Raw genomic sequence first — 115,343 nt, 5'->3', positions numbered from 1 at the left:
CAAGGAGACTTAACCGATATTATTCAAGGAGCGAAATCATTAGATAAAAACATTTCGGCCATTCCTAATAAAACTTTTAGTTATCAATTTGATCAATTTAAAGGAGCCACTCATTATTCATTAGTCGCACAAGCCATTCCTCAAGCTTTATATTTTATTTTCCAAGGTTACCAACCTATTTCTATGATGGAATACAAAGAAAAGATAGCTACTCTAGACAAAGGCTACACCCAATATCTTATTGACAAGTATACTAAACTTGAAGAAAAATTCGGATTAAAATTAAAACCTCGTTTAACCGATTTTAAAGCCATTGAAGCTGCTATTCTTAAAAACAAAGCTTATTTAGAATTACAAGACTTAAGTAAATATGCAGAAAAGCAATACCCAAAAACAACCTTAGGAACGTACCACCAAGCGTTATACTATGAAAAATCTGGTGAGTTTAAAAAAGCGTCTAAAGAGTACAAAAAAGGATATGCTTTAACTGAAATTAGAGAAATAACTAGATCTTTTATGCTTGATAAATCAGAAAGTTTGAAAGATAAAGAAGACAAATCTACTGTTGAGGAATATGCAGAACCTTTACCAGAAGAAAATGGTGAAGAAAAAAAAGAAGGTGAATAATTAAATATGGCAAAAGTAAAAACAGCTTTTTTCTGTCAAAATTGTGGTACTTCTTTTTCAAAATGGCAAGGCCAATGTCATGCCTGTAAAGAATGGAACACCATTGTTGAAGAAGTGATTCAGAAAGAAGAAAAAGTTACTTGGAAAAATGAATCTAAAACCACTTCAAAAACGGCCAAACCTTTATTAATTAAAGAAATAGATTCTTCTCAAGAAATTCGATTAAACACAACTGATGGTGAATTAAATCGAGTTTTAGGTGGTGGATTAGTTCCTGGATCACTAACACTTTTAGGAGGTGAACCTGGCATTGGAAAAAGTACGCTTTTACTTCAAATTTCTTTGAAATTACCTTATAAAACGCTTTATGTTTCTGGTGAAGAAAGTCAGAAACAAATAAAAATGCGTGCGGAACGTATTGTTCCCAATAGCGACAACTGTTACATCCTTACAGAAACCAAAACTCAAAACATTTTCAGACAAATTGCAGAAATGCAACCTGAAATTGTAATTATTGATTCCATTCAAACCCTTCATACCGATTATATTGAATCTACTGCAGGAAGTATTTCACAAATTAGAGAATGCACAGCTGAGTTGATTAAGTTTGCCAAAGAATCCAACGTTCCTGTAATCTTAATTGGTCATATCACAAAAGATGGCACCATTGCTGGACCGAAAATATTGGAACACATGGTTGATACCGTTCTCCAATTTGAAGGAGACAGAAATCATGTCTACAGAATACTTCGTTCTTTAAAAAATAGATTTGGTTCCACAGCTGAACTAGGTATCTATGAAATGTTAGGCAACGGTTTACGAGAAGTTGAGAATCCTTCTGAAATATTAATTTCACACAAAGACGAAGCGCTTTCTGGAACAGCTATAGCTTGTACTTTAGAAGGCATGCGTCCTTTAATGATAGAAATTCAGTCACTAGTTAGTTCGGCTGTTTATGGAACACCTCAACGCAGTACCACTGGCTACAATGCTAAAAGATTGAATATGATTTTAGCCGTTTTAGAAAAACGAGCGGGTTTTCGATTAGGAACCAAAGATGTTTTCTTAAATGTGACCGGAGGCATTTCTGTGGATGACACTGCAATTGATTTAGCAGTTGTAGCAGCTATTTTATCTTCCAATGAAGACATTGGTATAGAAGAAGGTTTTTGTTTTGCAGGAGAAGTTGGTCTTTCTGGAGAAATAAGACCTGTAAATAGAATAGACCAACGCATTCAAGAAGCGGAAAAATTAGGGTTTACAACTATTTTAGTTTCCAAACACAATAAAATTTCACTAAAAAACACTAGTATAAAAGTCGTTTTAGTAGCTAAGATTGAAGATGTAGTTAGTGTATTGTTTGGGTAAAATTACATCTCAAAACAATAATTAGAAGGTTTTCCTTGAATAGGAATGGCATATATTTCATCAAGAGCAACCCTCATTGCTTCTACGGTTTCAAAATGTTGTCGGTTGGCTGATTTCCAATGAAACTGTTGCAATAAAGGGTTTTGTTGTTTATAATAACTTAAAGCAACGTTCAGTAAATTAGTTCTATTCGCAACTAATTCATTGGAATAAATTCCTTCTTTTTCAACTTGAGTAGCTGATAAAAACTCAAAATAAACGACTCTTCTTTTTTGATTAACTTGCAAAGGTTCAGAACTGTGGACCAACATCATGTCATGCACAAGAATGTCACCAGCTTGCATAGGAATTTCGACATATTCTTCTTTTATTACATCACAAATGTTTTTATTACTTATGTGGCTTTTTGGAATTACCTTAAGTGCTCCATCATTCGTATTAGCATCATCTAAATAAACACCTACCATGAAACAATATCCCGTTCTTTGATGAATCATGTCTTGATGCCATAAAACTGGTAAATTATCTCCTAAATTTTTAATCACTGCAAATTCTTGTAAACAAAAAAAATCTGCTCCACAAATAGTTTGAGCCACTTCTAATAAAAAAGGAGAAGCCAATAACTCCAAGCAAGTTAAATTGTTTTTGTATCCCAATAATTGAATATTGGTAACAAATTTTTTGTCGTCAACTTGAAGTGTCACTTTCTGAGTATCATTTTCATCAGCAACTACCTCATCAATAAACAATTGTAGTTTCTTTAATAACTCAGTAGATAAACAGTCGGTTATCTTAACAAAACCTTCTTCTTTAAATTGGTTGAATTGTTCTGATGTGATGTATTTATTCATAAAAATGATGACTGTGTTTGTTTTCCCTTAATAAAATTAAAAGTTGTCATATGTTATCCTAAAAACAAGACTTTCAGAAGTAAGCTGTAAATCATTTATAAGTGTTACTTTTATATCTGTAAATAAAATCAAATCTTCTTTTTGAAGCGTTTGTAGTTCTTTTCTTAATTCTTCAGTAAATACTCTTTTGTGAAATACATTAGAAAATACAACTTTATCTTTTCTAATTATTGTCACTTTATATTCTAACTTAGGAATATTGATATCAGAACAGGTTAACCCCTTAAATAAAAAAGTGAGATTATGAGCATTTTGTATGATTTTTTCTCCATTTTCATTTTCTGGAGCAGTTAAAGTAGCAACAGGAATTATATCTATTACTTGTAATTTTTGTTTTCCTACTAATTTACTTTTCTTATAAATAGCAATTTCTATCTCTCCTATTTTCTTTGGTAAAATAGTATAATTACAGTTATTTCCACTAATTATTTTATCATCAACTATAATTTTCAAGTCTTTACATTTTTCTCCTTCAACTATAATATCAACAGGATTTTGAACTCCATAATATAAAACACCATAATCAAAAAAAGTTCTTACAACCACTTTTTGGCTAAAAATAGTTTGAAAACAAAAGACAAAAATTAGTAATAATAGCTTTTTCATATTTAGATCACTTAAACCTACTCAAAAACTCCTCTTTATAAGTACTAGAAACCTCAATTTCTGCTTCGTCTTGTAACGTAATAAAACCTCCTTTGTTATACGATTTTACAAAATTGATGTTGATGATATGCGATTTATGCACTCTCATAAAAGGAAAAGGCAAAATTTCTGAAAAGTGTTTTAAAAAACGACAAACCATTTTTTTGGAACCATCTACTAAAAACAAATCCGTGAAGTTGCCATTTCCTTTTAGTCTTACAATGTTTTTCATTAATACTACTTCAAAACCTTCTAATGTGGGTAAAATAACTTGTTGTTTTTCAGGTTTGGGTTCTCTGAAATTTTCTACTATGATTTTATTTCGATTGAGTAAATCGTGATTGGTTATTTGCTGTTGGACTTTATTCACGGCCAAAATCAATTCTTCTATACTAATGGGTTTTAGTAAATAATAAGCTGCACTTTGGTTCAAAGCCTTTAAAGAATATTCAGAAAAAGCAGTTACGAAAATAGTTTCAAATTGCAAATCTTTACAAGCTTCTAAAACGTCAAAAGCATTTCCAAAAGGCATTTCAACATCTAAAAAAACCAATTGTGGCTCCACTTCATGCAATAAAGGAACGGCTTCTTTAATATTAGCTGCTTCACCTATTACTTCCACTTGCGGACAATACTTTTTAAGATAGTTTTTTAAGACTTCTCTCGCAGCCGTTTCATCTTCTACAATAACACTTCTTATTTTTTGTAATCCTGTCATATTTTATCTAGTAATGGAACCGAAATTACAACAATAGTTCCGGTTTCTGGTGCTTGTTTTTCGGTTATAGAAAACGTAATATTCATTTTGTACAAATCGTTCAGTAATTTTATACGTTCCAATGTATTTGTAGTTCCTCTAGATTGATGCACTTTTTGATTAATCGTTTTTAAGGCTTTACTTTGGGTTAACCCAATACCATCATCATCAATACTAATTTGTACATTCTTCTGAAACAACTCAAATTTCAATAATAAATTCCCTTTTTCTTCTTTATAACGCAAACCATGCCAAATCGCATTTTCTAAATGAGGTTGCAAAATCATGTTGGGAATAAAAGTAACTTCGCTATCGATATTTTCATCCACTGTAATTTGATAGTCAAATTTGTCTTGAAAACGCAAATGCTCTAAATCCAAATACTTTTTCAATTGTTCTATTTCGTTACTTAAACTGATAAAATCTTTATTGGAATTTTCCATCATGTTACGCATCAAATTAGAGTACGAACTCAAATATTTATTGGCTTCCAATTCTTTATTTTCCGAGATGAATTGGTTCACACTATTCAAACTATTAAAAATAAAATGCGGATTCATTTCTCTTCGCAAGGATTGCAAAGCTATTTTCTTATTTTTTGTTTTAATCGAATACAAGGCTTTTACAATCAAGGCAAAAAAGATAAAAAGTAAGATAAGCGAACCAATCAAGAAATAATTGAACTTATTTTTCTTGGTTATTAATTCATCTTTCAACGCTTTTTCTTTTTCCAATTGTAGAATTTTCTTTTCGGAAATTTGGAAAACCTTATCATCAATTAACGAACTATCAGCTGCAACAATCTTATCAAAATTGGTTATAAAATCATCATACAAAAGCATGCTTTCTGCATCATTTCCTTTCGATTTATAGTAGGCAACCAATTGATTTAAACTGTTTTTAACCTCTTTTGTATTTCCGTTTTTACTAGCTAAAGCATACGATTCTTTTAAAGATTGAATCGCATTTTCTGGTTGATTGACTTGAAAATAGATAGTAGCAACTTCTTGTAATTGCTTTATTTCCGTTTCAAAATCGTTGCTCTTTTTTGCTTCTTCTAAAAGGGTTAAATTGATGGTTAAAGCCTTACCTAACTGATTTTCTTCCTTATAAACTTCAGCAATTTTATTTTTGATGGCTATTTCTTCTGGTTTGTTGTCTACATAATCTAAAGCACTTTTATAGCTTTCAATTGCCTCTTCAGATTCGGCATTAGACAAATCCGCTTCTGCTTTTTGAACGTATGCTTTTGCAACTTCTTCCTTTATATTTTCTTTTTTTGCGGAAGTCACACTTTTGTCTTTCGACTTTTCCTCTAGCAATTGAATGTTCGAATTGATATAATCCGATTGTGCTTTTGGATTGCTTTGATTTCGCAATCGGTTGGCATCATTATAATTCAATTGTTGGGAAATTTCATCATCTGCAATGCTTCCAGCACTTTCATAACTTTGAATGGCAGGAATAGTCTTGTTTTGCTTTTCTTGAGTTTGTGCAATAGCACGAGTTACTCTTGTTTTTTCTTCTGCTTTTTTTAATTTGGCATAAATCGCTTCTGCCTTTTTATAATATTCTTCTGCTTTGCCTAAATCTCCTTTTTTTTGGTATACCAAAGCCAATTCTTCATAATTCTTTGCTGTTTTGTAATCGTCATTTGTATCAATAGATCTTTCTAATTTCTTCACAGAATTGGACAAAGACACCTTGCTTGCTTTCTTTTTAATAGAGTCTTGTGCATGCATCTGTAAAGACATCAGGCTAAGGATAACAATTATATATAGTGTGTTTCTATGTGTCATTTTAGTTCTCAATTATACTAATGTAAAGATAAATCTTTTAGCATTCATATTTAAAAGTGTTTACCAAGTCAAAGTTGGGTTTCACCAAGTCTCCAAAAATCGCTTTTACTATCTCACTAAATTTGAATCAAATAACAACGAAAACATGAAAACTAATTTAATAACAGTACTACTAATGATCACTTTACCTTTTTTTACTTTTAATACAGCACAAGATTCATCAAGCAATTTTACTCCTTCAATAGTGGATTACTATGCTTTTGAAAAACTAACAATTGAAGTAAAAAACTACAGAAAAGACAGATTGATTAATTGGTCAACCTTTGAAAAATTCTCTAAAAATGCAAATACAATTATTTTAGATACACGCTCCAAAGAAATGTACGATAAAAAGCACATAAAAGGAGCCATTCATTTGAACTTTTCTGATTTCACTCAAGATAATTTGGCTCAAATAATTCCTTCATTCCATACTAGAGTATTAATCTATTGCAATAACAACATAGATAATGAACCTATTTTCTTTGCATCAAAAATTTCTTTACCAAAAAAAGAGACACAACCCAAACCAATCTCATTGGCATTAAACATTCCAACTTTCATTACTCTTTACGGATATGGTTATAAGAATGTCTATGAATTATCAGAATTAATTTCATCCTTGGACCGAAAAATCACCTTTGAAGGTACAGCAATCTAATTAAGCATAACAATTTAAAAACATAACATTATGAAAAATCAAAAATCAAAAATCTTAACAGTTACAGCAATTGTAGCTTTAACTTCATTAGCTTGGCTTTCAAACCGTGTTTTAGAAGGCAAAAATAGTACTGAAAAAGAATCTTTTTTGGCGGTTAACCCAACAGAAGAAAAGCCATGTGTATTCATGTCTGTTATGGGTGAACAATCCGTTGAAGGGTATTCCAATTATAAAATTGAAAATACGTATTCTGAAAAAATTACTGCAGGAGAAAATTGGATTATTAGCGCACAAAATAAAGATGGCGGTTGGGGAGCAGGTTCTCATAACAACCAAAGAGAAATGAACCCACATGCAGTAAGTTCAGATCCTGCTACAACAGCAATGGCAGCAATGTCTTTATATCGTTGTGGCTATACTATTCAAAGTGGAAAACACAGTGCCAATTTAAAAAATGCACTTGAATTCCTTTTAAAAGAAATTGAAAACAATAAAGATCAACCCTTTATTACACAGATAAGAGGTACTCAAATTCAAAGGAAATTAGGTGAAAATATTGACACTGTCTTAACCTTACAATTTTTAAATCAAGTCGCGGAAACTATAAATGATAAAGAACTACAAACTAGAGTAGAAAAAGGAATTCAAAGTTGTGTGGATAAAATTGAGAAATCTTCCGACTCTAGTGGGAAAGTAAAAGGAGCTGGTTGGGCAGGTGTACTACAATCGTCTTTTGCAAGTTCGAGCTTAGAGCAAGCTTCAAAAAACAAAAACATTAAAGTGGACAAAGAAAAATTAGATGCCTCTAGAAATTATCAAAAAAGCAATTATAATACTGAAACGGAAGAAGTAAAAGCAGAAGATGGAGCTGGAGTTGTTTTATATGCTGTAAGTAGTTCTGTTCGTGGAAGTGCTACAGAAGCAAAAGAAGCACAAGAAATCTTAGAAGAAGGGAAAAAGACCGGAAAAATTGAGAAAGATGCCAAATTAACTACTGAAAACTTAGAAAAATTGGGTGTAGCTAGAGAAAAAGCAGCTTCTTATACTGTTGCAGATAAAGTCTATAAATCAGCAAAAGTAAAAGCGATACAAGAAGACGTGATGAATGGTTTTGGAAACAATGGTGGAGAAGAATTTTTAAGTTTCTTACAAACGGGCGAATCAATGGTTGTTAAAAAAGATGACGATTGGAAAAAATGGTACGATAATGTTGCTGGAAAACTAATTAAAATTCAAAATCAAGATGGAAGTTGGAACGGTCATCACTGTATCACTAGTCCAGTATTTTGTACAGCAACAAGTCTATTAATCTTAAGCATCGAAAACGACATTCAATCTTTACAAAAATAATTTAAAAAAACAACTATTATGAAAACTAGAATCCTATACATCAGCACATTATTAGCAACTACATTGACTTTTGGAAGTTGCAATCATTCCAAAGCAGAAACGCTTGCAGAAAATGAAACTCCAATTGAAAAAGTTGTTGAAAGACCAACATCAGAAAATAAAATCCAAGTAGCTATTCTTTTAGATACTTCAAATAGTATGGACGGTTTGATCGAACAAGCGAAATCACGCTTATGGAATATCGTAAATACGTTAACAACTTTAAAATATGAAGGTAAAACGCCTGAAATTGAAATAGGCTTGTACGAATATGGGAATGATGGTTTATCATCAGCCTCTAATTATATAAGACAAGTAGCACCGTTAACAACCGATTTAGATTTGATTTCTGAAAAATTATTCTCACTTCGCACCAATGGTGGTCAAGAATATTGTGGAGCTGTTATTCAAGATGCCGTGACCAAATTAAGTTGGAAAGACGGAAACAAAAACATGAAACTAGTGTATATTGCTGGAAATGAACCCTTCAATCAAGGGCCTATTAATTACAAAGAAGTAGTAAAAAATGCTTTAAAACAAGATATCTACATAAACACTATTTTTTGTGGAAATCATGAAGAAGGCATTAGAACCTTTTGGCAAGATGGAGCCATTACAGGAAATGGAAAATATTTCAATATCGATTCTAACGAACGTGTGCAATACATTAACACACCATATGATGACCAAATTACCTTACAAAATCAAAAAATCAATGAAACCTATGTGAGCTATGGAAAAAAAGGTGCTGAGAAAAAAATGAATCAAGAAGTTCAAGATGCTAATGCTGGTAGTGTTTCAAAAGCCAATTATGTAGAGCGTTCCGTTAGTAAATCGAAAGCCGTTTATAAAAATGAAAGTTGGGATTTAGTGGATAAAGTAAGTGAAGATGAAAAAGCAATCGACAATATTAGAAAAGAAGAATTACCCGCAGAATTACAAAATAAAGATAAAGCAGAAATTAAAGCGTATGTAGCCAAAAAAGCAGCGGAAAGAGAAAAAATTCAGAAAGAAATAAGTGTTTTGGCTAAAAAACGTCAAGCGTATATAGAAGCGGAAATGAAAAAAGAGAAAACACAAGACGATTTAGGAAATGCGATAAGTACTTCTATAATTGAATTAGGAAAAGCAAAAGGGTACAAGGTTGAAAAATAATCGGTAATTTTAAACTTTAATTTCCATCCTTTATACAAAATTCATACTCTATATATAAATTGCATATTATGAAAAAAACACTTTTAGGATTTACTTTACTGATTTCCGTTTCACTTTTTGCGCAGAAACCCATTTTTACTACTGCAAAAGTAAATGCAGCAACAGTTTATGTCAACAGTGCCGAATTATCGCAATCCACATCAGTTACTTTGCCAAAAGGAACGAGCGAAATTGTTATTAAAAATGTAGCCGATTATTTAAATGAAAGTACGGTACAAATTAATGCACCAAAGAACATTACAGTTTTATCTTTTCAGTTTACCAAAAATTATATTTCTGAATATGAAATTGATGAAAGCAATCCAGCGATTAAAAAAGTAAGAGATAGCATCGATTGGGTGACCAAAGAAATGAGTAAAGTGGTCAATCAACGTACTTCCTATTCTAAAACTATTGAATTATTGGACAAAAACCAACAAATTTCAGGTGGAAATGCAGCTTTAAGTGTGACCGAATTAATGAAATTAGTAGACTATTACAATGCAAAGCGTACTGAATTGAGTAATCTAGTCAATACTTTTTACGAAAAAGAAAGCAAGTTGAAAGAACAATTAGCTAAGTTGAATTCAAAATTAGAAATCAATACCCAAAAAGAAGAAAAAACTTCCAGAGGAAAATTAATTATTCAAGTGATGAATGAATTGGCAGGAACAGTAGATTTAGACATCAATTATTTAACGCAAGGCGCTTCTTGGCAACCCTTTTACGATTTAAGAGCAGAAAATATTAGTAGTCCAATTGATATGCTTTATAAAGGACAAGTGACTCAAAATACAGGAATCGATTGGAAGAAAGTAAAATTAACCTTATCTAGTGGTAACCCAAACCAAAGTAATGTGGCTCCTATTTTACAAGCTTGGTTTTTGCGTTTTGGCTATCCAGTTGTCGGTTATGGTAAAAGAGAAAATTTAGCATTAAACTCTATCCAAAGTAAAGTTTCTGGTATTAGATCAGATGCACCTGTAATGGAATTACAAGAATCTAGCATTTCAAATTATACTACGATTTCTGAAAACCAGTTAAATGTAACCTTTGACATTGACATTCCTTATGACATTTTATCTAATGGAAAAGCACATAGTGTAGCCTTAAAAGAAATTAAATTACCCGCTTCATATAAATATTATGCTGTGCCAAAAGTAGAAAAAGAAGCTTTCTTACTAGCTGAAATAAATGATTATTCTAAGTTTAATTTATTACCAGGTGAAGCGAATATTATTTTTGAAGGTACTTATGTAGGTAAAACATTCATTAATGCAAATGCAACTTCCGATACTTTGAACTTAAGCATGGGTCGTGATAAAAAGATTTCTATTAAAAGAGAAAAAGTAGTAGACAAATCGGGAACCAAGTTTTTATCTTCTTATAAAGAGCAAATTTTCACGTATGATCTTATTGTAAGAAATAATAAAAAAGAAAGTATTGCTATGTTATTAAAAGATCAATATCCTATAAGTACGGATAAAGAGATTACTATTGAACTTTTAGAAAAAGATAAGGCTTCAGCCAATGAAGAAACTGGTGTTTTAACATGGAAAATTGATTTAAAACCTAATGAGACTAGAAAATTTAGAATAAGCTATAAAGTCAGGTATCCAAAAGATAAAATAATTGATAATCTTTAATTTCAATAAAAACCCTATCATCACAGATAGGGTTTTTACTTTTGATTATTAGTGTTTTATATATCTTTTCGCTATTTTTACATACAAACAATAAAAAACAAACAAACTATGAAAACGAACAAAAAAAACACGCCAAAAAGGCGCAATCTAAAACTATGGGGTTTATCGAGCTTCATTTTATTCCTTTTTTATGGCACTTTTGCAATTGCACAAACAATCAGTTTACAATCATTCGCTACTGGTTTTTCAAGTCCTTTAGAAATTACAAATGCTGGAGATTCTCGACTATTTGTTGTAGAAAAAGGAGGCTTAATTAAAATCTTAAATGATAATGGAACGGTAAATACAACACCGTTTTTAGACATTACTTCATTAGTAAACACTAACAGTGAAAGAGGATTATTAGGCCTTGCTTTTCATCCTGATTATGCTACCAATGGCTATTTCTTTGTCAATTATTCTAACAATTCAGGAAACACTGTTATAGCTAGATATAGTGTATTTGCTGCCAATCCAAATGCTGCCAATCCTTCTTCTGCTACTATTTTAATGACAATTAATCAACCATATGACAATCATAATGGAGGTTCTATAAAATTCGGACCAGATGGTTATTTATACATTGGTATGGGTGATGGTGGAAGCGGTGGTGATCCACAAGGATACGCTCAAAACACAACTATTGATGGAAGTAACCCTACTAGAGTTTTTCTTGGAAAAATGCTACGTATTGATGTAAATACTACAACAGCACCATTCTATTCTATACCAGCAACAAATCCTTATGTCGGTCAAACTGGGAAAGAGGAAATTTGGGCGATTGGTTTACGAAATCCTTGGAAATTTTCATTTGACAGTGCTACTGGTAATTTATGGATTGCTGATGTAGGACAAAATGTTCATGAAGAAATTAATAAAACTAATGCTCCATTACCTGCTGGTCTAAACTATGGATGGCGTTGTTATGAAGGAAATGCAACATATAATACTTCAGGTTGTCCTGCATCTTCTGCTTTGACTTTTCCATTAGTAGATGTCAATCATAATACAAGTGCCTGTTCGATTACAGGTGGTTATGTGTATCATGGAACTATGTATCCTAATTTACTAGGCAAATATCTATTCACTGATTATTGTGATTCTAGAATAGGTATGGTAACTTTCACTGGTAGTTTGACTTATTCTTCTAACTTTCCAGGCAATAATTTTGTTTCATTTGGAGAAGACATGAACAAAGAATTATACATTGCTGCAATTAATAATGGCACTATTTACAAAATTACAGATTCAACATTAAGAACTGAAGATTTTGACAAAAGTGGTTTTTCTATATATCCAAATCCTGCAAAAGAAACCATTACACTATCAAATACGAATAATATTCCAGCAAAGAGTATTTTAATATATGATATTTCAGGAAAAAAAGTACTTACAAAAAAAGTAAGAGAGACAAATATTATTAACATCTCTACTCTTGCCAAAGGTATTTACAATGTCTCAATTATAGATACTAATGATATGAATTATCAAACCAAGTTGGTAGTTCAATAACTTAAAAAAAAACGGATAAATTTTTTAAAAAACTTATCCGTTCTTTATTTTTTTAATAAACAATTAAGAATTTGTTCTTGAATATTTTCTGTTTCAAATACTATTTCTTTAGATAATGAAATTTCAAAAATATCTATATTCTATTTTAATTGTTCTAATATTGTAACTCAAATTAAAATAAACTAGAGTTAAATATAACAAATTAATTATCTAATTTTCATGCATTTGACAAAAAAAAGAGTTCGAAAAAAGCTGCCCAGAAAGTAAATTTTTTATCAATATGAATTTGTTTTAGAATCTGAAATGAATTCAAAATAAACAAGTTTCTGACTTTTTGGACAGCTTTCTTTGTAATTAAGTTAAAAAATTATTTAATTTCCTTAACAATCATTTTACCTATCAAATTGACATCTGTACCTTGTGTTTTTTCAAGTTCCAAATTGATGTCCGTTGTAGGCTTAATCAAGCAGCTTGTTGTTGAAATATTGTATGAAACATCAGAGCCACCTTGTCCAAAATAAAGTTCAGTTGCAAGATATTGATTGTTTGTTGCGTCTTTCAATCTGAAAGTATGTCCTCCTATTGCATTGTATATATAAAAGGCAACGGATACTTCGTACATTTTATTTGCATGTAATGTGATGGATGAGCCATTCATTACAACACCATTTACATAAGTTCCTGCTGGAGCCACTGCTGTTAATGTTTGCGCCCCCAAAACACTTGCGTTTCCGATGTTTGCGTATGCATATTCTGGCATTGCTCCCGAACCTGTAGCACTTATTACACTACCTGTAATGTCAATACCTGTACCGGCTGTATATGTTCCAGCTGGTCCTTGTGGTCCTGTTACACCTGCTGGTCCTTGTGGACCTGTTGCTCCATCTAAACCATCTGCTCCGTCTAAACCTGCTGGACCTTGTGGACCTTGCGGACCTGTTGCTCCGTCTAAACCATCTGCTCCATCTAATCCGGCTGGACCTTGTGGACCTGCTGGACCTGTTGCTCCATCTAATCCATCTGCACCGTCTAATCCAGCTGGACCTTGTGGACCCATTGGACCTGTTGCTCCGTCTAAACCATCTGCTCCATCTAATCCAGCTGGACCTTGTGGGCCCATAGGACCTGTTGCTCCGTCTAATCCATCTGCTCCGTCTAATCCAGCTGGACCTTGTGGACCCATTGGACCTGTTGCTCCGTCTAATCCATCTGCTCCGTCTAATCCTGCTGGACCTTGTGGACCCATTGGACCTGTTGCTCCGTCTAAACCATCTGCTCCGTCTAATCCAGCTGGACCTTGTGGACCCATAGGACCTGTTGCTCCGTCTAATCCATCTGCTCCGTCTAATCCTGCTGGACCTTGTGGACCCATAGGACCTGTTGCTCCGTCTAATCCATCTGCTCCGTCTAATCCTGCTGGACCTTGTGGACCCATAGGACCTGTTGCTCCGTCTAATCCATCTGCTCCGTCTAATCCTGCTGGACCTTGTGGACCCATTGGACCTGTTGCTCCGTCTAAACCGGCTGGACCTTGTGGACCTTGCGGGCCTTGTGGACCTGCTGCTGAATTAGCTGCATACATTGCATAAGGAACACTCATCATTTGACTTGTACCAGAAACTGTATAACTCGTTCCTCCAGTTGGATCAGCTTCAGTTTTTATAAAATATGGACCTGCAGACCAATCTATTGTCGCTATTGATCCTGTAACTACAGTTCCAGAACCAACTTCTAAAGTCACTAAACCATTGATATTTGATGTTGGTGTTTGTGTTTCGACATATACAGCTGTACCTGATGAACTAGTTTGTAAAATACTAATTCTCATTCCTATTGAAGAGTTCGTCACTAAAGCATCACTTGCATCTCTAACGACACCTTGATAAGTAAATCCATCTGGGGATTGTGAATAGGCAATCATACCTACTAATAAAAATGTAAAAAGTAAAATTCTATTTTTCATATTGAGTAGTTGTTTAGTTATTTTTAATAAGTCTAAATGCTTTAATTATTTTATTTGAAGATATAACATTTAGAAAATAAGTTGCTGCTGGTAAAATATCAACATCAATGTTTGTTTGATTTGATAATATTGAACCCGTTTTAATTAATTTTCCATCTAAACTAAATATCTCATATTTCATATCTTCTTGAAAATAAGAGAAGTTCAAATCCAACATAACTTGAGCAACAGCTGGATTAGGATACAAAGTAACATTTATAGCAATAGTATTACTCGGTATCGATAAAGGATAAATTTCAATTGCTTGTTGTACTCCTTGAGTCAATTCTCCGTTAGAGCCACTAATGGTTTCATAAAACATTTGCCCATAAGAGTAACTAACCGATCCTCCCAATCCTGTGGCTTGTCCTCCAGCAAGCACAAAATTTTGCTGACCATAACTAATGGCCGCAAGGTTCAAAATAAATAAAGTCAATGTTTTTTTCATAAATTATAAATTTAAAGTTATTCAAAGTTAACCTTTTTTTAACACGAAAAGCAGGTATAAATACCTGCTTTTCAATTGTTTATGTTAAATTTTTTACATTAAAAATATAATTACTGTTAAAATTAGGGTGCTGGATTAGGAATCTGTTCTTGAATTTTTTCTAATTCAGCCAATATATCTTTCGATAATGAAATTTCAAAAGCGTCTATATTTTCTTTTAACTGATTTAAATTGGTTGCACCAATAATAGTAGAAGTCACACAATCTTGTTGGTTTACAAAAGCCAAAGCCATTTCGGAAATCTTTAAACCATTTGCTTCAGCCAGGTTTTTGTACAATTGAGTTGCTTTATAACAGTTCTCATTAGTATATCTTTTAAAATTTGGGAACAACGCCATACGAAATTCAGGTTTCATTCCACCTAAATACTTTCCTGATAGAAAACCAAATGCTAAAGGAGAATAAGCTAATAATCCTACTTTTTCTCTCATACACATTTCACTTAACCCAACTTCATACAATCTATTTAGTAAAGAGTATGGATTTTGAATGGAAACAATTTTTGGTAAATTATGTTTCTCACTTTCCACCAAATAACGCATTACTCCATAAGGATTTTCATTAGAAACCCCAATTGTTTTTATTTTTCCCTCTTTGATTAATCCATCAAAAATCTGTAAAATCTCTAAAATGGAATACTGCCAGTTTGCATCTAATTCTTGTAACCCTCTCTTTTGGAACATATTCATAATACGTTCTGGCCAGTGCATTTGGTACAAATCAATATAATCTGTTTGTAAGTTTTTCAAACTTAATTCTACCGCTTCTGTGATACTCTTTTTGGAAAAATCTAGTGGTTTTCTAATGTATTCCATACCTCTATTTGGACCAGCAATTTTTGTAGCTACTACTAATTTTTCTCTTTTGGTTTGCCCAATTTTATGCAGCCAAGTTCCAATATAACGTTCTGTACTTCCAAAAATGTGCTCATTTCCTCCTATAGGATACATTTCTGCTGTATCTAAAAAATTAATTCCTCTTTCAACTGCATAATCTAATTGTGAATGTGCTTCAGCTTCTGTATTTTGGTTTCCAAAAGTCATGGTTCCTAGACATACTTTGCTGATTTTTATATCGGTTGTAGATAAAGTAGTGTATTTCATTTATTCAGTGTGTAAAATATATTGAGGTAATGCAACATGCATTTTAACGAAGTTGTAAAGTTAAGGACTTTCTATAAAAGAAAAAACCTGCTTGGTAATACTACAAGCAGGTTTTCTGAAATTTATAATTGATTTAACTTTTGTTCTATTATAACTCGTTCATTAATTTAGAAATTTCATCTAATTTTGGAGTTAAGATGATTTCAATTCTTCTGTTTTTTGCTTTTCCTTCTGCTGTATCATTTGATTTCAATGGTGCATATTCTCCACGACCAGCTGCAGTTAAATTCTTTTTATCAATCGCTTTATTTTCTGATAAAATATTTACGATTGCTGTCGCTCTTTTTGTAGATAAATCCCAATTGTTTTCAACTCCTCCACCAATAGTTCCAGTAATTTTATCGTTATCTGTGTGTCCTTCAATTAAAACTGAAATTTCAGGATTTTGCCCTAAGACATCACCTACTGCTTTAACCGCTTTTTTACCTTCGGTACCTACTGTCCAACTTCCTGATTCAAACAATAATTTATTTTCCATAGAAACATATACTTTCCCATTACGATGCTCTACTGTTAACCCTTTTCCTTCAAAGGCATTCAATGCTTTTGATAAAGATTCTTTTAATTTTTTCATCGCTGCATCTTTATCTGACATCATTTTTTCTAGTTCAGCCAAACGATTTGATGATGCTTCTAAATCTGATTTTAATTTATTTAAGCGATCTTGTTCTGCATTAAGCGTTTTTTGTTTGGCTTCTAATTCTGCCAACAATTCACGATTTTTCTTCATGTTGTTTTCCAAAGCATCACTACTATTCTTCTCTAAAGCATCATAAGACGCTCTTAAATTATCTAAATTTTTCTTAGTTGCTGCATAATCTGCAACTAATTTATCTCTTTCTGATTTTACTTTATCTAATTCGGTTTGCAAGTTATTTTTATCTAACTCTAGTTGGTTTTTTTGTGTTTTAAGTCCTTCTTTTTCATCAGCTAATGCATTTCTTTCTTTTTTAAGATCTGCATATTTGCTTTCTAAGTCTTGATAGATCTTTTTAGACACACATGAAGTAGTTATTCCTAAAACTACAAGTGCAAGGGCCATTTTCTTAATCATAATTGATTTTTGTTTTTATTTTATTTTTATTATTAGGTTCATTTTCTAGCCCTGATGGGAACGGCATCCTTTTTTTGCGAGGAACGAAGCGATTCTTTTTAGATTGCTTTGTTCCTCGCAAAAAAAGATATAGTGTACAGCAGGAAATAGCTCCAAAAAAAGAGAATACTAATTAATTTCTACTAAAACTGGACAATGATCTGAGTGTTTCGCTTCTGGCAAAATCAAAGCTCTTTCTATTTTATCTCGTAAAGGTTCAGCTACTAAACAATAGTCAATTCTCCATCCTTTATTGTTATTTCTAGCATTAGCCCTGTAACTCCACCAACTGTAATTATGTGGTTCTTTATTTAAAAGTCGAAACGTATCGATAAAACCATTTTTCATAAAACTGTCAATCCAAGCTCTTTCTTCAGGTAAAAAACCAGATATTTTTGCATTTCTAATAGGATCGTGAATGTCAATAGCTTCGTGACAAATATTATAATCGCCACAAATTACAAGATTTGGAATTTCTTGTTTCAAATTATTAACGTATACTTGAAAATCATCCATATATTTGAACTTATAATCCAATCGGTCAATATTTGTACCAGACGGCAAATACAAACTCATCACTGATAAAGTATCAAAATCTACTCTTACATTTCTACCTTCATAGTCCATATGGTCAATTCCTGTGCCAAAAACAACGTTTTTAGGTTCTTTTTTTGATAAAATAGCCACACCACTATATCCTTTTTTCTGTGCTGAAAAATAATATTGATATGAATAACCCGCTTTTACGATTTCTTCAACTGGAATTTGATCTTCGTTTGCTTTAATTTCTTGCAGACAAATAACATCTGGATTGGCTTGCTCTAACCAATCTAAAAATCCTTTTGCTATTGCTGCTCTAATACCATTTACATTATAGGAAATTATCTTCATTTTGTGTTTTTAGATATGGATCAAATGTACTAAAAGCTATCTAATTTCAAAAATAATTTATAAGAGATTAACATTCAAAAAAATAGCTCTTTTACTTTAGATTTTTTAACGAAATGAACAATTTTTTATTCAATATTGCCTAGAATTGTTATCTTTGTTTTTCGCTCAAAAACAAAATATAAATGGGATTAGTTACTGCTAAAGAAGTAGCCAAGGCTATAAATACTGATAAGTATGGTTTTCTAGGAACTTTTTCAGGCTGGTTACTGATGAAAGTACTCAAGATTTCTACTCTCAATAAAATATACGACAGAAACAAACACTTAAGTGATGTAGTATTTCTAAACGGTATATTAGACGAATTCCAAATTAAGTTTGAAATTCCTGAAGAGGATTTTAAACGTTTACCTAAAGATGGTTCTTACATAACTATTTCTAATCACCCACTAGGTGGTATAGATGGCATTTTATTGCTAAAATTAATGCTAGAAAAAGAGCCTAATTTTAAAATTATAGCTAATTTTCTTTTACATAGAATTGAACCTATGAAGCCCTATATTATGCCTGTTAATCCTTTTGAAAATCATAAGGATGCAAAATCTAGTTTATTAGGCCTAAAAGAAACATTAAAACATTTAGCAGATGGAAAACCTCTAGGAATTTTTCCAGCTGGTGAAGTGTCCACTTATAGAGATGGTAAAATAGTAGTAGACAAACCGTGGGAAGAAGGTGCTATAAAAATAATTAAAAAAGCAAATGTCCCTGTAGTACCTATCTATTTTCATGCTAAGAACAGTAAGCTTTTTTACTTTCTTTCTAAATTAAATGACACATTAAGAACAGCTAAACTACCTAGCGAACTTTTAACTCAAAAAAAGAGGGTTATAAAAGTACGTATCGGGAAACCTATTTCTGTTGCGGAACAGAATGAATTTACTTCTACCGTAGAATATGGAGAATTTTTACGTAAGAAAACATACATGCTTTCAAATGCTTTTGAAAAAGAGAGCAAATTAATAAATACTTCTTCATTAAAGTTACCAAGAAGTCCAAAACAGATTGTAAAACCAGCCAATCATGATCAAATTTTAGAGGAAATTACTTTTTTAAGAGATCAAGATTGCCGTTTATTACAAAGTAAAAACTACGAAGTATTTCTTATCACAGCAGATAAAATACCTAATATACTTCATGAAATAGGCCGTTTAAGAGAGATTACTTTTAGAGAAGTTGGAGAAGGAACCAATGAGTCTATTGATCTAGATAAATATGATAAATATTACCACCATATGTTTCTATGGGATGAAGATGCCCAAATGATTGCAGGTGCTTATCGCATGGGATTAGGTTCGGAAATTTATGAAAAGTATGGTATTGATGGTTTTTATCTACATGATTTATTTCGTTTTGAACCTGAATTATATGATATGATGAGTAAATCCATAGAAATGGGTCGTGCTTTTATTATCAGTGAATACCAACAAAAACCAATGCCTTTATTTTTACTTTGGAAAGGTATTGTACACACTACGTTACGTCATCCTGAACACAAGTTTTTAATAGGTGGTGTAAGTATTAGTAATCAATTCTCAGAATTCTCAAAATCGTTGATGATTGAGTTTATGAAATCACACTATTATGATCCTTATATAGCGCAATACATTCATCCTAAGAAAGATTACAAAGTAAAATTAAAAGACGCGGATAAAGATTTCGTTTTCAATGAAACGGAAGCTGATTTAAATAAATTTGACAAAATTATTGACGAAGTAGAACCAGGAAATTTGCGTTTACCTGTTTTAATTAAAAAATACATCAAACAAAATGCAAGAGTAGTCGCTTTTAACGTTGATCCTTTATTTAATAATGCTGTAGACGGTTTAATGTATATTAAAATTGCTGATTTACCAGAAAGCACAGTTAAACCTGTAATGGAAGAATTTCAGGCAGAACTGGAACGAAAAGAAGAAAAGAAGAAATAAAAAAAGGCTCAAAATTGAGCCTTTTTTTGGATTTTAAAACCACCCTCTTTTATTTACTTGATAAGTTTGATAAAACTCCTCATCACTTTTTGTTAGATAAATTATTCCTTCAATAAAAGGAATAATTCCTAAAATTCCACAGCTAACTACTGACAGAATTATTTGAATAATTCCCTCATTTGTATACCCTAAGATAAATTTATGAACTCCAAAGCCTCCAATTAGTAATGCACAGACACCAGCTGCAATTTTTTTGTTTTCTGGCTGCGATTGTATTGGTTGGTTCCAGTCTTCAGTTGGTCTAGTTGTTTCCATTTTTGATTAATTTATTTGTTAGTTAATTATTTAAAAGCACTATCTATTGGTTCCCAAAGTTCAATTTTATTTCCTTCAATATCCATTATCCAAGCAAACTTTCCATATTCATATGTCTGCATATCACCTACAATTGTTACACCTTCTTCTGATATTTTTTTCAAAAGCCCTTCCAGATCATGAACTCTAAAGTTTTGCATGAACTCTTTTTTTGAAGGTTCAAAGTAATCCGTTTCTTCTGCAAAAGGGCTCCATTGAGTAGAACAATCATTGCCATTTTTGTCTTTCCACCAAAAGGTTGCACCATATTCATCTGTATTGAAACCCAAATGTTTTTGATACCATTCTTTTACCTCTTTTGGATTATTTGTTTTAAAAAATATCCCCCCAATTCCTGTGACACGAATATCTTCATTTTTTTCATTTTCTTCAAAGTAAATTCCTTTTATTTTATCAACAATTGTTTGTGCTAACTTTTCGTGACTCTCAAAAGTCCAACCGGCAATATGTGGTGACAACAAAACATTTTCTGCTTGTAATAAGTACTCAAAGGCCTTCGGTTTCTCTTCTTCAAATAGGTTTTCAAAGGATAATTTTTCATATTCTAAAACATCTAAACCTGCTCCAAGAATTTTCTTCGTTTTTAAAGCATCTACTACATCCGAAGTCACCACACTTTTTCCTCTAGCTGTATTAACCAACCAAAATGGCTTAGCAAAAGAGTTGATGAATGCTGTATTTATCATTTTATCTGTTACTGTTGTCCAAGGAGTATGTAAACTTAGGACATCCGATTTTTGTTGGAGTTCTTCTAAAGTGACTTGTTTCGCGTTGGCATCAGCTACATTGGGTAAAATATCATAGCATAAGACTTGTACATCAAAACCTCTTAGTTTTTTTGCGAAAGCTTTCCCCATATTACCATAACCAATAATCCCAACAGTCTTTCCATCCAATTCATGACCACGATTTGCTTCACGATTCCATTTTCCAGATTTTACTTCTGTATTGGCTTTATTCAAGTTATTAAATAAAGACAAAATCATTCCTAAGGCATGTTCGGCTACCGCATTTCTGTTACCTTCTGGAGCAGCAATTAAATGAATACCTTTGCTTTGTGCATAATCACAGTCAATACTTTCCAAACCAGCACCTACTCTTGCTATGAATTGAAGATTAGTAGCTTTATCTAGAAAATTTTTATCTATTTTGAACCGACTGCGAATTACAATTCCATTATAGTTTTGAATTTTGGCTTCTATTTCTTCTTTAGAAGACGAATAATCGGCCTCATTTTGAAAACCAGTAGCTTCTAATTGGTTCCAAAGTAAAGGATGATTCGAATCGATGTGTAGAATTTTGATTGTGTTTGACTTCATATTAATATAAAAAGATAAAGATAATTATATTTTTGATTCGAAATATTTAGAAATTAAGTTTCCAAATATTCAAAGCATAACTTAATATAAAACCGCGAATTCGCAAATTTATTTATTATTTAAAAATATAATAAAGGTTATATTTGATGAATTTTTAAAAATATGAACATAAAAAAAAGAGTATTAATTCTGAATCTTTTGACAGTATGCTCGTTTTTAAGTATTAGATTTTCAGGTTATAAAGGTGGTTCAGAATCTTTAGGCTATTTATCAATAAGTAATGTCTATTATTTTATTATTAATAATAACAAATCACAATTAGACTATACTGTTTCCCTTATATTGCTTCCATCACTATTTTTGTTTATTGCAACAGTTATTTTAACCGTTGTATACAAAATTAAACTGATTCAGTTAAATACTTTGCTTTTCGTTATCTACTGGTTATCAATTGCATTAATAGCAAATAATACTTCAATTTTTGACATGAGACTTTTCTACATCAGTTCATCTCCATTTTTAATATGTTGGAGTGTTTTATTTTATCATTTACTTTTAGAGAAAAAAAATTAAAACCCTAAAATCGCTTTTGCAATTGTAAAAAATATTATAATTCCCATAATATCGTTACTTGTTGTAATAAAAGGTCCTGTAGCAAGTGCTGGATCGACTCCATATTTATCTAGAACAATAGGAATAAAAGTACCTATTAAGGAAGCCATAATAATAACAGAAAGTAAGGCCAAAGATACTGTAATACCAGTTTTAATATCAATTCCAAGAAAAAAATGACTTCCTACCATTAGTATGATGGCTAGTATAGACCCATTTAATAAACTCAAAGAAAGTTCTTTTAATAATCTGTTTAACAATGACCCTGACAAAGCATTGTTTGCCAAACCTTGTACGATAATTGCAGAAGATTGCACACCAACATTTCCGGCCATTGCAGCAATTAAAGGTGTAAAGAAAAACAAAGTTCTGTGTTCTTCCATTGCTGGTTCATAAATACCTAAAACACGAACCGAAATAAAGCCACCAAACAAAGCTAAAACCAACCATGGCAAACGCGCTTTGGTTAATTCTAAAATACTATCATCAGCTTCTACATCTTGTGAAATACCCGCAGCTAATTGGTAATCTTTGTCTGCTTCTTCCTTTATCACATCGACAATATCATCAATGGTAATTCTACCCACTAATCTTCCTAATTCATCTACTACTGGAATAGCTTCCAAGTCATACTTTTGCATGATTCTGGCCACCTCAACATTTTCAGTATTTACTTTTACGTAATCTACTTTTGGGATATAAACATCGCTAATAGGTGTTTTTGTAGAAGTCGTTAAAAGGTCCTTTAATGATAATCTTCCTTTTAATCGATTTTCATCGTCCACTACATATATAGAATGTACGCGTGATACATTTTCAGCTTGAGATCGCATTTCTTTCACACAAGTTAGCACATTCCAGTTTTCATTTACTTTTACCAACTCTTTTGCCATTAAACCACCAGCAGAATCTTCGTCATAACGCAACAAGTCAACGATGTCTTTTGCATGTTCTACATCTTCTAGTTCAGAGATTACTTCTTCTTTTCTAGATTGCGGCAATTCAGCAATAATATCGGCTGCATCATCCGTACTTAATTCGTCAATTTCTTCTGCAATTTCTTTTGCCGATAAACTACGAAGGATTTTTTCACGAACTTCTTCATCTAGTTCTAGAAGAATTTCTGCTGTTTTTTCGGAATCTAAAACATTAAAAACATAAATAGCTTCATGAGATTGCAATTCTCCCATGATTTCAGCAATATCAGCAAAGTGAATGTCTTGAAGTAGTTCTAATACTTCTTTCTCCTTATTTTCTTGAATAAGAAGTTCTAATTCATCTAAAAGACCTTTACTGATTTTAAACTCCATCGGCAGCTATTTTTTGAGTTAGTTCAATGAATTGTTCGTACGAAAGTTGTTCCGGACGCAGGTCAAAGATACTATCTTCTTTTAAATTATCAGAATTTATCATGCTTTTAAGACTATTTCTCATAGTTTTTCTTCGCTGATTAAACGCTTGTTTTACCACAGAAAAAAACAGCTTTTCGTCGCAAGGTAATTCGTAATTTTTCTTACGCGTTAATCTTAAAACACCAGATTTTACTTTTGGAGGTGGATCGAAAACATGTTCATCTACTGTAAAAAGATACTCAGCATCATAAAAAGCCTGGGTTAATACTGATAAAATACCATATACTTTACTCCCTTTTTTTTCACAAATACGTTGAGCTACTTCTTTTTGGAACATACCTGAAAACTCTGGAATTTGATTTCTCATTTCCAATGTCTTGAAAACAATTTGAGTAGAAATATTGTAAGGAAAATTTCCAATAATGGCAAACTGTTCGTTGTTAAAAACTTCGTTTAAATCATATCTTAAAAAGTCTTTTGAAATAATATGTCCATGTAATTTAGGATAATTTTCTTCCAAATAGGTTACCGATTCTGTATCAATTTCAATAACGTTTGTTTCTATTGGTTTCTCTAAAAGATATTTGGTAAGTACGCCCATTCCAGGCCCTATTTCTAATACTTTCTTGTATCCTGTAAAAGATAATGTATTGGCTATATTTTGGGCTACACTTTCATCTGTTAGAAAATGTTGACCTAGATGTTTTTTTGCTTTTACTGACATTTACCTTTGTTTTCATTTCCGTGAAAACGGAAATCTTTTATAATTTATTTTTGACTTTTCTACCAATCTAATGATAAATCATCCCAAATAGGATTATTTTCTTCAATTAATTGAATTTTCCACTCTCTATTCCATTTTTTAAGTCTTTTCTCTCTTAAAATAGCATCTTCTACATATCCAAAAACTTCATAATAAACCAGTTTGTCTACATTATATCTGTAAGTAAATCCTTTATTAATTCTATCTTTATGTTCTTTTGTTCTTCTAATAATATTGTTAGTAAAACCTACATAGAGCACTTTATTATTTTTACTTGCCATTATGTAAGCATAGTAGATATGAGTTTTCACAGATAACCTTTCTTTTAAAAGTTTTCCGTTTTCACGGAAAAGACAAATAATGAATTAATTTTCCTTACCGTAATGTTCACTCATTACTTCTAGTTCTGTTCTAAAAGCTAGCATTTTATCTGCAAAAAGTGAAAACCCTTCTTGACGTAAACGAGGCGCATGATTTTTATAGTAATCTTCTAATTTTGCCCTAGAATCTGTAAAATACTGAACAGAATAAGTAGTTCCTCCCATTTCTTCTTCTACTAATACTTTTACCATTCTAGCGCTGATGAAAAGACCAGTTGCTAACACATCGTCTATGTGTTTATTTCGCATCCATTGCAACCAATTATCGTGTATGCTTTTATCAACATTTACTGTTACATTATATATAATCATTATTCTTTTTTTAATCTTTTATATTTTTTTGAAGTTATAGATTTGCATCTCCTCTTAAAATTCTAAATTGTTTTCTTGCCTCAGTAAAATAAATACTATCAGAGTGTTCAAAAATCATTTTTTCATACAAAGGCTTAGCACTTTCCACATCTAGTAATTCTTTACGATATATTTCAGCAGAAAAAAACAAAGCTTCATCTACATATATACCCTCTGAATGATTATCAAGTATTTGTTTATAATAAGAAAGCGCTTTTTGATATTCCTTTTTTCTAGTGTAAATAATTGCTATTTTAAATAAAGTTTCGTCTTCAACACTATCGCCTTTATATTTCTCCAAAATACTAATAAAACCATTTAAAGCTTGATCTTCTTTGTTTTGATATAAGAGTAGGTCTGCTCTCGCAAAAGATGTTAGAGCTACTCTAGTACTATCTTCATAGGAATTGTCCTTTATTAGTAAAAATAATTCAACAGCATCATTCGCAATTAGCAAACTAGAAGATTGTTTTAAGACTTTCACTTGTTGTAATGCCCAGTCAAAATCGTTTTTGTAGTAATTAGCTTTAGCCATTTTCATACTAGCTTCATGAGCAATGACATCATTTTTCATATTTTCTTCTACTTGAGCATAATATAAAATAGCTTGATTGAATTTTTCATCATATATCAAAATATCCGCTAATTCCATCTTAACTTCTGATATATCTCTACTATTTAAACGTAGTTCTAATGCTTTATTCAACAGGATAATACCTTCTTTCGGATTATTTAAATTGAAAGCTTGAAAATGAGCGGTTAACTTTATTAATTCAAGAGAAAATGAAGAAAACCCATACTTTTCTAACAATTCATTTAATTCAGTATTTATTTTTACATAGTCATTAGGATTAGCTTCTTCAATTCTTATCTTCATTAAAAAAGTATGAGCAGAAACCTGAAGCAGCTTATCATTTGTGTTTTCTAAAACAAAATTTAATATTGAAATGGCCTCCTCATTTTGTTTATCATCAAAAGCCATATAGGCTAATGAAACAATACTATTAAAACTTTCTGGATTTCTTTTATAAATGGCTTTCTCTTGAATAAAAGCTTTAGCATATTCCTTTTGTTGTACATATAACCAACTCAAGAATTGATTCCAATAAACATCTGGTTTTTTTTGTGTTCTAATTAACAAAGCCTTTTTGAGGTAATTTAAGAAAGTACTCTGTGCTTCATCAGCAATAAAACGCGTTAAATAATTTTGAACAACAGTTGTATTTTCTTGTTTTTCATAAGCAAAATCCAATAACTTATCGGTCATTAACTCTATATTTCCTAATTGACCTTGTAGCAAAGCTATTTGGTAATCAAAATTTAATTCAGGATTTACTTGTTGCCCTTTTTCATAAGCTTTTAATGCCCAATCTACTAGTACTTTTTTTTCAAAACCATTCCCTAATTGATAAGCGTAAGCAGGTTGTTTTTCAATTTCTTTTAACGCCAACTCATATTGCTTTTTTGCTTTATCCTCCTGTTTTTGTAATTGAAAATTATATCCTAAATCGATATACAATATAGGCTGATTGTATCTTTTTTTCCTTTCTAAAATTGCATTTTCAGCTTTTTCAAATTGTTCTAATTGTTGATAACAATCAATTATTCTTTCAAAAAAATAATAATTTGAAGTTTGTTTTAATGCAATTTGTTCAAGTAAAGTAAGTGCTTTTTCAAATTCACCTTTTTCATAATAATCTAATGCTAATTGTTCATTTTGTGATTGAACGAATAGCGTAAAAATTAATAAGATAAACAGCGTAAACTTTTTCATTGCAATTTTTAAAAACAAATAATGTACTAAAGTAACACTTTTGTGTCAAAATAGTACATTATTACATTAAGATTAACTATTTAGTTAATGATATCGAAACCCGTATATTTTCTTAAAACTTCTGGAATTACAATTCCTTCTGGTGTTTGATAATTTTCTAAAATTCCTGCTAACACTCTTGGTAAAGCTAGAGAGCTTCCGTTCAAAGTATGTGCTAATTGGTTTTTACCTTCTTTATCTTTAAAACGCAACTTTAATCGATTCGATTGAAACGTTTCAAAATTTGAAACAGAAGAAATTTCCAACCAACGATCTTGAGCAGTTGAAAATACTTCAAAATCATAAGTTAAAGCAGAAGCAAACCCCATATCTCCACCACAAAGACGTAACACTCTATATGGTAATTTTAGCTCTTTTAAAATTTCTTTTACATGTTCTACCATTCCTTCTAATGCTTCATAAGATTTATCAGGATGTTCTATTCTTACAATTTCTACTTTGTCAAACTGATGCAAACGGTTTAATCCACGAACATGTGCTCCCCAAGAACCTGCTTCTCTTCTAAAACACGGTGTATAACCTGTACAAAGTATAGGCAGTTCACTTTCATTAACTAACACATCACGAAATAAATTAGTCACTGGAACTTCTGCTGTTGGGATTAGATACAAATTATCTTTTGCATCATGATACATTTGTCCATCTTTATCCGGCAATTGACCTGTTCCATAGGCTGAAGCTTCATTTACTAAGTAAGGCACTTGGAATTCTTGATATCCAGCATCAATATTTTTATCTAAAAAATAAGATATTAAAGCACGTTGTAATTTTGCTCCTTTTCCTTTATAAACTGGAAATCCTGGAGCCGTAATTTTTGTCCCTAATTCAAAATCTACAATATCATATTTTTTAATTAAGTCCCAATGTGCCATAGCTCCTTCAAACAATACAGGAACTTCACCTTCTTCAAATATATTTTCATTCTCTTCTGGTGTTTTACCAAAAGGAACAGACTCAGCTGGAAGATTAGGCAACTTATAAAGCTCTACTTGCAACTCTTCAGTAACAGTATTTAATGTTTCTGTAAGTTCTTTCGTTTGCTCTTTGAACTTTGTTGTTTTTTCTTTTAAAATTTCGGCTTTTGCTTTCTCACCACTCTTCATTAAAGCACCTATATCTTTGGATAGTTTATTGGATTCGGCAAGAATAGTATCTAATTCTACTTGAGTTGATCTTCTTTTTTCATCTAATACAACTACTGTTTCAACCAAATCTTTAACATCAATATTTCTTTTTGCTAAACGCTTGATTACTTCTTCCTTGTTTTCTCTAATAAATGCTACCTGTAACATGATTTTTAAAATTTAAGAGGCAAATTTAAGGAATTTGAGTTTAGTTTTCTGAAAATATGTTTAAAACTTGGAAGAGAAAGCTGACCCTCCTAAAATAATTACACAATCTAATAAGTCCTTTTCTAGTTATGCGTAATTTGGTTTTTAAATAATATTTGATCACTCTTAATATAGCAACTTCCCCTCTTCTCCCTCATAGAAAGAATCAATAGATAAATTTTGTTGTTGGGAAGCCATAACAGCCAGCTCATCACAACGCTCATTTTGCGGATGATTATTATGCCCTTTTACCCATTTAAACTCTACTTGATGTTTGCGATAAATTTTTAAAAAACGTAACCATAAATCAGGATTCTTCTTGTTTTTAAAGTTTATTTTTTCCCATTGAAAAACCCATCGTTTTTCAACTGCATCTACTACATACTTAGAATCTGAAACGACTAAAACTTTTGTTTTTGGATTTTTTAGTTTTTCTAAACCAACAATTACAGCCAATAATTCCATCCTATTATTAGTGGATAATCTAAATCCTTCATAAAATTCTTTCTTATAGGGAGTGCCTACTAATTCCATAACCACACCATAACCTGCTGGACCAGGGTTTCCTTTGGCAGCACCATCAGTATATATATGAACTTCGTGTATCAAGTGAGTAGTGATTAGTAATTAGTGATTAGTGTTTCTATTACATCAGGAAAAAACTCATGTTCTAATTGATGTACTTTTTCAGCAATTTCTTCAGGAACTGTACAATCTTCAATATTTATAGCTTTTTGGAAAATAAATGCTCCTTCATCATAATTTTCATTTACATAATGAATAGTAATTCCAGTTTCTTTTTCCTTATTTTCAAGAACTGCCTTGTGAACATGCATTCCATACATTCCTTTTCCTCCATAATTAGGTAAAAGTGCTGGATGAATATTTATTACTTTATTAGGATAACTAGTAATTATTGATGCAGGAAACTTCCATAAAAATCCAGCTAAAACAATTAAATCAGGTTGTATCTTATTTATCTCTTGCAAAACATAACCATCAACCATATCTCTTTTATCAAACACAATCGACTGAATATCATACAATTTAGTCAATTCCAAAACTTTGGCATGAGGATTGTTTGAAAAGATACCGACTACGTTTCCTAGACTTGATTTTTTGAAATGTAATATTATTTTCTCGGCATTTGAACCAGTACCAGAAGCAAATATGACTATTTTTTTCATTACCCTGTAATTTTTATTACACAAAAAAAAGAATAATAATTGGTAAAAAATAGAAAAATGAAGTCTTTATGAATTATTTTTTTTAATTTCGTAGTCTTATTTAGTAACAAAAAGGTTGTTTTAAAATAAAGTTTTTTATTTTTGCCAACAAATTAAATTAAAATTAAAAGATTATGTCAGACATTGCATCAAGAGTAAAAGCGATTATCGTAGACAAATTAGGTGTTGACGAAAATGAAGTTGTAGCTGAAGCTAGCTTCACTAACGATTTAGGAGCTGATTCATTAGACACTGTTGAGCTAATTATGGAATTCGAAAAAGAATTTGATATTCAAATTCCAGATGATCAAGCTGAAAACATTGCTACTGTAGGTCAAGCTATTTCTTACATCGAAGAAGCTAAGAAATAATATCAAAAACACCCATTTGAATTATTTTCAAACGGGTGTTGTTGTTTCGCTTTTACTTTTAAAATCTTGAATTAGATTTCCTTTGATTTTAATTTAAAATATTATCAAAGGTTAAGTTGAATAAGTTTTTAATTATATTTTTATATATTTATAACGAGAAATTTATTTTATTTAGTAGAAAACATTGATTGTATTACAATCATAAAAATAAACTATGTAATACCCATTGTTTCTTTTAGTTATTATTAAAAGCACTTTGGGTTTTTTTATATAATCAAAACATATCTATATGCAATTAAAGCGTGTTGTTGTAACTGGTCTAGGAGCGCTAACTCCAATAGGGAATAACATTAAAGAATATTGGGATGCATTAATCAGCGGAAAAAGTGGTGCTGCACCCATTACCTATTATGATACAGAAAAACATAAAACTAAATTTGCCTGCGAAATAAAGAACTTTAAAATCGAAGATTACATCGATAGAAAAGAAGCAAGGCGTTTAGACAAATTCTCACAGTATGCAATTATTGCAAGTGATGAAGCTATAAAAGATGCTGGTATAACACCGGGCAACATTAATAAACACCGTGTTGGAGTTATCTGGGGAGCTGGTATAGGTGGTTTAGAAACTTTCCAAGAAGAAGTATTAAGTTACGCTGCTGGAGATGGAACACCAAGATTCAATCCTTTCTTCATACCTAAAATGATTGCTGATATTGCCCCTGCACATATTTCTATGCGTAATGGCTTTATGGGGCCTAATTACACTACAGTTTCTGCTTGTGCTTCATCTGCAAACGCCATGATTGATGCCTTTAACTACATTCGCTTAGGAATGTGTGATGTCATTATATCAGGTGGTTCTGAGGCGGCTGTTACTATTGCCGGAATGGGAGGTTTTAACTCAATGCATGCCTTATCAACAAGGAATGATAGTCCGGAAACAGCTTCAAGACCTTTTGACGCTACTCGTGATGGATTTGTCTTAGGGGAAGGTGCTGGTGCATTAGTTTTAGAAGAATATGAACATGCAAAAGCTCGTGGTGCTAAAATATATTGTGAAATAGGTGGTGGTGGAATGTCCTCAGATGCTTATCACTTAACTGCTCCTCATCCAGAAGGTTTAGGTGTTATTGCTGTAATGGAAAATTGTTTGCGTGATGCAGGCATGAATCCTGAAGAAGTTGATCATATTAACACACATGGAACTTCTACTCCACTAGGAGATGTTGCAGAATTGAAAGCCATCAGTGCTGTTTTTGGAGATCATGCAAAAAACATCAATATCAATTCTACAAAATCTATGACTGGTCACTTATTAGGTGCTGCAGGTGGAATAGAAGCCATTGCTTCTATTTTAGCAATTAACAATGGGATTATTCCTCCAACCATTAATCATACTACTGTGGATGAAAATATAAATTCAGAATTGAATTTAACTTTGAATACAGCTCAAAAAAGAGACATCAAAGTAGCTATGAGTAACACTTTTGGTTTTGGAGGACACAATGCCTGTGTATTATTTAAAAAACTTGAAGCATAATAACTACATGCGTAAATTCTTTAAAAAAATAATAAAAAATTCCCGTTCTCATGAAGACGGGATTTTTTTTGATAAAATCACCAAAATTCTTGGTTTTAAACCAGTAACAATTAGATATTACAAAAAAGCCTTTACTCATCGCTCAACAAATAAATTAGATGAAACTGGAAATCCTTTTAATTATGAACGTTTAGAGTTTTTAGGGGATGCCATGTTAGGAAGTGTTATTGCTGCTCATTTATACAATGAAGTTCCTACTGGTGATGAAGGTTATTTAACAAAAATGCGTTCTAAAATTGTCAGCCGAGAACATTTAAACGAATTAGGAAGAGATTTTAATTTAATCCAATTTGTAGAAAGTAAAGTAAATCCGCAACATTTTGGAGAAAACATTCATGGTAATATTTTCGAAGCATTTATAGGCGCAATTTATCTTGATAAAGGTTTTAATTATTGCGAAAAATTCATTTATGATAAAGTTATTGAACCTTATGTGGATATTCCTAAATTAGAAGGAAAAGTAATTAGTTATAAAAGTTTAGTCATCGAATGGTGTCAAAAAGAAAAAAAACATTTTGCATTTGAAGTTTTTGATGATACAGGAATAGAGGACCAAAAATATTTTGGTGTAAAGCTAACTATTGATCAAAAAATAATTGCAAAAGGAAGAGCAACCTCAAAGAAAAAAGCAGAAGAAAAAGCATCGAAGAGAGCTTATTTTGCCCTTCAAGAAAAAATTGACAAAAAATAACGATTTAAATGGCAAACTAAAACGTTTTCGTTAGTAAACAATACTTAACTTCTTTAAAAACAATACTTTTTATATATTTTAAATAGTATATTTACAACTTATTTTTCAGACATATGGCTATTCATAAAATTCAAATAAATGATTTTATTTCGATAGATTATGAGCTTATCGCCATACATTCTAGCATTGAAGATTATCGTTTAGCTTATTTTATAAATAAAGCATTGTCTATTCAATTAAGCAAAAACGATGCAAATATCGAAATAGAAACTAAAGATGGTAAAAGCTCTTTTAGTCACTTTATTTTTGATGATGATGTTCATGATATTATATGGAATGTATTTGAAAATAAGGCTACTGCTATACCCTCTGAAAAAAATGCTAATGGAATTTTTGATTCTATAGATGTTACTATGTACATGCTGCCCGAACATAAGAGAGCAGATTACATTTTAAAAATTGAAAATATTGAAAGTCCCTTTTTTCCTTTGGAAACGATACTTCAAAACCTTTCAACAATAGACCAAATTTCTATGGCTTACATCATTGACCAGAACAAACTTAAATCAAAAAATAATTTAATTTTTTAATTAAAATGCCAACAACAAAAAAGACGAAAATTGTAGCTACATTAGGGCCTGCAACTAGTTCAAAAGAAGTATTAAAAGACATGATTGACGCTGGAGTTAACGTGTTTAGAGTTAACTTTTCACATGCTGATTATGACGATGTAAAAGAACGAATAGCAATGATTAGAGAGCTAAACGAAGAGTTTGGCTATACCACTTCGATTTTAGGAGATTTACAAGGTCCTAAATTGAGAGTTGGCGTAATGAAAGAAGATGTAGTCGTTGCAAAAGGAGATAAAATCACTTTTACTACAGCAGAAGATATCTTAGGAACTGCTTCAAGAGTGTATATGAACTATAAAGAGTTTCCAAGAGATGTAAATACAGGTGAACGTATTTTATTAGATGATGGAAAACTTATTTTTGAAGTAGTTAAAACGGATAAAAAAACAGAAGTTGAAGCAGTAGTAATTCAAGGAGGTCCTTTGAAATCTAAAAAAGGAGTTAATTTACCTAATACTAAAGTTTCGTTACCTGCTTTAACTAAAAAAGATATTAAAGATGCCCTTTTTGCTATTGAAAACAAAGTAGATTGGATTGCTCTATCTTTTGTTAGAACACCTAAAGATTTAGAAGAATTACAAGATTTAATTGCCAAACATTCTGATCATAAAATTCCAATTATTGCTAAGATTGAAAAACCAGAAGCTGTTGAAAACATTGATAAAATTGTGGCTTTTTGCGATGCCTTGATGGTAGCTCGTGGAGACCTTGGTGTTGAAATTCCAGCAGAGCAAGTGCCTTTAATTCAAAAGAAACTAATTCACAGAGCTAAAACTGCTCGTATCCCTGTAATTGTAGCTACACAAATGATGGAAACCATGATTACAAGCTTAACACCTACAAGAGCAGAAGTAAATGATGTGGCCAACTCGGTTATGGATGGTGCTGATGCCGTAATGCTCTCTGGTGAGACTTCTGTAGGAAATTATCCTGTACAAGTTATTGAAACGATGACACGTATTATTAAAAGTGTAGAAGATTCTCCACTTATAAAAGTACCTTTAAACCCTCCTCACGTAAGAACAAAACGCTTTGTAACTAAATCTATTTGTTATCATGCAGCTATTATGGCTGATGATATTAGCGCTAAAGCGATTACAACCTTAACAAATAGTGGTTATACTGCTTTTCAAATTTCGGCTTGGAGACCAAAATCACATATTTTAGTATTTACTTCTAACCGAAGAATTCTTACACAATTGAATTTACTTTGGGGTGTGAGAGCTTATTATTATGACAAGTTTGTAAGCACAGATGATACTATTGATGATATCAATCAAATTTGTAATGAAAAAGGGTTTGTAAAAACTGGTGATATGGTGATTAATTTAGCAGCTATGCCAATTGTTGAAAAAGGTATGGTAAATACCTTACGTGTATCTGAAATAGAATAATTTTATTCAAAATATAGTAAAAAAACACGCTATTCAGCGTGTTTTTTATTATTCCTTAAATTCAAACTGCAATTGTATGGAAATACTTTTTTGAATGGGTTCGCTTGTTATTTTTTTTTCTTGATTGTTTAAATTGTGCATGGATATCCCTAATAAACGTACCGAATTTTTTAATCGTTCTTGATATAATAATTCTTTTGCCACATCAATCAATAAGTTTTTATCAGAAATATAATAAGGTAAGGTTTTGCTTCTAGTTTGCAAAGTAAAATCGGAGTACTTGAGCTTCAATGTTATGGTCTTTCCTGCTATTTTGCTCTTCTGTAAGCGCTTTTCTAATTCGTTAGCGATACTGATAATCTTTTCTTCTAAAAACACCTCTGAAGAGAGATTTTCAAAGAAAGTGCGTTCGGCTCCTACAGATTTTATAGTACGATTAGGTTTTACTTGACTGTTATGAATACCTCTACAAATTTTATAATAATACTGACCACTATTGCTAAAGTGTTTTTCTAAGAATTCTAGGCTTTTTTGTTTTAAATCGAAGCCTGTGAAAATACCTAATTGGTACATTTTTTCAGCAGTTACTTTGCCAATACCATAGAATTTTTTGATGTCTAATTTTTCTAAAAAAGGTTCTACTTCCTCTGGATTGACTGTTTTTTGTCCGTTTGGTTTGTTGAAATCAGAGGCAACTTTGGCTACAAATTTATTTACTGAAATTCCAGCAGAAGCGGTTAGTCCTAATTCGTCAAAAATGCGTTTTCTTATTTCTTGTGCAATTAAGGAAGCACTTGGGTTGTTTTTTTTATTTACGGTAACATCTAAATAAGCCTCATCTAGAGAAAGTGGTTCGACCAAGTCGGTGTATTCAAAAAATATTTTTCTTATTTTTCTTGAAATTTCTTTGTAACGATCAAAACGCGGAGGAACAAAAATGAGTTGGGGACAATTTCTTTTCGCTTGAATACCACTCATAGCACTTCGCACTCCAAATTTCCTGGCTTCATAACTAGCTGCACTAACTACTCCACGAACTTCACTACCTCCAACGGCTAATGGTTTTCCTTTTAAATCAGGATTATCGAGTTGTTCTACAGACGCGTAAAAAGCATCCATATCTATATGAATAATTTTTCGATATTGAATTGCCTCTTCCATATTACAAATTTATGGTATATTTGGTTTCCCTAGCCCTGATAGTAGTGAAAATCCTTTTATTGCTTAACCCAATTAGTAGTAGAATATTTTTTTTCTGGCAATAAAAGATTGTAGCGAATAGCAGGAAATAGCTCCTTAAAAATAAAAAATAGTGCTTTATGATTGAAATTGAACGCAAATTTTTGGTAAAATCGACTGCTTTTATGAAAGAAGCAGTGAAACATAATCGAATTGTTCAAGGGTATTTGTCAAGTGCTCCTGAAAGAACGGTGCGTGTGCGCATAAAAGGTGATAATGGCTATCTTACAATTAAAGGACAAAGTAATGCAACAGGAATGAGTAGAATGGAATGGGAAAAGGAAATTCCTATTGAAGAAGCCGAACAATTATTAGCTTTGTGCGAAAAAGTGATTATTGATAAAACGCGTTATGAAGTTATAGTAGGTATTCATGTCTATGAAGTAGATGTTTTTACAGGAGAAAACGAAGGATTGGTCATGGCGGAAATTGAACTTTCTAGTGAAGAGGAAACTTTTGAAATTCCAGATTGGTTGGGTGAAGAAGTTACTACAGATAAACGCTATTATAATTCTTATTTAAGTAAGCACCCTTTTAGGAGTTGGTAAAATACCTATTAAATAAAATCGAAATTATCTTTAGTTATAATTCCTTTCAATTTTAAAATGATGAAATAATCAATCGCTTCTTGAATGGAATACTTTTCAAAAATTTTGTATTTCCATAGCTTTTCATCAATATCTTCGAAGTTAATCTTATGAAAAAAATCAATATCAATATTTGCTCTAATTAGTTTTTGATCTCTTGCTTCCTCTAGCAAAGGATTCACTACTTTTTCAAACATAAAAACCTTATAGTTTTCATAAACACCCATAGCGTCATGATGGTATTTTTTTAAACTGAATAAAAAAATAGGATTAATTGTGCTTATATTTTGAATAGCAATTGTATAAATACTAATGATTTTACTAAGAGGATTATCTTCATTGTTTTTTATGATATTCACATCCTGTAAAAAATTATTCCAAAGCAAATCTACTGCTTCTTTTAGAAGTGCTTCTTTATTTTCAAAAAGCGAGTAAAGTGTTTTTTTGGACAATCCAAATTCATGGGCAATATCATCCATAGTAATTACTTTACTTCCATTCTTGAGAAAATGGTCTAAAGCTTTTTCCAATATTTCATCTTTTCTATCCATAAAAAAATAAAAAAATCCTGTAAAAACAGGATTTTTATTGAATTAATTACCACCTCCTAAAGCTTTATACAAGTTTATAACTGCATTAAGTTGATTAAATTTATTATCGATATAATTTATTTCTGTATTCAAAGCATTATCTTTTGCCGTCAATACTTCAAGGTAATTTACCAATCCGTATTGTAATAATTCATCTGAATAATCGGCTGCTTTTGTAAGTGCTTCTAATTGCTTTTTGCGAATCGATAATTTATCAGTTTCATTTTCATAGCTAGCTAATGCATCTGAAACTTCTTTTCCAGCTACCAATAACGCTTTTTCAAATTGCAAATATGCTTTCTTTTGATTGGCTTTAGCTACTTCTAAGCGCGTTTTATTTTGACGTTGATTAAAAATAGGTTGAGTTAAACCTGTTATAATATTTGCAAAAATTGATTTAGTATTAAACCAATCTTTTAGTTCTAAAGCTTGTAAACCACCTGTTGCATTTACTGTTAAAGAAGGATAAAAAGAACTTCTAGCCACATTTGTTAATTCAAATGTGTTTCTGAAATTTAATTCAGCTGCCACAACATCTGGTCTTTTACTCAATAAATATGCAGGCAAACCTACTTTCACATTAGCATCAATTTTCTGATTTTCAAAAATTGAACGTGTAACTGTATTGGGAGCTTTACCTAAAAGTTGATTAAATGAATTTTCTAATACTTTACGATTATATTCCAGATCTTTCAAAATAATTTCAGTAGCATATTTTTGTGCTTCTGTTTGCTGTACTGCTACTTCATTAACACTTCCTGATTCTTTTAATGCTGTGATAACTTCCACACTTTTGTCTCTGTTATCCATAGTTTTAGTAACAACTTCTATTTGAGCATCTATAGCTAATAATTGGTAGTATAAAGATGCAATGTTAGCCACTAATTCTGTTTGTATGGCTTGTTTTGCAGCTTGTGTTTGTAAATATTGTGCTACAGAAGCTCTTTTATTACTCCTAATTTTTCCCCAAATATCAGCTTCCCATGATAATTTGGCAGACATTTCGTATTGGTCTATACTACTAAAAAGACTACCAAACTGACTATTTTTAGAAATCTCTTGGTGTGTCCAAGTTGCATTTCCGTTTAGTGTTGGAAAATAACCCGCTTTACCTTGTTTCATAGTAGCTTCTGCAGCAGCCATACTTTGTAAAGCAATTTGCATATCTAAATTATTTTGCAACCCTTCATTGATATATCCTTGTAATAAGGCATCAGTAAATAATTGGTTCCAAGAAATCATAGCTAATGATGTACTATCAATAGTTTGTTCTGTACGGTATAAATTATCAGTTGTTACTTTTGGAGTTTCATAGTTTTTGGCTACAAAACACGATTGCACTAACAACATAGTAACTATTAAAAGACTTCCTTTAATTATATTTTGTTTTCTCATTTTTTTAATCTTATACAGTTTCAGCATCTCCCTTAGTTGTTTCAATAGTTTTGCTGCTTACTCTTTCTTGCAGCCCTTGGAAAATGATAAATAGAACTGGAATTACAAAAACCCCTAAAATTGTTCCAATCAACATTCCTCCAATAGCTCCTGTTCCAATAGCATTATTTCCAACTGCTCCAGCTCCTTTAGCCAACATTAATGGCATTAATCCAAGGATAAAGGCAAAAGAGGTCATCAAAATAGGACGTAAACGTGCTGTTGCCCCTTGAATAGCTGCTTGAGCAATACTCCAACCTTTTCTTCTGGCATCTGCAGCAAACTCTACAATTAGAATAGCATTTTTAGCTAATAAACCAATAAGCATAATCAGTGTAATTTGAAGATAAATATTATCACTTACATTAAAGAAATAAGCAAAAATATAAGCTCCAGCTAAACCAACAGGTAAGGATAATAAAACTGCAAATGGCAGTAAATAACTTTCATATTGAGCAGCTAACAAGAAATAAACAAAAACTAAACAAAGAAGAAAAATAAAAAGTGTTTGTCCACCTGCACTAATTTCTTCACGTGTCATTCCTGAATACTCATATCCATATCCAATTGGCAAACTTTGACTGGCCACTTCTTCAATAGCCTGAATAGCATCACCAGTACTGAATCCATCATTTGGTGCCCCTGTAATTTTAACAGACGTAAATAAGTTGAAACGATCAATTGCTTGTGGTCCAAAAACTTTTTTTAAGGTTACAAATTGAGAAATTGGAGCCATTGTACCTTCATTATTTCTAACCATTATATTATTTAAGGATTCTGGATCCGTTCTGAATTTTGGTTCAGCTTGATAGACTACGCGATATTGTTTTCCAAATTTATTAAAGTTAGAAGCATAAACTCCACCATAATAACCTTGCATGGTTCCTAAAACATCGGTAACAGTTAATCCTGAATTTTTAATCGCTGCAACATTAAGATCAATACGATATTGCGGATAATTTGGAGAAAAAGAAGTTGCTGCATATTTAATTTCGGGACGGCTATTTAAGGCCGCTAAAAATTTGTTATTAACTTCACTTAATTCTTTAATTGTTCCTCCTTTTTGATCTTGCAATTGGAATTCAAATCCGTTTGTGAATCCAAACCCTACTAAAGTTGGACGAGCAAAAAACAATACTTTAGCATCTTTAACAGCAGCAGCGCGTTTAAATAATTCACCTACAACAACTGAAATTTCTTGATTAGCATCAGGTCTATCAGCCCATGGTTTTAATTTTACAATTACCATCCCGTAGTTACTTCCTGTACCACTAATTAAACTTCGACCAGAAATACGAAGTACTTCTTTTATTTCTGGTAGATCTTTAACTTTATTTTCAATTTGTAATAATACTTCTTCCGTTCTTTCTAAAGAAGTTCCTGGAGGAAGCGATACATCAGACAAAATAGCACCAGTATCTTCACCTGGCACGAATGCTTTAGGTGTAACATTTAATAATAAAACAAATAGTCCAGCAAAAATTGCAATTCCTAAAAAAGCTAACCATTTTCTTTTTATAAAAAACTCTACTGATTTTCTATATTTTATAGTTGTAGCTTCAAAAGCGATATTGAATGATGAGTAAAAACGTTGTAAAAGACCTTTTTTCTTTTCTTCTTCACTATGTGGTTTTAAGAAAATGGCACATAAAGCAGGTGAAAGTGTCAATGCATTAATAGCAGATAATACAATGGCAACGGCTAATGTTAATCCGAATTGTTTGTAGAAAACTCCAGCAGAACCACTAATAAATGATACAGGTATGAAAACGGCTGACATTACTAGTGTTATTGAAATAATCGCACTACTTATATCATTCATAGCACTATGAGCTGCTTTTTTGGGATCATGTTCTCCTGCTTCCATTTTAGCGTGTACAGCTTCTACAACTACTATAGCATCGTCCACTACAATTCCGACGGCAAGTACCAATGCAAATAGCGTTAATAAATTAATGGTAAAGCCAAATAGACTTAAGAAAAAGAACGTTCCTACAATGGCTACTGGAACTGATATGGCAGGAATTAATGTGGATCTCCAATCTTGTAAGAAAACAAAAACCACTAAAAACACCAATAAAAAAGCTTCAATTAAAGTATGAATTACTTTCGTTATGGATTCATCTAAGAAGTCATTTGCGTTAATTAAAGTGGCATAATTTACTCCTTTTGGAAAACTTATTTTTGCTTTATCTAAAACTTTTAATGAGCCTTCAATAACTTCCTGAGCGTTTGAACCAGCTGTTTGAGCAATGGCAATTGCAATCGATTTGTTACCATTTGTTTGAGCACTACCTGCATAACTAACAGCGCCTAATTCTATTCTTGCTACATCTTTTAAACGAAGTATTTCACCGTTTGGAGTAGAACGAACAACGATTTGTTCAAACTCTTCTGTACTTTTTAAACGCCCTTTGTATTTTAAAGCATACTGGAATGATTGATCCCCACTTTCTCCCAATTGACCTGGAGCAGCTTCAATATTTTGTTCCGCTAATAAAGCGGTTACATCAGAAGGAACTAATCCATAAGAAGCCATTACATCAGGTTTCAACCAAATACGCATCGAGTAATCTCTTTGTCCAAATATTATGGCATCACCAACACCAGCAACACGTTTGATTTTCGGTAAAATGTTGATATTTGCATAATTTTGAAGAAAAGTATCATCATACTCTTCATTTTCGCTGTACAAGGATAAAATCAAGATATTATCACTTTGTCTTTTAGAAGTTGTGACTCCAGATCTTGTAACTTCTTGAGGCAATAAAGGTGTGGCACGGGAAACCCTATTTTGAACATTTACGGCAGCTAAATCAGGATTGGTCCCTAATTTAAAATAAATATTGATGGACGCAGAACCATCATTATTTGAAGTAGAAGTCATGTAAGTCATATCTTCCACACCGTTGATTTGCTCTTCTAATGGAATTACCACAGAATTCATAACCACTTCCGCACTTGCGCCTTGGTAATTTGCAGATACTGATACCGTTGGTGGAGCTATTTCTGGATATTGTGACACTGGAAGCGAGGCTAATCCTAAAACTCCCAAGATAACGATGATAATAGAAATCACCGTTGACAATACGGGTCTGTCAATAAATTTTGAAAACATAGTTTTTAAAGTTTGTCTATTATTTTTTAGGATTATCTAGTTCTTTTAAATTGATAACTTCTGGCTTAATTGGTGTACCTTCTGTTACAATTCCAACACCTTCCACTAAGAATTTGTCATTTATAGTTAATCCTTTATCTACTACGAAGTATTTTCCACCAGAAACAGCACGAACTTCAATAGGAACAAATTTCACCTTGTTTTCCTTGTCTACAATTAGAGCAATTCGTTTGTCTTGTAATTCTACTGTTGCATTTTGTGGAATTAAAATGACCTCTTTTAAATTAGTAGGAATTTGAATTGTTCCACTTGCACCAGATCGTAGTAATCGATTTGGATTTGGGAAACTAGCTCTCACATTGAACGAACCTGTTTGTGTATTGGCCTGACCGCTAAAAGTTTCTATTTTTCCTGTTTCCTGATAGACAACACCATTACTTAAAACTAAATTCACTGGAGGCATGTTACCAATTTTATCTTGAAATGTTTCTCCTTCAGCATTCATCATGATGTCTAATTGTTCTTTTTCATTAATTGAAAAATAAGCGTAAACTTTGCTAATGTCAGAAATTCTAGTTAAGGGCTGTACGGTTTGACTACTTACATAGCTTCCAATTCTTAAAGGTAAAGTTCCCACAATTCCATTTACCGGACTTTTAATTGTAGCATAATTTATTCTAGCAATTATTCCTTGATAAGTACTTTTTGCATTGGCTAAATTAGCTTTAGCAGTTTCTAATTGTACATCACTTATTATTTTTCGATCTACAAGAGGTTTTAAACGATTAACTTCAACTTGTGCGGCATCCACTTTTGCTTTTGCAGCAGCTGCATCTTGAGTAGCTGTTTGTGTTTCTAATTTAAAAAGAATTTGTCCTTTTTTTACTTCTTGGCCTTCATCCACATAAATTTTTTCAATATATCCATCTACTTTTGGACGAATGTCAATATCTGTGATTCCTTCTAACTTAGTTGGATATTCTGCAATTAATGTTGTATTATCTTTAGAAACTTGAACCACTTTATATGATGAAACAGGTGGAGCTACTTTAGAATCATCCTTATTTTTACATGACAAAATGAGTAGTGATATAGTAAAAAGGGTTGTGAAATATTTTTTATTCATTGGAAGGAAAGTTTTATTTATTGGATTGATTTGTGATTTCTATTTGTTTGAATTTCTCTATAGTGCTCATTAAAAGTTGTTCCGCTTTTTCCATGTGTTCTTTGTAAGCATAACTATTTTGTAAGTTTATTTGCTCTTGTGAACAAGAAACGTATTTCTCTCTATAATCAATTATTTTATCGATTAGTATTTTTTCATGATGCACCAATGTTAAATAATTATTCAATCTTTGACTTAAAGGAGCTGCTTTAAAATATTTTTTTCTATCACCTACAATAGTGAAATAATTAATTTTTTCCATTTTTAGCAACAAATTTAAATTCGTTGAAATGGAACTTTTACTCGCTTGCATTTTTTCAACTAAATCTTCAAAGGTCAATCCAGATTTACAACCATCTATGATTAATGTTCCTAAAATCCTTGAGGCTAATGGAGGGATATTATATAATTGTTCAAAATGAATTCCAAACAATTCTATTATTTCCTGTTTTTCTTCCTGCATTGTAAAATAATTTTGGCAAAGATAATTCAGGTTCGCTAATTACCGAACTAAACGAACTTAATTTTTTGTTAAAAGTTTAAAGCAAAAAAAATCAGCATTTGCTGATTTCTATTCTTTAATAATTTGAAGGTTTACTATCATGACACCAACATCTTTATTTCGGGCAATACTTTTAAAAGCGGCTTTTGACAAGTCAATTTCTCTTCCTTTAGAATAAGGACCTCTATCCGTTATTGTAACTACCACCCATTTATTATTGGCAATATTGGTAACTTTTACCTTGGTTCCAAATGGTATCTTTTTGTGAGCTGCAGTAAATTCATCATTATCAAAAGTAACTCCACTAGCTGTTCTTTTTCCATTAAATCTATCATGATAATAGGAAGCATGAGCTTTTTCTTTATAAATAGGAAGGGTTTTAGAAGACACTTCTAAAAAAACCGAATCCATAATGACAGAATCCAATAAAACAGTGTCTTTAGTAAGAATACTATCTAAAAAAATAGTTTTACTTGAAAACGGTTTCTCTTGTTTACAAGTAAAACTACTTATGCATATAAGAAGAAATAGAAATAATATTGTTATGCTATAAATTTTTATATTCTTCTGTATTAATTTTTTTAACTCATCCAACTAGACCAAGGTATTCTTGATAAAATTAACAACAATCCAATCGAGTAAAACAAGGCTATTTTTTTAAATTTTCCATTATTACTTTCTTCTTTTTTATGTTTAGACCATCCGATTGTAATTAAAGCTAAGGCAATAATATTAATTAACGGATGTTCTAACGAAGTTAATCTAAAAACTTTATTCATATTTCCTAGTGATGCAGAACCTAAGGGAGAAACAAAATACAAGATTAAACCAAGAAGCAGTTGCATATGCGACAAGATCAAAGCAAATAAAGAAATCCGTAAATCTTTATCTGTAAATATCTTTTTTGAAACTATACCCATAATGGCATTTACTGATGCTAAAAATAAAACTGCTAATACGATATAAGCAAAAATAGAATGTGCTGATTGTAATGCTGAATACATAGTTGTTTATTTAAATGTTACCAAACAAAGATACTAAATAAAAAAAACCGCTTAACAAAAATGTTAAGCGGTTTAAAATTTAATCTATTTTATATTAGAAATTATATCTAATTGAAAAATTCCATGTTCTACCTAAACCGAAATATCCAGTATTAGTAACGTTGATTCCTTTAAATGTTTCGTCTCCATCTACTGCTTGATTAGTAGTAGAAAGACTTGCTAAATAAACTTGACCAAAAACGTTATTTACATTCAATCTGAAAGAAACTGAATTTACATCATCTTTACCAACCAACATTTTATAAGAAATACCTGCATCAACTAAATCATATTCTGGTAATTCTAAATTTTCTTTAACAGCACCAACATCTGAATATAATTTATTATAATTTCTCCAATCTGCATCGATATTAAAACGAGTAAAAATTTCATATTTAACTCCTAATCCCCAAGAAGTTTGAGCTGCTCCACCTACTTCACCTCCATCTACATCTTCTTTAGTTTCCTCAAGTACATTTCTGTCTTGATCTCTTTTTACTGTTACTACATCTCCTTTATATTGCCAATCACCAATAGATGCAAAACCTCTTAAATTAAGTTTTTTAATTGGTCTAGCTGTGAAGTCTAACTCAACACCTGAATGTAATTGTTCAACACCTTGATTTGTTGTGTAAATAATATCACCATCATTCAATACAGTAGTACCAACAACTTGACCAGCTGTAGCAGTTGTAGAGCTTGAAGTAACTCTATCTTTCCAAGATGTTCTATAAGCATTTAAATTAGCAGAAAAGTAAGAAGAATTAAAACTATACCCTAATTCAAGACCTAAAATCTTTTCGTTTTCAGTTAAAGGATTTACATCATTTCCAAAATTTAAATAAATATTATCATGATAAGGTTGACGAGAATAATAACCTGCATTTCCATAAACCGAATTATTTTCATTAACATTATAAGACATTCCTCCTTTAGCATTATAACCAATATTGTCTACACCTTTAGATTTTTCATTTTCTGGCAAGTATTGGTATCTATCCCATCTTACATGAGATTGATTTGACAACGCTCCTTGGAAGAAAGCTGAAAATTTATCATTTGAATATTCTATTTGAGAAAAAACACCTCCGTAAGTAATTCTCTCATCATAATCCCATGCATATCTTTCTCCTTCATCAGCATAATTAAATAATGCACTCCATGGATTTGAATCATAAGTTGCAGATATTTGGTTATTAGGAATATTAACATTACCATTATCTAAAAAATAATCTGCTCCTAACAAATCAGTTATTTGTCTAAAGTGTGTTCCTTTGTATGTTCTAAGATCAAAACCAGCATTAAAAGTAAGTTCATCAGTAAATTTAGTTTCAAAGTTTGTAATTAAACCATACCATTCATGACTGTTTACTGAATTTCTTAAAGCATAAGTTGATCTTCCTGTAGCACTAGCTACATTATTTGCATAAATTTGATCAAAATCAATTTGACCATCAGGTCTTCTTACTCTAGAACCAACACTTCCAACACTTCCACCTCTTCCCCAAGAAGCATAAAGTACTGTTGATAAATTTGAATTATCAGAAATTGTATAATCCCAGTTTAAATTTGCAACTGGTTTGTGGTAATAGTTACCTACTTCACTTTTAAACTTACCGTCTAAAGTACCCCAGTTGTTATTATATTTTCTTCCCTTATCTAAATATGTACTAATTCTTTGCGAATAACTTTGATTGTGGTATTGCGGAGCACCAGTCAATAAGAAATTAAAATTATGTTTATCACTAGGCTTATATCCTACCGAAATAAAATAATTTTGACCACGACCTTGAGTACCCATAGTATATCCTTCACCTTGCCAGTGAGACATCATAATACTCATTCCCCAACCTTTTTCATTCATTCCTGTATTGTAACCTGCTAATGTTTTAAAATAACTATTATTAGCTACTCCTAATGAAGCAAAACCACCTTCTTTTTTGTCAGTAGCTTTGGTAACAATATTAATTGTTCCTCCTACAGAAGAAATTGCTAATTTTGATGAACCTAAACCTCTTTGAATTTGTATTCCATTAGCAATATCAGTCAATCCTGACCAGTTTGACCAATACACTAATCCGTCTTCCATTCCATTAACTGGTTGTCCATTTATTAAAACAGCAGTATTATCTTGTTCAAATCCACGTACTCTAATGTTAGAGTCCCCATATCCTCTAGATTGATCAGCAACATATACAGATGGAGTATTCACCATAGCCTGTGTAATATCTGATGTACCTACTTTTTCTTGGATCTCAATAGCTTTGATTGTTGAAACTGCAATAGGTGTTTTTCTATCACTAGCTAAGTCAATGATTCCAGAACCAACTACAACTACACCTTCTAATTGATTTTCATCAGATTTCAAACTAACATTCCCTAAATTAGTAGATCCTGTAAAAGGAATTACAACCGATTTAAAACCTAAATAAGAAACTACTATTTCACCAGAAGCTAGACTTGTAGTAAATTCAAATTTACCATCGAAACCAGTTGTTGCTCCATCTTTTGTCCCTTTTACAAATACATTTGCGCCAGGTAACGGATCGTTAAAGTCTCCATCTATAACCATTCCAGTTATTTTAGATTGAGAAAAAATGGCTTGGGTTGTTATTAAAAATAACCCTAAAATCATTAATTGTTTAAAAACTCTCATTTGTTGTTAATTTTTTTGCAAAATTCGCACAACCTTTTAAGTTAAATGTTAAGTGAATGTTAACATTGCAAATTCATTGACTTTAATTGACTTTATTGGAGAAGTTTTATTTTTTATTATTTTATTTACGAATAACCACATAAATAAAACTTAAAAAAGAAAATTATTTAATGATTTATGTTTTTTTTAATACAAATAGCAAACAAAAAGTCATTTTTAAAGCTTATTAAATATAAAATACTCTTTAAAACACCCATTTAAAGCTGAAATAAATTTTCAACTAGTACTTTCTATTTTAAATATTCTCTTAACAGAAAACTAGTAGAACTATCATGATCTTTAACTTCACCTGAATTTATCTCTGTTAAAATAGAATTAGCCAATTGCTTTCCTAATTCTACACCCCATTGATCATAACTAAAGATATTCCAAATTACTCCTTGCACGAATATTTTATGCTCGTAAATTGCTACTAAAGCCCCTAAAGTTTCTGGAGTTAACTTTTCAATTAATAAGGTATTTGTTGGTTTATTTCCTTCAAATACTTTGAAAGGCAATAAAAAATCTGCCTTTTCTGAAGTTAATCCTGCTTTTTCAAATTCGGATTTCACTTGGCTTTCATTTTTACCCATTAGCAAAGCTTCTGTTTGTGCAAAAAAATTAGACATCAATTTATCATGATGATCTTTATTTCCATAAAGCGATTTTTTAAATCCAATAAAATCAGTTGGAATTAATTTGGTTCCTTGATGGATTAATTGAAAAAAAGCATGTTGAGAATTAGTTCCTGGTTCTCCCCAAATAATAGTCCCTGTTTGGTAATTTACCGTATTTCCATCTCTACCTACGCTTTTACCATTGCTTTCCATAATTCCTTGCTGCAAATAAGGAGCTAATTTTTGTAAATATTGGGTATAAGGAATTAAAGCTTCCGTTTCTGCTCCATAAAAGTTATTATACCAAATACTTAACAAAGCTAAAATTACTGGAATATTTTTATTGAAGGCTGTTTCTTTAAAATGCACATCCATTTCATTGGCTCCTTTTAATAATTTATTGAAATTATCAAATCCGACTACCAAACTAATGCTTAAACCAACTGCACTCCATAAAGAAAAACGTCCTCCAACCCAATCCCACATAGGAAAAATATTAACTTCTGCTATTCCAAATTCAGTTACCTTTTTAATATTAGTAGAAACTGCTACAAAATGCTTGGCTACATCTTCTTTTTTTGCCGATTGTAAAAACCACTCACGAATTGTTTCTGCATTAGATAGTGTTTCTTGAGTAGTGAATGTTTTAGAAACAATTACGAAAAGAGTTGTTTCTGGATTGAGTTTTTTTATTACTTCATTCACATGATCTCCATCTACATTGGACACAAAATGAACATTCAAATGGTTTTTGTAGTATTGTAAAGCTTCTACAACCATTGCTGGGCCTAAATCGGAGCCACCTATACCAATATTAACTACATCTGTAAAGGCTTTATTGGTAAATCCTTTTCTAACACCATTAACTATTTCATTAGTAAAAGACTGAATATCTTTTTTAACTTTATAAATTTCTGGAACAACATTTACCCCTTCCACTAGAACAACATCATTCTCTTTTGCTCTTAGAGCCGTATGTAAAACAGCTCTGTCCTCTGTTTGATTAATAGCTTGTCCAGAAAAATAAGCATCAATAGCTCCTTTTAATTCAACTTCTTCTGCCAGTTCAAGTAATAATGCGACAGTTTCTTCAGAAACTTTATTTTTAGAATAATCTAAAATAAAATCCTGCCATTCAATATTGAATTTTTCAACTCTACTTGCATCATTTGAAAACATTTCTTTAATAGAAACATTTTCCATTTTTTCAAAATGAGTTCTCAATTTTTGCCAAGCTACTGTTCCAGATGGATTTGTTGTATCTAAAGTCATTATTCTTTAAATTTATTAGTCATTACACTATCTAATTCTCTTTTTAAAGGTTCGATATGTTTTAAATATTGTCCTTTATCTTTTTCTTTCATTGGTTCAGCGCTTGGAAGTATTAAACGAAGTGGATCTACTTGTACTCCATTTTTCCAAAAACGATAGCATACATGTGGTCCTGTTGCTAAACCTGTACTTCCTACTTTACCTATTACTTGTCCTTGGGAGACATATTGTCCTTTTTTAACTAAGATTTTAGACATGTGAAGGTATTGTGTAGAGTATGTTCCGTTATGTCTTATTTTAACATAATTTCCATTTCCAGAGGTATAACCAGCTCTTTCCACAACACCAGCTGCCGTAGCTTTTATAGGTGTTCCAGTAGCTGCAGCGTAATCTGTACCACTATGCGCTTTCCATCTTTTTTGAACTGGGTGAAAACGTCTTCCTGAGAATCTAGAAGAAATTCTAAAATAATCTAATGGTGCTTTCAAAAACATCGTTTTCAATCCATTCCCATCCTCATCATAGTAATCTGGAATAGCTTGTTCTGCTTTTAGCTTGTATGGAAAAGCATAAAAATCCTTACCTCTATGTTTGAAATAAGTAGCTTCTACTCTTTCCACACCAGCATAAATAGTGTCTTCTATATAACGTTCGTAAATAGTAGCACAGAACTTATCTCCCTTTTGAATTTTAAAAAAATCGATAGAATATTCATATACTTTTGCTAACCTTGAGGCCAAAGCTGGACTTGCACCTTCATTCGCTAGAGTTTCTGAAAAAGAACCTTCAATTTCAGCAGCAATAGTTCTTCTTTTTAAAGACGTTGCTTTTTTCTTATTTATAACCTGTATAGAGTCTCTAAAATCGATAACCGCATAATCTATTTTGTTTTTTACATAAACCAAAGCCTTTAGCTCTTTAGGGTCTTTTTTATCTAAAAAAAGTAGATATGGTTTCCCTATTTTTATCATTCTAGGATTGAAAGAATCTTTTACTTTTTCTACAACATCATAGGTTCTTAAACTATCTGGTAATTTATATTTATCAAATATCAAACCTAAATTATCACCTGACTTTATTGTATCTCTAATTACTTCATAGTCATTAAAAATAAACCCAAATTCTTTTATAATTGGTTCTTTCTTTTCATTTTTTTGGGGCACTCCTTTTTTTTCTTCTTTTTTATCACAAGAAATAACAATGGTAAATAATAGTAGTAATAATGATAAGTATCTCAAGATTTTAGTTTTTAAAAATTTTAAATATTTTCTCCCCAATTCTCTATTTCTTCTTTTGTCCATAACTCAGGGAAGAAGATTCTTTTTTGGTATTTAGGCAACATGTATTTTTTCCAATCACTTCCACCAGTAGCTTCATGATTACCTGGTACGCTTTCAATATATTTTTTTGCTGCATTGAAATGCCCCATTACCCATGTAATATTTATTGTTTTGTCTAAATGTCGCATAGCTTGAACTAATACTTCATTATTTTGATCTTCTTGTGGTAATTGTTTGTATTTTCTCCAAAGATTTATAGTGTTGTATTCTTCCATAAAATCTAAAAATACTTTTTTATACTTTCTCTCAAACTCTTGTAATAGAAATGTTTTCTCACCTGTTTTATAATCTTTGCCTGCCGCTTGCCAATACAAATGATCAAAAGCATGCCCATAAGGTGTATTTCTATCTATCGTTGCTCTAAACCTATAATCTATTAGGTTAATTAAATCTGTAGTAGCAAATTCTATTAATCGATATTGAGCGCTTTGGAACCCACTGGCTGGTGTAAGCGTATTTCTAAATTTTAAGTATTGCTCTGGTTCCATTCCATCAGTCATGATGGTAAAAGATGTGGTCAACATATCAAAATAACGACTAATTCTACCTAATTTATCTGTAAAATAATCAGTTGTAGGCTTTTCAGTATGTGCCAATTGCTCTATTTCCCAAAGTATCATTTTGAACAATAATTCATTAACCTGATGATACATAATAAAAACCATTTCATCTGGTAATGTTGTTCTTTGAATTTGTAAATTTAACAAGGCATCTGTTTGAATATAATCCCAATAAGTAATGGGTTTAGACCACAATAGTCCTTCAAGATGTGTTTCTGTGTTTTGGTTAATGCTTTTATACTTTTCATCAATTTTTTTTAATTGATGTTGTAATTCTGGTGTTACTTCCATTAGTCAATTTTTACTTTAAAAGAGTGCTTTAATCCTTTAAAAGCATCTAAATCAGCCTTTAGTGATCCAACAGCTAAACTCGCTTTAATTCTTATTGGAATTTTATTGTCATCATCTGAAATCCAAACAGTTAAACTTTCTTCTTCTTTAAAAACTCTACCTGCTTGAACGTAAGGTCTGAAAACTTTACAAGAAATTTTTCCAAATTTAGTTTTTATATCTTCTTTACCAATATATTTTAACTTAAACTTTGTAGTTTCATTATCAAAAAACATATCAATAGCTATTGACTCTCCTTCATTCAAGGTGTCTATCTTAGGGTGATTTCTTAAATAATAAAATGAAGAAACAATATCTTGAACATTTTCTGGAACAGAATAAGTATTTTCTGTGTTTCCTTTATAGTCTTTTACCCTAACAGTATTATTATTTTGATCAAAAAAACCTTCTTGGTATTTGGTATAACCACCTTCATCTATTTTCCTTAAAAATTGATATGGTTTACCTGTATTTTTATCAAAAAAACTTTGGTAATCATCTTTAACTTCAAAAAATAATTTTGTCATACCTGTAGTCCAGCCTTTCCCTTGAACATGATGTACTTTCTGATTATTTCTGGTTGCCTCCTTTATTTCAAGAGTTGCATATCCTGCATTTACTAAACCATAGTGTATTCGAAGTTTGAACCATTCTCCTGTAGTGTATGCATCTTCTTTTTGAACGAAAGAATTCGTTGCTATAAAAACTAAAAGTAATATTATATATTTTTTCATAATTTATATCTTTTTTATAAAAGAATGCAATTTCTGTTCCAAAAATAAGAAACAAAAAAACCCAGTCAAAATTAATGACTGAGTTTTTATGCTATTAACCAACCAAAAACTATAAATTATGAAAACTTACTAGCAAAATCGGAGATAAAAATCATTTCCTTTTTTGCGAGTGCAAATGTATATAGTTTTTTGAGGATTATTCATCAAAATATCAAATTTAACTCTTTTAACAGAATATTTTTTAATATTTAATACTGAATTTTAAGAATATTTAATTTTTTTATCAATTTATAACGTACCTCGCAATGCTTGCTCTCTTTCAATGGACTCAAAAAGGGCTTTAAAATTACCCGCACCGAAGCCTTTTGCTCCCATTCGTTGAATAATCTCAAAGAAAAGTGTAGGTCTATCTTCAACTGGCTTAGTGAAAATTTGCAACAAATACCCCTCTTCATCAGCATCAACCATAATTGAAAGTTTTTGAAGCTCAGCTATATCTTCTTTCATCATATCTCTATGAACTCCAAGTCTATTTGGAATATCATCATAATAAGCTTGTGGTGGTGGTGGTAAAAATTCAACACCTCTTGCCTTTAAAGCAGAAACCGTTTTTATAATATCGTCTGTTGCTACAGCAATATGTTGCACACCTGCATCTTCGTAAAAATCCAGATATTCTTCAATTTGTGAGCGTTTATTTCCTTTTGCAGGTTCGTTAATAGGAAATTTTACTCTTCCATTTCCATTACTCATAACTTTACTCATTAAAGCAGAATATTCTGTATGAATTTGTTTGTCGTCGAACGAAAGGAAATTTTCAAATCCCATTACATCTTCATACCATTTTACCCATGTATTCATTTGTCCCCAACCTACATTTCCAACCATATGGTCAATATATTTAAGCCCTGTTGGTTCTGGGTTATAATCTGATTTCCATTCTCTAAATCCTGGCATAAAGGTACCTGAATAATTTTTTCGTTCTACAAACATATGAACTGTCTCTCCATAAGTATAAATTCCTGATCGAACCACTTCACCAAACTCATCTTTTTCAACAACTGGTTCCATATAAGATTTCGCCCCACGTTTTGTAGTTTCTTCATAAGCGCTTCTCGCATCTTCAACCCAAAGAGCAACTACTTTAACGCCATCGCCATGTTTAACTATATGATCATTAATAGGTGACTTGCTGTTTAATGGTGTTGTTAATACTAATCTAATTTTATCTTGTTTTAGTACATAACTTACAGAGTCTTTTGATCCTGTTTCCAAACCTCTATAAGCTAATGATTGAAATCCAAAGGCTGTTTTATAAAAATGAGCAGCTTGTTTTGCATTTCCTACATAAAATTCTACATAATCTGTTCCTAACAATGGAAGGAAATCTTGAGCTCCTTCAAATATTTTTTCTAAACCGTAGTTTACTGATTTTATTTCTTTTGACATGATTTTAATTATTTATTTAATACGAGTTGTGTCTATTTCGTTAGAATCAATTTCTTCAAATGATTCAAAATCGTTGTAAATACTATCTGCCTCAAATTCATATTGCTCTATTTCTTGTATATTCTTATATTTTTTAAAAACATCCTGAGAAATTAATGTTCTATAAACAATAAAAACTATTACAACGAATATAAAAATAATACTATTTATAACTATTGAAATTATATTCAATGCTTTTGCTATCACCACATTGTTTCTACTTTGTGGAGAATATGCCGGTTGATTTTGGTCAAATTCTTTTAAACTTTTATTTGCCATTACCAAACCTACAATACTCAATGCTATAGGAATAAAAGCAAAAAGACCATAACAACAACAACCAACAAATCCAACTACTAATGAAACAATACCTAATATTAAAGCATTAGGATCTGCCGGTAATTTATTATAATTCATTTAACTATTTTTCTAACCAAGATTGATAATAAGATTCATCAGCAATTTTCATAGCTTCTTCTGTAACCATCAAAGGTTTAAAAGTATCTACCATTACTGCTAATTCTTCTGTTTCTGTTTTTCCAATACTTCTCTCAACAGCACCTGGATGTGGCCCATGAGGAATTCCTGCTGGATGCAATGATATATGACCTGCTTCTATATCATTTCGACTCATAAAATCTCCATCAACATAATACAAAACTTCATCACTATCAATATTACTATGGTTATATGGAGCTGGAACAGCTAAAGGGTGATAATCGTATAATCTTGGCACAAATGAACAAATTACAAATGCATCTGTTTCAAATGTTTGATGTACTGGTGGTGGTTGATGAATTCTACCTGTAATAGGCTCAAAATCGTGAATTGAAAATGCATATGGATAATTATAACCGTCATATCCTACTACATCAAACGGATGTGTTGCGTATACCATATCAAAGATTTCATCTTTCTTCTTTACTTTGATAACAAAATCTCCTTTTTCATCATGTGTTTCTAGCTCTAAAGGTCTGCGAATATCTCTTTCACAAAATGGAGCATGTTCTAAAAGTTGTCCAAACCAATTTCTATAGCGCTTTGGAGTATAAATTGGTCTTCTTGATTCTACTATAAATAAACGATTATCTTCTGTATCAAAATCAATTTTATAAATCATTCCTCTTGGAATAACTAAATAATCCCCATACTTGAAATCTAAATTTCCTAGCATGGTTCTTAACTTACCAGTTCCTTTATGAATGAACAAGACTTCATCTGAATCCGTATTTTTATAAAAATAATCAGAAGTTGATTTTCTAGGAGCAGCTAAAACAATGTGACAATCTGAATTTGTTAAAACGATTTTTCTACTCTCCAAGTAATCCTCTTGAGGAGTTACTTGAAACCCTCTTAATCTGTAAGATTGAATATTATTAGCTTTAGCTATTTTTGGAGCTACACTATATTGTTTTTTTATTTCCTTTACCTGTGTAGGACGATGCTCATGATACATATTAGTAGACATACCATCAAATCCTATAGTACCAAACAATTGCTCGTAGTACAAATCCCCATTTTCTTTACGAAATTGAGTATGTCTTTTAGGGGGAACATTTCCAAGTTTATGATATATTGGCATTTGTTTTTAGTTTAAAGTTGAACATTTAAAAATTTAAAGTTGTTTTCACACTTTATATATAACCATAACAAAGCAACTCACTCAGGATTTCTCTTGATGAGGAATTTTAAAAGAATAGGCAAATTTTCCCAGCTTTTCATGTGAAGAAATTTATTATTGTTTTTTATAAGTCACATGGTATCACTTTATCTGATAGGCGTTTTTCTAATAAAAAACATTTTATCATAGCGATTTCATTTATACAAATATCGTGAAAAAAATTAAAATATAAAACCTATACTAAACCAAGTATGGTGATCTCTAGTTTCTGGTGACCAAGAATGTTTTATTTCTATAGGTCCAATTAAAGACTCTATACCATAACCTAAACCATAACCACTATACGCTGGTTTCTTTATCCATGTACCATCATCAAAAATATTATCACCTATATTAGCATAATTGGCAGTGAAATTCAGATGGTTTTTCTTGAAAACCTCATAATCTAGAACCAAACTACCTTTAACATAACTATTACCACTTAAAGAAACAAAGTCATACCCTAAAAATGGTCTTAAATTATTTATTTGAGTATAACCAAAGCCCCCTAATGCGAAATCTAAGTAAGGTACTCTATTCTCACCTATTGAAAAACCTCCTTCAGATTGTATTTTAAAAGTAAATTTTTTATTTATTGTAAATGCAATTGCTCCATCTGCTTTTGCAATAGTAAACCTTTCAAAATTATTCATTTTATCAGAAGAATATAATATTGGCTTTAAATCTCCTATAAAATACCATCCTTTTTTAGGAAAATATTTATTATCAAAAGAATCGTATTTTAGGAACCCAAAAAGCGAAAAATAATCACTATTATCTATTATAGGATCTATATTTTGGATTACTGTTTTTGATTCAATTTTTAAATGTTTTAATTCAATCCCTGCTCCAATTGAAAATTTTTGAGCAAAAATAGTTTGAATATAGGCTTGGTTCGAAAAATCTGAAAAATCGATATTTAAAGATGATAACCCAGTAGTATTTAGTAATAAATTACCTGAAAAATCATTTTGTAAATTTCGGTTTAAACCAATAAACTTTGAATTAAAACCATAACTCACGTAGAAACCATTATCTACATAATAATTCAAATTATATCTAAAATTATCTCCTAAACCTACATCTAATGAAAAAACATCATTCTTTGTAAATAAATTTTTTCTGGTAACGTTTAAAAGCAGAGCACTTTTTAAAAGTCCATCATAATGTAATCCTAATTTTAAAAAAGTATTCTTTTTACTTTCCCTTACATCTACAACCAATCTTTCTCCTCCACGATTTTTTTGAAAATAATAAAAAATAGATTCAAAATTTTGTGTAGCATTTAAATTATTTATACCCTTCTCAACTTCACTGTATTCGATTCTAGAATTACTGTTAAATTTTAATTTACCAACGACATACGCTCTAGTAAACTTATCTAAATTATTGATTTCTAATTCATTTACATATATATCATTGAGTAACTGTTTTTCAACAAAAGGTCTTTTATAATCGCTTTTTAATGGAATTAACTCACTTAAATGCTTTCTAGCCTCTTCTTCACCTTTCATAACAATTTCTGAACCTTTTTCAAAAGAAACTACCGTGTAACCCTTAATGTTTGGCTTAATATAGATTGTAGTCAAAGCTCTTTTCTTTTCCATTTTTTCAATCATGGAATAATTAGTTACTTGAGATAAAATACCTGTTGCTCCTTTAATCTCAGATAGCTTTTTTAATCCGTCTTGCACATCAACACCAATAATAATATCAGCACCTTTTTTTAGCAACTCTTCTACAGGATAATTATTCACTACACCACCATCAATTAACATTTTACCATCAATTTCTACCGGATTATACAAAGTAGGTAAAGCACCACTTGCTAATAATGATTTTGGCAATGTTCCTTTATTCAAAACCACTTCTTCACCTGTCTCAACATTAGTAGCAATACACAAAAAAGGAATTGGTAGTTGATCAAAATCATTTACATCGGAAACGTGCTTTGTCAATTTTGACATTAAATGATAATTATAAAGACCTTTCGAAAGTGCTTTTGGTAACTCTATTTTAAAATTATTAAACGGAAGTGAAAAAGCATAAATTTCATCATTTCGTTTTTCATAAAAAGTTTTGGAATTTCTAGGAGTATAATCTTGTAAAAGAGCGTCAGTATCAATTTCTTTAAACAAAGAGTCTAATTCTTTTCCAGAATAACCAGAAGCATACAAACCACCAATTATTGCTCCCATACTAGTTCCTCCAATATAATCAATTTTTATACCTAATGAATCTATAATCTTAAGCACGCCTATGTGAGCTAATCCTTTTGCACCACCACCGCTAAGAACCAATCCTATTTTGGGCTTTTTTTGAATAATAGAATCCTGTCCAAAACTAAAGAAAGAAAGAAAGAAAAAAGTTAATATAAGTAGTATTTTATTCATAATATAACTATTCTTGAATAGTCTTGTAAAAGTCGGTAATTTTTTTGGCTTTTGAAAGACCAACTACCTCTGAAATATCTTTTTCGGATGCATTTTGCAATCTTTTAACACTTTTGAAATGTTTTAATAAACTAATCATTGTTTTCTCACCAATTCCAGGAATTGATTCTAAACTATTGGTTAAAGCCGATTTACTTCTTTTATCACGATGATGCGTAATGCCAAAACGATGAGCTTCATTCCTTAAAAACTGAATTATCTTTAAAGTTTCTGATTTTTTATCTAAATACAGAGGTACAGAATCTCCAGGATAATAAAGTTCTTCTAACCGTTTTGCAATACCAATTATAGCAATTTTACCTCTTAATTCTAATGCATCTAAACTCTTCAAAGCAGAAGACAATTGTCCTTTTCCTCCATCTATAATTATGAGTTGCGGTAAAGGTTCGCTTTCATCTAGTAAACGCTTATACCTTCTGTATACCACTTCTTCCATCGAAGCAAAATCATCTGGACCTTCAACTGTTTTAATATTAAAATTACGGTAATCCTTTTTACTTGGTTTGCCATCTTTAAAAACCACACAAGCAGCTACAGGATTTGTTCCTTGAATATTCGAGTTATCAAAACATTCAATATGTCTTGGTTCAACAGAAAGTCGTAAATCTTTCTTCATTTGAATCATAATTCTATTTGTATGCCTATCTGGATCAACAATTTTAATTTGTTTTAATTGATCCATTCGATAGTACTTAGCGTTACGAATAGATAAATCTAAAATTTGTCTTTTATCACCTAATTGCGGAACCGTTATTTTAAGGTTTTCACCTAATGCTAATGGAAAAGGCAAAATAATTTCTCGAGAATTTAATTTAAATCGTTCTCTTAACTCTACTACTGCTAATTCTAACAATTCTTCATCAGCTTCTTCTAATTTCTTTTTGATTTCCATAGTATGCGAACGAACAATTGCACCATGGGAAATTTGCAAAAAGTTAACATAAGCCATGGATTCGTCTGAAACTATTGAAAACACATCTATATTAGATAATTTTGGATTTAAAACGGTTGATTTTGCTTGATAACTCTCTAAAACTTCAATTTTTTCTTTGACTTTTTGAGCCGCTTCAAATTGCATATCTTCAGCAAGTTCTAACATTTGCTTTTTGAAATCTTTTAAACTCTCTTTAAAGTTTCCTTTCAAAATTTGACGAATAGCTTCTACCTGTTTTTGATAATCCGCTAAAGATTCCAATCCTTCACAAGGTCCTTTACAATTCCCTATATGGTATTCCAAACACACTTTATATTTCTCTGATCTTATATTGCTTTGTGATAAATCATAATTACAAGTTCGTAAAGGATATAATTCCTTAATCATTTCTAAAATAGTATTAACAATCTTAAAATTTGTATACGGTCCATAATATTCTGAACCGTCTTTTATCATTCTTCTAGTAGGAAAAATTCTTGAAAAAGGTTCATTTTTAATACAAATCCAAGGATAACTCTTATCATCCTTTAAAAGAATATTATAACGAGGTTGCAATTTCTTAATTAGATTATTCTCAAGCAACAAAGCATCCGATTCTGAAGCTACCACAATATGCTTAATAGAAACAATTTTTTTTACTAAAACACTTGTTTTATAATTATCGTGACTTTTGGTAAAATAACTCGAAACCCTTTTTTTTAAGTTTTTGGCTTTACCAACATATAAAATCTTATCGTCTTTATCAAAATATTGATAGACTCCTGGATTATCAGGTAAGGATTGTATTTGAAGTTCGAGTGAGGCTTGCATTAAACAAAATTACAAAATAGGAATATTAATTACACACATAAATTACTACTTTTATCAAATTATTAAGACAATAATGAAAGATAGGGCTATTTATTTATTAGGGGAACGTATTTTACCTGGAGAAAGCAAAACTATAGAAGTAGAAATTGCAAAACTACACACGATGAACAAACTTAAAGTTCCCATCTTTATTGAGCGCTCAAAGATTGATGGGCCAACTGTTTTGTTTAGTGCTTGTTTACATGGTGATGAAATTAATGGTACAGAAATTATAAGACAACTTATTAGAAGAAAAATTAACAAGCCTAAACGAGGAACTATAATTTGTATTCCAATTATTAATATTTTTGGATTTATCAATCAAACTAGAGAATTTCCAGACAAACGAGATTTAAATCGTGTCTTTCCAGGAAGTAAAACAGGATCATTAGCGAGCAGATTTGCTCATTTTTTAGTTAGTGAAATAATTCCAAATATAGATTATGCCGTTGATTTTCATGCAGGTGGTGCTAGTCGATTCAATGCTTCTCAAATCAGAATAGTACCTAATAATCCTGAATTAAAAAAATTAGCCAGCGTTTTCAATGCTCCTTTTACTTTATTCTCAAAAAATATTCCAGGCTCATTTAGAAATGCTTGTACAAAATTAGGTGTAAAAATGTTACTATTTGAAGGAGGAAAATCATTAGATTTAAATGATTCAATAACAATTGAGGGAATTAATGGGGTAAAACGTTTTTTATATCATTTAGATATGTTGAATCCTAAAAAAGAAACAACAACAGCCACAGAGAAAACTATTTACATTGAAAAATCAAATTGGGTTAGAGCTAATTTTTCTGGAATGTTTCACGGATTAATAAAAGTAGGGAGCTTTGTTAATAAAGGAGACGTTTTAGCTATAATTTCAGATCCTTATGGAAAAGTAGAACACAAACTAAAAGCTCCAAATGATGGCTATATCATAAATGTAAATGATGCCCCTATTGTTTATCAAGGAGATGCTGTTTTTCATATCACAACACATTTAGAAAGCTAACATTTATCATGTTTCTAGATTTTCAAAATTGTAAATTTGTAAAAAAAAGACATGCAATTCTGGAAAAAATTAAAACAAGATCAGTTAAAGAATAGAATACAAGAAGCACTAAAAGAAAATGTAAATTTTTCTAAAGACACTTCTCTAGGTTACCCCGCATCAAAATTAGATGGAAAAGTTTTTTATGATGATGCTCCTTTTTTAAGAGATGCACCTACCTTACAAACTTATGTTGCCAATCCTAATAACATTGGTTGCCATACTTTCGGAACTTCAGAAAAAGCTTTTAATGGGACACAAGAAATTGAAAGAGAAGTCTTAAATGTTCTTGCCGTAGACATCTTTAATGCTAAGGAAAAAGAATTTGATGGATATATTGCTCCTGGAGGAACCGAAGCCAACATACAAGCTCTCTGGGTTTATAGAAATTACTTTATGCACCATTTTAACGCTAAGTTAAGTGAGATTGCTATTTTAACTTCAGAAGACACTCATTACTCTATTCCTAAAGGCTCAAACTTATTACAAATTGATTGGTTAAAAATTCCTGTAGCGTTTGACTCGAGAGAAATTCAAAAAGATAAATTAGATCAAATTATTGCTAAAGCAATTTTAACTGGTAAAAAATATTTTATAGCTGTTGCCAATATGGGAACAACGATGTTTGGATCTGTTGATGATCCTTCTATTTACACAAATATATTAGAAAAACATAATGCAAATTATAAGCTGCATATAGATGGTGCTTATGGAGGCTTTGTGTATCCATTTAGCAACAAACTTTCTGAAATTAATTTTAACAATTCAAAAATAAGTTCAATTACAATTGATGCACATAAAATGCTTCAAGCTCCTTATGGAACAGGTATTTTTATTTGTAGAAAAGGGTTAATTGAAAATGTATTGACTAAAGAAGCAGAATATGTAGAAGGAATGGATTTAACACTTTGTGGGAGCCGTTCAGGCGCAAATGCAGTTGCTGTATGGATGATTTTATTTACTTATGGTCCTCATGGTTGGTATGAAAAAATTAGCATTCTCCAGATGAGGACTCATTTCTTATGTAGTGAATTGGATAAATTGGGAATAAAATATTTTAGAGAACCATACATGAATATTGTTACTATTCATTCTCAAAACATACCTGAAACTATTGCAGAAAAATATGACCTAGTCCCTCAACAACATAACAAACATAATAAATGGTACAAAATTGTTTTAATGGATCATGTAGAAATTGAACATTTGACTACTTTTATAAACGAACTGAAAATTTCTATTCATGAATAAAAAAGAACTAAGACAGAAATACAAAAGATTAAGACAGCAACTTTCACAAAAAGAAATTGAAGATAAAAGTTTAGCTATAGCCAATCAATTACTAAAAATGGATATTTGGAATAAGACTTATTATCATATTTTTTTACCCATTGAAGAGCAAAAGGAAGTAAATACCGAATACATTTTACAAATTCTAGCTGGAAAAGACAAAGAAGTTGTGGTTTCAAAATCTGATTTTAAAACTACTTCAATGACTCACTTCTTATTAACCGACAATACCAAAATAAAGAAAAATGAGTACAATATTCCAGAACCTATTAATGGCTTAAAAGTTCCTCCAGAAATGATTGATGTTGTTTTTGTTCCACTTTTAGCTTATGACAAACAAGGGAATCGCGTAGGCTATGGTAAAGGTTTCTATGATAAGTTTATTTTAGAATGTCGAAAAGATATTGTTAAAATTGGACTATCTTTTTTTGAATATGAAGATAAAATTGATAATATTTTTAAAAATGATGTTAAATTAGATTTTATTGTGACACAAAAAAACATATATTAATCACCAAAAACTTACAAAAACCTCATACCTGTTTTTTTTTTAGAAAAAACAAAAGAATTTTATTAAAAAAAAGTTAAATGTGAAAAAAATTTCATAATCTTTGCGATAACCAATTCAAAATATGAAATATGAAATTTAATTTTAAATGGATTCTGACGCTTATAATTGCGTTTTTATTACAGTTTTCCTTCGCACAGGAAAAAACTATAACAGGAGTCGTTTCTGATGCCATTGGCCCTCTATCTGGGGCAAATGTAACTGTAAAAGGCACCAAAAAAGGAACAACTACTAATTTTGATGGTGGTTATTCAATTAATGCTAATCAAGGAGATGTTTTAATTTTCTCTTATGTAAGTTTTAAAAACAAAGAAGTTATTGTAACTGGCTCTATTGTAAATGTTACATTGGAAGAAGATGTTGCAGAGCTTGAGACGATTGTTGTCATTGGTTATGGAACACAAAAGAAAAGTGATGTTACTGGATCAGTATCTCAAGTAAAAGGAAGCGCTATACAGAACTTAGTTACCCCTAGTTTTGAAAGTCAACTAGCAGGTAGATCTGCGGGTGTTCAAATTACAACTTCAAATGGAATTATCGGTTCAGTTCCTAGAATTAGAATTAGAGGTGTTTCTTCTATTAATTCTGGAACTTATCCTTTAGTTGTAATAGATGGCTTACCTGTTTATACAGGAGACATTGGAGGTTATGCTAACACAAATGCATTGGCCGATTTAAATCCAAATGATATTGAAACATATGACATTTTAAAAGACGGTGCAGCTACCGCAATTTATGGCTCTAGAGGAGCAAATGGTGTAATTTTAATTACAACTAAAAAAGGTAAAAAAGGCACAATGCAAGTAAACTACGACAATGTTATAGGGTTTGCTTCTGCTGTTGAAACATTTGACTTGTTAAAAACAAGTGATTTTTTAACAATTGCAAATGAAAAGAGAACAAATAGAGGACAAAATCCTTGGGCTATTGGAAGTGACTATAACACAGACTGGCAAGCAGCAGTACTAAACAAAAGCGCTTTACAAATGAGTCATAACTTATCTTTTAATGGTGGCTCAGATAAAACTAAATACTTCTTATCTATTGGTTACACACAACAAGATGGAATAGCTATCTCTAATTCAATGGCTCGTTACAATATTAGAACCAACATTGAACATGATTTAAATAAATGGCTAACAATTGGAACTGGTGTCTCCCTTACAAGAACGGAGTATGATGGATTAAATATTGGTGGAAGCTCATTGTCTGGAAATATTTATAACGCCACTAAACAACTACCAAACACTCCTATTTACGACCCTTCACACCCAACTGGTTATAATTTATCTAGTGATAATTCAGTAGTTGGACAATGGGACAACACAGACCCAGTAGGAGACAATATCACGAATATAGTTTATGTCTTAGACCATAATAGATATTACTCAAAAGTCAATAGAACTTTAGCAAACGTATTTGCTTCTGCTAAACTTACTAAAGATTTAAACTTCAGAGTACAAGCAAGTGTAGATAATCCTATCACAGGTGGCTTTTTATATTGGAATCCTGTACACGGAGACGGAAGAGGATCTAATGGAAGGTTACAAAATGACAACACTGAACTATTGAGATGGAACTGGCAAAACAATTTAACTTACAATAAAACATTTTTAAATAAGCACAATGTTTCTGCAACTTTAGTTACTGAATATCAAAAGCAAAAAAGCCAATATTTCTTTGGCAATGGAACAGATTTATTAGATGAATTCTACAACCAAAACCTAGTTACAGGTTCATACGGAACTCAAGAATCTGGTGGTAGTGTATTTGAAAGTGGAATTATATCCTACATAGGCAGACTTTCTTATAATTATAATCAGAAATATTTCATACAAGGTTCATATAGACGTGATGGTATTTCAAATTTAAGCGATCAAAATAGATGGAATACATTCACAGGGTACTCAGCTGGATGGAATGTTGCTAATGAAGAATTTATGCAAAGTATTAATGAATATGTTTCTGAATTTAAAATTAGAGGTTCCTATTCTCAAGTAGGTAACATTGATATAGGTAGCTATCCTTATTTAGGTTTAACTACTGCTTCTCAATATGGGACAAATAACGGTATTGCTTTTTCTCAATTTGGAAACGATCAATTAAAATGGGAATCTAGCAAAAAGACAGATTTTGGTGTAGATATAGCCCTATTCAAGAATAAATTAAAAATAACTGTTGATTATTTTAAAAATGACATTGATGGTTTAATTCTACAAGTTCCTGTAGCTCAATCCTTAGGAGTTCCAAGCAATTTTATTTCTAAAAACATTGGAGCATCGCTAAATAAAGGGCTCGAATTCTCTGTTGACTACAATGTAATAAACAAAGATAACTTTAGATGGAATTTAGCTGCAAATCTAACTTTGACCAAAAACGAAATAACATCGCTACCTAATAATAGTGCAGACATAATAGGAGGTTCAAGTACAGATGCCAATATAAGTCAAAATATTATTATAAGACAAGGGGAATCAATAAATTCACTTTATGGTTATGAATATTGGGGTGTCAATCCAGCTAATGGCAACCCAGTTTATTATAAAGCAGATGGAACTTTAGTACAAGGAAATATCCCTACAAGTACCTATTTTGTGTTTGATCCGAACAATCCTACTGATTTAAGCACAGCATCATCATTAGCTGCCGTAGACAAAAAAATACTTGGCAATACACTACCTACCTATTATGGTGGTTTTAACTCAACCTTTTTTTATAAAAATTTAGATTTAAGTTTCTTATTTAGATTCAGTGGAGGAAATAAAATTTTCAATTCAACAAGAAGAGATTTAGTTACTCAAAATTTAAACAACAACAGTACTGAAATACTTGGAAGATGGCAAAGTATTGATGAGCCAGGAGACGGAGTTACACCAATGTTATATGCAAGTGGCAACACATTTGTAAACCTAACAGGTAATGCCTCTACACGCTTTGTTGAGGATGCAGATTTTATAAGTTTAGACAATATTTCTTTAGGATATAGTTTCCCTAAGACAATAACTGATTTAGTAAGAGTTGATTCTTTTAGATTCTTTGTTCAAGCTCAAAACATGTTAATGATTACTAAATACAAAGGTTTAAATCCAGAAATGGAAACTTCAGGAGTTGACTTAAATGGAACACCTCGAGCTAAAATTGTTTCATTTGGAGTAAACGTAAAATTATAAAAAAAAGAATATGAAAAATATAATTAAAATTTTAGGAATCTCTGTTTTTATATTTAGTCTATGCTCTTGTTCTGAAGAAGCTATACTAGATTTAAGCCCAGTAAACAACATTTCTATTGAAGATGCTTTTTCATCACCATCTTTAATTGAGAGCTCAATGAATGGTGTTTATAATGCCGCTGCAATTGGTCAATATAATTCTACAAATCCAAATGGAGGTAGAGGATATATTTGGGGAGCAGCTTTTGTTGAGCAAGACGATTGTAGAGGAGAAGACGTTGTTAATACTGCAACTTTTTATCAATTAACTTACACTGCAACATATGATGCTACAACAGCTAATAATGTTTATTATTGGATAGACGGTTATCGACTAATCAATAGATGTAATTTAATGATTGAAGGAGTTACAACTGCAGCAGCAAATGGAATTATCTCTCAAAGTGATGCAGACAACTACATTGGTCAATCCAAATTTTTAAGAGCCATCACTCACTTTGAATTATTAAATCATTTTGCTAGAACTTATAGTACAACTTCAGGAGCAACACACCTAGGCATACCATATAGAGAAGTAGGAATTAATACTCAAAATGAAATTGACTCAGAATTATTAAAACCAAGAAATACAGTAGCTGAATGTTATGCGAAAATTCTTGCGGATTTAGATGATGCTGAAGCTAAAATATCAAATACCCAATTAACAAAAGCTTCAAAAGATGCAGCTATTGCATTTAAAACTAGAGTATACTTACATAAGAGGGATTGGAATAATGTAATCCTAGAAGGTAATAAATTAACCGCTTATACTTTGACTGCTGAGCCAGACGGAGTTTTTGACAATAATTATGCAAATACTGAATCGATTTTTTCAATTCTCCATGCTTCAACTAATAATCCTGGTGTAAATGCTGCATTAGCCTCTCAATACAACAGAAGAAGACTTGTTTGTATCAGTCCTATTATCTGGAGAGATCCAAGCTGGTTAGTTGATGACAAAAGAAGAAATGAAACTTATGATTCAGATAATAATCCTGATGGAATGGTGTTTACATTTTCAGGAAGAAAATACACAGCTAAATATAGAGATGGAGTAAATTATACTGATGCAGCTCCAGTAATTAGATACGCAGAAGTCTTATTAAATATGGCAGAAGCTTATGCCAGAAAAACTTCTCCTGATTTAACTGAATCTCTAAATAGACTAAATACAGTGAGAAATCGTTCATTAGCAAATCCTACAACACAAGCATACACAGCATCTACTTTTGCAGACGCTACTGAACTTGTTGGTGCCATTTTAAAAGAAAGAAGAATTGAATTTTTAATGGAAGGAAAAAGATGGGGAGACATACACAGACTTCAAGGAGACAACTTGTTCCCAATTGATGGAATTCCTGCTAAAATAGCTAATGGTAACCCAGCAGCAGCAACTTTTACATTAGGAACACCTTACACTGGTCCTTTAGGTGTAGATGCTATTCCTGGAAATAATTTTAAATTTTTATGGCCAATACCACAAGTTGAATTAAATTCAAATCCAACTTTAGCAACCCAACAAAACCCAGGCTGGTAAGTATTTCTTGGGTCTCAAATTTGTTTAGTTATTTAAAGGACTGCTTATTGCAGTCTTTTTTTATTTATATTTTTTCTTAAAAAAATTAATACTTTAGCAAAAAAGTATTTTATTAAAATTCAAAAAACACATAAATGAAAAAATATCTTTTACCTCTTTTAATATTACTTTCAATCGCAAGTTATTCTCAAATTGAAAGCGAAGAATTTAATAGAATGGTTGAAGCAGAAATGAAATCAGCTTCTTCTTTACAAAATATTCAGGTAAATCCTAATACTCAAAATTATGACGTAACCTACCAAGAATTACGTTTTGAAGTTGATCCGGCAGTTTATAACATTTCAGGACAAGTAACTACCACATTTACTGCTTTGTCAGATATGAATATGGTCACATTTGATTTAACAAATCAATTAACTGTTAGTTCTGTTACTATGAATAGCAATTCGTTATCATTTATACAGAACGCAAATAACGAACTGGTAATTACTTTACCTACTACAATTTCAACTGGAAATAATGGAACCGTTGTTATTACTTATTCTGGTGCTCCAGCATCAGGTGAAGCCGCTTTTACTACGTCAACTCATAACGGAACCCCAATAATTTATACTCTTTCTGAACCATTTGGCGCAAGAGATTGGTGGCCATGTAAACAAGACTTAAGTGACAAAATAGAAAGCATTGACGTCTATATCACAGCTCCAATAGCTTATGTTAGTGTTTCTAATGGCTTAGAACAATCCGCTATTGATAATGGAAATGGGACAAAAACCACTCACTTTCATCATGGTTATGCCATACCTGCCTATTTAGTTGCAATAGCAGTAACTAATTATCAAGTTTTTACTCAAACAGCAGGAACTATTCCAAACGATTTCCCTATTGTAAATTACATTTATCCAGAAAATTTTTCAAGCGCTCAAACCCAATTGGCTCAAACATTACCTATAATGAATGTTTACGAAACCTTATTTGAGCCTTATCCTTTTCATAATGAAAAATATGGTCATGCACAATTTGGTTGGGGTGGAGGAATGGAACATACCACTGTTTCATTCATGAATAGTTTTGGAAGAAATTTAATTGCTCACGAATTGGCTCATCAATGGTTTGGTGACAAAGTTACTTGCGGCTCATGGAAAGACATTTGGTTAAACGAAGGTTTTGCTGAATATTTATCTGGTTTAGTAGTAGAAAATTTAGATGGTGCATCCTCTTTTGTTTCTTGGAAAAATGGAAAAATAAACAATATAACTTCTCAAACCACAGGTGCTGTTTACCTTACTGACACAGAAGCTTTAAACGTAAATAGAATTTTCAGCAGTAGATTAAGTTATAATAAAGGAGCTATGGTCATTCATATGCTTCGATGGAAAATGGGAGATGCTGCCTTTTTTCAAGCAATCAAAAATTATTTAGCAGATTCCAATCTCGCTTATAAATATGCTGTTACTGATGACTTAAAATCGCATTTAGAAGCTGTATTTGGAAGTAATTTAGACGAGTATTTTAATGATTGGTTGTATGGAGAAGGCTATCCTAGCTATACTGTTACAGCTCAAAATTGGGGAAATGGTCAAGCCAAAATTACCATTTCACAAACACAATCTGATGCTAGTGTTTCCTATTTCGAAATGCCTCTAGAAATAAGATTAATAAACAGTACTGGTCAGACTTATGATGTAATTGTGAATCATCAATTTGATGGACAAGAGTTTATTGTTTCTGTCCCGTTTCCTATAACTGGTGTTGAATTTGACCCAAATAGCCATATTATTTCAAGAAATAATATCACTACTTTAGGTAATGAAAATTTTGAATTAGCAGAAATAGTTACATTATATCCGAATCCATCTAATAAAAACTTACACATTCAACTTCCAAGCACTATCACTATTGAAAAAATAGAATGTTACAATGCTTTAGGTCAGTTAGTTTTAACAAATCATGCTAAAGATTTTTCAATTGAAACATTAACTAATGGGATTCATTTTGCTAAAATAAGTACTTCAGAAGGTGTAATTCATAAAAAATTTATAAAAAAATAGGCTCTTCTAAAAATAATAGTAAAAAGTAAGGTGAAAACCTTACTTTTGCTTTTCAAAATTATAAAATAAAACACATGATTCAATTAGCTCAAATTCTATTTATACTTTCAGTATTAGTCATTCTTCATGAATTTGGTCATTATATAACAGCTAAAATATTTAAAGTAAGAGTAGAAAAATTTTATTTATTTATGGATGCTGGATTTTCATTAATTAAGAAAAAAATTGGAGAAACCGAATGGGGAATTGGTTGGTTGCCTTTAGGAGGCTATGTTAAATTAGCTGGTATGATAGATGAAAGTATGGATACTGAACAAATGAAACAAGAAGCACAACCTTGGGAATTTCGTTCAAAACCAGCTTGGCAACGATTAATCATTATGCTAGGTGGAATTATAGTTAATATTTTATTAGCGTGGTTCATTTTTACTATTATGTATACAACCGTTGGTAAAAAAGTAATTTCTACTAACGAGCTTCAAAAAAACGGATTATCTTTCGGTGAAGTAGGTCAGAATGTTGGTTTTAAAAATGGAGATAAAATTATAGGAATTGACGGTGAATTTTATGATGATTTTAAATTCATGACCATGGGAGTTCTTTTTGGAGACAAAGTAGAAATTGATCGTCAAGGAGAAAAGGTTGAATTATTACTAACTGATGAACAAAAAGGAGAAATTATAAAAAAAGAAGGTAGAGGATTTGTCCATGCAAGATCAAATATGAATCAATATTTTATAGATTCTTTTAAAGGGCAACACAATTTCTTTGAAAAATATGATGAAATTATTGGAATCGATGATTACAAATTCACCTATGTAGATGAATTTATTGATACCCTGAAAAATCTAAAAAAAGATTCTATAAATTTTATTCTAAAAAGAAACAACGAAGAAATTAGCATAAAAACAAAAGTAGATAGTAGTTTAATTAATTTAAAAAATTACGGCTTAGCTTATAATTATCTTTTAAAAAATAGCTTTATCAGTGGTTTTGCAGAAAATTCCATAGGTGAAAAACAAGGCTTAGAATTTAAAGATATAATTGTTAGCATTAATAACACCAAAATTGAAACCAATAAAGAATTAAATAATATTTTATCTCATAATAAAGATAAAGAAATTAGTTTAACTGTTTTAAGAAAAGGAAAAGAAGAGCTTCTAAAAATAAAATTAGACAAAACGGGTAAGCTAGGAATTGGTTTAGACGATAAGGAAGAAGAAAAATATACTGTAGTAGAAAAACTTGGGTTTTCACAAGCTTTCCCAGAAGCCGTTAAGCAATCTTGGTCTTTATTTAAATATAACGTTCAAAGTTTAAAATTGATTGCCAGACCAAAAACTGGTGCTTACACACAGGTTCAAAGCCCTATAGGAATTGCTAGAAGATTACCAGACACATGGAACTGGGAGTTTATTTGGAATTTTACTGCTTTGTTTTCAATAGGACTTGCTTTTATGAATTTATTACCTATTCCAGGTTTAGATGGAGGGCATGCGCTTTTTACTATTGCAGAAATGATAACAGGAAAAACTTTAAGTGACAAAGCAATGGGCTATGTTCAAACCGCAGGAATGATTATCTTACTGACTTTGATGGCTTTAACTTTTGGTAAAGATATTTACTTTTGGATAAGTGAAACTTTCTTCAATAAAAACTAAAAAAAAACTAAAAAAATGTTTGCAAATATAAAATTGTGTTCTATATTTGCACTCGCAAAAACGGTGTAACACCTTCCTCCTTAGCTCAGTTGGTTAGAGCATCTGACTGTTAATCAGAGGGTCCTTGGTTCGAGCCCAAGAGGGGGAGCAAAAAGAGCAACAGAAATGTTGCTCTTTTTTATTATATCATTTTTTTCTTAAACGATTTATATTACAAACTATTAAATTGTCTTTCTTCTTTATTAAACTCTTCCTTAATTCCCAATAAAATATTTTCTTTTGATAAAAAAGTTACTTTTTCTTCTATTGCTAATAAAGAAGCATGAACAATAGCGGAAACTATTTGAGCTCCTGTTAATTCATAATTTGTAGCTAGTAGATTTATCAATTTTCTATCTATTTCAACATTATTTGGCTTAACATTAGTCCATAATTTAATTCTTTCCTCAATGTTTGGTTTTGAAAATTTAATAATTGAGTTGAACCTTCTTAAAAATGCATCATCAATGTTATTTTTAAAATTTGACGTTAAAATAACCAATCCGTTAAAACGTTCAACCCTCTGTAAAAGATAACTAACTTCTTGATTTGCATAACGATCATTTGAAGATTTTGTGCTGGTACGTTTCCCAAAAAGAGCATCTGCTTCATCAAATAATAAAATCCAATCTTTATTTTCTGCCTGATTAAATATTTTTTCTAAGTTTTGTTCTGTTTCTCCAATGTATTTAGACACTACTTGCGATAAATCAATTCGATATACAGGACGATTAAACTCTTTTCCAAATAATGTTGCGGTTAAAGTTTTCCCTGTGCCAGGAGGTCCGTAAAACAAAGTTCTAAAACCTGGAAGCACGTGCTTTTTCATATCCCAATCCATTAATAAGGTCTTCTGGTGTTTAATCCAAAGCTTAATTTGGTTAATTTGAGTATGAACCGATTCATTTACTATTAAATCATTCCATTCCATAAAAGTAGTAACTTCTTTAGCTGGAAAATTTGTGCCAAATTTTGGTTTTTGAATTTCACCATAACAAAGCAAATGCACTATTTCTTTTGCTACAATTAGTTTGCCACTCATTAATGGTTCTCCGTCTTTAACTTCTTCTACAAGCAAAATATTCTCTTTAAAAAACCAATGTTCGGGTGAAAATAATTGTTGAATTTGCAAGCGATAAGTAACATCGTTTTTAGCTAATAAATATAAAGCCGTTTGCCCTGTAGGAATTAATCCTCTATGATTTTCTGTTTTTACTCCACCTAATTCTGGAAAATCGCCACCTTCTGGATAGACTTCTTTAATAATTTCATCTAAAAAACTTGGAAGTACATGAGGTACTAATCCTAAAGAAAGAAGAAATCCTTCTTCATGAGTGGTTTCTCTTCCTAAAATTTCAGAAAAAGTGTTTTGAAAGGAAATATTGTCCTTAGAATCTTTTTCTAATTTAAGAAAATTTATTGTGTATGATTTTAGGTTTTGAAAAAGCATATTAAATGTTTACTTCTGACCAATTAATGGGTCAATTAATGTTCCTGTGATACCATGATTAAGCATTTGATTGACTAAATCAATATGGATAATAATGCTCCCTTCAAAATTTAATAAATTAAATAATTTTCTATTATTAGTCTTTGATTCATCAATTTCCATTTTAATGATATTTTGGATTACCTTATTACCCTTCGGTCCTAATTCCTCAAACAATTCATATTCTGATTTTTCCCAATCAAAAGCATCAACTAATTCTAGTATATTTAAGACATAATAAGGTTTCATCTTCTTATTTTCAAAATTAACTTCTATAAACTCAAAATAGGAACAATCATATGTTTTCTCTAAAAATAATTTTACTTTCTCAGATACAATTAGTTTTCCTCCCAATGCATATAAAAAATCTAACGATTTACCACTCAAATTTTTTAATGTCGCATTAGGTGATTTCATGTTTTTTAATGAAATTCCATCGTACAAAACATTTTCAAATTCTTTATCATATATTAAATTTGCAATGTAAGTGTTCCCTTTTTCTAACTTAGGATAAAGTCTTTTGTAATTACTCATAATTTATATTTTAAAATATAACACTGTTTAAAGAAATACCACCTCCACTACTTATTGCCGTTCGTGCTCTAACTATTAAAGCATCTACTCTTGCTAAAGCTTGGGCTTCAGTAATTGTTCCACTAGTTAAAGCGTTTCTTATAGGAATCAATTCTGCCTCAATTCTTAAAGTATAAGCTGGGTGAGATCCTAAATGCAAGGCTGAATTACCAAAATGGCTAGCTAAATTAGGATGACTAGCTATTGCTGCTGATCTAGTGGCTAAATCTGGTGGAACCATTATTCCATTCCTAAGACCATTTTCAATATCAAAACCTATAGCTCTGAAGAAATCATCAAAAGCGGTTCTTAGTTCTCTAGGTATAATATGATGTGCTTGAAAATTTGGAGGATGCATTCCATTTGGAAGATGAGAAGGAATTCCTCTTCTTAATGCAGCTGTAGTCTCACCATTTTGAATTATTCTTAATCTTTCCGCTGATGACAATCTACTTCCTGCTGGTCCTCTCAAGCCTCTAAACTCATCGATTCTTGCAGTACGAGATAAATCATCTAATTCACTCACAAATCTACTAGGATTTCTTTCAACCCCAACAATAATTCCTCTAGCATTTCCAGAACCTACTAACACTTCATCTCCTAAACGAACAGTATCATCTAATAATCCCCCTCCTCCAGATGGTCTTAACCGTCCTTGCTCAATAAATTCAAGGTTTCCTGTTGCCAATAATACCCAAGGATTAATGTATCCCTCTAATCTAAACCAACCTCGTGTAAAACGCATTCTAAATCTTCTAAAACGAAGTCTTGAAAATAATCGTTCTGAAAGTTCTTCCAACGTCCTAACTCCTTGACCTACTCTTCCCCTCACACCTTGCATAATTACTCTTCCGCGTGCTATAACAGCTCCTGCTGTTCTTAAAATATATCTACTTCCTGCTCCAACAGTTCTAACAAGTCCTGCTCCAAAACGCCCTGTACTGGCAATTAATCTTCCTGTTCCTCTTACCAATGAACTTGCTGTTCTTCCAACTACTCTTCCAGCACTACTTATACCTCCCCTTAATGATTTCCAAAAAGCAGAACTTCCTAGTAAGGCAAAAATAGCTTCGACCGCAGCCACTGCAAATCCTCTTGCTAAGGCTCTACTGGCACCAGCTATATCTCCACTTATCGATTTATAAACATATTCTCCTAAATAATAAGAAGCTCTTAATACGGCAACACCTATCATAATAGGCATTAATGCTGAAAAAATTGCTGGCAATGCTGCTGTAACTGCTCCGCCTGATAATACCTCAGCCAAAACTATAACTATAATAACTCCTATAATTGATGGAATCAACCAGCCTCTATTACATCTCCACCAATGACCCATTCCAGAAGCCATTTGATTCATAGTATAACGCCCTCTTTGTGAACGGGTAAGGGGTCCAAATTTTGCTTCCTCTGGAAAAGCACTCGCAGCTCCCTCTGGTGAAGCTCCTTCTGGTGAAGGTGGATTGCAAGCTTGTGTTGCCATTTTTGCATTGCTTTGATCCATCATTTGTTGCAAACGAAACTCAGTTTCTTCTTCATGTGTCATAGGAGGAAGTGCTGGAGTACTTCCTTCTGATGAATTTCCTTCACCTCCTTCTTCACCTTCACCCATGGCGCCTCCAGATGGAATCATTTCGGAAAGAATTCCATGCACAGTTCTTGAAGGGTCATCAGAATTCCCAAATTCTACCATTCCTTCTTCTGTTCCTATTCTACTTAAAATAGCTTGTTGTAAAGCCTCACTTGGAGCAAATTCTCCAACACTATCTACTCCTATGTGTTGATTGGTATATTCCGAACGACTGAATAAAGCGGCATCACTTGCTGGAACATTATCTCCTAAACCAGAAGATTGAAATTGCGATTGTAATGATGGTTCTTCAAAAGTGGTTCTTTCAAATGGTAATGTTGTTGTTAAATTAACTCCTAATAATTCCTCTTCCATTTGTCCTTCAAATTCTGCTGGTGCTCCTGCTGCTGCTGCTATTTGATTGCTTAGTAAACTTAAATCCATTTCAGAAACCATTCGAGCCACTCTATTTGCAACTGTTATTTTTTCTTCATCAGATTTTTCTAATGTCTCTTGTAAAAATCCTACAATTCTAGTTTTAACTTGTACCCAAGTTTCTCCAAACATAGCAAAATTTGGCATTGCTCTAAGAACACCTATCATTACTCTTAATACAAAATTGATTATAGGTGGTTTAAAACAATCTGGCATTAATCTCCAATACCAAGCCATAACTACTATTGGAATTAACCAAGGAAAATTGGCTAAAATAACTAATTTGCCCACTAAAACTACTGCTGGGCGAATAAAAGACCAAATACTTTGAGCTACATCTGCAATAAACCTTCCTAATCGTGTAGCTTGAGTTACAATCCACATAGTAACACTACGAATCATGGAAGAAACCCTTTGAACTATTCCTCTTAAAAATCTAAATATGGAAGACTGAGCAACAGCATTTACTAAAGATTGAAAAGCAGCTTGCAATTGTCGAAACAAACCGCTCAACCATTGCATGGCAGCATTTACTAAAATTTGCAATTGTTGGATTCCTCTTTGTATAGGATCAAAGATGTTTTGTTGTAAGAAATTTCTAAAACGAACAAACACTTCATCATTCCAATTAGCTCTTACCCATTGAACCGCTCTATAAATACCATAAACTGCTGCTCCAATAACAGCAAAAATTCCTAGTGGTGATAACAGAACAATTATACCTCCTATAATCATTAATGGAACTTTAATAGGCTCAATAGCTTGTTTTATCCATTCCCATGCCTGAGTGGCTTTTTCAACCAACCAATCCCAAGCAGAAGTAGCACTTTCCCATGCAATATTAAACATTCTTTTTATCCAATTCCAAGCTCTTTGAATGGCATTACGAATAGGAGCAATCAAATCCCATAACCATTGTGCTTTTTCTACCACCCAATCCCACGCTGCTCTTGCATAGTGTTTTATAGCATCCATTGCTGGTTTCCCATAATCACTCCAAATTCCACTAAAAAAACCACTTATTTTAGTAAAAGTAGCTTTTAATCGGGCTAAAGCACTACTACTAAGTGAACTTATAAAGTTGAATATCTTTTCTGCTAATTGTGCAAAACTTCTACAAGCATCTGCAATATTTCCTTGCAAAGTTTCTATTATATTATCAACAAATTCATGTAAAATTCCTGATAACCCTTCTTCTTGTAGCCGACTAAATAAACCGCTTGTCATAGCATCTAATCCTCTAGCTATCATGTCTCTTATTGGTTCCCAAATACTAGAACGCAAAAAACGTAATAACCCTGGAGCAATTTCATTAATTATTTCTTCAGCCCTATCTTCAACCCATTCAATAACTCGTCCACCAAAACGAATAGCAGCTCCACCTGTGTAATCCCAAGCAGTTGAGGCTCCTCTTGCTATTCCTCTTCCAATATCTCCAAAGACATTTCGTTGTATGGTTTGATTATCAGATTTTTTTTGAAGTTTTTTTACTTGACTTCCACTTTGTTGTACCGTATGTGTTAATTCATGAGCCAATAAATGTTTCCCTTTATTAGAATTAGGATTATATTGTCCTTGATTAAAATAAATATCATTACCAACAGTAAATGCCTGAGCATTCAAATCTTGACTCATTTGAATGGCTTGACTATTAGTATGAATTCTAACACCTGAAAAATCTACCCCAAAGCGTTCTTCCATATAATCTCTAGTGTGATTATCTAAACGATTTCCAGAACCTTTTGTAGTATTAATTTGATTTTCTACATGAGTTGGTGCTTGAGACTCTGAACTAGAAATGAGGGATGATTTTTGAATTAAAGGAGTAATGTTTTCGGCTAAAGGTTTTTTTCTGACTTTTTCTTCTTCTTCACAATGGGCACATTTTTTTTGTACTAATGAACTTGTTTGGTTAAAACGATGTTCTCCAATAGGTTTCATTTGCAATACTTTGTCAGCTATTGCATCGGCTTCAGCCTCATACGAATCATTTTCAGCACCTACACTCATCTTTTTTTGAACTATTGCAGGTTTAAAAAGAGGAGCATTATTGGATGCTGCTTTTGGTTTTGATTCTGTATGTGCTAAAGCTTGATTCATAAACTTATATCATTTTTATAAATTTTATTTTAAATTATGGTAATGTTAAAGTAAATGGTAATGCATTAGATGGAAAATCAATAGTAAAAGGAACATCACCTGAAATTCCAGTAGCTTCAAATTGTGACATTGGTACAGTCGCAATCTGTTCTCTACTCGATCCACAATTTCCTGGACATAAATCTATGGTATCTTTGACCTGATAATTTATCAAGGGAATAACCGTTAAACTGTTGCTACTGTTTTTTATTACAATTATAGATCCTGTTACTAATCTTGCATCATTAAAAGGAGACGGTTGTGCACCAGAACTGCAGGATGTTTGATTAGTTCCTATACCACCCGCAATATTTCCAGCGATATCACTCACTACATTAAAATTCATTTCATGAGCGTTACCTGATGTGTTAATTGCTGTTATTTCTGTTGGAATAAGCGAAGATAAATTTAGCGTAATCATATTTACTCCTGTAGGGAAACTTGGAGGTGAAGCTAAAAGGTTTCTACTAATAGCAGATATAAGAAAACTAGTTGTAGTCGTAGTGGTAGGCGATGCTGTGAAATCAGCACCAAATTGACTGGTTAAGTTCTGAGTTGCACTTCCTCCAAAAAGATAAGTACTCCATAACGGTAATACTCTTGAATTTACAAATAATCCTATTCCCGCTAATAAAATGGGAGCCATTCTATCTCTTTCACGTCGCGCTAGATTTTCACTAGTGTAAGGTTGACAAAATGTAGCAGGACAAGTTGATGGTCCACCACAAGTTGCAGCATTAGGTGCTCCATCTCTCATATCAACAAAATCTGGTTCTGGCTCGCACATAAGTTGTCTTCGTATGTTAGACTTTCCCTGTTGCACTGTATGTGTCAATTCATGCGCCAACAAATGCTTTCCTGAGTCAGAATTTGGACTATACTTTCCTTCATTAAAATAAATATCATTGCCTACAGTAAAAGCTTGTGCGTTTAATTCTCGACTCATTTGCACCGCTTGACTTCCTGTGTGAATTTTAACATTGGAAAAATCAGTTCCAAAACGGCTTTCCATGAAGTGCTTTGTTCCATAATCCATACTACTTCCGCTTCCTCTGGAACTATTTATTTGACTTTCTATATGACTGGGTGCCTGCCCACCACTTTCAGAATTAGAAAATCGCTGAATTAAGGGTGTGATAGTTTCTGCTAATGGCTTTTTCTGAATTTTATCTTCTTCGCAAGCCGCACATTTTCTTTGGACTAAGGCCCCTGTATGAGAAACATTCTGCTGATTAGGCGTTTGCATTCGCATCACTTTATTTGCCATATTGTCTGCTTCTACCTCATAAGAATCATTTTCAGCACCAACACTCATTTTTTTTTGAATTATAGGAGCAGGCGCAAAGAAAGACGCTTTTGCCTTTGCTTTAACTCTTTTTGATTTTGATTCTTTATTTACAAGTGCTTGGGTCATTACATTTAAATTTTAAACATCATAGGCAAAACCTTCATAGGAATCTGCATTGTCTACAGCTTGTGCTACAGTAAGAGAAGCTGGCGCAGTCATACTATTACATTCCGTAAAATATACATGGTCTGAAGTCCCTCCATAATAATGTGAGAACTCATGGATAATCACACTTGCAAGACACTTATTTGCTTTTCCACGCCAATGGTCCATACATAGATGAATATCTGACCAAATCCTATATGTATAAGCATTCCCATTATCGCAACCTGTTTCACACTCATAAGTATAATCATCTGCGTCAAAAGCTGCCTTTATTCTTCTAAAAACACCTAATACTGAAGTGACAGTTGAGGCTGAATGATCTCTAAAAAATTTATCTAAAAGCGCTTCTGTTGTTGCACTAACAGGCGATACCGTTAATGCTGTTATAGCTCTGCTTACCATTGCTTTAGCCAAGTGATCGGCTGGCCAAATATGTGGCCTTAAATCTGCAGCTTCATCACAATCCTCGTGACTATATTTCTGAACCTTCCTCTCAATACCATCACCCTGCTGAACGGCATGTGTCAACTCATGAGCCAATAAATGCTTTCCTGAATCAGAATTTGGACTATATTTTCCTTCATTAAAATAAATATCATTGCCTACAGTAAAAGCTTGTGCGTTTAATTCTCTACTCATCTGCACGGCTTGACTTCCTGTATGAATTTTTACTTCTGAAAAATCAGTACCAAAACGGCTTTCCATAAAATGCTTTGTTCCATTATCCATACTACTTCCACTTCCTCTGGAACTATTTATTTGACTTTCTATATGACCGGGTGCTTGACCACCACTTTCAGAATTTGATGAGCGTTGAATTAATGGGGTTATATTTTCTGCTAAAGACTTTTTTTGAATTTTTTCTTCTTGTTCACAAGCAGTACATTTTCTTTGTACTAATGACCCTGTTTGTGAAACATTTTGTTGTGAGGGTTCAGTCATTCGCATGACTTTATTAGCCATGTTATCTGCTTCTACTTCATAAGAATCATTAGCCGAACCTATACTCAATTTTTTTTGAATGGTTGGTTTAAAAAACGAACTACTTTTTGTAGTGGTTTTATTTTCTCTTTGTAACATTGCTCTTTCCATACAAATTCATCTTTAATTTAACTCCAATGACAGTTTAAATAATTTTCCATCCATGGTGTTTGTATCATGCCTATTCCCCATGGTAATTGTTCTAATAAAATATCATATCCCTTTTCTTCAACCCATAATTCAAATTCATCTTCACTTACAAATTCTAATTTTGCTTCTCTTTGTAAAAATGTTTGTTGGAGTGCTTCAATAGAAGATTTATTCATTACTTTCCAATGTTCGTTAACTGCTTCCAGTAAACTTTTACATTTGTCTTTTTCCTCTTTAGTCATTTTCAATTTTACGTTTACAACTGCCTCAATTGGAAACCCACATAAAATCTTATTAAGAACTAAATCACTTTCATTTATTTTTTCTTCTCCAAAAACTAAAAATTGTGTAAGTAAAATAGCTTTATGTTGGCTTATTTTCTTGGTCCAATTCCCATTGCTTTCACACAAATTCAATTGTTCAAAAAGTGCTTTCAAAAAAGGATGTAGAAGCACTAATCCTGCATTGTTAATATATTGTGCCTTTCCTAAATCGGTATCGTTTTTGCCGTTTTTAAGTGCCAAATTACCTTCTTGTAGACTACTGTTTTCAAGTGTTTTAAATTTATTTTCCTGTATAGAATTCTTTAGAATACTGTTTTCTACTTTTGAAAAAAAATCTTTAATTTCTGTCGTAATTGTGTCTGATGAATTACTACTTATTTCATAAATATATTGGCAAATCAAGCTTAAATCATGGGTTGTTATTTCCCAAAATTCCTTTGAAAACTGAATAAACTCTTTTACAAGCGTTACTTTTGAAACGGATCTTTTTTGAAAATAATTCATCCATTGTATTAATTCAATCCATTGTTTTTTTAATAAACTATTCTTAGTTATTTTTTTTATAATTTGTTTAGTTTCATGATTACCCTTGTCATTGATATCCAGAATCTTATTTAAAAAAACAGCTATTTCATTAGGAAAATTATTTAGTTTTCTGAAAACAATCTCTTTAAAAAAATCTGGAACTGAAAAAATCCATCGGATTAAACAATTTTGATTGGTTTCCAAGTTTAAGAGAAGTCTTTCAATAAATACTTCTGTTACCTCAATTTTTAAAATTATCTCTTCTAAATTTTTAGAGATTGTATTTTCAATAATTCTTCCTGTCTTTAAAAAATTTAAAAAAATGCATTCTGAATGAGTACTATTAGAAAAAAAACTGTTCGAATTTATCATCTCATCATTTCTGTTTTCAGAGTATGAAATTCTATTTTTTCTCAAATAATCTTCAATTTGTGTTAGTCCTTTTTGAATAATTTCAGTTTTCCAATATTTCTTGGAAACATTTGGTATTTCTATAGATAATGTATCAATAACCCAAACCTTGTTTTTAATGTCATATTTATTAAATAAAACTTCCAGTTTTGGATAAAATTCTTTTTCTAACAACAAACTCAATTGACTATGTAATTCTTTCCCAAAAGCTTGAGACGAACAATGAATATCAAAAGTATGTTGTTGAAGCAGATGCATAATCTTTTACTTTTAGAAATCCTTTGGACAATGAATAGAGAATGAAGCAAAAATTTGATCACCATTAAATAAATTGTCATTTAATTCTTGGCTTTCAATTTTAATAAGAAATTCTTTTTCTGTACAATTAAAATTTAAACTTCCAATTCTAAATTTATTACTTGTTGAAGTACTTTGCTTTCTTTTTATTTTTACTAAGAAATCTATATCACTTCCTATATTTGAGTCTTCAATAATTGTTTTTAATGCTTCTAAAATTTTCACATCATTATGTAAAAAAGTAAGATTATTAACATTATTTTCAAGAATAGCTATTCTAAAAGTAATGTTTACAAATGAGTCTACTATACCTCTTAAAGAATAACTTAATCTTCCACCTTTATTATCTATCAAGGGCGTTGTACTTTGAAAACTAAAAATGGACAAGTTTGTTGTTGATTGTTCATTCAGTTCTTTACAATCTAAAATATCTCTTAAAATTGCATTTGTATCTACTGCTTTAATATCACCATTTGTAATGATTTTTCTATTTATATCTGCAATGATTTGTGTTTTTGTTTTTACTGCCATGATTCTATTATTTTTATTTGTTTGTATTGAAATCGTTTGTATTGAAGTCGTTTTTGTTGAAATCGCCTATTCTAGCCAAAGGAGAAACAGTTATTGTTTGTATATTTTCACAAACCTCGCCTAGTTGTTTTATAGTAATAGTAAATTGTCTATTGTTATCAAATTCAAATGTATGTTCTACAGTATTTTCATTTGTTGTAATCATATCTGAATTATCTCCAAAATCGAATTCATATTCATGAGTGTCATTTGTAGTGTCATTTATAAATTTAATTACATTAGGTTCATTCGCATCTCTACTAATTGACCACTGCAATTCATTTGGGCTAACTATTTCAAATTCGATTGTATTACTCAGTTCTTCATCTATCTCATATTGCAAATCATATAGTTTTGGAGTTGCAATAGAGGCATGATTAGGTTTAAGATAATATTTATCGCTTTTTTGAATAATAGCCTCTTTTCCTGTTCCAGTAAAAATTCCTCCAGCTTTTCCTTTAATTTTAACCTCATATTCTTTTGCGTCAGTTTGACAATATTTGGACTGTTCTAAAGAAATTGTTAATGGTTCTTTTACTTCTATTTTAACTTCCAGAGTATTTCCTTCACTACAACACACATAAGGCAAATAAAAATCAGCAATAATAATTTGTTGAAAAGGATTTTTTTCAACTGTTGAGCCTACTTCATATTGTAAAACTCCCTTAATGTTTTCCAAAATATAATCGCTCATTTGAACTGTATAATTAGCTTCTAGATTATACTTAGCAATCTCTAATAAATCATTCTTAATGTTATCTGATTCTGCTTTACATTTATCAATTGCTAATCCTTTTGGCTTTGTTTTAATCTGAGATTTATAATCGTCAAATTTCACGCTACTAATTAACTCATCCTTAATATTACCATCAATAGGAATACTATCCTTATAATTTGTAACCGCAGCAAGTAAATTGGTATAAATTAAAGGAGGATTTGATGCTTTGAAAATAGAAGTATCAATATATACTAATACAAAAGTTCCTCCTTTTGTAACACCAGCTTTATGTTCTATTCCTGGATGTTTTTTTAAGAATGTAGAAAAGAATAAATCCTTATATGTTTTTTGCCATCTTAGATAAGCTTCTTCATAAATAACGGTAAATGGATCCTCTAGAAACAATTCGTTAATATCATCTAATCTATCTATTAAATCTTCTGCAATAGTTGATAGATTAGGATTAAATAATTGAATGCACCATCTATGAAATAAAAAAACATGATTTAGATTTTTAAAGATGTCATAAAAAGATTTATAATTGGGTAAAAATTCTTTTAAATCATTGGTTAACAAATTCTTTAATTGTGATAAAATATTCTTAAAATTATTAATGTTTTCTATAGTAATAATATTATTTTCATCTAATGTGTTTTTTCTCAAATCCATCCATTTAATGACAAATTCAGTAATATTATACACTCTTTTTCGAGCTAAATCATAATCTGTTTCTAAATCATCCCAACGACCATCAAATTTTAAAATATCTACTTCTTTATTTACAAAATCAACTGCATTAAGTGCTGTTATTTTAAATGGTAAAGCATAACTATTTTTAATTAAACTAAGGTCATTTATAGCTTTTTTATAATTCATGCCTATATGTCCTTCAATTCTAAAGAAGTTATAAGGTTCTATATCAAATAATAAGGGCTCTTTGACTTCTGGTTTATTAGTATAGCTTGGAATTGTTGAATGATAGGAAAGAATCGTATTATTTTCTTTCTTTGCTGTTAATTGTGGACTCCATTTTTTATTTAAATCTAAAATAGAATTATAATAAAAAGGAATCGCTTTTTCACTTAAAGGAATAGTCCCTAAAGAAGAAGGAGTTACTTTTATTACATTTTGATTTGGAATTTCAAACGAAGTAAGAATAAGAACTAATTTTTCAAAAAGTAGGTTCAACTCTTTCAGTTTTGCATTTTCTTCGTTACTTCCGTTTAAAGTTTTAATAAAAGGTGTTCTAAAAATCGATTTGCCAGTTGTATCACCTCCAAGAACTACATGAAATGGAAATAAACCTTCGTCTACACAACAAAAACTAGGATTGATTTTTTTAAAATCAATAATCTCATTTTGAGTAGCTACTATGTCTGCAATCCAATCCCAAACATATTGCAAGTTTACACTTCCTTTATAATTATCTACTGTTGCTGAAATGGTATTTTTACAGTCTTCCAAAATATTTAAGTTACTTACTTCTGACAAAACCTCTTTAAAATCATTGTAAACAGAAGCAATAGAATCGCTTAGTTCTGTTAAAAAACTGTCTTTATATACTTTTCTAAACCCATCAAGAACATTTGTAGCAGTAATAATATTTTTATAAGGAACATTGTATCTAGGAAACGTAACTTTAGAATATAATTCTGGTAATTGATACACTTTAGTTAAAACTGCTGTAACTTCATTAATAGGAATTACTAATGGTCTAATAGTAAATTCAATACGTTTCCCTTTATCATCACAATTTGTGGTAACACAATTCTTTTGATCAATTAAGGTAACTTCTAATAATAAGATTACTAATTTATCAGTGAAAAAATTAGCTGGAATTGGCTTTACATCAACATCAGAAACATCAGCAGTTAATAATTCGAAACAGTTTTTAATAGCCTCATATTTGGAAGCATGTTTAAAGATTGCATCTAAATATGGTTCCCTTATATAGTCTGGTTTTAAAAATTGGTCAGAGAGTTCTAAATCGTGATATTGTGTAAACGTAGTTTCTTTAAAATTAATTTGAAAACCTAAAGAAGTTACAGCTGTTCCACAGCTTATTGTTACACTATTTATGTTGTTTTTAATAGAAAACGAAAGATCTAATCCACAAACAATTCCTAAGCCAATTAGATTTTTTCGCGTTATACGATCCTGTTCTTCTAAATGACTTACAAGGAAATTTAATTCTTTTTGACTAAGCACTTGATCGGCTTCAAAAACGGGATAAATAGAGGTGTTATATGCTTCCATGATCTTTTTTTTATAATGTTCCTAATGATGTGTTTCCAAGAATAATAGGATTGTTTGATTCGTTTAATTGACAATCATATAGATTCCCTTCTGGATATAATGTATTGAGCTCTTTTAAAGCTAAAATGAATTCGTGCAATGATTTAATATAATTTGTTTCTTGTGTTTTTGTAAGTGTATTTTCGCAAAAATGGAGTCTGTAATATCTGTAATTTTCAATCCATTTTTTATATTTTTTTTGAAAACCAAGCATATCACTAGCATTAACCCAACATATTTTCAATAAAACATGAGCAGGTGCTTCTTGTCTAAATATTTTTTCTGCATATTTTCTAAAAATCAAATTTTTAAACCTAGAAATGTAACCTGGCAAAACGATAGTGGCTTTAAAAGAATAAGGGTCATTATTAGCCTCATCGTCGCAATCATCATTTAAACAAACCGTTAATAAATCTTCATCCGAAAAAGTGCTGTTGCTAAAAGGTCGCAGTAAAATGTGTTCCAAACAATAAAAATTCTCATAGTAAACATTCATAATTCTTATCATTTTTACTAAATAATCATACGCTTCCGTTTCAGAAAGAAATTTCTTATTCAACTTGGCTATCTTCTTGTTCCCATCTACTAAATACAAATAATAATTAGGTCCAAAATTGTCTATTTTATATAAATTTTGATCTAAAAAATGAAGCTGAGCCCATTCCCATTTTTCAGGTAAATTAACTCCAGGAGCAATAATTTTAAATAAAAAGTTACCCGAATCTGTTTCTACTGTCCATTGTGTTTGTGGCCCTTCTTCAGTAACAATATTACGCAACGGAATTTCATTTATTCCTAATAATTTTGCAACTCGTTTTTCATAACCACCTCTATGATTGGAATCCCAAAACGATTCAAATTCTAAAACTTTTGTAGTTTCATTTATTTTAGCATTCAAATAATCAATTCCTAATCCACGATTACTGCTTATTTCAGGGTAAGTATTAATAAATTTTTGTTTATCCACAATTAAATCTTCATTGTCAAAACTCATCGAACCCATTCCAGAAGTAGTTTGAGATAATTGATACATCATAAATACATATTCATTAAAACTTTCAGAAAAACGGGCTAATAAATGGTCTAAAACTCTATTGCGCCTGTCATAAAATGCTGTTTTTGTTTCATAAAGAGAAACTTCTTCTGCTGTTGTTCCAGTAAGTAATTTGGCTTCTAAATCGTCTGAAAATACTTCTTTAGAATAAAAATCTTTACCTGTTAAAGGATTAACTTCTAAATACGATGGAAAATAAGTCTTTGTAATAGGTTTCACATCAAAAAGTGACTTAGCATTGTACAATTGGTTAAAAAAATCAGCTAAAATTTGTTCGAAGAAATACAAATATCCTTTTAATTGCTTCGCTTGAGCTTTTCGTAAGGGAGTATCTTTTTCTGAAACATAGTTTTTACCCAAACCATAATTTCTAGGAAACTCATCTTGAATGCTGTAATACCTATTAAAATCAAAATAATCACCATTTTCTATTTCAAAATCGTTTTTAGTATTTTGTAATTTCTTCTGATTAAATTGTGTTTTATATAAAATTACTTTATGTTCGACCAACATTAATTGGGTTTCCGAAAGTAAAAAAGGAATACTTTTTTGAAACAGTAACAATTTTGATTTTTGAGCATTGAAAATAGGTTTTACCTCTCCTGAAAGCTTTAAAATCCATTTTTCATTCGTAGCGTTTGCAATTGGTTTGCCCAATTCATTATAAACGGTCATCATAAAATTTTTGACCGATTTTACTCCTGCAATCTCCATTAAAACGGCAATAATATCAGAAGCATGTATTTCACTAGGCAATTGCGCTTTTGCAACCTCTTCATCTTTTAAAAAACCATGTGTTAATTTTGGTCCTAGAAAAATATCCTCTGAGTGAAATCCTTCATTTACTAATTGTGCTAAAGTGTAAAAAGTAATTTTTGGATTGATGATGTTATCAATTGCAATTTGAACTTGCGTCATTACTTCAATAGCATCTACTCCAGGTTGTAATTCAATATCGGTACAAATACCTATGTCTACTTTTTCAATTATTTCAGTACACAAATAATCTTCAGTTAAATTTCTATTTTGATGTAATGAAACTGCTATTGTAGAGAAAATGTCTTGTATTTTATCTTTTTTTTGTTCGAATAACGAAATGACTTCACACACATTTTTTTCTTTTGAAAAGTGATTTACTACTAAATCGATTTCAGCAATATCTTCTGGAAAAATTCTAAAATGTAAAGAATCAGAAGGTTTACTAGCTCTATTTACCACTAGAAAAACAATATCTTGCATTTTCTTAACACTGTCAATTGTAATCTTAGAGGGCTTGTTCATTTTTTTAAACAATAGTGCATCAGGATGATTCCAATTAGTAAATTGTGGTACTATTTTAAGATTAACCCAACGGTTATTTTCCCAAAAAGCAAACTCTAATAATAAAGTGTTTAAATCTCCTAAAAGAGGATCTTCATCTAATTCAATTTTAACTTTGTTTAATCCTCTCAGTACTAATTTTGGTAAGGAAGTATTGTTTTTATCTGTTTTCTTTACACTTAATTTATCTTCAATTTTATTGATATATAAAGAAGTTTCGTTATCATTCGGTTTAAAATAACCATTTGCATCGGTTGAAGTTTTTGTTGGCAATAGCCAAGCATTTGAAACCCCTTCAATATCAATAAGTAGTTTTCTATAATCAATAACTGTTAAAGGAGCATTAGTAAATATGGTTGCTGCTGAGAAAAATGTACTATTTTCAATTTTTCCGTTTTTACTAGTCAAAAGGTCCTTAATATCGAAATCCGCTCGATAACCCAATTCTGTAATGGCATAGCAAAGCACATCTAAAATAGTAATTCCAGGATCATGAGGATTGTAGTCTGTCCAGAATTTAGAACCAAACTGTTCAATATATTTGAACCCTTCTCCTAACAAGTATTGAAAGTCTTGTGAAGGAAGTAATTTTCTGTCTTTTTCTATGTAATATTCTGTTGACATGATATTTATATTTCAGTAATTGAATGTGTTTCAGTAGGAATAAATAAGGTAAAATCGGATTGTGGTAAAATTTTATTTAGATTTTGGATGGCATTACCAATGATTTCATTGTTTTCGTCTAATTTATATTGGGTAACCTTAAAATCAGTGATATAATTTACATAGGTTTGATTGTCTAGCAATTGAATTATGGAGGAAAACTCTATTTCGTTAGCAAAATTGAAATCGTCTTCTTCATAAGCCCAAGGACTCAAATAACTATTGATTGTTTCTTTCAATTGGTCAATATATAATCGAGTATCCATGCCTGGTGAGTTATGAAATTTCACCTTAAATTGTACCATTACTTTTTCTAACTTTGGTGGTTTTACATTTATCCTTACATGCGGTGAAGCCTTTTTATAAAGATGCTCTTTTATTAAAAGCATTTTATTCAAGCTTAAAAGTGGTTTCCAAGCAATGTTCTCTGCAGCAGTAACTTTTGCAATAGGAATAAGTGTTACATAACCCGCAGAAACGTTGGATAAAGTAGTATCATATCGGTAATGATTCAAAGTTTTCAAGCGATATACTTCTGGAAATTCTTCAAGGACAATTCTTTCATAATCCCAGCTAGTAATCGCTTTATTTTTATGACGTAATCTCTCACTAGTTCTTATGTATAAAATATCGTCTGTTTCAGTCATTCTGCCCAAAAAAGAATTGTAAGGTTGCTTTATTTTTTTAACACCGTTTATAGCTTTATAGGATTTAGTAATGGTTTCCTTTGGAGTGTTTTCCAAGAACTGTGTTCCAATTTTTTCAAAATCAACTAGAACCGCTTTAAAAGCTTGAACGTGAATTCCTAAAAACTTACAGATGGCTTGCTTATTAGAAACCGATACTCTAATCCAAAATAAATTTTCTGGTAAAACAGTATTTGTATTGGCTTTAAATTCTGGAACAGTAATACTAACTAAACCAGATTGCGTTAAAGAATAGGTTTCATCACCCAATTCATTTTCTTGAAAATCTAACCATTGGTTATTGCTTAAATACTGCCAAGAAATTGTAGCAGGTTCTAGTAATGGATTTGCTGTTCCTTCTTCTAACTGTATTAAAAAGTTTAATCCATTTTGAGGCTCTATAGTATCAAAACCAATATAAATGTAACCTTCATTAGTATTTAAAGTAGAGAAATGCAATGTTCCTTTTTCCTTTTTGGCAAACCCAAAAGGCACTACTTTAAAAATTTCAATTAGATTTTTTTCATTAGTTCTTGTGGCTAGATTAATGGTTTCTGAAACCTTATAATTAAAGACAAATTCTTTAATTCTAGGCTTATAAGGTAATGTTATGCTGCTTTTATCTTGACTGGCTAAAATATAATCTTCCATATATTTTTGACCGTTGTAAGCTGGATTATCTAATTCAATTCTAAATTTCCCATTGGAAACAATTTCATCAGTTGCTACCTCATCAAAATGATATTCTTTTAAAGGATAAGTATTGGTAATAGGGATTAAGCTATCTGAGTATTCTTTCCATTGTCCTTTATTTAAATGAAAAACCGTTACTTTATCATTTATCCAATTTATTTCTGATACATAGTGTATGTTAGTTTTTTCAAGTTCTTCTACTTGATTAGTAATTTCTGTTTGTTGTGAAATTTCATCTATAACTTTATTAGATCTTGTTTCAGCATGTGTTTTATCTGTTACTTTATTTCTTGCAGCAATGGCATTGTTTATAACAGAATTATTTAAAAGAGAGATAGTTTGAAATGTAGCAACCGCTTTATTTTTCATAAAAAACTCATTGGAACTTATATTCATTCCATTGCCGTTTTTTGGAAATTCGCCAAACGGATAAAAAGGTTTCTCTATGTCAATAGTTCCAAAATCTGATTCTAAGACGAATGATTTGAACTGATTGACTTCTACATTTAATTCGATTTTATCTATAGAAGTTAGTATGTTTTTAGTTTTAGGAATAATCTTCAATACTGGGAATTGCGACTCCACTAAAAAATCAGTGTGCAGTTCAGCATTGAAAGGAATAATGGCTTTTTCCGTAGCTGGAATCGTCAGTTTTATAAAACCACTACTGTTTGCTTTTTGGGTAATTTCAATTCCTTCTTTTTCACCTGTTATATAGAAATTAAAATGATTTGCTTTGTAAGAAGTGCTGTTATTAAATTGCAAAGAGATAATTCTTTCGCCACTTTGTAAAAACAACAACGGACTGGCAATCATTATACCTTCTTTAAATTCTTCTTGATTTGTAGCAAAAACATCAAAACTTTTCCCAGTTGCATTTACTTTTGTTAAATCGGCTTTAAAGAAGTGATTGTCTTTTCTGTAATAACTTAAAAAAGAGTTTAATTTAATTTGATTAATAGTTTGGTCAGCTGTTGAGGCATAATATTTGTTTTTTCCATTCCCATTTTTACCCGCAGAAAAAATAGTCTTTTTTGGTAGTAAAAATGGCTTGGTATTAAAAGGTTCCACCACTAAATGAACATAATCAGGTTGTGCATTTTTATTTTGAATTTTTAAAACATCTTTGTAATAAAAATCCAAATGATTTTTAGTAAACTCATTAAACTTATCTTTAGCAACCGACAGTAATTTTAAGAAAGAAAGAAAAAGAGCATAATGAGGTGTATGTTTTGAATAATTTTCTAACTGGTAAGCAACAGCTTTCTGTGAATAATTCTTCCAAGACAAAAGCAAACCAAAAAGTTGCTGGGTTGTTTTTAAAAACACATAATTTTTTAGTAATGAAGTAATATTAGTTATGGCATTAATTTGGTTAAAAACCGAAATAAATTGCGCTTTGATTGCATAAGAAGAAGCTACTAAACTTTCTTTTTCAATAATTTCATCATCTAGTGTTGCTGCTCTGTCTAAAAAATCAGTAAAAACAGTTTTTACTTCCTCGAAATAGTCTAATAATAAAGTTTTTTGGGTTGCAAAATCGGTATTTATAAAAATTTCATTTTTTTTAACTTCAAAAGTATTTTCTAACATTTCAATATTCCAACTAGCTATATAAATAAGTATAGCAGTAGATTCCTTTTGAAAAAAGTTGGACCAATCTCCATCATTAATATCAAATTCATTATAAAATTTTACATACTTAGAAAGACGTTGTACAAACAATAGAAAACTTTCTTCACTTCTTTCCTCTAAAAGAAAAAAACTGGTTTGTAAAGCTGGTCTTACTCGGTCTTTTTGCGTGGTTCCTATGCCTTCATGTATCGATAATATGGAATTACAATTTTTCATTTGTATGAATTATTTTTTTACAAACGTTCCTTCTTCTAAGTAATAAGGGAATACATAATTCTTTCTAGAATTTGTAGCTCTTATTTTATACGTTATTTCAATATTAATAATGCCTGCATTACTTTCGGTTTCCCCTGATGTAAAATCGACCTCTAACAAGTCTATTCTAGGTTCATATTTTAGTATTGCATTCTCTATGATGCCTTTAATTTTAGTTAATAAAGTCACTGTGATACTTTCGTAAAGTAAAGCACTCAAATCGCAACCAAAATCTGATCGCATGATTCTTTCATTTATTTGAGTAGTCAATAAAATCTGCAGACTTTGAAATATATCATCCTCATTGGTAACCATTTCAATAGTAGCCAACTGATTTTTAAATGTGGGTGGAAAACTCCAACCTGTTCCTAAAAATGATTTATCATCCATGATTTTGTTTTTTATCCTCCTATTATTACTGTGGGGCAACCTGCAACCACAACACCTCCATGACTAGTTGCGTCTCCCATTCTCACAGCAGGACTTCCTGCAATAAAAACAGAAGAAGAACCCGCAGAAAGTGAATCCGGTGGTCCAGTGCAAACACAACTATCTCCTACAATGGATGCAGGCAAACTTCCTATTAATACACTACTATTTGCACCCGGAATTAAAGGTCCGCCCACATGAGGTACTGCCCCAGTTGTCATAGGACAAGTATGCATATCTGTAATTCTTGCTGCTGCTGCCATTTTAATTTAGATTAATCATTGTTCCTTTTAAAATCATATTACCGCTTCCTTCAGCATTTATATTAATGCCCTCTACTTTTACATTCCCTTTTGCTTTTACATTAAAATCTTTGCAACTTTCAATTGTAATACCTTGATCGTTCATAGTGATTTTATTTTTATTTTCATCTTCTAAAACAAATCCCTTCAAATCATCACTAATCAATAATTTATTGCCCTTTTTAGTACTTACTTCTATACTTTTTTTCTCATCATCCATTAGAATGCGTGTTCCTTCTTTGGTAACAAATCCTTTTTTATAATTGTTTTCTTCAATAGGATAGGGCATTGCTTTGTTACTACTATATAAACTACCCAAGATTATAGGAGTGTCTGGATTATTATTTAGACAACCTACAATGACCTCATCATTGATGCTAGGAATAAAATAGCTTCCCATCTCGCTAGAAGCATTTAAAGTGCCTAATCTTGCCCAAACACCTTCACCACTACTGGACAATTGAGGAATTCTTACTTTAATTCGAAACTGATTATTAGGATCTTCGATAATCTTAGTAACAATTCCTATTTGCAAACCATTTATAGTATTGGTTTGACCAATTTCTGCATGGGTGTTATTTACACCAGATGTGGTATTTTGAGTAAACGATCTTTCGCTTTCTAAACCATACATATATTCTGTTTTCCAACAACCATTTTGAATACTATGTTCTTCTTGTGTAATTAACAAAACTTCATCATTAATTTGAGTATTCACTTTCGTAAAAGTTATATAATCTCCAGATTTAGCTAATAGATTACCAAATGTGGTTACCTTTCCTGTTATAGCAACCAGATTACTTTTTGCTATAATAGTATCTGCAACTCTTTGTAAAGTAGCCTCTTGTAATTGTGTTTCACTTAATCGAACAGTGTGCGGATTATCTGGAGTACTTTGAGAAGCCGAAACGGTTACCGTTTCTTGATTTTCGATGTCCCAACGTTCAATAGTTACGGCTGATTTTCTCCTTTCTGCATCTAAACGTCCTGTAAAAGCAAAAACATTAATACCATTTTCTGCTACATAAATAGGCTCACTTTCAGGTTGTAGAATATCAATACCTACAAACTCACTATTTCGTAAAGCCACCATCATACCAATAGAATCTAAAAAGCCAATTAGATAATCCCAAGGAACTGTAGTAGTATTATGAGTAATTTCTTCTTCTCCCCAAGGTTGACCTTGTAGATTATCACTTAAGGTCAAATTGGTAGTATAATTGGTTAACTTTTCTTCAAAAGTTTGATTATTATTTTCCTCCTCTGTAGAAGATTGAGACAATCGTAAAGCCACATCTTTACACTCAATTTTAGCAACCACCATACAATTTTCATGTTGTTGATCTAGCGATTTTATAACTCCTTTGAAAAGGGTTTCCATAGCACCTTCAAAACTAATTTTCACCTCTATTTCAAGAGGAGGATCAGTGGGTTCGTGGTGTAATGCCTGTAATGGAGAATCATCATTGTCTTCAAAATCTTCTTCAGCGATAGCGAAAGTAAATTTGGCAAACGGAATTTTATTCAACTCAAAGTGCACCTTTGCTTCTGTTAACAAAGTATCTAATCCAGTAATTTCACCATTGATGGTAAATTCTAGTTTTAGTAACGTGTCAGAGGGAAAAAAAGGCTTTACTGTTGGCATTACATTATTATTTAATTGGTGGAAATTTTATTTTTTGACCAAAATCAATCTGTCTAAAACTCAATAGTTTATTATTCTTAGCCACATCGATATAAAAAGTATTATTTTGATAAATTGATTCTGATAATAAGGCTAAGTTATCATTCATCTTGAAGGTTCTCTCGTGTGTTAAATCGGGTGAGTTTTTATTCTCTTTAGCAACCATTAACTTATAATCAATAGTTCCTTTAAAAACACATCTTACTTTAGCACGAATAGGTCTTCCATCTTTTCGAAAAAGCGTGTATTCAATATCCATACTTTTTAAGCGGCAGCTTAAACTATAACCACCCCAAAGCAATTTTAAATAAGCCGTTTGATGTGTTTCACCATCATAGCCCATTAACAGATTTTTGAACTCTTCTACTTCTTTTTCTACCGTTTCAACTTCCCCAAAAGGATTTACTATCGCTGGTTTTAAAGCATTAGCAATATCTCCTACGGCATCTAAAAGTGATTCTTCTCCCTTTCCATCTTTAATTTTTCCTGGAGGAACAATACCCGAACTATCAAAAAAGAATTCAAAATTCACTTCTTCTCCTTCAATTCTATTAAAGCGCAAATCGGTTCCAGAAGTACCCATAGCCTGATTCTCACAAAACTCGACATTATGTTTCATGGAATATTTTTCAGGATTTAGCTGAACAAAAATGGTTTTCTTAGGTGGTTCCGCATATTCTTTTGTAGGGAAAACCTCTATGCGCATTTTATCTATTATTCCTAACAGTCCTAGTATCATCTTTCCGATTTTTCTTTAATTTTTTCTAATACTTTTGAGATGCATTCATTTACCATTGAAGCCTTTAATTCCTGCCATTTTACAGGTCCTATCTTCTCTGTAAAAGGAGTAGCTTCGTTGTTTTCGACAACAGTCACTTTGATTCGCAACTCTTTAATTTCTATAGCCATATTGGTAAATTAAAACCCTGGAATAGGGATTTCTTTATAAAAATTGTAACGTAGCGTCATGGTTTCGATTACTATTTTATTTTCTTCTGCATTAAAATCGCTAACCTCATAACTTATAGGAATAGCGTGCGATACATACCAAACTTTAATGGGATTTCCATTTTCATTTAGAAGTGAAATGACCAAATTAGCTGGGTAAAAAATAAAATCTTCCAAGGCCTGAGTACACCACATGGCTACACCTGACAAGTCAGAAGTCAAACTCCGTTTTAAAACTAAATCTTGATATCCTGAACGAACTGGAAAATTGTGTTTAAAACGGTTTTGTCCTCCTTCTGTATAAGATTCTGTTTCCATAGTAGCTTTTAACCCATTCACACTTTGAAATTTAGTATCAATAGAAAATTGAGGGACTAATTCAAAAATGACTGAAAAGTGAAAACCTACTATAGGAGTATTACTTGGCATAATAATTAGCTTTTAAACAATACATCTACACCATGATTAGCCACTTCAACAGTATCAATGGCAGCTTCATTTGCATCCGATTTTAGATCCGTACATTTTAAAGAAACAATAAAACAGTCTTTAACAGTCCATACCACTTTTGGTTGTTGATTCTCATCCAAAAGTGAAATGGTAATGGTTCTTTTTTCAACCGTGTTTTGAGCTACGGTATTATACCAATCATAAAATTCATTATCTCCTAAAAAAACGCCTCTTTTCAAGGTGATATTACTCAACTTTTGCATCCCTGGCATTTTCTCTTTATAAAAATTAGGACTAGAACCCACACGATGTTCTATAACATCCATTTCTTTGTTTAAACCTGAAACTTCAGTAAAAGCGATTTTACTTCCTCCCCATTGCACACTAAAGTGAAATTTTGGTAGCGGAAAATTTGTATTTGGCATATCGTTATATTTTAAAGTTAAACACTAATTATTATGATTTTTGTTGCATTTGTTTGAATTCAAGAATAATGAATTCAGCTGGTCTAGAAGGCGCATAACCTACTTTAACAATCATTCTTCCTTCTAAAATATCTTGAGCCGACATGGTTTCATTTAAACCAATGGAAACAAAAAAAGCATGTTCCGTTTTACTGCCCGCTAAAGCACCATCTTTCCATAAGGTTGCTAAATAATTATCTATCATCCCTTTTACACTTACCCATGTTAATGACACATTAGGTTCAAAAACAAACTGCATACACGCTTTTTTAACCGATTCTTCAATCATGTTAGCCAATCGTCGTACATTTACATAGCGCCAATCATTAGAATTTCCAGCTAAAGTTCTTCCTCCCCAAACTAAAAATCCTTTTCCAGTAAACTTTCTTATCGCATTAATCGATTTTCCTGTTTCATGAATATTCATGTCTTCTTGGTTCGCATCATTAATATCATCGGTTAAACCAATAATTCCATTTATACTAACGTTTGCTGGAGATTTCCAAACCCCTCTTGTGGCATCAGTTTTGGCATAAATACCTGCTATAGCTCCTGAAGGTGGAACGGTATTCATAGAAACAGCCAGTTTAGCTACAATTTCTGCATACAATGGCATATTAGCAATTAAAGTAGTTTCTTGTTGTTCAATATAGTTTTCAATAGAAGTCATTCCACTATTCATAGCAGCAAGAATACCCGTTCTTAATTTATCTAATGCTAATTGAATTTTGTTTAAATCTGCTTCTAAAGGAGTACTAGTTTCTAATAAACCTGTATAAGGATTAGGTGCAGAAACAGATAGTGTTCCCCATATAGCTTCAAAATCAGCAGCAATTATAGTGGCACTTATTAGTTTCCCACCAATAAAAACAGCATTAGTTGCAGGATCTTTCAAAGTATTATAAACGGCTTTGAAATCTATTAAACTTTGCAAATAAGGACGCAATGAAGTGGCAATAACATTTTCAACATATTTTTTCAAATCACTATCTGAAATAGTTGATGTTTTGCCTAGTTTTCCTAATAGATTAACTAATTTTAAAAAATAAGCATTGGTGTTTGTAAAATCATTTGCTATAACTACTTTATCCTTAGTAGATTGAAAAGATGCCTCATTCCATTGGTACACAATACCTTTAACTGCTGTAGGTTTATATACAATATTATATTGCGTTTTAAACTTTGTTATTAAAGGCAATACAACAGGATCTGATGCATAAATACTTGCAAAATTAACTTGTGCATCAATTTTACTAAATCTAAACTTATAACTTGCATTTACTTGCAAATCAGGATAATAACTAGCGCCATATTTAAGGTTCATATTACCCACTTTATCCCTAAAGCTTTCACTACTTGCAATTAAATTACTTTTGTTAACTTCAGTAATAGGTTTAACATCAAATATTGAAAATCGATCCATTAAATCGCTACATTGCAGTAACATTTGTTGTTGAAGTGCCGCTAGATTATCTGCCGATAAATTCACAGCATCTGGAGACAACAATAAAGTAGGCTCATCAAAATTTCTTAATAAATTCAATCCTGTTATAAAATCATCTGAAGAAGCAAATGTAGGATTGCTTGAGAATTGCCCAATTGATACAATGTAACATACTCCACCACCATTGGCATAAAACAAATTCAAACTATTATATAACTTAAATTTACTTTCTGCTACTTCATAAACATTGGAACCCATATTTATAGTTATATTATCTGGACTAGGTGCACTTCCAAAAGTTTGTTGAAATTCAAGTAGAGAGGAAATTCGTACAGGCACAGCAGGACCTTTTTCGGTATATCCTATAAAAGCAGGAACTGCAGTAGCAACTTGTGCTACAGAAGGTGGAAATGCATCAATCTCATTGATATATACTCCGGGTGTTTTAAGAGAACTTACATTCATGACATTTTTATTTATTGTTTATATTGTATTCGTTTTTTAATTTTCAAATTCACCAGTCTCTAAAAGACCTATTGGGTTGTTCTTATCGTTTTCCCATAGATTAATTTTAACCTTCTTAATTACTTTTTCTTCTATTGTTGTATCATTTTGAATCATAAACAATCGCATTTTATACAAAGCAGAAGGCATGTATTTAGAACCTAAATAAGACCACATTTGGTTTAATTGCTCCATAGACAAACTCACAAACTCCATAGTAATTTTGTAATAATCCTGTTGTGCTACTTCATTTTTTGCTAAAAAACTAGCATAATCGAGCAATTCTGAATTATCATTTTTATAATAAAAAGACTTGTTTTGCTGGAAATATTGAACAATCGTTTTAAGTTTATCTATACCGTCTAAGTATTTAGATAAATCTTTATTATAGGAACTAAATAATAAAGAAATAATAAGATGTTGAGTCGGTTGGTTGTATCGCGATATATTTTGATCATCTACAAGACCCCGATAAACCGATTGGTTTTTTTGTGTTTTATCCTCTTCGATATTAACGATAGATAAAATAATAGGAGATTTAGATTCCAAAAAGTCGTCTCCATCATTAAGAGTGGCAATGTTAGTAACATTGATTATTTCTTCCAGTGGATCAATTAATTTGCTTAATTGTTCTATAACTACTTTTAAATCCATGTTTGTTTTGTTTGTTTACAATTTCATTATACCGCCAAGCATTAAAAATTGATACACAAATTAACTAACAAAAAATCAAACACTTACAAGGAAATATACTAGAATTCAAAGGGGATTTTTCCTGTTTTTTTATAAGGATTTTTCCTGTTTGTTACTTATTATTAAGAAGAGAATAGTTAATATTGATTAAATGGAATTCATTAGCAAATATTCCAAAATGGAATACCAAGTTTAATTGACGAATATTGCAATATGGAATATTAAACATATTTCTCTATGAACGAAAAAAAAATCAATCAATTTATATCGCATCAGTTAGTAAAAGCGAGAGAAGAGATGCTTTTAACCCAAAAAAAAGTAGAAGAAAACGGAATAATTAAACAAAGTACTTTATCAAAAATTGAAAATGGAATAAAAAAAATAAGTGCTTCTCAATTATTCATTTTAGCAAATTTTTATAAAAAACCAATAAGTTTTTTCTTTAATAATGAAATCTAATAAAAAGAAAACCTATAAAGCAATAGATATTTTCAGTGGTGCTGGAGGAATGAGTATTGGTGCATCAATGGCAAATATTGAAGTGGTTGTAGCTGTGGAATATGACAAATATGCTGCTGAAACTTTTAAAGTTAATCATCCAAAATCTGAAATTATCACTGAGGATATAAGAAAAGTTACTTTTGATAAAAAATATAAAAACCCATTTTTATTATTTGGAGGCCCTCCTTGTCAAGGATTTTCTACATCTAATACAAAAACAAGAAATTCAGAAAACAAAAATAATTCTTTATTTTGGGAATATATTAGACAAGTAAAAGAATTAACACCTGAATGGTTTGTTTTTGAAAATGTAGAAGGCATAAAGTCTTTTGACAATGGAACTGTTATAGAAAGATTAAAAGAAGAGTTTGAAAAACTTGGCTATAAAACCAAATGGAATGTATTGACAGCATCTGATTATGGTGTGCCTCAGAATAGAAATAGATTTTTTATGATTGGAAATAGATTAAATATTGAATTTGAATTTCCTAAAAAACATAAAAAAATTGTAACAGTTAAAGATGCATTAGAAGATTTACCTCAATTAAATAATGGAGATTCTTTTGACTTTTTAGAATATAAGAATTTAAATCCAAATTCTTATGCTAAGTTAATGCGTGGTAAATCCAAAAAAGTTAGTCAAAATTATGTGTCAAAAAATAGGGACTATGTTATTGAAAGATATAAGCATATTAAACCTGGTGAAAACTGGAAAGCCATACCTAAAGAATTGATGACAAATTATACAGATACTAATAATTGTCACAGTGGAATCTATAAAAGATTAGATCCAGATAGTCCTTCTGTAGTGATTGCAAATTATAGAAAGAACATGCTAATTCATCCATTCGAAAACAGAGGTCTCTCCGTAAGAGAAGCCGCTAGAATTCAAAGTTTTCCTGACGATTTTATTTTTAAAGGAAACTTATCATTTCAACAACAACAAATAGGAAATGCAGTACCTCCACTTCTTGCAAAAGCAATTTTTGAACAAATAATAAAACTAACTAATAATGTCAAAAAAAGGCAATAATTACTTAAAATTCAATTTTGACGTCAGTGCTTATAGACTTTTAGGTAGAGAATTAATTACTGACCGAATTACTGCATTATTTGAATTAGTGAAAAATGCTTATGATTCTAATTCAAATTCTGTAACGGTTGAATTCATTGATATAAATCCAGTTTCAAACAAATCTAAAATTATTATTTCTGATGATGGGTTAGGTATGGATTATTCTGATATTAAAAACAAATGGATGGTGATTGGGACAAGTAATAAAAGGAGAAGTAAAACATCTCCTCCTCCATATAACAGAGCTGTTTCAGGTAAAAAAGGAGTTGGAAGATTTGCAGTTGATAAACTTGGAGCTAAACTTGTTTTGAAAACAAAGAAAAAAAACTTTAACCAAATGCATTGTTTAGAAACCGATTGGGTTAGCTATTCAAAAATTGAGAATAATCAATTAAAATTAGATATAGAAGATCAAAAAGATTTTTTTACTGACATAGAAAATAAATATTGGCTAGAAGATTCAAATGGGAAAATACAAGGTACAATTTTAGAAATCTCTGAAATAGAGAACGTATGGACAGAAACGGATATTTCCAGAGCATATAAAGAATTGTCAAAATTAATTTCACCAAACAATAATGATATTAAGTTTCCTTTCAGAATAACTATTATAAGTCAATATGACAAATATTTGAATAGAATTGTTGTTCCTCAATTAATTGATTTTGCAACTCTAAAAATTGAGTTAAATTTTAACAAGGAAAATAACACTCAACAAATTGTTCAATGTATTGAGAATAATTTAAAAATAATTGACACTAAAATTGGTAAAGCTGGACCTGTAAAATTTACTTTATATTATTTTAATAAATCTGCAAAAGAAAAATATAAAAAACATTTTGAAACAGAAATTGAAGGAATAAAAATATATAGAGATGGTGTTATTACTACTCCATTTGCAGAATACATTGAACATCAAGATGAGCAGAAAGATATTTTAGGCATTGACAAAAGAAGATATTCAGGTTTTTTTGACAAAGTTAGTACCCGAGATTTATTGGGATTTGTTGAAATTACTGAAATAGATAATCCAAACATTATAGAATCTACAAACAGACAAGGGTTTGTTGATAATGAATCTTGGGATCAGTTAAAAAAATTTATTATTGAGCAACTTATTCAACTTGAAAAATTTTTAAAAGTTGGTAAAGTAACATCTCGTAAAAAAACACAATCAGGATTAAAAGGTGTAAAAGAAACAATCAGTGATTTAAAAGAAGATATAGCTTCAGTAAAAGGGACTACAAGTCAAGAAGTAAGTGTAGTATTAACCAATATTGAAAAAAACTTAGGAAAACTTCAAGGAGCAGTAAATAAAAGTTTAAATGATTACATAAAACTCGAAGAAGAATCTAAACAAACTGAAAATCTTTTTTTTAGTCTAGTTTCTTTACAAAGTTATGCAGCAATGTTCTCTCACATGACACAACACAGTATTGGACATGTTATAAGAGATGCAGAATATTTTTCCAAAAACTACAAAACTAGTAATTCATATAATGAAAGGTTTTCAATTATTTCTGAAAGGATTTATAAGGAATTTTTAAATCTCAGACATGGTGTTGAATTCATGTTGAAATATGCTAAATCAGATACTGATCTTGAAGACATAAACATTAAAGAAATATTGAATCATCTTTTTTTAGATATATATAACGACCGATTTAGAAAAGAAAACATTAAAACCATAATCGAAATTGATAAAGATTTAATAATTAATTATAATCGTAAAGCTATTGAAGATATTTTTGATAATTTAATTTCCAATTCTATTAAGGCATTGAAAAATACTAAAGACAAAATTATTAAATGTAGTAGTAATGTTTCAAATGAAGAGTTAACAATCTTCTTTTCCGATAATGGAATTGGAATTGAAGAAGAAGATAAATACAGAATTTTCGATATTTTTTTTACTAAAACAGCCGAAGATGGAGGTGCTGGAATGGGATTATATACTGTTAAAACAAGAATTGAATCCATGCGAGGAACAATCGAGGTAATAGAAAATGAATTAAAACCGTCGGGAGCTACATTCAAAATCAATTTACCTTTTAATAAATAAATATTCATGAAAATAGAAATTGTTATAATAGATGATGATTTAAAACTAAAGGAAGATCCATTGGTTTGGTCTCTTATGGATAAATATGGTGAAGACAATATTAAGTTCATTAATAATTCCCAAGAAGGGATTGATTATGTTTTAAACAATCTAGGAAAAAACATTATTATCATTTTAGATTATGAATTTAGTGTCAATGAAAAAAAAGGTGATCAAGTTTTTGATGAGATAACTAATATAACTAAACTGGTACCAATAATTTTCTTTACAGGGATTAGTAAAATAGAGAATGAAACTTACAGAGATTTAATTAATAATCACGCATTTGGAATAGTTAATAAAATGGCCACTTCAGAAGAATTATTAAAAATTGTTTTTAAAGCCGAATTATTTTACAAAAACAGCTTAGACAATGCAATCGAAGATTGGATTATTGAAAAGCCTGAAGATAAAGATAAACCATTCTTTTTTACTTCCAATGGGATTTCATTGTCTTTGAATGAAATTCTATTTGAAATAAGAAATCAAACTGAATTAGGTAAATCGTTTGCAAGAAAACTAAATGAATTGACCATCGAATTATTGTTAAATAATAAAGAACGACTAAATGATTGATGTTATTTTAACTTTCGACAACCTTAATCCAAATGGTGGTCAATTCATGAATGCATGTCTTGAAGATATTAATAATTATTTTAGCAATAAGCAACATAGGTTAACAATACTTACTAGTCATGAAATAAACTCTGAAACAATAAATTTATCTACAAAAGACTTGAAAAGTTTTATTTTTGTTCCCTATTGTCACGGAAATGAATCTTGCCTAGGTAATATTAATTCAGAAATTTTCATTTCCCCTGATTTAAACATAACAAACTTTTCAAACACTTTTTTTTATACTTTTTCTTGTAGCAGTGGACTAAAACTAGGACCTGAACTTATTAAAAATAATTGCATATGCTTTTTTGGTTACAATAACACTATTTATAGCATTATTGGTCATAATCAATTTCAGTTTTGTGCAAATTTTGGACTTTTTTTGTTTATTGAAGGAATAAATACTGATGCTATTTTAATACAAATGAAAAAAACTTATGAGGAAAAAGTTGACGAACTATATAAAGTTGATTTTTTTTCTGCCTCACATTTAAGATCTAACAAAGATTCTTTAATAAAAATAGGTAAAAACATTACTATAAATGATTTAATAAATAATGCCTAAAAACCTCTGGACACGAGAAGAACTAATTTTAGCTTTCAACCTTTATTTAAAAATAGAGTTTGGAAAAACACACTCCCGTAATCAAAAGGTCATTGAATTGGCTCATTTGATTGTTAGAACTCCAGCTTCAATTGTAATGCGATTAGGCAATTTTGCTAGTATAGATCCATTTCACCAAAAAAGAGGTGTTGGAGGCTTACCAAATGGCAGAAAACAAGTCCAACCCATTTGGGACGAATTCTTCCACAATCAAGAAGAATTACTTTTTTTAAGTGAACAAATTCTCGCAGAAAAAGAAAATTCTACCATAGAAAACAAATACCACGAACTCCTTTTTGACCTAAAAGACATCAAAGGAGAAACAAAAATTAGAGCCGTTAAAACAAGAGTAAACCAATCAGTTTTCAGACAAATGGTTTTAGCAAATTATGGTACAAAATGTGCTATAACTGGTATTGATATGCCTGAATTATTATTAGCCAGTCACATTATGCCTTGGTCAAAAAACGAGGAGCATCGTTTAAATCCTGAAAATGGCATTTGTCTTTCTGCACTTTATGATAAAGCTTTTGATAAAGGAATAATTGGCATCAACCAAAACTATGAAGTTATTTTATCTAGCTCTCTAAAAAAGAAAAATAATTCTGATTTCTTTCAAACTCACTTTGCACCTATTGAAAAACTTAAAATAACTGAACCTCTAAAATACCTCCCAAGAAAAGATTTTTTAGAATATCATCTAGATACTGTTTTTTTAAAATAAAACCACAAAAAAACCACCAAGCTCACACCTGATGGTTTTCAATTAGAATTACACATTTTTTTTACTTTTTAGGAGTCGGTTTTTTACGTTCACTTTTTCTTTTTCCTCCTGCCATTTCATACTGCGAACTGTCTTTTCCGAACTTCGTGGCTACTCCTGTTAATACTCTTTCGTTCCAGTCTTTTAAAACGGCTATTTGAGCAATACAGTCATTGTACAAATCATCTATGGTACTCAATGTGGTGTTGTACAGCTCTACTTTTTTTGCCAAAGCTTTAATTTCGACTTCATAATTTGGAATGGTAATGCCATTTGCTAAATCCAATGCAGGGTCTATACTTTTCACTGCCGACAAACGAGTAGTGGCCTTCTCAAGGTCTCTAACTCTAACTAATTTTTTCCTAGCCATAGCTTTTGATTTTTAGATTATACAATTATTATTTATTTAAAGAAAGCAATTCAATTGGTATGCCAAAAATAGTATATTAACAAGATGTTGTGTTTTTTATCAATAATTTAACTAAAATAACCGTGTAATTAAATTTTTAATTCTCATAACTTAATTACTAGTTCTGTGCATTAAGAAACTAGTTCTATGTATCAATAAACTAGTTCTGTGTATTAAGAAACTAGTTCTATGCATTAAGAAACTAGTTCTGTGTATCGAATAACTAGTTCTATGTATTAAGAAACTAGTTCGCGTAGCAGACTGTTCAAAAAACGGTAGGGAGTAGTCATTAGATTGTGTAAACTACCTCAGCTTACTATGTCCAATTCTCTTTTAATTCCAAAAAAAATGTCGTTCGTTTGTCATTAATTACCGTTTGTTTAAATTATTTTTTTAATACCCTCATTCTTTTTATGTTTGAATAAACAAACAAATTCAAACATGACAACAACTACTTGTACCCTTTTTCAAAAAAGAAGTATGGCGATACTCTTTTTTCTTACGACTTTCTTTTACGCGCAAACCACACCACGTGTAATAGGTTATGTCCCTGATTACAGATTATATGCTGTGAATCAAATCGATTTTACAAAACTGACTCACGTAAATTATTCCTTTGGTAATCCTGATGCTAGTGGCAATCTAGTAGTAACGGATATTACGCCTTTAAAAAATGCGATTGCTACTAGCAACCCCAACATTGAAATTCTTTTGTCTATTGGTGGTGGTGTAGTGAATGTAGGCAATTGGAACGCAGTATTGGCTAGTAGCAGTTCTCGTGCTGCTTTTATCACGCAATTAGTGGATTATACAGTTACGAATAACATTGCAGGAATTGATGTGGATTTGGAATGGGATTTTGCAGCAAATACTAATTATAGTCCTTTTGTATTAGAATTGAAAACGGCTTTAGATGCGCAAAACAAACTCATGACGTCTGCTCTTCCTGGTGGTACTTTATTTTCAGTAATTACTCCACAAGCCTTAGCTGCTTTCGATTTTATTAATATCATGGCGTATGATTATACTGGTCCTTGGCAACCGGGTAGTCCAGGTCAACACAGTTCTTACGCACAAGCGCAAAGTGCTGTGACTTTTTGGAAATCGCATGTGGCTGCCAGCAAATTGAATTTAGGTGTTCCTTTCTACAGTCATTCTTTTATAAACGCCACTACTACTGGTCCTGATAGAAGTTTTGGAGAAATTGTAGCGGCTAATCCAGCAAATGCTGATGTGGATCAAATAGGGAATGATCCTAATAATTACAATGAATATTACAACGGAAGACCTACAATTGCAGCTAAAGTTGGGCTTGCTGATTCAGAAGGTTTAGGAGGAATGATGATCTGGGAAGTGGCTCAAGATTCTTTTGATCAGTATTCCTTATTAACCACTATTGCGACTACTTATGCTACTTTAAACGCACCTAGTTTTGATGCCTCTGTCTTTATGGTATATCCAAATCCAACAAAAGATAAGGTTACCATTGCCATGAAGGATTCTTCAACTATTGATACGATTGAAATCAATTCTCTTTTAGGAAAACAAATTCAAACACTATCTCCTATTAATGCCATCCATACCACTATCAATTTAGCTGGGTTTTCTGATGGTATTTATTTTGCAAAAATAACTTCAGAAGGGAAACAAGCTGTTTTAAAAATTGTAAAGCAATAAGTATTGTTTTTAGCAATCTTCGAAGATTATTCTCTAAAGCAACTCCTCCCAAACCACAATACGTGTGTTTGGGAGTGTTGTTTTATAGTTTCTAAGGGATGTACTCCTTTTTAGAAAAAAATTAGTTCTATCTTATTTAGTAGTTTATCCATCTCAATTCTTTTTGTTATTTTTATACAAATAAATACCATGAAAAAAATCATCTTCCTATTTTGCTTGACCACTTTTGCCTTCGCTCAAAATACTGATAAAGAAACAGCAACTATAAATATCTTGTTAGACAATTGGCACAAAGCGGCTGCTACTACAAACTTTGATGGGTATTTCAACGTCATGGCTGAAGAATCGATTTTCATTGGAACTGATGCTACAGAAAATTGGGATAAAAAAGCCTTTATCACTTTTGCCAAACCTTATTTCGATAAAGGTAAAGCTTGGAACTTCACTCCTTTAGAACGTCATATTTTCTTTTCAAAAGATGGTAAAACCGCTTGGTTTGATGAATTGTTAGACACACAAATGAAAATTTGTAGAGGTAGTGGTGTGTTAGTAAAAGAAAACAAAACTTGGAAAATAAAACACTATGTGTTATCGATGACTATTCCCAATGATACCTCAAATGAGGTTATAAAAATTAAAGCACCCATTGAGGATGCTTTACTAGAAGGCTATGAAAAATAGTCGTTTTAATTAATCACAATTTTTCTAAACGCTTGCTTGTCTTCATTTACAATTTTCACCAAGTATAAGCCTGGAGCTTGTGCATTCATATCAATTGTGCTTGATAAATCCGAAGTGTTTTTTTCTAAAATGACCTTTCCGTGTACATCTACAACACATATAGAAGAAGCTATAGGAGCTGCAACTATAAAACTTCCATTCGAAGGATTGGGATATACTGAAACTTCCAACCCATTAGCAGCAAAAGTGTCATTAGAAAGTGTAGCATTAGGAGGCAAGTAAAAGTTTCCTGTCAATAAAAACTGATATATCGTTTTTAAGGTATGATTAAAATAACTATTTGGTTCATTAAGATTTTTTAAATCGGTATAAGAAGCATCTAAATGAGTTTGATCTTCTCCAGCCATTGCGGCACAAGCAAATGCTCCTACAAAAGTAGCATTATGCCATTGCCCAGCTAAAGTTCCATCTTGATTATATCCATCTTTTATGTTGGCCGTTCCTCCAAGGTTTACTCTTACAAAATCTGAACATTTTTTAGCATAAACTTTCCCTGTATTGTCACCAAACCAAACATAATCAACTACAATTCTCCATGGAGTACGTGCAGCATCATAAGTGTATTTTTGACCCCCATTTGCATAACCACCAGCTTCATTAGAGTAAGCTCCTGAACTTTGACACCAATCTGACACTAAACCACCAACGGCATTATTCTGAGTAAGATTAGCATTAATTACCGTATAGGATTTAGCCGCGACAGCATTCCAAAAAGCACTATCATTTGTAAAAGCACCATAGGCTCTATAATAAGCAGGGGCAAAATAAGAAGGATTTGTGAGTGAGCTTCCTCCAAACATATCTCCAGGCTTTAAAACATAAGTATTCGCTTCCACTTCATGTGCTTTTATGGCCGCAATTAAGATTTCGGCATCTCCTCTATAATTAATAGTTCCTGTGCTTCCCCATTGATAATCCGCAACAATTAATGCCATTGCAACATCTAGTTCAGCATCAGTAGCTCCATTTTGACCTATGGCTCCAGAACAACCACTAATTTTCCAGTTCATCACACCATTAGAATTACGGTTGTCTTTGTAATAATTCCAAAGCCCGTCAAAAGTAACTTTATCCGCTTTATAAACCGTTAGTAACATGCCATATCCTATTCCTTCAGATACCGTTTCTGAAGGATTATCAAATTTCACTCTGTAACGACCATTGGAACAACTCTCAATAAAATTAGTCTTCCAAATATCGTAACTTGCAGTTGCATCTACATCACTCTTATTGGTTGCCATTAAGCCATTTGAAAAAGTAAGATTTGCGGGAAAGGGTTGAGTTTGTGCACAAATGCTATTAAAAGAAATAGCAATTGCCAACGCAGAAATGCGTTTCAATTGTAAAAGTAACTTCATTTTGTTTTAGTTTTTTGTTTGCTTATGTTTAAAAACTAAAAAAAAGTATTTTTAGTGTATCAGTATTTAAAAAAAAGATTTATTTAACTAATAAACGTTTTTTGTAAGCATTTCAAACATTTCTACTGTCATATTTTCAATCGTATAATCGTTTTTCCAACCCCAATCTTCTCTTGCTAAAGAATCGTCTATACTTTCTGGCCAGCTATCAGCAATTTTTTGTCTAAAATCTGGATCATAATCGATAGTAAAATTAGGGTAATGCTTTTTTATTTCCGTTGCAATCTGTTTTGGAGTGAAACTCATTGCGGCTAAATTATAAGAAGAACGTATTTTTATTTGTTCTTCTGGAGCTTGCATAATACTTATGGTAGCTTTTATAGCATCATCCATATACATCATTGGCAATCCAGTGTCTTCAGATAAAAAGCTGGTAAACTTCCCTTCTGTAATCGCTTTGTGATAAATATCCACAGCATAATCTGTAGTTCCTCCTCCTGGTTCTGTACTCCAACTAATTAATCCTGGATAGCGAATACTTCTAACATCTACACCGTATTGCTTATTATAGTACTCACACCATCTTTCACCAGTTTGTTTAGAAATACCATAAACCGTTGTAGGTTCCATAATGGTATATTGAGGTGTGTTGTGGGAAGGAGTCGTTGGTCCAAAAACAGCAATACTGGATGGCCAAAATATTTTTTTTATTTTTTCAGCTTTGGCTAAATTTAAAACATGAAAAAGCGAATTCATATTCAAATCCCATGCAAAAGCAGGATTTTTTTCGGCTGTAGCCGAAAGCAAAGCTGCCATTAAATACACATCTGTAATTTCATATTTTTCAATCAAATGTTCTATCTGATTGTAATCTAAAGCATTTACTACTTCAAATATACCGTTGTTCACAACGTCATTTTCTAGTTTTCTAATATCAGAGGCAACTACATTCTCAACACCATAAGTTGCTCTTAGTTTCGCTGTAAGTTCGGTACCAATTTGTCCACAAGCACCAATTATTAAAACCTTTGTATCCATGCTTTAAATGAAATTAAGGAACAAATATAAGGTTTTCGTAAGGATGAATTATTTATTTTAATTAAATTATTTCTAGTTAGAAATGTTAAGAAAATAAATAAATAAATTTTACTTTAAACAAACATTAGTATTTTTGTTCTAATTATAAATGAAAATGAAATATATAGTCGCTCTATTTATCCTTTTTTTAAGTTTAATTTCTTGTAATGATTATTCAAAACAAAATGAAGAATCTTTAAAATTAGCAGAAAAGAAAGAAGCTGTTTTTAAAACCATCTCCAAAAAATGGTCGTTTATTTTTCCTGACGCAAAACCAGAAGTTAACAAAACCATTGAAGAATGGAATGAATGGGAACAATTTAAAAGAGAACTTAAAGAGAAGCCAAAGACATCTTTACTCGCTTTTCAATTAAAGGTAAAAACGGTTTCAAAAAGAGCAGACAGTTTAACTTTAAGTGTACCAGAAAATTTCAATATTCCCCAAGTAAGAAGCCGTTTAGTGACTTTAAACACCAAAATTAAATCGTTAGATACATTCATTCATTTGGAGGAAATTCCAGAAAAAAGAATACTTTCTTTAATCACTGAAATTAATGAAGAAATAAAAGGAGTTTATACCCAATGGGACGAAATTATAATAAAAAAAGCCATTCCAAAGGAAGTAGGTGAAGACGTTATGATTCGAGCATTAGATACTACACGATTAGCTAATAAAAAGTTTCAAGAAAAGGTGATAGAAAATGACAAAAATCAACCACTAGAAATTGAACAAAAAGATTCTATTTAATTTTAAACATACAAAAAAGACTTGAAAGCTTCTGAAATAATACAAAAATATGAGAAACAACCAAAAATTTCTCAAATTTCTGAATGTATCTTAAATCGAAAAAAAGTAAATGTAACTGGACTTATAGGCTCGTCATTTTCATTTGTAGTTGATGCTATTTTTAAAAAATCGGAATTGCCTTTTTTGTTGCTTTTTAATGATAAAGAAGAAGCTGCTTATTATTTAAACGATTTAGAACAACTTATAAACGATCAAGATGTCTTGTTTTATCCAGGTTCTTATAGAAGACCTTATCAAATTGAAGAAACAGATAACGCTAATATACTACTAAGAGCAGAAGTTTTAAACCGAATAAATTCTAGAAAAAAACCTGCAATAATTGTTTCCTATGTTGATGCTATTTTTGAAAAAGTAGTAACACGTAGAGAATTAGAAAAAAACACCTTAAAACTAAGTGTAAACGATAAAGTTTCTATCGATTTTATTAATGAAACTCTATTTGAATACAATTTTAAAAGAGTCGATTTTGTTACAGAACCAGGAGAATTTTCAGTTCGTGGTGGAATTGTAGATGTTTTCTCGTTTTCCAATGATCATCCTTATCGTATAGAATTTTTTGGTAACGAAGTGGATAGCATTAGAAGTTTTGACGTAGAAACCCAATTATCAGTTGAAAAACTGAAAAAAATTAGTATTATTCCAAATGTTGAAAACAAACTTTTGGAAGAAAGCAGAGAAAGTTTCTTAGACTACATTAATGAAAAAACAGTGCTTTTTATCCAAAATACAGAAGCACTTGGCCAACATTTAAATAAATTATTCGACAAAGCCAACGAAGCCTTTAGTAAACTTTCTACAGATATTAAACATGCCAAACCAGAAGAGTTGTTTCTAAACGAAAAACAATTTTTACACAAAGCTTTAGATTTTTCAATTGTAGAGTTACATACAAAACCACTTTTTAAGTCAGATACAAAATTTGAATTTCATATCCAGCCACAACCTTCATTTAATAAGCAATTTGATTTGCTTCTAAATAATTTGAGTGACAATCATGCCAATCATATTACCAATTATTTATTTTGTTCCAATGATAATCAGGCTGCCCGTTTTCATGATATTTTTGAAGATATTGACTCCGAACAACATGAAACTACTCGCAAACAATATAAAACTATTGTTTTTCCTTTGTTCCAAGGCTTCTTAGATGAAGAATTACAGGTCGCTTGTTATACTGATCATCAAATTTTTGAACGTTATCATAAGTTCAGTATTAAAAATGGCTATTCTAAAAAGCAAACCATCACTTTAAAAGAGTTAACCTCACTTTCAGTTGGTGATTATGTAACCCATATAGATCATGGTATTGGAAAATTTGGTGGTTTACAAAAAATAGATGTTGAAGGTAAAAAGCAAGAAGCTATAAAACTCGTTTATGCCGATAATGATATTGTTTATGTAAGCATTCATTCTTTACATAAAATATCCAAATACAATGGCAAAGATGGAGCTCCACCAAAAATATATAAATTAGGTAGCAATGCCTGGAAAGCTTTAAAACAAAAAACAAAAGCAAGAGTAAAACACATTGCCTTTAACCTTATTCAATTATACGCAAAACGAAAGTTAGAAAAAGGCTATGCTTATGCACCTGATAGTTATTTACAAAAAGAATTAGAAAGTTCTTTTATATATGAAGACACTCCTGATCAAATTACTGCTACACACGATGTAAAAATGGATATGGAGAGCGACAAACCTATGGATCGATTGGTTTGTGGAGATGTGGGTTTTGGAAAAACAGAAGTAGCTATTAGAGCTGCCTTTAAAGCAGTTGACAATAGCAAACAAGTTGCTATTTTAGTTCCTACAACTATTTTAGCCTATCAACATTACAGAACGTTTTCCGAACGTTTAAAAGACCTACCTGTAACTGTTGGTTACCTTAATCGTTTTAGAACGGCTAAGCAAAAAAAAGAAACCTTAGAACAACTTGAGGAAGGTAAATTAGATATTCTTATTGGCACACACCAATTGGTTAATAAAAATGTAAAGTTTAAAGACCTTGGTTTATTAATTATAGATGAAGAACAAAAATTTGGTGTAAATGTAAAAGATAAATTAAAGACTATTTCCGAAACGGTAGATACCTTGACTTTAACAGCAACTCCAATTCCTAGGACGTTACAGTTTTCTTTAATGGCAGCTAGAGATTTATCCGTTATTACCACACCTCCACCAAATCGTTACCCTATAGAAACACAAGTAGTATCATTTAATGAAGAAATTATTCGTGATGCTATTTCTTATGAAATCGAAAGAGGTGGACAAGTCTTTTTTATTAATAATCGAATTGAAAATATTAAAGAAGTAGCTGGAATGATACAGCGATTAGTTCCTAGTGCAAAAGTTGGAATTGGTCATGGTCAAATGGATGGAAAAAAGCTTGAAGAGTTAATGCTTGCTTTTATGGAAGGAGAATTTGATGTTTTAGTGGCGACAACAATTATTGAAAGTGGTTTAGATGTCCCAAATGCAAATACCATTTTTATTAATAATGCCAATAATTTTGGTTTATCTGATTTGCATCAAATGCGTGGTCGTGTAGGTCGAAGTAATAAAAAAGCTTTTTGTTATTTCATAACTCCTCCTTATTCGGCTATGACGGAAGATGCTAGGAAACGCATACAAGCTTTGGAACAATTTAGTGAACTAGGTAGTGGGTTTAATATTGCCATGAAAGATTTGGAAATTCGTGGTGCTGGAGACTTATTAGGGGGAGAACAAAGTGGTTTTATTAATGAAATAGGTTTTGATACCTACCAAAAAATCATGAATGAAGCTATTGAAGAATTAAAAGAAAATGAGTTTGCTGATTTATATCCTCAGGATAATGATGTGGAAACTAAAGAATTTGTGAAAGACATTCAAATTGATACCGATTTTGAAATTCTTTTCCCAGATGAATATATTAATAATATTACTGAACGTTTGAATTTATACAATGAATTAAGTGGTATAAAAGACGAACCAACCTTAGAAAAATTCGAACAAAAATTAATAGATCGCTTTGGAGCTTTACCAAAACCCGCTGTTGCTTTATTGAATAGTGTGCGTTTGAAATGGAAAGCTACTGCTATTGGTTTAGAAAAAATAGTAATTAAGCAAGGTAAAATGATTGGCTATTTTATAAGTGACCAACAAAGTAATTTCTACCAAAGTAATCGTTTTATGAAAGTAGTACAATTTGTACAACAAAATGGAAACATTTGTAAAATGAAAGAAAAACAAACAAAAAGTGGGTTAAGATTGTTACTAACTTTTGAGAATGTAAAAACAATAAACAAAGCATTGGAACTTATTTCTAAGATATAAAAAAAGCCGAAGTGTTTACTTCGGCTTTTAGAATTTTCTCGAGTAGAAAAAATTACTGCTATTAACCAATACAAACATACGATTTGCTATTGTTAAACTGGATACAGCTTTTCTGCCTTTCTTGTTAAAGTTTTGTCTTTTTTTGACTTTTTGATATAAAAAAAGGCCGAAATGAGATAATTCGACCTTTTAATTTTTACCCTTTTCCCTAATTTGGAAAATTTACTGCTATTAACTAACACCAAAGATACGTTCATAAGGTGTTAAGTTGTGTACAATTTATTTGCCTTTCTTGTTAAAGTTTTATCCTCATTTTAGGCATAAAAAAAGGCCGAAAATGAGATATTCGGCCTAATAATTTTTACCCTTTCCTTAATTTGGAAAAATTACTGCTATTAACTAATACAAATATAGAAGTTTCTTTTGTTAAGTTGGATACAGCTTTTCTTCCGTTTTTGTTAATTCTTTTGCAAATCTTTGTGTGTTTTTAAAATTTGCTCAAGATTTTTATTTTCAATTCTATTACAATTACTAATTCCGTTATCGATAGCTGTAATTATTCTATTAACACCATTATTTTCAAAAATTCTCCCGTTTTCTTCATTAATCATTCCATCATCAAACAAGGCTTTCTTTAATTCATCAATATTTTCAATATTGGGTAGCTTTACAAATTCTATCGCATAAAAATCTAATAGTCTAGAATTAATTTGTTTTACAATATCTTTTATTTCGTGAGCCAAATTATCCACCATAGTTTGTGTGTACTCTCCTAAACTTTGTAATTGGTTAATTTTATAAAGTATTTCATTTTTACAAGATATTAAATATTGAAAAAGAGTTATAATTCTTTGTTGTTGAATATATAATTTCAATAAACCTTCTTCTTGATTTTTACTCTTGGCTAATTGATAAAAGTAAACTAAAAATTTTTCATCCCATTTTTTAAAAGTAGTGGTAAATAATTGCTCTCTATCTTCAGTTAAAAGATTATATACAGTTCCAATCTCTTTTTTAGTATAGGTTTTCTCTTTATAAAATAAGGTTTTCTCTTTAGTAGTACCTGCTGCAATTTCACTAGCTTTAATCATCAAAGATTCAATTTCCTTAACAGGAATCATAAGCGTTTTTAACTCCTGTTTCAAATCATATAAACTACTCTTCATCAATTCTTTAAGAGTAATCTCATTTGGAGAAAGCATTGTTATAAATCTATTTTGAAAAGTATTCTCATACTCTTCAAACAATTCTTTTTCTAATGATTCAGCCTCTAAAAAAGTTTGAAAATCTGATTCTTCATTAAACTGAGTAGGTTTCTTATTTATATATTTTTCATAAACTAAGTAAGTTAACTTTTCTTGAATTTCATTTTTATTTGCAAATAAAATCCATGGGCTTCTTTCATCAATATCACATGGCAAAAAAGGTGTTTTTGCATTTTTCTCTCTTAAATCATTAGAAGGATGACTTGCATACATACTCACTTTAGCATTTTCAGCACTAGAAAAAAAAATTTTAGAGCCATTAGTGTCTGCAGGTAGACTATTTAAAAGTAAATTCATATTATCTTTCTCCTTTTCTAATGATATATTTTTATGATGATATAAGTTTTTTGAGAACACTTCTTTTTTAGAAGCATGGAAAGCATTATTAATTATTGTATTCCAATTATTATAACCATATTCTAATTTCCATAAAGCAGAAACTATAGCATCACTTCCTGCAACTTTAACTGCAACTTTATCAGCATTAAATTCCATTTCTCTAGACAATAGCGAATGCATCATGTTTAACATGGTATAAAAAAGCATAAGTAGTTGTCTAATACACCAAATAACTGGAGTAATTATCCATGCTGTGGCTGATAATCGAATATCTGAATTTCTCCATTGATCTAATATCTCATCCCATTTATCTCTACTAAAAATCATGTCATGAATTATTGTGTTAGCACTATGAATATAACTCCCTATTTTCATGCTTTTTTGAGCGAAATGACCAAATTCATGTGCTACTACAGCTTTAAACTCACTTAAGTTAAGACTACTTACTAAACCCTAAACCAAGGGTTAATTCTTTTCTTGTAGGCAAAAACAAACTCAACCAAACATTTGTATAGGATACATAGGCATTTACATCTGGATCTACATAAATATTTTTAGGTTTTGGAGCTCCTGTGCTTTTACATATTTCATCAATAAAAGCAAATAATTCTTCATTTTCTCTTTTATCTAGCTTTACCCGATTATCTGGTTTATGGTTTTTTAATTTGAATACAAACTTTAATGTAAATAAAGCCAACATTACGGAACCTGCAATTGCTCCCAGTTTAATTAAAATAGTTAACTTATTAATATGTTCGATCTGGTAAGTAAAAGCTAAAAAAACAAGGTAAAATAAGCTTGCTATTAATAAAACATACAAGGTAAAAAACAACAAAATGGATAAAATAGCTATAGTTGCTTTGAAAATATAAGATTTAGATAGTTGGGTTAAATCTTTTGGAAAATGATCAGGTTTAGGTGTTGTAATGGAGGTACTCATACTATTAAATTAAAAATGCTAATCTAATAAAAAAAGCCGAAGTGAATACTTCGACTTTTAAACTTTTCTCGAGTAGAAAAAATTACTGCTATTAACCAATACAAATATACGACCGATCATTGTATAGTTGGATACAACTTTTCTGCCGTTCTTGTTAAAGTTTACAAATACCTT

General features: G+C 31.1%; 91 protein-coding genes, 1 tRNA gene and 2 pseudogenes (1 of these 94 running past the window's edge). 33 read left to right on the top strand and 61 right to left on the bottom strand.

Annotated features, from left to right (window positions below; genetic code table 11):
- Window positions 1-627: the 3' portion of an alpha/beta hydrolase gene (locus tag FIA58_RS15885; RefSeq protein WP_140963570.1), read on the top strand. The gene continues 588 nt to the left of window position 1, outside the view; 627 of the gene's 1,215 nt are visible here — the last part of the coding sequence; the start codon falls outside the window, past its left edge; its stop codon occupies window positions 625-627.
- A 6-nt stretch (window positions 628-633) separates the two neighbouring features.
- Window positions 634-1,995 (top strand): DNA repair protein RadA, encoded by a 1,362-nt coding sequence (gene radA / locus FIA58_RS15880; RefSeq protein WP_140963568.1) that lies wholly within the window; start codon window positions 634-636, stop codon window positions 1,993-1,995.
- 2 nt (window positions 1,996-1,997) lie between these two features.
- On the opposite strand, the gene FIA58_RS15875 is transcribed toward radA, so the two are convergent.
- The 4 genes from FIA58_RS15875 to FIA58_RS15860 are packed head-to-tail and all read right to left on the bottom strand — an operon-like array spanning window position 1,998 to window position 6,107.
- Window positions 1,998-2,846: a phytanoyl-CoA dioxygenase family protein gene (locus FIA58_RS15875; protein WP_140963565.1), complete on the bottom strand. Its 849-nt coding sequence runs from the start codon at window positions 2,844-2,846 to the stop codon at window positions 1,998-2,000.
- 36 nt (window positions 2,847-2,882) lie between these two features.
- Window positions 2,883-3,512, bottom strand: coding sequence for a GldM family protein (locus FIA58_RS15870; protein ID WP_140963562.1), 630 nt, complete (start codon window positions 3,510-3,512; stop codon window positions 2,883-2,885).
- 7 nt (window positions 3,513-3,519) lie between these two features.
- Window positions 3,520-4,269 (bottom strand): LytR/AlgR family response regulator transcription factor, encoded by a 750-nt coding sequence (locus FIA58_RS15865; RefSeq protein ID WP_140963559.1) that lies wholly within the window; start codon window positions 4,267-4,269, stop codon window positions 3,520-3,522.
- The gene (locus FIA58_RS15860; protein WP_140963557.1) at window positions 4,266-6,107 is read right to left on the bottom strand and encodes a tetratricopeptide repeat-containing sensor histidine kinase; all 1,842 of its coding nucleotides are present in this window, start codon (window positions 6,105-6,107) and stop codon (window positions 4,266-4,268) included. The genes FIA58_RS15865 and FIA58_RS15860 overlap by 4 nt, the downstream gene beginning before the upstream one ends.
- A gap of 145 nt (window positions 6,108-6,252) precedes the next feature.
- Between FIA58_RS15860 and FIA58_RS15855 the strand changes: the two genes are divergently transcribed.
- The 5 genes from FIA58_RS15855 to FIA58_RS15835 all read left to right on the top strand — a co-directional run bounded on the left by FIA58_RS15855 (window position 6,253) and on the right by FIA58_RS15835 (window position 12,587).
- A complete protein-coding gene (locus tag FIA58_RS15855; RefSeq protein WP_140963554.1) occupies window positions 6,253-6,807 on the top strand; it encodes a rhodanese-like domain-containing protein in 555 nt (184 codons plus the stop codon).
- A 30-nt stretch (window positions 6,808-6,837) separates the two neighbouring features.
- The gene (locus tag FIA58_RS15850) at window positions 6,838-8,157 is read left to right on the top strand and encodes a prenyltransferase/squalene oxidase repeat-containing protein (RefSeq protein WP_140963552.1); all 1,320 of its coding nucleotides are present in this window, start codon (window positions 6,838-6,840) and stop codon (window positions 8,155-8,157) included.
- An 18-nt stretch (window positions 8,158-8,175) separates the two neighbouring features.
- The gene (locus FIA58_RS15845; protein ID WP_140963551.1) at window positions 8,176-9,351 is read left to right on the top strand and encodes a vWA domain-containing protein; all 1,176 of its coding nucleotides are present in this window, start codon (window positions 8,176-8,178) and stop codon (window positions 9,349-9,351) included.
- 68 nt (window positions 9,352-9,419) lie between these two features.
- Window positions 9,420-11,036: a DUF4139 domain-containing protein gene (locus FIA58_RS15840; RefSeq protein WP_140963548.1), complete on the top strand. Its 1,617-nt coding sequence runs from the start codon at window positions 9,420-9,422 to the stop codon at window positions 11,034-11,036.
- 108 nt (window positions 11,037-11,144) lie between these two features.
- Window positions 11,145-12,587: a PQQ-dependent sugar dehydrogenase gene (locus FIA58_RS15835; protein ID WP_140963546.1), complete on the top strand. Its 1,443-nt coding sequence runs from the start codon at window positions 11,145-11,147 to the stop codon at window positions 12,585-12,587.
- Between the two features lie 367 nt (window positions 12,588-12,954).
- Here the strand turns inward: FIA58_RS15835 and FIA58_RS15830 are convergent, their stop codons facing one another.
- From FIA58_RS15830 to FIA58_RS15810, 5 genes are all read right to left on the bottom strand, one after another.
- Window positions 12,955-14,550: a collagen-like domain-containing protein gene (locus tag FIA58_RS15830; protein ID WP_208022825.1), complete on the bottom strand. Its 1,596-nt coding sequence runs from the start codon at window positions 14,548-14,550 to the stop codon at window positions 12,955-12,957.
- A gap of 13 nt (window positions 14,551-14,563) precedes the next feature.
- Window positions 14,564-15,037 carry a T9SS type A sorting domain-containing protein gene (locus tag FIA58_RS15825; protein WP_140963543.1) on the bottom strand — a complete coding sequence of 158 codons (474 nt, stop codon included), beginning with the start codon at window positions 15,035-15,037 and terminating at the stop codon, window positions 14,564-14,566.
- Window positions 15,038-15,159: 122 nt separating this feature from the next.
- Complete coding sequence (locus FIA58_RS15820; protein WP_140963541.1) at window positions 15,160-16,200, bottom strand: aldo/keto reductase; 1,041 nt, start codon at window positions 16,198-16,200, stop codon at window positions 15,160-15,162.
- Between the two features lie 148 nt (window positions 16,201-16,348).
- Window positions 16,349-17,314 carry an OmpA family protein gene (locus FIA58_RS15815; protein WP_140963538.1) on the bottom strand — a complete coding sequence of 322 codons (966 nt, stop codon included), beginning with the start codon at window positions 17,312-17,314 and terminating at the stop codon, window positions 16,349-16,351.
- A gap of 168 nt (window positions 17,315-17,482) precedes the next feature.
- Window positions 17,483-18,244: an exodeoxyribonuclease III gene (locus FIA58_RS15810; RefSeq protein ID WP_140963536.1), complete on the bottom strand. Its 762-nt coding sequence runs from the start codon at window positions 18,242-18,244 to the stop codon at window positions 17,483-17,485.
- 182 nt (window positions 18,245-18,426) lie between these two features.
- On the opposite strand from FIA58_RS15810, the gene FIA58_RS15805 reads away from it, so the two are divergent.
- The gene (locus FIA58_RS15805) at window positions 18,427-20,226 is read left to right on the top strand and encodes a GNAT family N-acyltransferase (protein WP_140963533.1); all 1,800 of its coding nucleotides are present in this window, start codon (window positions 18,427-18,429) and stop codon (window positions 20,224-20,226) included.
- A 33-nt stretch (window positions 20,227-20,259) separates the two neighbouring features.
- Here the strand turns inward: FIA58_RS15805 and FIA58_RS15800 are convergent, their stop codons facing one another.
- Complete coding sequence (locus FIA58_RS15800) at window positions 20,260-20,541, bottom strand: TM2 domain-containing protein (RefSeq protein ID WP_140963532.1); 282 nt, start codon at window positions 20,539-20,541, stop codon at window positions 20,260-20,262.
- Window positions 20,542-20,975: 434 nt separating this feature from the next.
- A pseudogene (locus tag FIA58_RS15790) lies at window positions 20,976-21,920 on the bottom strand (2-hydroxyacid dehydrogenase); the annotation flags it as partial.
- Between the two features lie 162 nt (window positions 21,921-22,082).
- Here FIA58_RS15790 and FIA58_RS15785 point away from each other — a divergent pair.
- Window positions 22,083-22,493 carry a hypothetical protein gene (locus tag FIA58_RS15785; RefSeq protein WP_140963530.1) on the top strand — a complete coding sequence of 137 codons (411 nt, stop codon included), beginning with the start codon at window positions 22,083-22,085 and terminating at the stop codon, window positions 22,491-22,493.
- On the opposite strand, the gene mgtE is transcribed toward FIA58_RS15785, so the two are convergent.
- From mgtE to purN, 8 genes are all read right to left on the bottom strand, one after another.
- Window positions 22,490-23,842 (bottom strand): magnesium transporter, encoded by a 1,353-nt coding sequence (gene mgtE / locus FIA58_RS15780; protein WP_140963528.1) that lies wholly within the window; start codon window positions 23,840-23,842, stop codon window positions 22,490-22,492. The genes FIA58_RS15785 and mgtE overlap by 4 nt on opposite strands.
- The gene (gene rsmA, locus FIA58_RS15775) at window positions 23,832-24,608 is read right to left on the bottom strand and encodes a 16S rRNA (adenine(1518)-N(6)/adenine(1519)-N(6))-dimethyltransferase RsmA (protein WP_140963525.1); all 777 of its coding nucleotides are present in this window, start codon (window positions 24,606-24,608) and stop codon (window positions 23,832-23,834) included. The genes mgtE and rsmA overlap by 11 nt, the downstream gene beginning before the upstream one ends.
- 59 nt (window positions 24,609-24,667) lie before the next feature.
- Window positions 24,668-24,958 carry a GIY-YIG nuclease family protein gene (locus tag FIA58_RS15770; protein WP_317167919.1) on the bottom strand — a complete coding sequence of 97 codons (291 nt, stop codon included), beginning with the start codon at window positions 24,956-24,958 and terminating at the stop codon, window positions 24,668-24,670.
- Window positions 24,959-25,012: 54 nt separating this feature from the next.
- On the bottom strand, window positions 25,013-25,339 hold the full coding sequence (locus tag FIA58_RS15765; RefSeq protein ID WP_140963523.1) for a DUF4286 family protein: 327 nt from the start codon (window positions 25,337-25,339) through the stop codon (window positions 25,013-25,015).
- A 34-nt stretch (window positions 25,340-25,373) separates the two neighbouring features.
- On the bottom strand, window positions 25,374-27,152 hold the full coding sequence (locus FIA58_RS15760; RefSeq protein ID WP_140963521.1) for a tetratricopeptide repeat protein: 1,779 nt from the start codon (window positions 27,150-27,152) through the stop codon (window positions 25,374-25,376).
- A gap of 80 nt (window positions 27,153-27,232) precedes the next feature.
- Window positions 27,233-28,504 carry a serine--tRNA ligase gene (gene serS, locus FIA58_RS15755; RefSeq protein ID WP_140963519.1) on the bottom strand — a complete coding sequence of 424 codons (1,272 nt, stop codon included), beginning with the start codon at window positions 28,502-28,504 and terminating at the stop codon, window positions 27,233-27,235.
- 165 nt (window positions 28,505-28,669) lie between these two features.
- Window positions 28,670-29,152 carry a ribonuclease HI gene (rnhA, locus tag FIA58_RS15750; RefSeq protein WP_140963515.1) on the bottom strand — a complete coding sequence of 161 codons (483 nt, stop codon included), beginning with the start codon at window positions 29,150-29,152 and terminating at the stop codon, window positions 28,670-28,672.
- Between the two features lie 11 nt (window positions 29,153-29,163).
- Entirely contained in the window at window positions 29,164-29,730 is a 567-nt protein-coding gene (purN, locus tag FIA58_RS15745; RefSeq protein ID WP_140963512.1) for a phosphoribosylglycinamide formyltransferase, read from the bottom strand.
- A gap of 173 nt (window positions 29,731-29,903) precedes the next feature.
- Here purN and FIA58_RS15740 point away from each other — a divergent pair, with 173 nt between their 5' ends.
- The 5 genes from FIA58_RS15740 to pyk all read left to right on the top strand — a co-directional run bounded on the left by FIA58_RS15740 (window position 29,904) and on the right by pyk (window position 34,460).
- Entirely contained in the window at window positions 29,904-30,140 is a 237-nt protein-coding gene (locus FIA58_RS15740; RefSeq protein WP_002988156.1) for an acyl carrier protein, read from the top strand.
- Window positions 30,141-30,429: 289 nt separating this feature from the next.
- Window positions 30,430-31,683, top strand: a complete 1,254-nt coding sequence (gene fabF, locus FIA58_RS15735; RefSeq protein ID WP_140963510.1) for a beta-ketoacyl-ACP synthase II — start codon at window positions 30,430-30,432, stop codon at window positions 31,681-31,683.
- A complete protein-coding gene (gene rnc / locus FIA58_RS15730; protein WP_208022824.1) occupies window positions 31,649-32,434 on the top strand; it encodes a ribonuclease III in 786 nt (261 codons plus the stop codon). Before fabF ends, rnc begins: the two co-directional genes overlap by 35 nt.
- A gap of 113 nt (window positions 32,435-32,547) precedes the next feature.
- Complete coding sequence (locus FIA58_RS15725; RefSeq protein ID WP_140963507.1) at window positions 32,548-33,024, top strand: IPExxxVDY family protein; 477 nt, start codon at window positions 32,548-32,550, stop codon at window positions 33,022-33,024.
- 5 nt (window positions 33,025-33,029) lie between these two features.
- Window positions 33,030-34,460, top strand: coding sequence for a pyruvate kinase (gene pyk, locus FIA58_RS15720; protein WP_140963505.1), 1,431 nt, complete (start codon window positions 33,030-33,032; stop codon window positions 34,458-34,460).
- A gap of 48 nt (window positions 34,461-34,508) precedes the next feature.
- On the opposite strand, the gene dinB is transcribed toward pyk, so the two are convergent.
- Window positions 34,509-35,621: a DNA polymerase IV gene (dinB, locus tag FIA58_RS15715; RefSeq protein ID WP_140963503.1), complete on the bottom strand. Its 1,113-nt coding sequence runs from the start codon at window positions 35,619-35,621 to the stop codon at window positions 34,509-34,511.
- A 158-nt stretch (window positions 35,622-35,779) separates the two neighbouring features.
- On the opposite strand from dinB, the gene FIA58_RS15710 reads away from it, so the two are divergent.
- Window positions 35,780-36,247: a CYTH domain-containing protein gene (locus FIA58_RS15710; protein WP_140963500.1), complete on the top strand. Its 468-nt coding sequence runs from the start codon at window positions 35,780-35,782 to the stop codon at window positions 36,245-36,247.
- Window positions 36,248-36,255: 8 nt separating this feature from the next.
- Here the strand turns inward: FIA58_RS15710 and FIA58_RS15705 are convergent, their stop codons facing one another.
- The 17 genes from FIA58_RS15705 to uvrC form a co-directional block, all read right to left on the bottom strand.
- Window positions 36,256-36,837: a TetR/AcrR family transcriptional regulator gene (locus FIA58_RS15705; protein WP_140963498.1), complete on the bottom strand. Its 582-nt coding sequence runs from the start codon at window positions 36,835-36,837 to the stop codon at window positions 36,256-36,258.
- 42 nt (window positions 36,838-36,879) lie between these two features.
- Entirely contained in the window at window positions 36,880-38,271 is a 1,392-nt protein-coding gene (locus FIA58_RS15700) for a TolC family protein (protein ID WP_140963496.1), read from the bottom strand.
- Between the two features lie 10 nt (window positions 38,272-38,281).
- A complete protein-coding gene (locus tag FIA58_RS15695) occupies window positions 38,282-41,428 on the bottom strand; it encodes an efflux RND transporter permease subunit (protein WP_140963493.1) in 3,147 nt (1,048 codons plus the stop codon).
- A 19-nt stretch (window positions 41,429-41,447) separates the two neighbouring features.
- The gene (locus FIA58_RS15690; protein WP_140963491.1) at window positions 41,448-42,554 is read right to left on the bottom strand and encodes an efflux RND transporter periplasmic adaptor subunit; all 1,107 of its coding nucleotides are present in this window, start codon (window positions 42,552-42,554) and stop codon (window positions 41,448-41,450) included.
- A 13-nt stretch (window positions 42,555-42,567) separates the two neighbouring features.
- Window positions 42,568-43,056 carry a GbsR/MarR family transcriptional regulator gene (locus FIA58_RS15685; RefSeq protein WP_140963489.1) on the bottom strand — a complete coding sequence of 163 codons (489 nt, stop codon included), beginning with the start codon at window positions 43,054-43,056 and terminating at the stop codon, window positions 42,568-42,570.
- 108 nt (window positions 43,057-43,164) lie between these two features.
- A complete protein-coding gene (locus FIA58_RS15680) occupies window positions 43,165-43,521 on the bottom strand; it encodes a septal ring lytic transglycosylase RlpA family protein (RefSeq protein WP_243754690.1) in 357 nt (118 codons plus the stop codon).
- A gap of 155 nt (window positions 43,522-43,676) precedes the next feature.
- Window positions 43,677-44,099 (bottom strand): hypothetical protein, encoded by a 423-nt coding sequence (locus FIA58_RS15675; protein WP_140963486.1) that lies wholly within the window; start codon window positions 44,097-44,099, stop codon window positions 43,677-43,679.
- Window positions 44,100-44,193: 94 nt separating this feature from the next.
- Window positions 44,194-46,794 carry a TonB-dependent receptor gene (locus FIA58_RS15670; RefSeq protein ID WP_140963484.1) on the bottom strand — a complete coding sequence of 867 codons (2,601 nt, stop codon included), beginning with the start codon at window positions 46,792-46,794 and terminating at the stop codon, window positions 44,194-44,196.
- A 290-nt stretch (window positions 46,795-47,084) separates the two neighbouring features.
- A complete protein-coding gene (gene pgi, locus FIA58_RS15665; protein ID WP_140963481.1) occupies window positions 47,085-48,722 on the bottom strand; it encodes a glucose-6-phosphate isomerase in 1,638 nt (545 codons plus the stop codon).
- Complete coding sequence (locus FIA58_RS15660) at window positions 48,722-49,960, bottom strand: M23 family metallopeptidase (protein ID WP_243754689.1); 1,239 nt, start codon at window positions 49,958-49,960, stop codon at window positions 48,722-48,724. The genes pgi and FIA58_RS15660 overlap by 1 nt, the downstream gene beginning before the upstream one ends.
- A 20-nt stretch (window positions 49,961-49,980) precedes the next feature.
- Complete coding sequence (locus tag FIA58_RS15655; protein WP_140963476.1) at window positions 49,981-50,913, bottom strand: tryptophan 2,3-dioxygenase family protein; 933 nt, start codon at window positions 50,911-50,913, stop codon at window positions 49,981-49,983.
- Window positions 50,913-51,686: a DUF3108 domain-containing protein gene (locus tag FIA58_RS15650; RefSeq protein ID WP_140963474.1), complete on the bottom strand. Its 774-nt coding sequence runs from the start codon at window positions 51,684-51,686 to the stop codon at window positions 50,913-50,915. The genes FIA58_RS15655 and FIA58_RS15650 overlap by 1 nt, the downstream gene beginning before the upstream one ends.
- A gap of 288 nt (window positions 51,687-51,974) precedes the next feature.
- Entirely contained in the window at window positions 51,975-53,135 is a 1,161-nt protein-coding gene (gene hppD / locus FIA58_RS15645) for a 4-hydroxyphenylpyruvate dioxygenase (RefSeq protein ID WP_140963472.1), read from the bottom strand.
- Window positions 53,136-53,147: 12 nt separating this feature from the next.
- On the bottom strand, window positions 53,148-53,591 hold the full coding sequence (locus FIA58_RS15640; protein ID WP_140963470.1) for a CCC motif membrane protein: 444 nt from the start codon (window positions 53,589-53,591) through the stop codon (window positions 53,148-53,150).
- Window positions 53,592-53,595: 4 nt separating this feature from the next.
- Entirely contained in the window at window positions 53,596-54,756 is a 1,161-nt protein-coding gene (locus FIA58_RS15635; protein WP_140963469.1) for a homogentisate 1,2-dioxygenase, read from the bottom strand.
- A 260-nt stretch (window positions 54,757-55,016) separates the two neighbouring features.
- A complete protein-coding gene (locus FIA58_RS15630; protein WP_140963467.1) occupies window positions 55,017-57,227 on the bottom strand; it encodes a patatin-like phospholipase family protein in 2,211 nt (736 codons plus the stop codon).
- A 7-nt stretch (window positions 57,228-57,234) separates the two neighbouring features.
- The gene (gene uvrC / locus FIA58_RS15625; protein ID WP_140963465.1) at window positions 57,235-59,031 is read right to left on the bottom strand and encodes an excinuclease ABC subunit UvrC; all 1,797 of its coding nucleotides are present in this window, start codon (window positions 59,029-59,031) and stop codon (window positions 57,235-57,237) included.
- A 73-nt stretch (window positions 59,032-59,104) separates the two neighbouring features.
- Here uvrC and FIA58_RS15620 point away from each other — a divergent pair, with 73 nt between their 5' ends.
- The 8 genes from FIA58_RS15620 to FIA58_RS15585 all read left to right on the top strand — a co-directional run bounded on the left by FIA58_RS15620 (window position 59,105) and on the right by FIA58_RS15585 (window position 70,573).
- Entirely contained in the window at window positions 59,105-60,070 is a 966-nt protein-coding gene (locus tag FIA58_RS15620; RefSeq protein WP_140963464.1) for a succinylglutamate desuccinylase/aspartoacylase family protein, read from the top strand.
- 51 nt (window positions 60,071-60,121) lie between these two features.
- Window positions 60,122-61,360, top strand: a complete 1,239-nt coding sequence (locus FIA58_RS15615; protein ID WP_140963462.1) for a pyridoxal-dependent decarboxylase — start codon at window positions 60,122-60,124, stop codon at window positions 61,358-61,360.
- Window positions 61,353-61,910 carry a 5-formyltetrahydrofolate cyclo-ligase gene (locus FIA58_RS15610; protein WP_140963460.1) on the top strand — a complete coding sequence of 186 codons (558 nt, stop codon included), beginning with the start codon at window positions 61,353-61,355 and terminating at the stop codon, window positions 61,908-61,910. The genes FIA58_RS15615 and FIA58_RS15610 overlap by 8 nt, the downstream gene beginning before the upstream one ends.
- Before the next feature lie 128 nt (window positions 61,911-62,038).
- Window positions 62,039-65,137: a SusC/RagA family TonB-linked outer membrane protein gene (locus FIA58_RS15605; protein ID WP_140963458.1), complete on the top strand. Its 3,099-nt coding sequence runs from the start codon at window positions 62,039-62,041 to the stop codon at window positions 65,135-65,137.
- A gap of 10 nt (window positions 65,138-65,147) precedes the next feature.
- On the top strand, window positions 65,148-66,713 hold the full coding sequence (locus FIA58_RS15600; protein ID WP_140963456.1) for a RagB/SusD family nutrient uptake outer membrane protein: 1,566 nt from the start codon (window positions 65,148-65,150) through the stop codon (window positions 66,711-66,713).
- Between the two features lie 134 nt (window positions 66,714-66,847).
- Window positions 66,848-68,764: a M1 family aminopeptidase gene (locus FIA58_RS15595; protein WP_140963455.1), complete on the top strand. Its 1,917-nt coding sequence runs from the start codon at window positions 66,848-66,850 to the stop codon at window positions 68,762-68,764.
- A gap of 74 nt (window positions 68,765-68,838) precedes the next feature.
- Window positions 68,839-70,425: a site-2 protease family protein gene (locus FIA58_RS15590; protein WP_140963453.1), complete on the top strand. Its 1,587-nt coding sequence runs from the start codon at window positions 68,839-68,841 to the stop codon at window positions 70,423-70,425.
- A gap of 74 nt (window positions 70,426-70,499) precedes the next feature.
- Window positions 70,500-70,573, top strand: a tRNA-Asn gene (locus FIA58_RS15585).
- A gap of 63 nt (window positions 70,574-70,636) precedes the next feature.
- On the opposite strand, the gene FIA58_RS15580 is transcribed toward FIA58_RS15585, so the two are convergent.
- The 19 genes from FIA58_RS15580 to FIA58_RS15490 are packed head-to-tail and all read right to left on the bottom strand — an operon-like array spanning window position 70,637 to window position 97,539.
- Window positions 70,637-71,914: an ATP-binding protein gene (locus FIA58_RS15580; RefSeq protein ID WP_140963452.1), complete on the bottom strand. Its 1,278-nt coding sequence runs from the start codon at window positions 71,912-71,914 to the stop codon at window positions 70,637-70,639.
- A gap of 9 nt (window positions 71,915-71,923) precedes the next feature.
- A complete protein-coding gene (locus tag FIA58_RS15575) occupies window positions 71,924-72,487 on the bottom strand; it encodes an imm11 family protein (protein ID WP_140963451.1) in 564 nt (187 codons plus the stop codon).
- A 10-nt stretch (window positions 72,488-72,497) separates the two neighbouring features.
- Window positions 72,498-76,631: an eCIS core domain-containing protein gene (locus FIA58_RS15570; RefSeq protein WP_140963449.1), complete on the bottom strand. Its 4,134-nt coding sequence runs from the start codon at window positions 76,629-76,631 to the stop codon at window positions 72,498-72,500.
- A 34-nt stretch (window positions 76,632-76,665) separates the two neighbouring features.
- Window positions 76,666-78,084: an eCIS core domain-containing protein gene (locus FIA58_RS15565; protein WP_140963448.1), complete on the bottom strand. Its 1,419-nt coding sequence runs from the start codon at window positions 78,082-78,084 to the stop codon at window positions 76,666-76,668.
- Window positions 78,085-78,096: 12 nt separating this feature from the next.
- Window positions 78,097-79,215, bottom strand: coding sequence for an eCIS core domain-containing protein (locus FIA58_RS15560; RefSeq protein ID WP_140963446.1), 1,119 nt, complete (start codon window positions 79,213-79,215; stop codon window positions 78,097-78,099).
- A gap of 17 nt (window positions 79,216-79,232) precedes the next feature.
- Window positions 79,233-80,732, bottom strand: a complete 1,500-nt coding sequence (locus FIA58_RS15555) for a contractile injection system tape measure protein (protein WP_140963445.1) — start codon at window positions 80,730-80,732, stop codon at window positions 79,233-79,235.
- Window positions 80,733-80,744: 12 nt separating this feature from the next.
- The gene (locus FIA58_RS15550) at window positions 80,745-81,302 is read right to left on the bottom strand and encodes a hypothetical protein (RefSeq protein WP_140963443.1); all 558 of its coding nucleotides are present in this window, start codon (window positions 81,300-81,302) and stop codon (window positions 80,745-80,747) included.
- Between the two features lie 13 nt (window positions 81,303-81,315).
- On the bottom strand, window positions 81,316-84,315 hold the full coding sequence (locus tag FIA58_RS15545; protein WP_140963441.1) for a hypothetical protein: 3,000 nt from the start codon (window positions 84,313-84,315) through the stop codon (window positions 81,316-81,318).
- A 10-nt stretch (window positions 84,316-84,325) separates the two neighbouring features.
- Window positions 84,326-87,352, bottom strand: coding sequence for a hypothetical protein (locus tag FIA58_RS15540; protein ID WP_140963438.1), 3,027 nt, complete (start codon window positions 87,350-87,352; stop codon window positions 84,326-84,328).
- Between the two features lie 5 nt (window positions 87,353-87,357).
- Window positions 87,358-90,621, bottom strand: a complete 3,264-nt coding sequence (locus FIA58_RS15535) for a baseplate J/gp47 family protein (RefSeq protein ID WP_140963435.1) — start codon at window positions 90,619-90,621, stop codon at window positions 87,358-87,360.
- Between the two features lie 9 nt (window positions 90,622-90,630).
- Window positions 90,631-91,050 (bottom strand): GPW/gp25 family protein, encoded by a 420-nt coding sequence (locus tag FIA58_RS15530; RefSeq protein WP_140963433.1) that lies wholly within the window; start codon window positions 91,048-91,050, stop codon window positions 90,631-90,633.
- 11 nt (window positions 91,051-91,061) lie between these two features.
- A complete protein-coding gene (locus FIA58_RS15525) occupies window positions 91,062-91,352 on the bottom strand; it encodes a PAAR domain-containing protein (protein WP_140963431.1) in 291 nt (96 codons plus the stop codon).
- Between the two features lies 1 nt (window position 91,353).
- A complete protein-coding gene (locus tag FIA58_RS15520; RefSeq protein ID WP_140963429.1) occupies window positions 91,354-93,036 on the bottom strand; it encodes a phage baseplate assembly protein V in 1,683 nt (560 codons plus the stop codon).
- 7 nt (window positions 93,037-93,043) lie between these two features.
- Window positions 93,044-93,814 carry a CIS tube protein gene (locus FIA58_RS15515; protein ID WP_140963427.1) on the bottom strand — a complete coding sequence of 257 codons (771 nt, stop codon included), beginning with the start codon at window positions 93,812-93,814 and terminating at the stop codon, window positions 93,044-93,046.
- Entirely contained in the window at window positions 93,811-93,984 is a 174-nt protein-coding gene (locus tag FIA58_RS15510) for a DUF5908 family protein (protein WP_165928934.1), read from the bottom strand. The genes FIA58_RS15515 and FIA58_RS15510 overlap by 4 nt, the downstream gene beginning before the upstream one ends.
- A 9-nt stretch (window positions 93,985-93,993) precedes the next feature.
- Window positions 93,994-94,452: a phage tail protein gene (locus FIA58_RS15505; RefSeq protein ID WP_140963425.1), complete on the bottom strand. Its 459-nt coding sequence runs from the start codon at window positions 94,450-94,452 to the stop codon at window positions 93,994-93,996.
- A 5-nt stretch (window positions 94,453-94,457) separates the two neighbouring features.
- The gene (locus tag FIA58_RS15500; protein WP_140963423.1) at window positions 94,458-94,898 is read right to left on the bottom strand and encodes a phage tail protein; all 441 of its coding nucleotides are present in this window, start codon (window positions 94,896-94,898) and stop codon (window positions 94,458-94,460) included.
- A 31-nt stretch (window positions 94,899-94,929) separates the two neighbouring features.
- Window positions 94,930-96,846, bottom strand: coding sequence for a phage tail sheath family protein (locus tag FIA58_RS15495; RefSeq protein ID WP_140963421.1), 1,917 nt, complete (start codon window positions 96,844-96,846; stop codon window positions 94,930-94,932).
- Window positions 96,847-96,882: 36 nt separating this feature from the next.
- Complete coding sequence (locus tag FIA58_RS15490; RefSeq protein WP_140963419.1) at window positions 96,883-97,539, bottom strand: Pvc16 family protein; 657 nt, start codon at window positions 97,537-97,539, stop codon at window positions 96,883-96,885.
- Window positions 97,540-97,815: 276 nt separating this feature from the next.
- On the opposite strand from FIA58_RS15490, the gene FIA58_RS15485 reads away from it, so the two are divergent.
- Genes FIA58_RS15485 through FIA58_RS15460 form a run of 6 tightly spaced genes read left to right on the top strand, consistent with a single transcriptional unit; the run spans window position 97,816 to window position 103,201 of the window.
- A complete protein-coding gene (locus FIA58_RS15485) occupies window positions 97,816-98,037 on the top strand; it encodes a helix-turn-helix domain-containing protein (RefSeq protein WP_140963417.1) in 222 nt (73 codons plus the stop codon).
- A complete protein-coding gene (locus FIA58_RS15480) occupies window positions 98,027-99,112 on the top strand; it encodes a DNA cytosine methyltransferase (protein WP_140963415.1) in 1,086 nt (361 codons plus the stop codon). Before FIA58_RS15485 ends, FIA58_RS15480 begins: the two co-directional genes overlap by 11 nt.
- Entirely contained in the window at window positions 99,093-101,216 is a 2,124-nt protein-coding gene (locus FIA58_RS15475; protein WP_140963414.1) for a sensor histidine kinase, read from the top strand. Before FIA58_RS15480 ends, FIA58_RS15475 begins: the two co-directional genes overlap by 20 nt.
- 6 nt (window positions 101,217-101,222) lie before the next feature.
- Window positions 101,223-101,831, top strand: a complete 609-nt coding sequence (locus tag FIA58_RS15470; RefSeq protein ID WP_140963412.1) for a response regulator — start codon at window positions 101,223-101,225, stop codon at window positions 101,829-101,831.
- Entirely contained in the window at window positions 101,824-102,438 is a 615-nt protein-coding gene (locus FIA58_RS15465; RefSeq protein ID WP_140963410.1) for a hypothetical protein, read from the top strand. Before FIA58_RS15470 ends, FIA58_RS15465 begins: the two co-directional genes overlap by 8 nt.
- On the top strand, window positions 102,431-103,201 hold the full coding sequence (locus tag FIA58_RS15460) for an HNH endonuclease (RefSeq protein ID WP_140963409.1): 771 nt from the start codon (window positions 102,431-102,433) through the stop codon (window positions 103,199-103,201). The genes FIA58_RS15465 and FIA58_RS15460 overlap by 8 nt, the downstream gene beginning before the upstream one ends.
- Before the next feature lie 61 nt (window positions 103,202-103,262).
- On the opposite strand, the gene FIA58_RS15455 is transcribed toward FIA58_RS15460, so the two are convergent.
- The gene (locus FIA58_RS15455; RefSeq protein ID WP_140963407.1) at window positions 103,263-103,610 is read right to left on the bottom strand and encodes a hypothetical protein; all 348 of its coding nucleotides are present in this window, start codon (window positions 103,608-103,610) and stop codon (window positions 103,263-103,265) included.
- A 480-nt stretch (window positions 103,611-104,090) separates the two neighbouring features.
- Here FIA58_RS15455 and FIA58_RS15450 point away from each other — a divergent pair, with 480 nt between their 5' ends.
- Both FIA58_RS15450 and FIA58_RS15445 read left to right on the top strand, forming a co-directional pair.
- Window positions 104,091-105,326: a glycosyl hydrolase family 18 protein gene (locus FIA58_RS15450; protein ID WP_140963405.1), complete on the top strand. Its 1,236-nt coding sequence runs from the start codon at window positions 104,091-104,093 to the stop codon at window positions 105,324-105,326.
- A 189-nt stretch (window positions 105,327-105,515) separates the two neighbouring features.
- Entirely contained in the window at window positions 105,516-106,007 is a 492-nt protein-coding gene (locus FIA58_RS15445; protein WP_140963403.1) for a nuclear transport factor 2 family protein, read from the top strand.
- 5 nt (window positions 106,008-106,012) lie between these two features.
- Here FIA58_RS15445 and FIA58_RS15440 read toward each other — a convergent pair whose 3' ends face one another.
- Together FIA58_RS15440 and FIA58_RS15435 are read right to left on the bottom strand one after the other, a co-directional pair.
- The gene (locus tag FIA58_RS15440) at window positions 106,013-107,425 is read right to left on the bottom strand and encodes a glycosyl hydrolase family 8 (protein WP_140963402.1); all 1,413 of its coding nucleotides are present in this window, start codon (window positions 107,423-107,425) and stop codon (window positions 106,013-106,015) included.
- An 87-nt stretch (window positions 107,426-107,512) separates the two neighbouring features.
- Window positions 107,513-108,463 (bottom strand): NAD-dependent epimerase/dehydratase family protein, encoded by a 951-nt coding sequence (locus FIA58_RS15435; protein ID WP_140963400.1) that lies wholly within the window; start codon window positions 108,461-108,463, stop codon window positions 107,513-107,515.
- A 154-nt stretch (window positions 108,464-108,617) separates the two neighbouring features.
- Here FIA58_RS15435 and FIA58_RS15430 point away from each other — a divergent pair, with 154 nt between their 5' ends.
- Window positions 108,618-109,250 (top strand): hypothetical protein, encoded by a 633-nt coding sequence (locus FIA58_RS15430; RefSeq protein ID WP_140963398.1) that lies wholly within the window; start codon window positions 108,618-108,620, stop codon window positions 109,248-109,250.
- Window positions 109,251-109,316: 66 nt separating this feature from the next.
- The gene (gene mfd / locus FIA58_RS15425; protein WP_394352430.1) at window positions 109,317-112,625 is read left to right on the top strand and encodes a transcription-repair coupling factor; all 3,309 of its coding nucleotides are present in this window, start codon (window positions 109,317-109,319) and stop codon (window positions 112,623-112,625) included.
- 458 nt (window positions 112,626-113,083) lie between these two features.
- On the opposite strand, the pseudogene FIA58_RS15420 reads toward mfd, so the two are convergent.
- Window positions 113,084-114,622: pseudogene (locus FIA58_RS15420) on the bottom strand (M48 family metalloprotease); the annotation flags it as partial.
- A gap of 46 nt (window positions 114,623-114,668) precedes the next feature.
- Complete coding sequence (locus tag FIA58_RS15415) at window positions 114,669-115,169, bottom strand: M48 family metallopeptidase (protein WP_140963392.1); 501 nt, start codon at window positions 115,167-115,169, stop codon at window positions 114,669-114,671.
- Window positions 115,170-115,343 lie beyond the last annotated feature (174 nt).

It is taken from the genome of Flavobacterium jejuense, from assembly GCF_006491595.2.
In the GTDB taxonomy this organism is placed as follows: Bacteria; Bacteroidota; Bacteroidia; order Flavobacteriales; family Flavobacteriaceae; genus Flavobacterium; species Flavobacterium jejuense.
The sequence above is the reverse complement of the archived record's forward strand: the minus strand, read 5'-3'. Positions and strand labels throughout refer to the sequence as shown.

What these genes read in the sequence shown, in the direction of transcription:
- FIA58_RS15650 (WP_140963474.1), bottom strand. Translation starts at nt 51,686, where the DNA reads ATGAAAAAATATATAATATTACTTTTAGTTTTTATAGCAACGAATTCT.
- FIA58_RS15500 (WP_140963423.1), bottom strand. Translation starts at nt 94,898, where the DNA reads ATGCCAAATACAAATTTTCCGCTACCAAAATTTCACTTTAGTGTGCAA.
- FIA58_RS15580 (WP_140963452.1), bottom strand. Translation starts at nt 71,914, where the DNA reads ATGCTTTTTCAAAACCTAAAATCATACACAATAAATTTTCTTAAATTA.
- dinB (WP_140963503.1), bottom strand. Translation starts at nt 35,621, where the DNA reads ATGGAAGAGGCAATTCAATATCGAAAAATTATTCATATAGATATGGAT.
- FIA58_RS15640 (WP_140963470.1), bottom strand. Translation starts at nt 53,591, where the DNA reads ATGAATTATAATAAATTACCGGCAGATCCTAATGCTTTAATATTAGGT.
- FIA58_RS15670 (WP_140963484.1), bottom strand. Translation starts at nt 46,794, where the DNA reads ATGAGAGTTTTTAAACAATTAATGATTTTAGGGTTATTTTTAATAACA.
- FIA58_RS15765 (WP_140963523.1), bottom strand. Translation starts at nt 25,339, where the DNA reads ATGATTATATATAATGTAACAGTAAATGTTGATAAAAGCATACACGAT.
- FIA58_RS15510 (WP_165928934.1), bottom strand. Translation starts at nt 93,984, where the DNA reads ATGGCTATAGAAATTAAAGAGTTGCGAATCAAAGTGACTGTTGTCGAA.
- FIA58_RS15800 (WP_140963532.1), bottom strand. Translation starts at nt 20,541, where the DNA reads ATGGAAACAACTAGACCAACTGAAGACTGGAACCAACCAATACAATCG.
- FIA58_RS15460 (WP_140963409.1), top strand. Translation starts at nt 102,431, where the DNA reads ATGCCTAAAAACCTCTGGACACGAGAAGAACTAATTTTAGCTTTCAAC.
- FIA58_RS15415 (WP_140963392.1), bottom strand. Translation starts at nt 115,169, where the DNA reads ATGAGTACCTCCATTACAACACCTAAACCTGATCATTTTCCAAAAGAT.
- FIA58_RS15725 (WP_140963507.1), top strand. Translation starts at nt 32,548, where the DNA reads ATGGCTATTCATAAAATTCAAATAAATGATTTTATTTCGATAGATTAT.
- serS (WP_140963519.1), bottom strand. Translation starts at nt 28,504, where the DNA reads ATGTTACAGGTAGCATTTATTAGAGAAAACAAGGAAGAAGTAATCAAG.
- FIA58_RS15565 (WP_140963448.1), bottom strand. Translation starts at nt 78,084, where the DNA reads ATGACCCAAGCACTTGTAAATAAAGAATCAAAATCAAAAAGAGTTAAA.
- FIA58_RS15520 (WP_140963429.1), bottom strand. Translation starts at nt 93,036, where the DNA reads ATGCCAACAGTAAAGCCTTTTTTTCCCTCTGACACGTTACTAAAACTA.
- FIA58_RS15840 (WP_140963548.1), top strand. Translation starts at nt 9,420, where the DNA reads ATGAAAAAAACACTTTTAGGATTTACTTTACTGATTTCCGTTTCACTT.
- pgi (WP_140963481.1), bottom strand. Translation starts at nt 48,722, where the DNA reads ATGACTTTAGATACAACAAATCCATCTGGAACAGTAGCTTGGCAAAAA.
- FIA58_RS15820 (WP_140963541.1), bottom strand. Translation starts at nt 16,200, where the DNA reads ATGAAATACACTACTTTATCTACAACCGATATAAAAATCAGCAAAGTA.
- FIA58_RS15855 (WP_140963554.1), top strand. Translation starts at nt 6,253, where the DNA reads ATGAAAACTAATTTAATAACAGTACTACTAATGATCACTTTACCTTTT.
- FIA58_RS15635 (WP_140963469.1), bottom strand. Translation starts at nt 54,756, where the DNA reads ATGCCAATATATCATAAACTTGGAAATGTTCCCCCTAAAAGACATACT.
- FIA58_RS15550 (WP_140963443.1), bottom strand. Translation starts at nt 81,302, where the DNA reads ATGGCAGTAAAAACAAAAACACAAATCATTGCAGATATAAATAGAAAA.
- FIA58_RS15515 (WP_140963427.1), bottom strand. Translation starts at nt 93,814, where the DNA reads ATGATACTAGGACTGTTAGGAATAATAGATAAAATGCGCATAGAGGTT.
- FIA58_RS15505 (WP_140963425.1), bottom strand. Translation starts at nt 94,452, where the DNA reads ATGCCAAGTAATACTCCTATAGTAGGTTTTCACTTTTCAGTCATTTTT.
- FIA58_RS15535 (WP_140963435.1), bottom strand. Translation starts at nt 90,621, where the DNA reads ATGAAAAATTGTAATTCCATATTATCGATACATGAAGGCATAGGAACC.
- FIA58_RS15810 (WP_140963536.1), bottom strand. Translation starts at nt 18,244, where the DNA reads ATGAAGATAATTTCCTATAATGTAAATGGTATTAGAGCAGCAATAGCA.
- FIA58_RS15620 (WP_140963464.1), top strand. Translation starts at nt 59,105, where the DNA reads ATGAAAGATAGGGCTATTTATTTATTAGGGGAACGTATTTTACCTGGA.
- FIA58_RS15555 (WP_140963445.1), bottom strand. Translation starts at nt 80,732, where the DNA reads ATGCATCTGCTTCAACAACATACTTTTGATATTCATTGTTCGTCTCAA.
- FIA58_RS15495 (WP_140963421.1), bottom strand. Translation starts at nt 96,846, where the DNA reads ATGAATGTAAGTTCTCTTAAAACACCCGGAGTATATATCAATGAGATT.
- FIA58_RS15440 (WP_140963402.1), bottom strand. Translation starts at nt 107,425, where the DNA reads ATGAAGTTACTTTTACAATTGAAACGCATTTCTGCGTTGGCAATTGCT.
- hppD (WP_140963472.1), bottom strand. Translation starts at nt 53,135, where the DNA reads ATGTCAAAAGAAATAAAATCAGTAAACTACGGTTTAGAAAAAATATTT.
- FIA58_RS15525 (WP_140963431.1), bottom strand. Translation starts at nt 91,352, where the DNA reads ATGGCAGCAGCAGCAAGAATTACAGATATGCATACTTGTCCTATGACA.
- FIA58_RS15850 (WP_140963552.1), top strand. Translation starts at nt 6,838, where the DNA reads ATGAAAAATCAAAAATCAAAAATCTTAACAGTTACAGCAATTGTAGCT.
- FIA58_RS15600 (WP_140963456.1), top strand. Translation starts at nt 65,148, where the DNA reads ATGAAAAATATAATTAAAATTTTAGGAATCTCTGTTTTTATATTTAGT.
- FIA58_RS15700 (WP_140963496.1), bottom strand. Translation starts at nt 38,271, where the DNA reads ATGAGAAAACAAAATATAATTAAAGGAAGTCTTTTAATAGTTACTATG.
- FIA58_RS15490 (WP_140963419.1), bottom strand. Translation starts at nt 97,539, where the DNA reads ATGGATTTAAAAGTAGTTATAGAACAATTAAGCAAATTAATTGATCCA.
- FIA58_RS15815 (WP_140963538.1), bottom strand. Translation starts at nt 17,314, where the DNA reads ATGATTAAGAAAATGGCCCTTGCACTTGTAGTTTTAGGAATAACTACT.
- FIA58_RS15540 (WP_140963438.1), bottom strand. Translation starts at nt 87,352, where the DNA reads ATGTCAACAGAATATTACATAGAAAAAGACAGAAAATTACTTCCTTCA.
- FIA58_RS15575 (WP_140963451.1), bottom strand. Translation starts at nt 72,487, where the DNA reads ATGAGTAATTACAAAAGACTTTATCCTAAGTTAGAAAAAGGGAACACT.
- FIA58_RS15470 (WP_140963412.1), top strand. Translation starts at nt 101,223, where the DNA reads ATGAAAATAGAAATTGTTATAATAGATGATGATTTAAAACTAAAGGAA.
- FIA58_RS15695 (WP_140963493.1), bottom strand. Translation starts at nt 41,428, where the DNA reads ATGTTTTCAAAATTTATTGACAGACCCGTATTGTCAACGGTGATTTCT.
- radA (WP_140963568.1), top strand. Translation starts at nt 634, where the DNA reads ATGGCAAAAGTAAAAACAGCTTTTTTCTGTCAAAATTGTGGTACTTCT.
- FIA58_RS15450 (WP_140963405.1), top strand. Translation starts at nt 104,091, where the DNA reads ATGACAACAACTACTTGTACCCTTTTTCAAAAAAGAAGTATGGCGATA.
- mgtE (WP_140963528.1), bottom strand. Translation starts at nt 23,842, where the DNA reads ATGGAGTTTAAAATCAGTAAAGGTCTTTTAGATGAATTAGAACTTCTT.
- FIA58_RS15870 (WP_140963562.1), bottom strand. Translation starts at nt 3,512, where the DNA reads ATGAAAAAGCTATTATTACTAATTTTTGTCTTTTGTTTTCAAACTATT.
- FIA58_RS15760 (WP_140963521.1), bottom strand. Translation starts at nt 27,152, where the DNA reads ATGAAAAAGTTTACGCTGTTTATCTTATTAATTTTTACGCTATTCGTT.
- FIA58_RS15595 (WP_140963455.1), top strand. Translation starts at nt 66,848, where the DNA reads ATGAAAAAATATCTTTTACCTCTTTTAATATTACTTTCAATCGCAAGT.
- FIA58_RS15465 (WP_140963410.1), top strand. Translation starts at nt 101,824, where the DNA reads ATGATTGATGTTATTTTAACTTTCGACAACCTTAATCCAAATGGTGGT.
- FIA58_RS15630 (WP_140963467.1), bottom strand. Translation starts at nt 57,227, where the DNA reads ATGAATAAAATACTACTTATATTAACTTTTTTCTTTCTTTCTTTCTTT.
- FIA58_RS15530 (WP_140963433.1), bottom strand. Translation starts at nt 91,050, where the DNA reads ATGGATGATAAATCATTTTTAGGAACAGGTTGGAGTTTTCCACCCACA.
- uvrC (WP_140963465.1), bottom strand. Translation starts at nt 59,031, where the DNA reads ATGCAAGCCTCACTCGAACTTCAAATACAATCCTTACCTGATAATCCA.
- FIA58_RS15435 (WP_140963400.1), bottom strand. Translation starts at nt 108,463, where the DNA reads ATGGATACAAAGGTTTTAATAATTGGTGCTTGTGGACAAATTGGTACC.
- FIA58_RS15740 (WP_002988156.1), top strand. Translation starts at nt 29,904, where the DNA reads ATGTCAGACATTGCATCAAGAGTAAAAGCGATTATCGTAGACAAATTA.
- FIA58_RS15445 (WP_140963403.1), top strand. Translation starts at nt 105,516, where the DNA reads ATGAAAAAAATCATCTTCCTATTTTGCTTGACCACTTTTGCCTTCGCT.
- FIA58_RS15875 (WP_140963565.1), bottom strand. Translation starts at nt 2,846, where the DNA reads ATGAATAAATACATCACATCAGAACAATTCAACCAATTTAAAGAAGAA.
- FIA58_RS15845 (WP_140963551.1), top strand. Translation starts at nt 8,176, where the DNA reads ATGAAAACTAGAATCCTATACATCAGCACATTATTAGCAACTACATTG.
- FIA58_RS15835 (WP_140963546.1), top strand. Translation starts at nt 11,145, where the DNA reads ATGAAAACGAACAAAAAAAACACGCCAAAAAGGCGCAATCTAAAACTA.
- FIA58_RS15560 (WP_140963446.1), bottom strand. Translation starts at nt 79,215, where the DNA reads ATGGAAAGAGCAATGTTACAAAGAGAAAATAAAACCACTACAAAAAGT.
- FIA58_RS15605 (WP_140963458.1), top strand. Translation starts at nt 62,039, where the DNA reads ATGAAATTTAATTTTAAATGGATTCTGACGCTTATAATTGCGTTTTTA.
- FIA58_RS15690 (WP_140963491.1), bottom strand. Translation starts at nt 42,554, where the DNA reads ATGAATAAAAAATATTTCACAACCCTTTTTACTATATCACTACTCATT.
- FIA58_RS15825 (WP_140963543.1), bottom strand. Translation starts at nt 15,037, where the DNA reads ATGAAAAAAACATTGACTTTATTTATTTTGAACCTTGCGGCCATTAGT.
- FIA58_RS15590 (WP_140963453.1), top strand. Translation starts at nt 68,839, where the DNA reads ATGATTCAATTAGCTCAAATTCTATTTATACTTTCAGTATTAGTCATT.
- fabF (WP_140963510.1), top strand. Translation starts at nt 30,430, where the DNA reads ATGCAATTAAAGCGTGTTGTTGTAACTGGTCTAGGAGCGCTAACTCCA.
- rnc (WP_208022824.1), top strand. Translation starts at nt 31,649, where the DNA reads ATGCCTGTGTATTATTTAAAAAACTTGAAGCATAATAACTACATGCGT.
- FIA58_RS15655 (WP_140963476.1), bottom strand. Translation starts at nt 50,913, where the DNA reads ATGGAAGTAACACCAGAATTACAACATCAATTAAAAAAAATTGATGAA.
- FIA58_RS15830 (WP_208022825.1), bottom strand. Translation starts at nt 14,550, where the DNA reads ATGAAAAATAGAATTTTACTTTTTACATTTTTATTAGTAGGTATGATT.
- FIA58_RS15485 (WP_140963417.1), top strand. Translation starts at nt 97,816, where the DNA reads ATGAACGAAAAAAAAATCAATCAATTTATATCGCATCAGTTAGTAAAA.
- FIA58_RS15570 (WP_140963449.1), bottom strand. Translation starts at nt 76,631, where the DNA reads ATGAATCAAGCTTTAGCACATACAGAATCAAAACCAAAAGCAGCATCC.
- FIA58_RS15675 (WP_140963486.1), bottom strand. Translation starts at nt 44,099, where the DNA reads ATGTATTCAGCATTACAATCAGCACATTCTATTTTTGCTTATATCGTA.
- pyk (WP_140963505.1), top strand. Translation starts at nt 33,030, where the DNA reads ATGCCAACAACAAAAAAGACGAAAATTGTAGCTACATTAGGGCCTGCA.
- FIA58_RS15475 (WP_140963414.1), top strand. Translation starts at nt 99,093, where the DNA reads ATGTCAAAAAAAGGCAATAATTACTTAAAATTCAATTTTGACGTCAGT.
- FIA58_RS15610 (WP_140963460.1), top strand. Translation starts at nt 61,353, where the DNA reads ATGAATAAAAAAGAACTAAGACAGAAATACAAAAGATTAAGACAGCAA.
- FIA58_RS15545 (WP_140963441.1), bottom strand. Translation starts at nt 84,315, where the DNA reads ATGGAAGCATATAACACCTCTATTTATCCCGTTTTTGAAGCCGATCAA.
- FIA58_RS15785 (WP_140963530.1), top strand. Translation starts at nt 22,083, where the DNA reads ATGAACATAAAAAAAAGAGTATTAATTCTGAATCTTTTGACAGTATGC.
- FIA58_RS15455 (WP_140963407.1), bottom strand. Translation starts at nt 103,610, where the DNA reads ATGGCTAGGAAAAAATTAGTTAGAGTTAGAGACCTTGAGAAGGCCACT.
- FIA58_RS15865 (WP_140963559.1), bottom strand. Translation starts at nt 4,269, where the DNA reads ATGACAGGATTACAAAAAATAAGAAGTGTTATTGTAGAAGATGAAACG.
- FIA58_RS15805 (WP_140963533.1), top strand. Translation starts at nt 18,427, where the DNA reads ATGGGATTAGTTACTGCTAAAGAAGTAGCCAAGGCTATAAATACTGAT.
- purN (WP_140963512.1), bottom strand. Translation starts at nt 29,730, where the DNA reads ATGAAAAAAATAGTCATATTTGCTTCTGGTACTGGTTCAAATGCCGAG.
- FIA58_RS15710 (WP_140963500.1), top strand. Translation starts at nt 35,780, where the DNA reads ATGATTGAAATTGAACGCAAATTTTTGGTAAAATCGACTGCTTTTATG.
- FIA58_RS15615 (WP_140963462.1), top strand. Translation starts at nt 60,122, where the DNA reads ATGCAATTCTGGAAAAAATTAAAACAAGATCAGTTAAAGAATAGAATA.
- rsmA (WP_140963525.1), bottom strand. Translation starts at nt 24,608, where the DNA reads ATGTCAGTAAAAGCAAAAAAACATCTAGGTCAACATTTTCTAACAGAT.
- FIA58_RS15860 (WP_140963557.1), bottom strand. Translation starts at nt 6,107, where the DNA reads ATGACACATAGAAACACACTATATATAATTGTTATCCTTAGCCTGATG.
- FIA58_RS15705 (WP_140963498.1), bottom strand. Translation starts at nt 36,837, where the DNA reads ATGGATAGAAAAGATGAAATATTGGAAAAAGCTTTAGACCATTTTCTC.
- FIA58_RS15480 (WP_140963415.1), top strand. Translation starts at nt 98,027, where the DNA reads ATGAAATCTAATAAAAAGAAAACCTATAAAGCAATAGATATTTTCAGT.
- FIA58_RS15685 (WP_140963489.1), bottom strand. Translation starts at nt 43,056, where the DNA reads ATGCAGGAAGAAAAACAGGAAATAATAGAATTGTTTGGAATTCATTTT.
- FIA58_RS15430 (WP_140963398.1), top strand. Translation starts at nt 108,618, where the DNA reads ATGAAATATATAGTCGCTCTATTTATCCTTTTTTTAAGTTTAATTTCT.